Source organism: Streptomyces sp. NPDC088733 (genome assembly GCF_044751185.1).
Taxonomy (GTDB): domain Bacteria; phylum Actinomycetota; class Actinomycetes; order Streptomycetales; family Streptomycetaceae; genus Actinacidiphila.
Genome location: NZ_JBIVLH010000002.1, coordinates 225,192 through 339,978 on the forward strand (window position 1 = coordinate 225,192; position 114,787 = coordinate 339,978).

Genomic DNA, 114,787 nt, shown 5'->3' on the forward strand with positions numbered 1-114,787 from the left:
TCGGTGCGGGCCGGGTGTTCGAGCACATGACGCCGGCCCTCCGACTCGAACGAATCCTGGAGGCGTCCGAGGCCGAGCGCCGGCTCGGCCGTCTGTCCCCTGCAGTTGAGGACGATTTCATGGCCCGCGGATAAGGCCCCCTCGCGCAAGCCGGCCCCAACGCGATCGACGGGTGAGGTGGATAGCCTGGCTCTTATGGTTGCAGCTGAGGAGACCGGTAGCGAGCGCCGGGGCTGGGGTGCGACGCGCTCCTGGGTGGAGAAGGGGCTCGCCGAGGCAGAGCACATCGAGGACGTCGCGCGGTTGCGCGGTGGCTGGACGTCGGAGATGCGAGGTTTGACCATCTGCGGGCCCGACGGCCGACGCTCGTTGGTCCTGCGGTCCTTCGTCAAGCCCTTCTTCGTTCGTCACGCGGAGGGCCTGCTCACCCGCGAAGCAGCCGTTCTGCGCCTGCTCGGCGGCACTGATGTGCCCGCGGCCACGCTGGTGGCCGTGGACGCGACAGCGGAGTACTGCGACCACCCGTCCCTGCTGATGTCCCTGTTGCCCGGGACCGTGCGTCTGGGCGACCAAGGGGCCGACCGCCGCGCCGAATTGCTGGCCCGGCAGTTGCTGCGCATCCACCGGCTGCCAGCGAGCCCGGAGGCACGGCCGCGCGTGTATCAGGCATGGACCTCCCCCACGCGTGTGAGCCCGCCCGAAGACACCGCTCGGCCTGAGCTGTGGCAGCGGGCCGTCGACGTGATCCGCCAAGAGCCCCCGCCGCACCAGGCCTGCTTCCTGCACCGCGACTTCCATCCCGGCAATGTCCTCTTCACGGGCGACGGCGACAGTCTGCGGATCAGCGGCGTCGTCGACTGGGTGGAGACCTCCTGGGGGCCGGCGGACCTGGACGTGGCCCACTGCTCGACGGCCCTGGCCCTGCTGCACGGGGTAACCGCGGGTATGCGTTTCGCCGACAGCTACGTTGCGGCCGGAGGGACACTGGCCGAAGACCGCGCCGCCCACCTCTACTGGCGTGTGCTCGACGCGTTGGCTTTCGCTCCGGACGCCGAGAAGGTCGCCGTCCCCTGGCGCGAGGTGGGCCGCGCCGATCTGACCCCCCTCCTGCTGACCAGGCGGCTGGAGGAGTACCTCCAGGCCCTTTTCGCGCGCTACAGCTGAAGCCCGATCGCGACCCTGCCAGAGGCGGCAGGGCATTGCCCGCGAGGTTCTCGTCCCGCTCGGCTAATCGACCCTTCCCGAAGCCGGAACCGACGCGGTCCGACCCCCTCTCCGTGTGCGGTCGAAGCGCCTTGCGGGGAGAGGAATTCGGTGGGCTGGTGAAGGAAGGTCTGCCACGATCAGCGGATGGGTGCATTGGACGCATGGGCAAACAGGGTTGCCGGTGGGGCCACCGTGGCGTTCCGGCCGAGCGGCTCGTCAATGGTCCCGCTGATACGCAGTCGGCAGCAGGTGGTCGTCGCTCCGGTCGATCCGTCGAAGGTGGAAGTCGGGGACATCGTCCTCGCCCGTGTCGCCGGGACGGTCTACTTGCACTTGGTGTCGTCTGTGGACCCCGCCGGAAAGCGGGTCCAGATCAGCAACAACCGCGGCCGAGTGAACGGCTGGACCAGCCACGAGCGGGTCTTCGGGATCTGTGTGGCGGTCGACGGAGTCTCCCGGTCGGGCGTTGCGGGCAAGACGCGGGCGGGCAACCCCGAAGAGTCCTCCTGAACCCGGCACTTCATGGGCGCGCTTCGCGAGAAGGCCGCTTCGGAACGCGCGATCCGGCGCAGCCCGGAGGCTCGGGCCGCCGCCCCTTTCCGCCCATCAGGGCCTGGCTCTACGGGGAGTTGGGGCTGAGGCAGTCGGCTGGGGCGGGAGGCGGTGCCCCGCCGGTGAGTTGGATCTGGTAGATCTACCGCGGGCGTTTGTCGGTCCTGCGCGAAGGGTTCAGTGTGGACGTTGTCATCGATGCGGCGGAGGCGAATGCCTGCTCGGCCTGGGTGGTCATCGACTGGTTCTCGGATGCCCTCGACAAGACGTACTTCCAGGACGTGTTCGTCGGGAACCTGTCGGCTCTGGCCCTCGACCCCGATGGCAACATCGCCGCCCTCTCCGACCGTTCCACGCTCTTCACCCTGGACGCGGCGACTCGTGCGCCCGTGCGTGCCATGAGGCTGCTGGACGAGAACGGCAGGGAAGCCGACTTCGAGGCCCTGGTCTTCGACCACGACGGCTCGCTGCTCGTCGCCTCCGAGGGGTCGGACGTCCGGCGCTACACGCGGGACGGCACGTTCGTCCGCATACTGCCGGCCAACGACGGCCTCCGGGTCGCCCCGGCGGGGCGGGCCAGGGTCAACGAGACGTTCGAGGGACTCGCGCTCCAGCCCGGCGGCCTCACGCTGGTGGCCTCCATGGAGGGCCCACTGCTGGGGGACGATCCCCGGCTCCTGCGCTTCCAGACCTGGGAACGCGACCGACTCGACGCCGAGTTCCGCATCGCGGGGCAGTACGGATACGAACGCCACACGGGTCTGGCGATATCGGACATCAACGCGACCGGCGACGGCAGGCTGCTGGTCGTGGAGCGCGGATTCGACCGGAGTGTCGGCAACATCATCCGCCTCTACCTCGCCGACCCGCGCGGTGTGAGCGACGTGAGCGGTGTCGAGAACCTGACCCGCCAGGACGACGTGCGGCTCATGGAGAAGGTTCTTCTGGTCGACATGGCCGACTGTCCGCCGCTCGGTGCGACGAACCCGCAGCCGCAGGCCAACCCGCTGCTGGGCAACATCGAGGGCATGACCGTCACGGGGCACACCCGGGACGGCCGCCTCAAGCTGCTGATGGTGACGGACGACAACCAGAGCGCGCACCAGACCACCCGGCTGTACGGGCTGACCGTCCGCCTGCCCAGCCTCTGAGACACACTCCCCCGTCCCACCCCGACCGGAGGTCCTCCGCATGTCCCCCGCACGATTACTCGCCGGTGCTCCGTCGGCCCTGGCGGTCCTCGCCCTGTCCGGCTGCTCCTCCGTCCTGGGCTGCTCCGACACGACGACGGAGCGCGGGGAGGCCGGTGTCAGTGTGCAGGTCGTGAACCTCTACGGGCAGTCCCTGCACGTCACGGCCGAGGTCGTGGACTGGCGCCTCGAGCCCCATCCGCAGGAGCCCTCCAAGGGTGATCAGGTCCACTTCCACTTCCGCTTCGACGGCGCCGACGACGGGACCGACCCCGTGGTGGACGCCTGCGCGGTCGACAAGAAGCGCCTGGTCCTGGGATGTCGGACGGTGTCCTCGTCCGAGGCGTTCGGGCCCGGCGGTGTCCCGACGGGTGATGCCTGGATCGCCGTCGAGCACCCTGAGCAGGTTGCCGGAGTGCTCGTGATCCCCAACGACCAGTCCTACGGGGGACGAACCTGCGACCAGGACCCCAAGGACGGTGGCGGTCCGCACCCTCCGAAGCCGCCCGGCGTGGGGGACCGGCTCCAGTGAGCCGGCGGGCCGGGCGCCTTGCCGTCCGGCCCCGGAGTACGGCGCGCCGGGGTCGGCCCGTGGTGGACGCCGGCTGCCGCCTGCCTTGCCGGCACGGCACCGTGACGCGGGCGGCGGCGCGGCAGCGTGGAGTGTCCGTGGCGTGTGGTGTGATGTGGCCCTGGTCGGGCTGAGGGGGAGGACATGACGCGCACAACACCGCCGCGCCCGTTGGACATCACCGCGGAGTTCCCGGAACTGGCGGCGCTCGCCAGAACGGCCTTCCGGCTGCACCCCGTCCCGGGGAAGCCGACCGTCCATGACAGCTCCGTGGGCGGGCCGCTGCTGTGGCCGGCGGACGAGCCCTGGCCGGAGTACGAGTTGCCGCGGCTACCTGACGAACCCGTCACCGCGCTTGCGGACGTCCACCTGCTGCGCGCCCTCGTGGCCCAGGCGGACGCACGGCCCCCCAGCCCCTGATCCCGCTCGCCCAGCTCTACGCCCGCGATGTGCCCGGGCTCGCCTTCCCACCGGGCACGGACCTGCTGCAGGTGCTCTGGGTGCCGTCCAACCAGGTGGTAAGCGGTTCCGACGCCGTTCAGCTCAGGTGGCGACGGTCCTCCGAGGTACGGGACCTCCTGCTCGCTCCCCCTGAGCCCGCCTATGTCCCGGCCGCCTACTGCGTGCCCGTGCCGTGCGTACTGCACCCCGAACCGGTCCGCGAGTTCCCCTCCCGCCACCATCTCGACGAGGACCTCGCCGCGCGCCTCACGGCCTGGGACAAGCAGCGGGCCAAAGCCCCCTACTGGCACGACCTGTCCGTCGCCCCCGGCTGGAAAGCGGGGGGATGGCCCGCGCACTTCACCTTCCGCGGGCCGCCGGAGCCGGATTCGGACGAACTGCGCTGCGGCGAGTGCGGCAGTCCGGTCGACGCACTGCTCACCATGACCGGCAGCGAATGGGACGCAAGCACCACCAGCTGGATTCCGGTCGAATGCGGCGACGAGGCGGAGAAGCCGGTCGGCCTTCCGTACCGGAACCCCAGGGACCCCACCCAGGTGGAGATCGGCCGCGGCTGCACCCTGCAGATGTACCACTGCGTGGGTACGCCGTCCCATCCCCCGCGGTTCGTCATGCAGTGACGCTCGAGCCGGGGGCCGGGGGCCGGGGCCGGGCCCACGCAGGGTGCGCTCGTCGCAGCTCAGGCGCCGTCGCGCGTGCGGGTGATGGCCAGCAGCGCCATGTCGTCGGCCCTCCGGCCACCGGTGTGCCGGTGGCAGTCGGCGAGCAGGGCGTCGAGGAGGGCGTCCGGGCCGGCGGACCGGTGTTTCGCGCACCCGTCGGCCGGGTCGTAGAAGGTGCCCTCCTCGTCACGGGCCTCGCTGAGTCCGTCGGTGTAGAGCAGCAGGGTGGCCCCATCGGGGAAGACCACCGTGTCCACGCATTCCGGTTCGTCCCGCAGGGCCGCCATGCCGAGTGGCACCATGGGCCGGCTGGGTTCGAGGTAGCGGACCGTGTCCCCCGACATCAGAAGAGGCGCCGGGTGACCGCGGTTGACGATCCGTATCTCGTTCCCCGGCCCGGGGAACTCCACCAGGACACCGGTGACGAACCCTTCCAGCTCGATCAGGCTGCCCGACTGCCGGGCCTCAAGGACAAGGGCCCGCTCCAGGCGTTCCACCAGGGCGGTCAGACTGGGCTCCTGCAACGCCGCTTCGCGGAAGGTGCCGACGCCGACCGCGACCGCCCTGACCGCCCCCGTCCCCTTGCCGCGCACGTCGCCGATGACACAACGCACGCCGAACGGCGTGTCGACCACGGAGTAGAGGTCCCCGCCGATCTGCGCGTCCGTCTCGGCCGCCTCGTAGCGTCCCGCGAAGCACAGCGGACCGATCCGCTCCGGCGGCGACGGCATGACCGCGCGCTGAACGGCGCCGGCGATGTCCCGTACGGACTGCAGTTGTGTCTTTCGGTGCTGCAGCAGCCGGTTGAGGAAGACCGCGACACCGGTCACCGTGGCGACCATGACCAGTTCGCTGTACGCGATCGCACTCCGGCGGTAGCCGAAGTACCGGAACATGAACCAGTCGACCAGGAGGGCGATCACCCCGGTGAGGATCGTGCCGCGCAGGGACAGCAAGGCCGCGGCCGTCAGGACCGCGGCGGCGTAGAGGGCGGAGGCGCTGACGGTGCGCGGCGTACTGAAGTCGATCACCGCGGCAAGGAGGATCAGCGCGGCCGGCAGCAGACGGCTCCGCTTCGCCACCCACTCCCATGCACCCGGCCTCGTCACGCGTTGCTCACCGGCTGCTTTCCGCCTTCCTCTCCGCACTTCCTCGAACGGGCGGTCACCACCGGATGACCATGTACCCGGGCCCGCCGGGCCCGCCGGGCTTGCCGGCGGGCCCGCCGGGCTTGCCGGCGGGCCCGGCCGTGGTCCCGCCGTCGCCCGGTACGGCCGGTCCGGCAGGCTGCGCGCCCTCCGTCACGGCGGCGGACGTCAGGGCGACGCTCGCGGCCGTGGACCGGACCGCTCGGCCGACTCGGGGCATCACCGCGTCACCTCCTGGACGGGCCCGCGGCAGCGGACAGCTGCGAACCCAAGAATCACCCGGGGTGACACCTGACGCACCCTCAGCGGCCGACCGGGTGAGGGCAGGCCCCCCGAGGGGCGTGGCACGCCATGTAGCCTGGGCCGACCTGGCCCTGCTGGAAGAACGGGACTGACGCCGTGGAGCTCGTTTTCGCCGGCCGTGTCATCGAGTGGCGTGGGCCGGCACCGTATTACTTCGCCGTCGTGCCGGACGACGAGTGCGGGCACATCCGTGAGGTGGCGGCGATGGCCAGCTACGGCTGGGGCGTGATCCCGGTCGAGGCGCGCATCGGCGAGGTCACCTTCACTACCTCTCTGTTTCCCAGGGACGGCGGCTACCTGCTGCCCCTCAAGCTCGCCGTGCGCAAGCCTGAGGGCATTGTGGCCGGCGACGACGTGGCCGTGGAGATGACCGTCCGGCTCTAGCCCCGGCAGGTCCGAGCACAGGAGAGGTGCGCGACGCATGGGACGGTCGTTCAGCCGCGGCGCGGTTTGGCGCTGGATCGCCGTGGTGGCCGCGGTGGCGGTGGCCGGTGGGTTCGTGGTCCACGAGACACGCACGCACCGCGAGTCCGCCGCCGTCGACGCGCGGCTCACCCAGTTGCAGGCGGACCGGATCACCTCCGCGCTGGACGCGGAGGTGGGCCGGCACACGTCGCTCCACCGCTATCGCACCTGTACGGACGAGGAAACGCCCTCCGTGGAGCTGCATTACAAGGTGCCCGCCACCGCCTCGGTCCGCACCGAGGTGGCGCGGACCGCACGGCTCGCGGGGTGGAATGCCGCATCGTGGGACGGTCTGGGCTCCGGCTACTTCGCCCTGAACATCGACAAGCGGTTCAAGGGCTGGCACAGCACCCAGTCGTTCATGAACCTCCACAGTGGCGACCTCATGGTGAGCCTGGAGACCGCCGACCACGACGGGTGCCTGTAGCCGCGCCGTACCCCCGTCACCAGGGGCCGTGCTGGAGCAGGCCGAGGGTCAGGGCGGCCGCGGCGGTGGCGAGGAACACGATGCCGCCCACGATGTTGCGGGAGCCCACCCGCAGGTGGGCGATGATCGCGCCGACGAAGTAGAGCACGAGGCCCGAGGCGGCGAGGGTTCCCAGGAGAGGCACGGCGAGCCCGGCGAGCAGCCCGGCGGTGCCGGCCGCCAGCAGCATGCCCAGTACCGGGACCCACTTGCGGTCCAGGCCCTTCATGTCCGCCTGTGTTTTGGGGTATTCGTGGCCGATCAGGTAGGTGACGGCGGCGGCGCCGTTGAAGACCGCGCCGAGGACGGTGACCGTGACGTAGGCGGCGAGCACGATTCTCCGCTTCTGTGGGGGCACGGCCGCCGCGCGCCTCTCCTCAAGGGTGTCTGGCACGACAACGCAACGGCGGTCGATGCCCGGCATCGATGGCCCACCGAGTGTGCCACCGATCGCCAACGCCCGGTAGGCACCGCGGAACACCGCGCGACAGCGCCCGCCGGGCCGGAGCCCGGCGGGCGCGTGGCCCGGCGTCAGGGCTGGAGCCACCAGGGGCTCGAGTAGGCGACGCCCAGGTCGTTGCAGGCGTGGCCGGACGGGCCGGGCTGGGCGTTGGGCTGGGAGGGGTCGGAGATGCGCAGCACGACCCAGTTGCCGTCGGCGGCGTTGAGCGGGACGGTGAACTCGGCCAGGCTGCCGAAGGTGGTCGGGACGACGTCCACCACGGTCGGCGCGTTGGAACCGGGCCGCAGGACTTGGACGTTGAGGGGCTTGCCGGCCCAGTCGGGGCCGCGGTCGAGGTCGACGGCGAAGCGGACGTCGCCCGAGGCGAGCGACAGGACGCCGCCCATCCGGACGCCGTTCGCGGTCGCGTCGAGGCGCAGTCCGGAGTAGCGGGTGGCGAAGAAGCGGCGGGCGCGCATGGCTTCGAGCACACCGGCGCGGGTGTTCTCCGTGACCCAGAGCCCGGCGCGGCCGACGCCCTCGACCTTGCCCCACTCGGTGCCGTGGTGGTCGCTGACGCCGGTGATGCCGGTGCGCCAGCCCGCGTTGAGAACGGCGTTGAGGTGGGAGGACTTGCGGTCGGACCAGCCGTCGAAGAGGTAGTCGTCGCCGCGGTTGAACATCTCGACGCTGACCATCTTGTCGCGGACGGCGGCGGAGTAGGAGAAGTCGTTGAAACGGCCGATCTCGCGGCCCGGGTGGTTGAAGCCCGCGACGGCGTCGCGGCCGCCGATCCAGTTGTAGAGGGAGCCCATGGAGCTCGCGCCGCCGAGGTCGACGAACTGGTCGGTGAACCAGACGTTGGCGTGACCCAGCAGCGGGTGCGACCACTCGAAGCCGCGGATCGCGGTGTAGTTGCCGGGATCGTTGGCCGCGTCGGCGAGCTGCCGGGTGCGGTCCCACTCACCCTTGGACAGGCCGTTGATCGCGAGGAGGGTGGTGTGGTCGGTGAGGGCGGCCACGTCGAGGCCCGCGTCGCGCATGGAGGCGAAGGCGAGGGCGGGGTCTCCGTCGCCGTCGGACATGAGCGTGTGGTTGTGCAGGTCGGCGTGGACGAGTCGGGTCCCCTGGGTGACCAGTGAGGCGCGGGAGGCCCCGGCCCGGTTCGTGGCGGGGGTGTCCGCGGCGGTACGGGTGCCCGCCGCCTGGGCCGTGCCGGGCAGGGACGCGGCGATCAGCAGGCCGCCCGCACCGGCGAGGAGGGAGCGTCGGCTGGGTCCGTGAGAGTGCGTGTGCGCCGTGTCGGCGTGGGGTTCACTCATGGCGGCCATGACAACACCTTGGCAGGAGCATGGCGAAAATTTGGCGTTCCCGAGGGGTGAACGCCACCCGCCCGCCCGATGTTCGCCTCAGGTACCCGTGCCGATGGCGTCCTGGCGGGCGACGAACCGGGCCCGGCCGCCCTCGACGTGGTAGAGGAACCAGCCGCCGTCCGGCGCGGTCTCCAGGTACTGCGACTGGCTCTCGTAGCTGAAGCGGCGGGTGATGCCCTGCCAGGGGACCCGCAGGAGTTCCGCGCGCAGCGACTCGCGCCGCCCGTCGCCGCCCGGCGCGGCCAGGCCGTGGGCGGCGAAGCGGACGGCGTCGTATGCCTCCGCGGCCCAGGGGCCCGGCGCACCGCCGTGCCGGGCCCGGTAGGCGGCGGCGAACGCCCGCAGCCGGGGGTCGGCCGCGTCGGCGTACCCCGTGCTGATCCACCAGCCCTCGCCCGCGCTCAGGAAGGCCGCCGACAGCACGTGCTCGTCCGCGACGCGCACCCCCCGGTGACCTGCCGCCTTGAGCGCCGCGGCGCAGGCCGCGGCGCGGGACGGGGTGGCGCCCGCGAAGAGGACGTCGTCGGGGTGGGCCGCGATGTCGCGGGCGGCGGCACCGAATCCGTCCCCGGCGGCGACCTCCAACACGTCGACGCGCCCGTCCAGGTGGCCGTGGACGGTGACGATCTGGACGGTGGGCAGGCTCTCCTCCTCGTCGGCGAGGTCGTAGACGACTGCTGTCCGCTGCGGGTGGACCACGCGGTTGAGGTAGCGCAGCACGGCACCGGGTCCGGCGGTGCGGGTGGCGCGCAGCACCAGCGTGCTGGTCGTGTGGACGACGTTGAGCTGCGTGCTGTCGGCGCGGGTCACCAGCAGGCAGAGGCCCGCCTTGGTGCACACCGGTACGGCAGCGGGCACGGCTTCATTGGCGCCCGCGCCGATCACGGCGTGCACGTCGGGATCGGCGGCGAGCCCGGCGGCGCCCGCGGCGGAGCCGGCGGCGGTGCCCCGGTCGTCGACGGCCCGCAGGGCCAGGTCGAACGGCCGGTCCGCGCGGCCGTTGTGCTCGGCGACCGCGATCCCCGCTCCTCGTTCCTGGGACCGGACGGCCTCCGTGGAGCGGTCGCCGAGGAGTCCGATGACACGCGTGGGCAGCGTGCGCCTCCCGGCCCCGCTCCCCGTGCGCGGGCGTCCCCACTGCCACCAGGCGGTGCCGCCGCCGAGCGCGCCGACGCCGAGCGCGGCCGACGCGACGATCAGGCGCCGCCGGGACGTCGCGGGCGGAGGGTCGGCGACGGCGGCGGACAACTCGGTCGGTTCCGGCACCGGCAGGTCCAGGACGCGCCCGGCGCGCTCGGCGACCACGGCCGGCAGTCCCCCGGGCAGCCAGGAACGGGAGTCGAACGAGCCGAAGAGGTCGCGCAGCCGGGCCACGGTGGGGCGCTCGTCGGCGCTCTTGGCGAGGCAGGCCCGCAAGGCGGCATCGAGTTCGCGGGGCAGGCCGGCGAGGTCCGGTTCCTCGTGCACGGTCCGGTAGAGCACGGCGGCGGCGCCGCCCGTGCCGAACGGCGGCCGCCCGGTGAGGGAGTGGACCAGCACGCAGCCCAGGGAGAAGACGTCGCCGGCCGGTCCCACCGTCGTGCCCCTGGCCTGCTCCGGGGAGAGATAGCCGGGAGAGCCGATGACGGAGCCGTCCGCCGTGAGCGCCGTCGCACCCACGGCCCGCGCGATGCCGAAGTCGATGAGGCGCGGTCCGTCGGCGGCGAGCAGCACGTTGGCGGGTTTCACGTCCCGGTGGACCAGGCCGGCGCGGTGGACGTCGTCCAGGGCCGCGGCCAGCGCGGCCGCCAGCGTGCGGACCTGGGGCACCGGCCAGGGACCGTGCAGGGCGAGGGCCTCGGACAGCGGGAGGCCGGGGACGTAGGCGGTCGCGAGCCACGGTGAGCGGGCGTCGGCGTCGGCCGTGAGGACCGGGACCGTCCACCGGCTCGACAGCCGCGTCGCCAGTTCCGTCTCGCGGCGGAACCGCGCCAGGAAGTCCGGGTCCTCCGCGTACTCGGAGCGGATCACCTTCAGCGCCACCCAGGCGCCGTGCGGCGACCGCGCGAGGTAGACGACGCCCATGCCGCCGGCGCCGAGCCGGGCCACGAGGCGGTGCCCGCCGACCCACGACGGGTCGGTGGCCAGCAGCTGGTCCATGGCCCCTACTGGTTCCCGGTGTTCGGCAGGATCGTCCCCACCTGGCGGAAGCGTCCGCCGCGGACCTGGTGGACAAACGTCTCGGTGCCCATGTTCTGCGTCGTGACCGCGTACTGGTGGTAGTCGCTGAACGCGTAGGTCCGCGCGACACCGTGGTACGTCGTCTTCTGGAGCCGTGCGGCGAGCGCGGGCCGGGCCGGACGCCCGCCCCCGGCCGGCACGGTGCGGGCGAACTCCTGCAGCAGCATGCGGACGCTGTCGTAGGCCTCGGTGGCGTACGGCTCCGGGGTGCCGCCGTAGCGCGCCTTCCAGGCGGCGGTGAAGCGCACGGCCTCCTTCGTCTTGAGGACGGCCGGGTCGACGGCCGACGTGACGACGTACCAGCCCTCGCCCGCGGCGCCCGCCAGGCGCGGGAAGTCCGATCCGTAGAGCAGGTGGGACATCCACCGGGGGCCGGTGAAGCCCGCCCGGGCCAGTTGCCCGGCGGCGCGGACGGTCGCGTCCAGGGGCGCCAGGTAGACGAAGTCCTGGACGCCGCGGGACAGCAGTTGGCGCACGGCCGCGGGGCCGTCGTCGGTGTCCTCGGCAACGACCCGCGGCAGCACCTCGGCCCCGAGGATCTGGCGCCACGAGGTCACCACGACATTGCCCTGGTCGTGCATGACGGACCCGCCGGCCCGGTCGATGACGACCCCGGCCCGGCCCACCTGGCCGGAGGCCAGCGCGCTCAGCGCGATCGCCGTTCCCCCGGCCTGGTGGGGCATACCGGTCTGGAAGCTGACCGCCGGGGACGACACGAAGAAGTCGCTCTGCCCGGTGGTACTGGAGACATGGGTCAGGTTGGCGGCCCCGTACACGCGTGAGGCGGCCCGCATCGCGATCTCGCCGGTCGGCCCGAACACGGCGAACACGGCGCGGTCGGCGGCCAGTTCATGGGCGACCGAGGTGGCACGGTCGACGGTCCCGTCGTCGTCCAGGACCTTCGTCCGCACGGTGAAGGCGCCGCCCGCGGCGGCGTTGTGCTCGGCGACGGCCAGTTGCGCCGCCCGCTCGCAGGTGCGGCCCAGGCCGGCGTCGGGCCCGGTGCGGGTGACCTGGACACCGAGCACGTACGTGGGCTTCGTGGCCGCCTTCGCCTCCGCGCCGGTCCCGTCGCGTCCCGCCGCCCACAGCGCCGCCCCCGAGCCGCCGCCCGCCAGCAGCAGCGCCCCTCCGGCGACCAGCAGCCGGCGGCGGGAGGCGAGCCGCTTGCTCCGGGTGCGCGAGGCGTCGTCGGGGCCGTCCAGCACCGTGGGTTCGATGTCCGGCAGCGCGAGGCTCTCGGCGGAGCGTTCCGCGACCGTGCGGGCGACCGGGTCCGGCAGCCACGCCGAGGGCGACGCGGGGGCGTCCTCGGCGAGCCGTGTCCGCAGTTCCGCGGGCGTGGGGCGGGTCTGGGGGTCCTTGGCGAGGCAGGCGTCGAGCACCTCGCGCAGTTCGCCCGCGACACCTTGCAGATCGGGCTCGTCGTGGACGGTGCGGTACAGCAGGGCGTCGGGGGTGCCGACGCCGAACGGGGGCCGGCCGGTCGCGGCGTACGCGAGGACACAGCCGAGCGCGAAGACGTCGCCCGCGGGGCCGCTCCCCTCGCCCCGGGCCTGCTCCGGGGCGAGGAAGCCCGCGGTGCCGATCACCAGGCCCGAGGCGGTGAGCGCTGTGTCGTCGGTGGCCCGGGCGATGCCGAAGTCGATCAGACGGGGGCCGTTGACGGCCAGCAGGACGTTGCCCGGCTTCACGTCGCGGTGCACCAGTCCGGCCCCGTGCACGGCGCCCAGCGCCTCGGCCAGCAGCGCCCCCAGGACCCGCACGGCGGACGGCGGCAGCGGGCCGTGCTCCCCCACCGCCTCGCCGAGCGAGGGGCCGGGTACGAAGGCGGTCGCCAGCCACGGCTCGGGCGCCGTGCCGTCCGCCCCGAGGACCGGGACCACCCAGGGGCTCCCGACGCGCCGTGCGAGCTCGGCCTCCCGGGCGAACCGGACGCGGAACTCCTCGTCGGCCGCGCTCTCCGCCCGGATGACCTTCACGGCGGCCAGCCCACCGGCCTCGGACCGCCCCAGGTAGACCACGCCCATGCCGCCGGCGCCGAGCCGCCGCAGCAGCCGGAAGCCCCCGACCGCCAGGGGGTCGGAGGGACGCATCGCCTCACTCATCGCCCGCGCCTTCCGCCTCGTCGCCGGAGACCGGCGCGTCCTTCCCCTCGGCGCCGGGCGTCTGTGCCGCTGTCGCCCTCCTGCCCAGGCGGTCGATGTCGGCGGTGACGTATCCGACGCCCGCGAGGGCCTGCTCGGTGACCGCCGTCGTCTCCGCCTCGCTGCCGCCGGGGGCGTGCCGTACGGTCGCGGCCACCGTCACCGGGCCGAGCCGGTGCTTGAACCAGTCGAAGCGGCGGGGCCTGCTGTCGCCGTCGGCGACGTACTCGCCGAACTCGGTGAGGTTGTCGTCGGACGTGGCCGTCCGCTGCTCGGTGAACGGGTCGCCCTGCGACGCCATGCCCTGCACCCGCTCGGTGGCGGTGAGTTGCTGGGTCGGGCAGCGCAGGGGCTCCTCGAGCGAGACCGCCATGTCCCTGCGGGCCTCGACCACCGAGGCGTGCACGGTGACCGTCAGGGACACGAAGACGGGGCCCTTCCCGCCGGCCGCGGGCCGGACGAAGGAGCGCGTCAGGCCGGCGAGAACGGTGGGCGCGAGCGGCTCGCGGCGCCAGATGCAGTCGTCGCCGAGGACGGTCCACGTGGCGGGCCCGGTCTCGTAGGGGTCCCGCCTGCGGTATCCGGACCCGAAGTAGTCCGGTCGCACCGTGAGTCCGCGTACGAACGCCGTCGCCTCGGACCGGGTCCTCGGTGCCGCGCTCTCGGCCAGGGTGAAGGGTTCGTTCGCCGCCGTCGCGGACGGGGCCGGGCTCGCGCTGCTGCGTCCGCTCGGGGACGCTCCGGAGGGCGAGGCGGTGGCCTCGTCCGTCCCGCCCCCGCTGGTGCAGCCCGCGAGCAGCAGTGCCCCTGCCGCCGCGAGCAGCACCGGCTCACGTCTGTTCACGCACACCCGTCCCATCGCGTTCGCCGTACGCCTCGTCGGTTGGCCGTCGCATGTCGTTCGCATGTGCCATCATGCGCCAACTAGGCTTGTCCAGCTACGCGTTGGGGTGAACAGTGGTGTCCGCACCCGCTCACGGGCCGGGGATCAGACCCGCGTCGCCGACCGGTTCTGCCACGCCTGCTCCAGCGCCCGGGCGTAGAGTTCCACGGGTTGCAGGCCCGCGACGCCGTACGTCCGGTCCAGGACGAAGAACGGCACTCCCCCCGCGCCGAGTTCGGCCGCGAGCCGCTCGTCGGAGCGGACGGCCGCGGCGTACGCGTCGGGGTCGGCGAGCACCTCGCGCGCCTCGGCCGCGTCGAGTCCCGCATCGGAGGCGAGGGCGATCAGGGTCTCCCTGTCGTACACCGAGCGCTCGTCCGCGAAGTTGACCTTGAAGGCGAGGTCCCGCAGCTCCGCCTGGCGGCCCCGGTCCTTGGCGAAGTGCAGCAGGCGGTGCAGGTCGAAGGTGTTGCCGTCGACACGGCCGCCGATCCGGAAGCCGAGCCCTTCGGCGCGCGCCTCGGACGCGGCGTGCTCCTCCCGGGCGATCTGCTGCTCGCGGGTGCGTCCGTACCGGGCCGCCACCGCGTCGATGACGGGCGTTCCGCGATTCTCGGCGTCCGGATTGAGCTCGAACGACCGGTGCACCACCTCGACCTCGTCGCGGTGCTGGAAGGCGGCGAGCGCCCGCGCGAAGCGCGCGTCGCCGATGTAGCACCAGGGGCAGGCGATGTCGGTCCAGATCTCGACGCGCATGTGTCCGTGACTCCATGAGTAGACGTTCGGTCCACTACAAAATAGACGACCGATCGGCTATACCCAAACGGAAAAACAACGAGCAATTCGGCGTATCCGGGATGACGGTCCCGACGGCACGCGTTCCCAAGAAAAGCGTCACACGTGGATTTCAAATGATTTGCCCCTATATGCACGGGCCGGTCCCCAGGAAGACACACGGCGCAGACAGGGCACCGGACCTCCACCCCGACCCCCGCAGAGGTGTCGCTCGTGCACTCGACCCGTCTTGGCAGGCGCTTCCCCGTCCTCGTCCTCTCCGTCGTGCTGTTCTCCGGTCTGCAAGCGGCACTGGCCCTCGCGCACATCCACGTCATGGGGCTGCCCGAGTACTCCGTGCTGCTCCCTGTGGTCGCGGGCGCGCTGCTGCCCTTGCGGCAGACCCTCGGCGTGGGCCTCCTCAACCTCGCCGCGGTCTGCGCGGTCTACGGGGGGCTCCGGCCGGACATCGGGCTCGCCGGGCAGCTCACGGTCGTCGCCGCGCCGGCGGTCGCGCTGGGGCTCGGCATGGCCGTCTGCCGCGTCCGGCTCTCCCGCGAGAGGCGCCTCGAACGAGTGATGATCGCCCGCGACAGGCTCGGCCTGCTCAGCGAGGCCGGCAGGCGGGTGGGCAGCACCCTGAGCGTGACCCGCACAGCGGAGGAACTGGCGGACGTGGCGGTGCACGGCTTCGCGGACCACGCCGCCGTGGACATCTTCGACTGGGTGCTGCGCGGCGAGGACGACACCGCCGGCGCCCGGGCGGGCGACAGCGCCCTGCGCCGCACGGCCTCGCGGTCCGGGCCCGAGCCCCTTCCGGGGCTAACGGCGGAGCCGGGCGAGGCCGTCACCCACCCGCAGGGGTCGGCGCCGGCCCGCGCCCTGACGACGGGCGAACCCGTACCGGCCCGGGCTCACGGTGCCGCTGGCGCCGCGGACCCGGCCCCCTCCACGCTGTCGGTTCCCCTCCGCGCCCGCGGGATCACCGTCGGCGTCGCGCTCTTCACGCGCTCCGGGCACCGGGCCGGCTTCGACGCCGACGACGTACTGCTGGCCCGGGAGATCGGGGCACGGGCCGCGGTCTTCGTGGACAACGCCCGCCGCTACACCCGTGAGCGCGACACGTCCCTCGCGCTCCAGCAGAGCCTTCTGCCGCAGGTGGCCGCCGAGCAGTCGGCGGTCTCCGCCGCCACCCGCTACCTGGCCGCGGACTCCCGCGCCGGAGTGGGCGGCGACTGGTTCGACGTCATCCCGCTCTCGGGGGCCCGGGTCGCCATGGTGGTGGGCGACGTGGTCGGCCGCGGCCTCAACGCGTCGGCGACGATGGGCCGGCTGCGCGCCGCGGTACGCACGCTCGCCGACATCGACCTGCCGCCCGACGAACTCCTCACCCACCTGGACGACCTGATCATCCGCCTCGGAACGGACATGGAACGCGCCGCGGCCGCCGGCCACGGCGGAGCGCGGGCCGGGGAGCTGGCGGCGACCTGCCTGTACATGATCTACGACCCGGTGTCGCGCAGCTGCACGGCCGCCCGCGCCGGCCATCCCCCGCCCGCCCTGGTGCGCCCCGGCGCGCCCGCCGAATACCTCGACATCCCCGCCGGTCCCCCGTTGGGCGTCGGCGGACTGCCCTTCGAGACCGTCCAGCTGGACGTGCCCGAGGGAAGCCTGCTCGCCCTCTACACCGACGGTCTCGTCGAATCGGCGGAAGACGGCCTGGAGGTGGGGCTCGAACGCCTGCGGAAGGCCCTGTCCGAACCGGTCGACTCCGCGGAGGACGCCTGCGACCACGTCCTGGACCTGCTGGTCGGCGACGCCCCGAGGGACGACGTCGCCCTCGTCGTCGCCCGCACCCGGGAACTCGGCGCCGACCACGTCGCCGCCTGGGACGTGTCACCGGATCTCGCCGAGGTCGCGCGCGTCCGCGACCTCGCCGCGCGCCGGCTGGCGGGCTGGGGCCTGGAGGAGCAGGCGTTCACCGCGGAAGTCGTCATCAGCGAGCTGGTCACCAATGCCGTCCGCTACGGAACGGGCCCCGTGCACCTGCGGCTGATCCGGCAGGACGCGCTGATCATGGAGGTGTCGGACGGCAGCAACACCGCTCCCCATCTGCGCCGGGCCCGGGTGTTCGACGAAGGCGGACGCGGGCTGTTCATCGTGGCGCACCTCGCCGAACGCTGGGGTACACGGCAACGGCCCGACGGAAAGACCATCTGGGCCGAACTGGCGCTGTAGAAGGGCCGCCGCCGTGCACGGCGACCCCCTCCTCGGCTCCCGGCCGCACGGCAAGGAGTCGGGCGCCTCAGCGCTGTGCGACGCGGACCTCCACCTGGCCGTCGGACGAGATCCGGCAGTCGAACCGGGGCTGCGGCGCGGTCGCCGGGCCCTGTACGTTCTCTCCGTCCGTGAGCCGGAACCGGCTGCCGTGCCAGGGGCATTCGAGGCACCCTTCGAGGATCTTGCCCTCGTGCAGGGGCCCGTCCATGTGGCTGCACCGGTCGGCCAGGGCGTAGAACCGCCCGTCGTCCCCGTGGACCACGACGACGGCGACCTCGTCGGCCATGCGGCGCACCGGCTCGCCTACGGGGAACTCGTACGGCATCCCGATACGGTGCCAGCCCGGCTCGACCAGTACGGGCACCGCCTCCGCGTGGTTGACGCCGGCGCCCTGGCGGTAGGCGAGATGGCCGCCGAGCACACCTCCCACCGTGGCGACGGCCATGCCGCCGAAGCCCAGGGCCTTGCCGAGGAAGGGACGACCCGTGAGCCGGGCCGTCAGGGAACCGGCGTACGCCGTGACGGCGGCGAGGTTGGCGACCGCGTGGACCAGGCCCACGCGGGCCTGCCGGGGACGCTGCTCCGCCCAGTCCACCCATCCGGCGAGAGCCGCCGGCCCGGCGGCGACCAGGCCCACCGCCACCAGACGGCGCGCGGCACGGCTCTCGCCGGGGAGCAGGTCGAGGATCCCGGCGGAGCTCCAGGCACCGATCGGCACCTGCACCAGCACCGGGTGCAGGGGGTGGCCGAGCCACAGGCCGCGCAGCACGTCCCGTCCACGGCTCAGGGGAAGGGCCCGCACCGCCTTGCGGACGACCCCGGCCGGGCCGTCCAGCCACGTCGCCCCTTCGAGGGTGTCCATCGCGTGCGGGAGCACACCGCCCGCGGTGCCTTGCGTTGTCGTCGTCAGCATCGTCGGCCTCATGGGGAGCGGCCTTCCTCTGCGGTCCGGGACGAACCCGGTGTCGGGTCGCGCGGGGACGAGTGTCCGCCGCGCCGTGCGCTCAGCGGGCGGTCCGCCACGCCCCGCTGAACGGCGGGGCCCGGCTCGGCCCTGCACACCGCCAGGCCGGGCCACGGGGGCGCCTGCCCAGCGCCCGGCGGTCCATTCGGCCGGCGCCGTCCGGACCCCGGCCCGGTGGCCCGGGTCCTTGAGCGGATCGGGGCGTCTTCGCGGGCGACACGGTCGGTGCCGAGTGCACGACGTACTGCGACGCGCGGCTGTACAGGCTGCGCGTCCGGGGGCCGCCGGGCGATCTCAGCGGGCCCGTCGCCGACGTCCCTGACGGGTCATCAGCCGACGCGGCCCGGCACATCCCGGACCGGAGGCGAGGGCGATGTGAGCACTTTCACACTCAGTGTCCGCTTGGCTCACAAGGCGCCCATAGAAGCGCAATTGACATTCCAAGATGGGAATTAATGCTGGATGCCCCTTTCATGCCTCTTGGGGGCGCGTTACCTTCGGCGCAGTACGTGTGTCCACCACCGGTCCGGTCCGCCGGCTGGGAGTGCTCGCAGGGAGGTCTTCGCACTTCATGCACAATCTCGCGGGTTCCTGGGGTCACGCCTCGTGGTCCCTGGGTCATTTGCACTGGTACGGAGTGGCCGTCGGCTCCCTCCTCGCCATCAAGCTGCTGCTGTCCGTACGCCGGCGGCGCCGTCCGGACCTGACGTTCGAGGAGCCGGTCAGCCGCCTGCGCATCCACGGTGTGGTCACCGCCTACAACGAGGCCCCCGAGATGCTCCGCCGCTGCCTGGAGTCGATCCTGGCGCAGACCTTGCCGCCGCACTCCCTGACCGTCGTGGACGACTGCTCCGCGACCCACACCGCCGGCGCCCTCATCGAGGAGATGCGGCCCCTGTTCCAGCGCGCCGGGGTGCGGCTGGACTTCATCCGCTTCCCCGCCAACCGCGGCAAGCGCCACGGCCTGGCCGCGGGCTTCCGGCAGGAACCGCGCGCCGACGCGTACCTGTGCGTCGACTCCGACACGGTGCTGGACCAGCACGCCGTCGCCGAGCTCGCCGAGCCCTTCTCCAAGCGCCGTGTGCACTGCGTCACGGGGCTGGTACTCGCGCACAACCGCGGCATCAACCTCCTCACCCGCCTCATCGACATGCGGTACGTCAACGCCTTCCTCGGCGAGCGGGTCGCGTACTCCCGGCTCGGCTCGGTGTTGTGCGCCTGCGGGTCGCTGGCGCTGTACCGCGGGTGGGTGGTGCGCAAGTACCTCGACGACTTCCTCGACCAGCGGTTCCTGGGCCGCCCCGCGACCTTCGGCGACGACCGGCGGCTGACGTACTACTGCCTCACCGAAGGGCTCTCCCTCATCCAGCCCTCCGCGGTCGGCTACACCGATGTCCCCGAACGCCTGGGCCACTACGTCCGCCAGCAGATCCGCTGGGGCAAGTCCTTCATCCGCGAGGGGTTCCTGCTGTTCGGCAAGTTCCGTGTGCGGCGCATGTACTGGTGGCTCAACCTCGTCGAACTGGTCTCCTGGGTGGCCTTCACCACCGCGCTGTTCGCCGCGCTTGTCGCCATCTTCATGCACCCGCAGGGCTGGACCCTGCTGGTCGGCTACGTCACCTACATGTGCGTCATGGCGTGGATCCGCTCCGTCCACTACCTGCGCGGCGCGGCTCAGGTGGGCATCGTCGACCGCGTGCTGACGTTCCTCGCCGCCCCGCTGTACGCGCTGCTCAACCTCGGACTGCTGCTGCCGCTCCGGCTCTGGTCCCTGGCGACGCTGCGCAGCACGAACTGGGGCACCCGCGCCAAGATCGAGGTCGGCGGTGTCGGAGCCGACGCACCCGACATGACCGCCCCCGGCCCGGCACCGCAGATCGCCTTCCCGGAACAGCGGACGAAGGACGGCCGGGACGCGTGGGCCGGCACCTCCCCCCAGGACCACTTGGCCCCGGGCGGCGCCTCGTAGCCGCCACGGCCCCCGTTGCCCCGCCGCCCCGCGAAGAAGACCGAAGAACGCCGAGCATGCCCCCTGCATCGCCCCTCCACTGCGCTAGGAGCCTTCGTGGGTTCTGCCCGCCCCTCCACAGGTTCAGGCCGCCCCGGCCGTCCCGCTCGCCCGGCCCGGCCCGCGGACTCCGGCCCGCGGCAACCGCGACGGCGTGCGTGGGGAGCGCTGAAGCTCCTCCTGCTGGTGGTCGTCGTGGTCGCGGGCGGCACGGCGATCTACCCCGCGTGGCGTGACGCGCACCAGCCGCCGCCCGAGCTGACCGTGCGGTACAAGGCGGGCACGGCGACCGCCACGACGGCTCGGCCGTGGCTGGAGATCGTCAACACCTCCGACCGGCGTGTGCGCCTGGGCGACGTGGCGTTGCGCTACTACTACACGGCGGACGGCCCCTCCCCGTACGCGTTCAACTGCGTCCAGGCCTCCATGGGCTGCTCCGACGTCGTCGGGAGGTCCGTCGCGGCGGACGCCCCCGCCGCCGGCGCCGACCACTACCTGGAGATCACCTTCTCGAAGGCCGCCGGCACACTGGCCCCGGGCGCAAAGAGCGGGGCCATCGGGCTTCAGCTGTACCGTCCCGGCGGCGGGGAGCTGGACCAGCGCAACGACCGCTCCTACAGTCCCGCCCACGACACCTTCCAGGCCTCGGAACTGGTGACCGGTTACCTCAAGGGCAAACGTGTCTGGGGCCACGAACCCAGTGGTGGCGCCGCGGCCGGCCCGTCCCGGTCCGCGACGGCCCCCGCGTCCGCGCCCGCCGCGCGGCCCGCGCCGCCCTCCGGGATCGTGTTCGACGACTTCCACTACAGCGGCCCCCACGACCCGGCGCTGCACGCGCACGGCTGGCTGGTCCGCACCAGCGAGGGCGGTCCCGGCATCCGGAACACCTGGTCGGCCGACGGGGTCAGCTTCCCCGCGGACAAGGACTCGCTGGGCGGCCAGGTCCTGCAACTGCGGGCCTCGACCGACGGCACACGCCAGGGCACCACCCAGGCCGAGGTGCACACCACCGGCATGAAGATGGTGACGGGGACCTTCGCCGCCCGCATCCACTTCACGGACCGCCCCACGAGCGGCGGCAACGGCGATCACATCAACGAGAGCTTCTACATGATCTCGCCCCACCACCGCGCCCGGTACAGCGAACTCGACAACGAGTACCAGCCGAACGGCGGCTGGGGCGCCCCGGGCCCGAGGCTCGACACGACGACCTGGCGCAGCGCGGCCGACGGCGACCGGGTCACCCGCGCCACGACGGCCGGCCTCGGCGGATGGCACACGATGATCACCACGGCGGCGAACGGCGTGGTCACCTACAGCATCGACGGCAAGGTGCTGTTCCGCACCAGTGGCGCGTACTACCCGACCGAGGCCATGTCCGTGAACTTCAACACCTGGTTCGTGGACCTGCCGTTCACCGGGAAGCGGACCTGGGACATGCAGGTCGCCTGGTTCTACCACAAGGCCGGGCAGGCCCAGTCCCTGTCCCAGGTGCAGAAGGCCGTGAGCGGCCTCGCGGGCAGCGGCACCAGCTGGGTGAACACCCTCGCGGCGTCCTGAGCCGGTCGCCCACCACCCGCGCTCCGGCCCAAACAACTTTGAGCGGGCGGGCAGTTGCCGCAGACTTCGGTGAGTGCCCGCACCCCTTCTCCCGCACAAGGACTTCCGCTGGTTCCTGACCGCGCGGTCGGTCTCCCTGCTCGGCAGCGCCATGGCGCCGGTCGCGCTGGCGTTCGCGGTGCTCGACGCCTCGGGGAGTCCCGGGGACCTCGGCATCGTCCTCACCGCGCACATGGTGCCCCTGCTCGTGTTCCTGCTGGTGGGCGGCGCGACGGCCGACCGCCTCCCGCGCCGGACGGTACTGATCGCCGCGAACCTGGGCTCGGCCCTCACCCAGGGCGCCGTCGCCGCGCTCCTGCTGACGGGCCGCTACGCCCTGCTGCCGGTGGCCGCCCTGGGGTTCCTCAACGGTGTCCTCGCCGCCTTCACCACCCCGGCGCTGCGCGGCATCGTGCCCCAGCTCGTCCCCAAGGACGCGACCCGGCAGGCCAACGCGCTGCTGGGCTCCGTGGGCAACGCCACGAAGATCCTCGGACCGGGCCTGTCGGGCACGCTCGTCGCTGCCGTGGGCGGCGGCCCGGCCATCGCCTTCGACGCGCTCACCTACTTCCTCGCCGCGGTGTGCCTCACCCGGCTGTCCCCCCTGTCCGGTCCGCCCGGAGCCCGGCGCTCCGCGGGCCTGCTCGCCGACATCCGCAGCGGCTGGGCCGAGTACCGGAGGATCCGCTGGGTCTGGACGGTGTCGCTCGCCTTCTGCGTGATCAACCTCGTACAGGTCGGCACCTGGCAGATCCTGGGCCCCGTGCTCACCCGGCAGGTCGACGGCGAGGCGGCCTGGGGCTTCGTGCTCAGCGCCCGCGGCGCCGGACTGCTCGTGATGAGCGCCGTGATGTACCGGCTGGCGATCCGGCACCTGCTCCGCGTGGGCCAACTGGCGGCCGTGCTGGGCGCACTCCCCCTCCTCGTGCTGGGCGCCCGCCTGCACGCCCCCTGGCTGGTCGCCGCCGCCTTCACCGCGGGCCTCGGGTCCTCCGTCGCCTCCGTCGGCTGGGACACCTCGCTGCAGGAACACGTGCCGCAGCACGCCCTGTCGCGTGTGTCGTCCTTCGACGACCTGCTGTCCTATCTGGCCATCCCCGTCGGCCAGCTGAGCGTGGCCCCGCTCGCCGACCGCTTCGGGGGGTTCCGGGTGACCGTGGCGGCCGGTGTCGTCTACGCCGCGGCGGCGCTCGCTCCTCTCGCGTCCACCGCGGTGCGCCGCCTGCCCCACGGACGACCCGCACTCGCCGCCGCCGAAGCGGTCGGCAAGTAGCCCGGGAGATGTGACGCGGACCACAGGCCGGTCATCGAACTTCCGCCTTCCTCCCGCGTCCTGTCGCCGACACCGCACCACCGGGCGCCCGGCGCGCCGCGCCCGGGCGACACGAGGAGACGACATGTCCGAGACCCACGAGACCTCCGGGACCCCCGGCACCGCTTCCGGCTCGCCGGCCGGCGACCCGCTCGGTCTTCCCGCCCTGCTCCGGCCGGCCATCGAGGCCGCGATCGAGGAGTCCGACCGCCGGGCGGACATCCCCGCGGAGCTGTACGGGACACTTCGCGACGCGGGAGCGTTCCGCCTGCTCACACCCCGGGCACTCGGTGGGTCGCAGACGCCGCTGACCACCGCGCTGAAGGTGTACGAGGAGTTCGGCCGTATCGACGCCTCCGTGGCGTGGCTGGTCTGGAACGCCAACTTCGGCTTCGTGGGGGCGCTGCTGGACGAGTCCGCGACGGGGCGGATCTGGGGCCAGGAGCGGGAGCCCGCCTTCGCGAACTCCGGGATGCCCGGGACGGCCGTACCCGCCGAGGGCGGCTACCGCGTCTCCGGCCACTGGAGGATCGTCAGCGGCATCAACGCCGCGGAGTGGCTGGTGGCGGTCGTCGTCGTGATGGAGGACGGCGCGCCCCGCATGACCGCCGCGGGCGCGCCTGATGTGCAGATGTGCGTCCTGGGCCGGGACCAGTGGTCGGTGAAGGAGACCTGGGACGTCAGCGGTATGCGCGGCACCGGCAGCAACGACGTGGTGGTCGAGGACGCCTTCGTGCCCGCCGACTTCCTGTCGCCCCTGGACGCGCCCCTCAGGATCGACGAACCGCTGTACCGGGGCTTCCTCCCCGCGCTGGTCCTGCCCGGCTGCAGCGCGGTCGTCCTCGGCGTCGCGCAGGCGGCCCTCGACGAGACGATCGCGCTCGTCTCGACCAAGAGGAACTCCACCGGCGCGACGCTGGCGGAGTCCCCGCGCACCCAGTACGCCGTGGCCGACTGCCAGGCGGCGCTCCAGGCCGCACGGCTGCTGCTGGGCTCCGTCGCGCAGGCACTCGAGGACGCGGCCGGGCGCGGGGACGTCCCCACGCTCGGACAGCGGGCGGACCTGCGTGCGGCCATGACGCACGCGGCGCAGGTCAGCCGCCAGGTCCTGGTGACGGTGTACGAACTGGCGAGTTCCACCCCGCTCTACCGCGGCAACCGGCTGGAGCGCCTGTTCCGCGACGGCATGGCCGCGCTCCAGCACGCCAACCACTCGGCGCTCGCCATGGAGGCCGCAGGCCGCGTCCGCCTGGGCATGGACCCGGGCGTCGGCCTGTTCTGACCCCGCGCCCCACGCGGGGGGCCGTGGCCGGTCCCCACGACCGGCCACGGGCTCCTGCTCCGGCGTTGGTCCACCTGACCTGCACGCATGGTTCGCCAGCATCTGCGTCCATGTCCGGATCCGAGAACGTCCTCGACTGGTTGCAGAGTTGGTACGCCGCACAGTGCGACGGCGACTGGGAGCACACGTGGGGTGTGACGATCGGGACGCTGGACAACCGGGGCCGGACCGTCAGGATCGACCTCGAGGAGACGGCCCTCGAGGATCGCGCACATCCCCGGCAGCGGATCACTCGGGGGGAACACGACCGGGTGATCGCCTGGACGTCCGAGAAGGTGTTTCACCTCGTCTGCGGGCCGGGGAACCTGACCGAGGCACTCGCGCTCTTCCGTACCTGGGCAACCGATGACGCCGTGCGAAGGCCCTGATCCGATGGCCTCCACCCCCGGGCGGGCAGGACATGCCGCACCAGGGTCACTCGTAGCCCCCTGCCCTCAGCCATCGGCTCAGCGCGAGGGCGTCACGGGTCAAGGACAGCGTCTCGGCGCGCGTTCGCTCGGCGTCCTCGGGCGGTCCGGGCCGGACCGACACGCCGTCGCCGGGCGCCCCACCGAGGAGGTGGAGACGGGTCCGCTCCCGGAACCAGGCCGCGAAGCGGCGTACGTCGCGGGGCTCGGGCCGCCCTCCCGACTCGCGCCAGCGCCGGGCGGGTTCCGCCACCGCGCGCGGCTCCAGCCCGGCGAGCCAGCCCTCGACGAGCCGGGCCGCCGTGGCGGCGTCCTCGTCCAGTGCCTGCCGCCGTTTCGTACGGCTCGCCCACAGCTTCATCAGCCCCCCACACCCGGGCACCAACTGTAGGGACCGCACCCGTTCAGGAACAGATCTCCGGGTACGACGGGCGGACGGGGTCTCCGGCTCCCCGCGCGGGAGCCGGAGACCCACCGGGGTCAGTCGGTCCTGCCCTGCGCGGTCAGGCCGGCCGGTGCGCCGGTGACGGTGAACTGGGAGCCGGGCTCGATCAGTACGCTGCCCTGCGCCGAGTTGGTGATCGTGACATTCGTCAGGGCGGCACTGCCGCGGGCGCCGCTCATCGCGAGGATGCCGGAGCCGTTCACGGAGTTGTCGATGCGGACGTCGGTGACCTTGACGCCGGGCATCGTGCCGCCGCCGGTCTTGAACTGGATGCCGTCGTACGTGGAGTCGTGGATCTCGGTGTCCCGGATGGTCACGCCCGGGATGTCCGTGCCCTGCGCGAAGAGCGTGATGGCGCCGAACTCCTGCGCCTCGCCCCAGAACGCGCCGCCCGTGCGGTACAGGGCGTTGCCCGAGATCGTGGTCTGGCCGGAGAAGGGGATCGGGTCGTGGTCGGTGGCGAGCATGATGCCCGGGTAGTTCATCGTGTCGGAGACGATGTTGTTCTCGATGGTGTTGCCGTACCCGCCGTACACCGCGATGCCGTTGGCCCGCCAGGGCAGCTGGACGGTGTTGTTGCGGAAGTGGTTGTCGTGGCCGACGTCGACGGACGTGTCCTTGACGTACTTGCTGGCCCAGACCGCCAGCGCGTCGTCGCCGGTGTTCCGGAACGAGGAGTTGTAGACGGTGGAGTTACGGGTGCCGTTGGCGAAGTTGATGCCGTCGGCATAGGTGTCGCGGACCCGCACGCCAGTGAACTCCAGGCCGTCGCCGGGGCCCCACAGCTCGGGGATGTTCGAGTAGTCGCGGCCGACCCAGACGCCGACGTTGGCGTGTTCGATCCAGACGTTGGTGATCTTCGTGTTCTTGCCGAAGCGCCCGTTGAGGCCGACGCCGCCCTCGGCGTTGCCGTCGCCGCCCCGGATGGTGCCCGAGCCGAAGATGGCGATGTCGGAGATCTGGGTGTTGTCGTCGATGTCGAAGCCGAAGTTGCCCTCGTGCGGGTGGTTGATGCCGCCCGCGTTCTGCGGCGGGGTCAGGGTGTAGAGCTGGGAGTGCCACATGCCCGCGCCGCGGATGGTGACGTCCCTGATGCCGACCTGGTTGTACTGGCCGCGGTTCAGCGGGTCGTCGGTGAGGATCTTCTGCTCCTGGCGCCACTGCCCGGCCGGGATCCACACACAGGAGATCTGGCCGTTCTGGTCGGCGGTGACCGCCCGCTGGATGGCGTCGGTGTCGTCGAGCCCGTCGCCGGGGACGGCCCCGTACTCGGTGATCGAGGTGCAGTTCGCCGGCTTCGCCGCCGCCGGGGCGACCTGCTCCAGGTCGACCAGGTCGATGACGTAGTAGGCCGCCGAGTCCCCCGCGTCGCGCTGGAGGCGGAACGTCGTGCCCTGCGGGTAAGTCCGCGGCAGGAGCGCGTGGGACTCGTCGAAGAGCCGCCGCGCGTCGCCGCCGGGCCGGTTGGTGAGCCCTTCCGGGTCGTCGGTGCTTCCGTACAGCCAGCTGTGCTTGGACGACAGCGACAGCTTCTGCACGAAGGTGCCGTCGGCGTAGAGGCTGATCGTGGCGTCGGCTCCCCCGCCGCCCGGGGCGTCGGGGACGGAGTTGCGCACGACGACGGAGTTGGTGGACGTGGTGGAGGTGAACTCCACGTACTGGCCCCCGGAGTCGAGCCGGACGGACTTGCGGCCGGAGGACTCGGTGGCGAAGTTGGTGTGCCCGAAGGTCCGCTTGGCGTCCGCCGTGAGCAGGGTGCCCTGATAGCGGCCGTCCTCCGCCTCGTACTCGGTGTACGGCACGGCGGCGCCGCGTCCGACCACGAGCGACTTGGCGAGCACGTTGTTGTCCTCGTTGGTCTCGGCGACCACGCCCGTGGCGTCCGCGGTGGCGGTGAGGGTGGCCCCGCCGGCGGTCGCCGTCCATGTGCCGCTGATGGACACGTTCACGGTGGCGCCTGCCGCGACCTGGCCGGTCGTGCCGTTCAGCGTGGTGGTCCCGGCCTGGAGGCGGGTCACCGAACCCGCCGCGGCGGCGGTCGTGCCGCGGTTGTGCACGGCGACGGTGAAGGAGACGGGCGTGCCCACGGCCGGATTCGCGGGGCTCGTGGTGATCCCGGCGACCTCCAGGTCGGGCCCGGGTGCCTGGCTGACGACCAGTCTGCTCGCCGCGTTGCGGCTGTTGTTGGTGTCGTCCAGTTCGGCGACCGTGTTGCGGGGGTCGACAACCGCGGCGACCGCGTAGCTGCCCGCCGCGCGGGTGCCGGTGGAGACGGCGACCGTGGCGGAGGCACCGGGGTCGAGCGCGGGCACGGTGGCACTGCCCGCGGCCGTCCCCTCGACGCTGACGTCGACGGTCGTCGCCGCCGAACGCGCTGTGCCGGCGTTGCGGACACCGGCGTTGACGGTGACCGCGTCCCGCTCGGACGGGGCGGCCGGCGACCAGTCCAGGCTCGTGACGGTCAGATCGGGCGCGGGCGCCGCCGTGCCGACGACCTGGAATTCGGCGACCTGTCCGCCGGGCGCGCCGGTGTTGGAGAAGAACCGGAGCCGCACGTCGGCCCAGCGGCCGCTGACCGGGATGGTCACCGAGTTGCCGCTTCCGGGGCTGAAGGCGTAGTCGGCGCGGTCGCGCAGCGAGGTGAAGCCGCTGTCGGACGCCGCACGGCCCAGCACCTGGATGCCCTGGGTCCGCGCGCCCCACACCGGGTCCGGGTTGAGCTTGACCACGACGGCGGTGACATCGGCCGGGGTGCCGAGCTTGACGGTGAGGTCCGCGGGGTGGCCTGCCGCCTCCCAGTACGTGGAGGTCGAGTCGTCGGTTGCGTTGGCGGCGACGTAGGTCTGCGTCGACGAGGTGGCCTCGACCGGCTTGTTGCGGGCCAGGTTGGTGCCGGTGGGCGGCGGTTCGGTGCCGCCGTCCTCCTCGCCGTACACCTCGAGCTCCGACAGTTGCGCGGCGTTCCACCCGGTGTTGCCGGAGATGCTGACGCGGACGTACCGGGCGTCGGCGGTGGACGTCAGGTCGACGGCGACGGTGTTGGCCTGGGCGGGGTTGAACACGCGTCCGGCCGATGCGGAGAGCGTCCCGAAGGCGGAGCCGTCGGTGCTGCCCTGGAGGGCGAGCGTCTGGGTGCGGGTCTCCCACCCCGTGGGCAGCTTGAGCACGACCCGGTCGACGGTCCTGGTGGCACCGAGGTCGACCTGCACCCACTGGGGGAACGACCCTGTCGGGCCCTCCCAGTAGGAGGCCTGGGTCCCGTCGGTGGTGTTCCCCGCCGGATACGCACCGAGGGAGCCGCCCGCCGTGGCGGGACGGCCCAGTGCGAGGTTGACGTCGGCGGCCGCCGCCTGCGCGGCCGGTGCGGCGGCCTGGGCGGTGGAGGCGAAGGGCAGCGGTGACAGCCCGACGGTCATGAGTCCGGCCAGGACGGCGCCGGACAGCGACCGTCGGCCGAGGGGTCTCCATCTCATGGGGGTCCTCTATTCCGTGGAGGGGGGAACGCGGCAGGAGGGCGAGATGTGGCCATGCACGGCACTTGAGTCAGACAGTCGACTTCTTGCGGAAACTGCGTCATCAGGTTTCTCGGACGTCTCGGATTTGTCAACAGCGCGTAATATCACGGCCGTTGCCGCGATCACGGCCTTGCGTGCCGCATCTTCCGCTTGCGTGCGCCGACTGACACACCACCACCGCACGGAACGGGGACGATCCCCCTGGACGGCCGCACTGACGGGACGCACCCCCTTCGCACGGCCGCGGAATCAACGCAAAATATTGAGTGCCTTACGTAAGATCAATGCCGCCCGAGCGACATGGACTTCGGGCACATGCTTGTGCCAGCATCAGCGGCCGACAGTCCCGGCCTTCCCGTTTGGGCGAGGCCGCGGATCTCCCTGCCGGCAGGTAAGGGGGTCCCTTGCGAAGGAGACCCTTGTGCCTGACGTTCCTCCTGCCCCTCAGCCCGCGCAGTGGTCCTGCTACCTGCGCGCTGTCGTGGACATCGCCTTCCCCACCCGCACCCTGCGCGTCGCGCCCGGCACAGCCCCGCGCGGCGTGCCGGGTCTGCCCTACCCGCTCGCCGGCGGGCAGACGATCCACATCGTGACCGCCTTCGACCCGGCCGGACGCGCGACGCCCCCGGAGGCCAACCTCCGTGCGCAGCACGCCCTGCACGACCACATCCGCGCAACCGGCCGGCAGTGGTGGCCGGCCGTCGGTGGGGACCGGGCCGGCACCCACAGCGAGGTCAGCGCGGCCGTCGCCGGCTGGGACGACCTGCAGGCCAGGGCGCTCGGCCGACAATTCGGCCAGGACGCCGTCTTCGCCTGGTCACCGACCGCGTGGCGGCTGCTGGCCTGCACACCCGCCGTACTCGACGCGCCCCCGGCCGACTGGCACGCGACACTCCTGCGGCCATGAGGAAAATGCGGTGGCGGCGTCGAATCGCGGCGGCCCATCATGCGGGACATGAACGATCAGCCCGAGCGATGGACCCAGGCGACGGTGTACCCCGACATGTGGGCCGATCCGGACGCCGATCCCCGCAACAACGAGGACAGTCCTGAAGGGGAGTCGGCGACGCTCCAGGACTTCCTGGCCAACTACCGCCTGACCCTGCGGATGAAATGCGAGGGCCTGAACGCGGAGCAACTGGCCCGCCGGTCGGTCCCGCCCTCGACGATGTCGCTGCTCGGCCTGGTCCGGCACCTCGCGGAGGTGGAACGGGACTGGCGGAACTGGGTCAGCGACGGCGAACCGCTGCCGAAGCTGTACGGCGCGCGGGACGGCGACTTCGACGGCGCGGTCGCCGATCAGGCCGTGGTCGACGCCGCGTTCGCCGATCTGGGGCGGGAGCAGGCGGCGACGGACGCCGCACTGGCCGCGTACCCGTACCTGGGCAGCCGGGTCGGGAAGGAGAGGATCGCGGTCCGCGAGTTGATGGTGCACCGGATCGACGAGTACGCCCGCCATTGCGGACACGCCGACCTGCTGCGCGAGTGCGTCGACGGCAGGGTGGGCCAGTGACGGGCGCGCCGGGCACCGCTCTCGGCGTACCGGCCCGGCAGCGCCGACGTCACTGATCCGCCCCGTCACGTCCGCCCGGGGTGCGGGCGGGACAACCCGACGAGTGAGGGACCGACTTGATTTACACCATCCGCGAGTACATCCCGGCCGACGAGACGTCCTGGCTGCGCTGCCGGGTGGTGTCCTTCCTGGGCACGGCCTACTTCGACGACGTCCAGCCCTCGAAGCGGACGTCCCCGGTCGCCGCCCTGGACCTGGTGGCGGTGGACGCCGCGGGCGCGGTCGCCGGGATCATGGACACCACCCTCGACGGCGAGTCGGCGACCATCGGCACCGTGGCGATCCACCCCGACCACCAGCGCCGTGGGCTCGGGCGGCGACTGCTCGCGCTGACCCGCGACCGGGCCCGCCAGGCGGGCGCCTCGACCCTGGACGCGTGGACACGGGACGACGAGGCCACACTGCACTGGTACCGCGCCATGGGCTTCGCCGAGAGCGACCACTACCTGCATGTCTACGCCAGCTACCGCAGCGGCAACGGAGAACCGGACCGCGCCATCGCCGCGCGTCGCCCCGGTCTGCTGCCGATGACCTCCTTCTCGCACGCGCGGCTCGCCGATGCGGCCCGGCTGCGTGGCGAGTTCGCCCGCGTCCACGTGTGCCGCCGGTTCTCCCAGTCACTGTGACCGCGGTCGCAGGCCCCGCTCAGCCGGTGGTCGCGTCCGGCGCGTCGAGCAGGACGCACTGGTCGAAGTTCATGCAGCCGCACTCCAGGCAGTCCGCGACGGCCCGGCGCAGGGCCTGGGTCTCTGCGATGTGCTGATCGAGTTCGGGCAGTTTGCGTTCGGCCAGGTCCCGCCACTGGCGGGTGGCGGAGGGCGTGGTGTCGTCGCCCAGCAGCCGGGTGATCTCGGCCAGGGTGAACCCGGCGCGCTGCGCCATCTTGATCAGGGCGACCCGGCGCACCGTGCTCGCGGGCCACACACGGCGGCCCCCTTCGCGGCGCGCGCCGGGCAGCAGGCCGCGCTCCTCCCAGTAACGCAGCGCCGAAGTGCGCACGCGGGCCTTGGCCGCGAGCTCGCCGATGGGCAGATGGCGCATGCCCGCCCCTTCCTGGTCCCGCCTTGACTTCAAGCGTGCTTGAAGCACGAGTGTGACCCGCATGGTCTCAGCACAGCAGGATCGGCCGCTGCCCGGCCCGTACCGCGCACTGTTCGCCGACCGGACCTTCCGGCGGCTGATGCCGGTCTTCGCGCTGTCGGACCTGGGCGACGGCATGAGCGTCGTCGCCGTCGCGTGGCTGGCGCTCGGCCTGGCCCCGGACGGCGGCCGGGGCTCGCTGGTCGGCACCGCTGTCGCCGCGTACGTCCTGCCCGGCGCCCTGGGCGCACTGGTCCTGGGCCGGTGGGTGCGGCGCCTGCCCGCCCAGCGGCTGCTGGTCACCGACGCGGCGCTACGGGCGTTGCTGCTGGGGGCCGTTCCTCTCGCTCACGCGGCGGGTGTACTCACCCCGGCCGTGTACGTCGGGCTCCTGGCCGCCTCGTCGCTGCTCCACGCCTGGGGCAGCGCGGGCAAGTACGCGCTGTTCGTACCTCTGCTCCCCGCCGGCCGGCGTGCGGTGGCCAACAGTGTGCTCAGCACGAGCCTGTGGAGCGCGACGACCGCGGGCCCGGCCCTCGCGGGTCTGCTGGTGGGCGTGATGTCCCCGGCGTGGATCATCGGCATGAACGCGACAACGTTCGCCCTGCTCGCCGTCCAGGCCGGCCGCACCACCACCGCTCCCCCGCCCCAACCGGAGCCGGAGGGCACCGCACGCGGGCTGAGCATGCTGTGGCGGCAACCGGAACTCCTCGGCCTGCTCCTCGTGACCTGGGTGTTCAACCTCGCTTTCGGCCCCGTCGAAGTCGCCCTTCCCCTGTTCGTCTCCGGCGACCTCGACGCCGGTGCGGGGCTGCTCGGCGCCTACTGGGCCGCTTTCGGGATCGGAGCCGTCGTCGGCGCTCTCGCGCTGGGCGCGGCCGGACGTCCACGCCTCCCTCTCCGGCCCGCGATCCTGGGCATCATCGCGGGCCACGGTGTCGGCATGCTCCCCTTCGCCGTCACGCGCAGCGCCGTTCCCTCCCTCATCGGCTTCGCCTTCGCCGGACTCGTCTACGGCCCCTACTCCGCCTTGTCGTTCACCCTGATCCAGGACCGCGCGCCCGCCGGCTCGCTCACCGCGGTGCTGGCCGCACGCAGCGCCGTGCTCCTGACGGCCTCACCCGTGGGCGCGGCGCTCGGCGGCCTGCTCCTCGACCGGACCAGTGCCCCCGCCGTCCTCGTCGGCTGCGGTGCGCTGATGATCGCCGTCGTGCCCGTCAGCGCCGTGGCGCTGCGGCTCTTCGGAACGACCGCGCAACGCATGTGAGTGATCGTTCGCGCACACGTGCTCGTGGAGGCCCGGTCATGCCGCGGCCTACAGTTTTTGATGTACCCGCCGTCCCGCCGGGCTGTCGCCCGCGCGTCGTGGTCCGGTTCTGCGCCGAAGGAGGCCGCTCGTGGCCAGTGCGTTTCAGGAGCGCAAGCTCAGGGGGATGTTCGCCGCGTTCGACGCGGACAGCGACGGCTATCTGTGCGAGGAGGACTTCAGGGCGCTCGTGGCCCGCTGGAGCCGGCTGCCGGGAGTGGGCCCCGGGACGGAGCTCCGGACGCGCGTGGAGACGCTGCTGATGAAATGGTGGGCAGCGCTGCTGGACGCCGGTGACGCCAACGGCGACGGCACGGTCGACATGCAGGAACTGCTGTCGCTCGTCGACAGGCTGCCCGCCATGGTCGGGGACGTCACCGCGACCGCGGAGACCGTCTTCGACGCCGTGGACGCCAACGGCGACGGCCGCATCTCGTCGGAGGAGCACCAGCGGCTCGTGGAGACGTGGAACGGGCAGCCCGTGGAGATGACGGGCATCTTCGAACTGCTCGACCTGAACGGCGACGGCCACCTCAGCCGCGAGGAGTTCGCCATGCTGTGGCGCCAGTTCTGGATCAGCGACAACCCGGTGGAGCCGGGCAACTGGCTCTGCGGCCGGATCCCCGTCGGCTGACCGTCCATCGGCTGCTCCGCGCCGTCGGCCGTACCGCCGAGCGGTACGGCCCCGGTGCCGTGAAGCGTCAGTTCGCGGTCTTGAGGAAGGCCGTCAGGCTGTCCAGCAGCATGGTGGTGCCCTGCTCGGCGAAGTCCCGCTTGTCGGCGGTGTCGCAGGTCTGGGAGACCACGATGCGCGTCAACCAGGCGTCCTGGTCGGTGAGTTCGACGGTCATGAGCGCCTGCTCGTCCTCCCCGGGCACGTCCATGCCCATCACCAGGCGCCGGTTCTCCTCGACCTCGACGAACGAACCGGTCAACGGGAACTGCCCGCCGTCCGGCGTGACCATCGTCGCCTTCCACGTCCCACCCGGCCGCGCGTCCATCTCGACGGATCCGGGGGCGGCGTAGGACCACTGGACGTAGTCCTCCGCCCTGGTCCAGGCGTTCCACACCGCCGCCACAGGAGCCTCCAGGGTCCGCTCCAAGGTGTAGGAGAAACCCTCGGCCGTCGTCTGTTCCGTGGTCATCTCATGCTCCCTGTCTCACTCTTGCCGGGTTGCCGCACTGTAGACACGGGCTCGCGCCGAAAGTCATCGGCCCTGACGGCAACGCGTCACGCGTCATCGCGCCCGAGTTCGGACTTTGCCTTTTGTTGACCATACCGCCATGCGGCCTCCCTGACGTGCCGTCACGAGAAAACTCCTGATCATGCTCAGTGCCGCCGCGCTGACCGTGGCGCCCGCCTCGCCCGCCGAGGCCGACCGCGCCCACGCGGAGTTCGGGCAGGCCCGCCTGACGGGCTTGGCGCCCCTGCCCGCGGAGACGTTCGTGCCGACCGCACGCTGACCGGCGCCGACTTCGACGTCGCATCGCGCGGGCCCACGACGGCACGTACTGGATGGGCGACGAGTTCGGCCCGTTCCTGCTGCACTTCTCCTCGAACGGCCGGCTCCTGCAGGCCCCGGTCCCGCTGGCCGGTGTGAAGGCGCCGGAGAACCCCTACCTGAACGGCGAGCAGCTCACCATCCTCAGCAGCAAGGGCCTCGAGGGCATGGTCCGCTCGGTCGACGGGCGCCGGCTGTACCCGCTCCTGGAGGGCACGGTCAACGGCGACACTCCCGGTGACCTGCGCTTCAACGAGTTCGACCTGCGTGCGGGCCGGTACACCGGCAAGCGCTGGACCTACCGCCTGGAGTCGCCGGCGAACGCCATCGGCGACGCCATCGCGGTCGACAGCCACCGCTTCCCCGTCATCGAGCGCGACGGCGGGCAGGGCGACGACGCCCGGTTCAAGCGGATCCACCTCGCGGACACGCGGGACCGCGACCACGACGGCGCCATGGACAAGACCCTGGTGGCCGACCTGCTGAACATAGCCGACCCCAAGGGCATCGACGGCTTCGGGACGACCTTCCGCTTCCCGTTCACCACGATCGAGGACGTGGTCCTGCTCGACGACCGGACGCCGGCCGTCATGAACGACAACAACTTCCCGTTCTCGTCCGGCCGTACCCCGGGCAAGGCGGACAACAACGAGTTCATCACCATCCGGCTCTCGCACGGACCGGACGCCGACTGGCGCGCGTTCGTCCGATCACGCGCGGGTCCCGTCCCGGGCCCTCGGGCGACCGGAGGGCCCGGGACGGATCGTGCGACACCTGCTCGCGACGTGTCAGGCGGCGGACTCGGGCGAGCCGACCGGTCCCGACAGCAGACGGGCGTTGACGCGGTCCGGCCTCGGCCAGCGCACGTCGTGGACCCAGCCCAGCTTCTCGAACATCCAGATCAGGCGCGCCGACGGGTCGAGCTGGCCCGGCAGGACGCCGTGCCGCGCGCCCGTGGGGTCGGCGTGGTGCGAGTTGTGCCAGCTCTCACCGAAGGACAGCAGGGCGAGCGGCCAGAAGTTGGTGGCCTTGTCGCGGCTGATGAACGGGCGGTTGCCCGCGACGTGGCAGACCGAGTTCACCGACCACGTGACGTGGTGCAGTAGCGCCATCCGGATCACGCCGGCCCAGAAGAACCCGGTCAGCGCGCCGGTCCACGTGCCGGTGACGAGCCCGCCGACGAGCGCCGGCACCAGCAGCGAGACGGCGGTCAGCAGCCCGAAGAGCCTGCCGATCACCTGCATGTCGCGATCGGCGGCGATGTCCGGCGCGAACCTGGTCCGGTTGCTCAGCTCGCGCTTGAGCATCCAGCCGATGTGGGCGTGCAGCAGCCCCTTGACCAGTGCGCGGGTGTCGGAGCCGTAGCGCCAGGGCGAGTGCGGGTCGCCCTCGCGGTCGGCGAAGGCGTGGTGGCGGCGGTGGTTCGCCACCCACTGGACCGGCGAGCCCTCGACGCCGAGCGAACCCGCGACGGCCAGGGCGATCCGCAGACCGCGCCGGGCCTTGAACGAGCGGTGCGTGAAGAGGCGGTGGTAGCCGACCGTCAGGCCGAAGCCGGAGACCAGGTAGGCGACGACGGCCATGGCGATGTCCAGGGCGGACAGGCCCCAGCCCCACACGAACGGCACCACGGCGATGAGGGCGACCGGCGGGCCGACGACGAAGAGCCACATCGCCACCCCCGCCGCGGCCGTCTGCGGGGCGTCGAGCAGCGGCCTGGCCTCCGCCGCGGTCTCGGCGTCGCGTTCGGCGACGGCCTGTTCAGCACGGTCAGCGTCGCTCGGGTTCATGGGTTCCTCGCCGTTGCTCGAGCCATTTCGGAGGTGATGCCGGACCGACGGGATCATGCGCATCCGTGCGCACGGCCAAACGTGCCCGCCAGTCCACGCAAAGGATTCCACCGGACGGCATCGGCGCAGGTCGTCGCCGATGTCCAGGGTGTGAACGGCGCTGGACCGAAAATCGCTTGACACGCCTCGTGACGTTCCAATCGCCTCATCCTGCCCACCTTTCTACGCGTTCACCTCCTGTGTGTGAACCGCATGCCGGACCTGGACACCGAGGGGCGCGCCGACCATCGCCACCGCACCGCCTGCCGGGCTGCCTACCAACCGCCGAGGGCGTGCGAGCGTGACACGCCGAAAGGACGTCAGCCGACATGTCGCCACACGCTGCGGCGTTCGCCCGGTGATGTCGCGACCCACCCCCATGTACCGCCGGATTGACCCGGCTCACACGTGGTGTCACTCCCTGGCCGACCGCCCCCTTCCGTCACCTCTTTAACCGGTGATACGGTCGTGATCAACCTCGGGCCCGGAGCCTCCTCCATGGAGGCAGGTTCGGCACGTCCCGGCGCACGTCTTCTTCTTTGGATGGGAAACCTGTGAAACGAGCTCTGACCGTTCTTGCCGCCTGCGTGCCGCTGGCCGCGGCGGGGTATCTGCCGACCGCGTCGGCGGAGTCCGGGAACGCCATAGGTGCCTCGGCGCCCACCTGTACGACGGCATCCGTGAAGGCCCCGGCCGGTACCAGGGTGGAGTCCGCGACTGCGGTACGCCAGGAGGGAGGCACCGTTCACGGAACCGGCGTCCTGGGCGGCACGGTCACCGACGTCCCCGCCTACTGCGAGGTGACGGTCACCGTCACCCACCCCGGGGACAACGACCACGCCAGGATCCGGACCTGGCTGCCCGTGAAGGGCTGGAACGGCCGCTTCCAGGCGCTCGGCGGCAGTGCCTACGCGGCCGGTGACAACGGCGTCGGGATGGGCACCGCGGTCAAGAACGGCTACGCCGTCACCACGACCGACGCGGGCGTCGGCGACGTGCTCGACGTCGGCTGGGCGCTCAACGGCAACGGGAAGGTCGACACCGCGCTGCTGAAGAACTTCGCGGACCGTTCCCAGCACGAGGCGGCGGTCGTCGGCAAGCAGGTCGTCGACGGCGTCTACGGCAGGCGTGCCGCCTACTCGTACTTCAACGGCTGTTCCACCGGCGGGCGCCAGAGCTACATGGAGGCCCAGCGCCACCCAGGCGACTACGACGGCATCCTCGCCAAGGCGCCGGCCGTCAACTGGGACGAGTTCGAGGTCGCCACCCTGTGGCCGCAGGTCGTGATGAACAACGAGAAGACCTACCCGACGGCCTGCGAGTTCAAGGCCTTCACCGACGCGGCCGTCAAGGCCTGCGACACAGCCGACGGCCTCGCGGACGGTCTGGTCAACGACCCGTCGCGGTGCGACTTCGACCCGCGCCGGCTGATCGGCACCAAGGTGGTCTGCGACGGCAAGGAGCTGGAGATCACAGCCGCCGAGGCAGCCGTGGTCCGCAGGATCTGGGACGGCCCGCGCACCCAGTCGGGCGAGAAGCTGTGGCCCGGCGTCCCGGTCGGAGCGGACCTGTCGGCGCTGGCCGGAGTCACCGCGCCCGACGCGAACGGCGACGTCAAGGGCGAACCCTTCCCCGTGCCCCGCTCCTGGGTCACCCTGTGGGTGGAGAAGCAGCCGTCGTTCGACGTCTCGACGATCACCTACAGCCGGTTCGCGCAGCTGTTCCGGCAGTCCGAGGCCGAGTACGACAAGGTCATCGGCACCGACGACCCCGACCTCTCCGCCTTCCGCGACTCCGGCGGCAAGCTGCTGAGCTGGCACGGCCTGGCGGACCAGTTCATCCCGGCCCAGGGCACGGTCGCGTACCGCGAGCGGGTCGAGGCCATGATGGGCGGCACCAAGAAGGTCGACGACTTCTACCGTCTCTTCCTCGCGCCGGGCACGAACCATTGCGGCCTCAACGCGGGCGACGGCACGACCGACGACCTCGGTGCGCTGAGGACCTGGGTCGAGCACGGCAAGGCCCCCAGGACGCTTCCCGCCACCCTGCTCGACTCGGCCGGGCAGAGTGTCAGCCGGGACCTCTGCGGCTACCCGAAGGTCTCCCGCTACGTCGGCACCGGTGAGCCGGGCACGGCCTCCGGCTTCCGCTGCGTGGTTCCGTCCCGGCACTGACCGCGCCGCGCACCCGGAGGGTCCGACGGCCGGGCCTCGTGCGACGCCGTCCCGGCCCGCGCCCTGCGGCGCGGGCCGGGACGGTGGCACGGCCCGGGCGACTCTCCCGATGGCTGCGGGAGGAACCGGTCGGTAACCTTGGGGTGAGCCGACACGATCCACGGCTCCCCCGCACGGGGAGCACTACCGGCGGAAGAGTTCATGAGCGACCGCGGCGTTCCGGACGCTGCCGGCGGCATGGGCGAGGAACTGGCGGCGGCTCTGCACGCTGCAGTGCAGTGGGCCGTCCCCGGTCTCGACGCCGTGGCGGCGGCCGTGTACCTGTTGACCCCCTCCGGCGAACTGCGCGCAGCCATGATCGGCGGCAGTCCGCCGTCAGTCTTCACACTTCCCGGCCGGATGTCCCCGGACGCCATCTATGCCTCCGCCCGGGCGCTGGCCCGGCACGGAGTGGCGGTCCTGGCCGAGCCGGACCCGCTCGCCGAACCGGGGCACGGAGCGAAGCCCTACCCCTACATCGTGGCCTCGGTCCCCCTCGAAGGGGCGGGACGCCGCTTCGGCTCCCTGACCGTGCTGCGCACCGAGGACCGGGGCGCCTACGAGGACACGGACTGCCTGCGGCTCTCACGGATCGGCGAGCGACTCGTCCTGCTCCTGTCCGACCTGCTCGCCCGTGGTGCCACGATCGCCCCCGGAAGCCTTCCGGTGCTGGTCCCGCTCTTCGGCACCGAGCCCCGGGCCGAGCCCGGCACCAGGGCACGGTGGGGCGTCCCGGGCATGTTCGGCTCCGCGGGCCTGACCCTCCTGTACGCCGCGCACCGCCTGGCCGACATGCTCAACCGGGCGACCACCATGGACGATGTCACCGCGGCGGCGGACTTCTGCCTGATGGCACCGCTGCACGCGAACGCGTTGGCCTTGGTCTCCGCCGTCGAAGGACGTCTTTGGGTCCGGGGCCACAGCGGGGACTCCTCGCACCTGGTGCGCGCAATGCACGGCAGCGGAATCCACTCGGGCACGCCCGCGGCCCGGGCGCTGCAGGGACGGGCGCTGTTCCTCCCGGATACGTCCGATGCCCATCCGCACGACGGCGGCCAAGCGCGGGCCGCCGCATACCTGCCGCTCGTCGGCAGCCGGCACGTCGTGGACCTGCCCATGTCCGACGCCGCCCCCGTCGTCGGGGTCTGCTGCTTGGCGTTCGACGGCCCGAGAACGTTCCCGCCCGAGGAGAGGGCCGTATTGACCATGATGGCCGGGCTGCTGGGCTCGGCGGTCAAACGCATCGAACTCGGCGCCAGGCACGAGGCACTCGCCAAGAGCATGCAGAAACTCCTCCTCCCCGCCACGCTCCCCGAGGTGCGCGGCCTGACCGTCACAGCCCGTTACCGAACCGCTGACGGCGCGGGCGAAGTGGGTGGCGACTGGTACGACGTGATCACGATGCCGGACGGCCGCGCGGCGCTCGTCATCGGTGACGTCGAGGGGCACAGGATGGAGAGCGCCGCCGTCATGGGCCAGTTGCGCGCCGCGGTTTCCGCGTACGCCACCGAGGGCCACGGGCCGACCGCACTGCTGGAACGCACGGACCGGCTGCTGTCCCGGCTCGGGACCGAACTCCTCGCCACCTGCTGCGTGGTGGTCCTGGACACGGTGACAGGGGAGACCAAGGTGGCACTCGCCGGACACCCGGCGCCGCTCGCCCGGCTGCCCGACGGCAGCCTCCTTCACATGAGGGCCCCGGCCAATGTGCCGCTCGGTGTCCACGGGCGGAATCCCTACCGTTCGGCGGAGTACGTGCTCCCGCCCGGCACGGCGCTCGTGCTCGCCTCGGACGGACTGCTCGACCCGGAACACGACGACGTCCTCGCACGCCTCGACACCACCGGCCGGCAGCCGGGCACCGCCTTGGAGGAACTCGCCGACCGGCTGCTGGACAGCGCACCCCGACTCCGCGACGACGCGGCGCTGCTGCTGGCCGGCTACGAGGGAGAGGGCGACCGCACGACGCATCGCGCCGCGCACCTGCACGTCCAGCGCCGCGACCTGCACGGGGTGGCGGCGGCTCGCGGCTTCGTGCACCAGCGGCTGTGCGACTGGGGACTGGTGGGACTGTCGGACGACCTCGTGCTCATCACGTCGGAACTCGTGACGAACGCGCTCATCCACGCCGGCAGCGACGTCGACCTGCGACTGCGGTCCTTCGGTGACCACATCCGTCTTGAGGTGCTCGACTCCGACAGCGATCCACCGGTTCCCACCGCCTACTCACTCACCGACGAGGGCCGCGCGAAGGCCGAGCACGGCCGCGGTCTGTATCTGGTCGACGCACTGTGCCGTACGTGGAACACCTCCACGTGCGGCCTCGGAAAAACCGTGTGGCTGGAGATGGACATCCCGGGTGCGGAGCAGCGGCGCGGCGGCTGAGCCGGCGTCGCCCGAAGGTTCCTCGGCCCGCGCCGCGGACCGGCTTGCGGGCTTCGTTCCGCGTTTCGGCGTTCAGCTCTTCACAGCCCTCCATCGTGTCGCGATTGCTTTATGTAATCCATCTCTCATGCTCAGGAACACGCGATAACTGCTACAGTCATGTTGCAGATCATCGCCGGCGGCGTTCACGACGCCCTGCGGCGCCCGCCCGTCACCCCGTGGCCGCGTACACCCCCCGAAAGGTCCCTCCCCCATGCCCGAACCACAGCACGCGAAGGCACCCCGCTCGCCCGGTGTCGCCGCGGCCATGAGCGCCCTGATCCTCGCCGTCCTCCTGGCGGCACTGGACCAGACGATCGTCTCGACCGCGCTGCCCCGGATAGCCGAGGACCTCGGCGGCTTCGACGACATCGCCTGGGTCAGCGCGGCCTACCTGCTGGCCTCGACGGCGGTCACCCCGCTGTGGGGCAAACTCGGCGACATGTTCGGTCGCAAGCGCCTCTACCTGGCCTCGACCGTCGTCTTCCTCGTCGCATCCGTCGCCTGCGGCCTCGCGCGGAATCTGCCCGAGCTCATCGGCGCCCGCGTTCTGCAGGGCGTCGGCGGCGGCGGCATGATCGTCCTGACCTTCGCCCTCGTCGGTGACATCGTCGCTCCCGGCGAACGCGGCCGCTACCAGGGCATGTTCGGCTCCGTGTACGGCGTCGCCAGCATCATCGGCCCCCTCCTCGGCGGCATCTTCACCGACCAGCTCTCCTGGCGCTGGGCGTTCCTGATCAACCTCCCCGTCGGCGCGCTGGCCGTCGTCATTGCCGCCCGGTCCCTTCCCACCGGGCGACGGAACGCGGCGACCGCCCGCATCGACCATCTCGGCGCCCTGACGCTCGCCGCCGTGGCCACGGGCCTGGTGCTGATCACGTCCTTCGGCGGGCGCTGGGGCTGGGGCTCTCCCGGCATCATCGGCCTGATGATCGGCACGCTCGCGCTGGCCGCGCTGCTGGTCCCGGTCGAGCGCCGCGCCACCGCCCCCGTGCTCCCGCTGCCGATGCTCACCTCGCGCACGGTGGTTCTCTCCTCGCTGACCGGTTTCGTGGCGAACGCCGCCATGTTCAGCGTGCTGGTGTACCTGCCCACCTACCTGCAGATCGTCGACGGGGTCTCGGCCACCCTCTCCGGAATCCACATGCTGCCGCTCGTCGTCGGCCTGGTCATCAGCCAGTCCCTCGCCGGACGCTGGTCCGCCCACGTGGGGCGGCTGCGTCCCATCCTCGTCGCGGGCATGCTCCTCAACATCGCGGGTCTGCTCCTGCTGTCCACCATCGGCGCGGGCACCGGCACCGCCGTCCTCAGCCTCTACTTCCTCGTCACCGGCGTCGGCATCGGCATGGTCCCCATGGTCGTCCTGACCACCGTGCAGAACAGCGTCCCGGCCGCCGACCTCGGCGCCGCCAGTGCGGTCGTCACCTTCGCCCGCTCCATCGGTGCCGCCTTCGGCGTCGCCGTCTTCGGCGCCCTGCTGACCGGCAACTTCACGGGCCGGCTGGAGGGCACCGCCGCCGACGGCGCCCTGGACCCGTCCCGCCCCGACACCATCGCCCAACTGCCGTCCGCCGTACGCGACATCGCTCTCGACGCCTTCGCCCGCGCCACCGGGACCGGTTTCCTGTGGATCACGCCGCTGGTCGCCGTGGGAGCCGTGTTCACCCTCTTCCTCAAGCCGGCTTCAGGGCGAAGCGAGACCGCGCCGAAGGCGACGCAGCGCAAGGGCGAGGAGCGGATGACAGCCGCCTGATCGCGAGCCGTCCCAGCGGGAGTCCGCGAACTCCCCGACGGCGGCCATCTCTTGACCGACCTGAGGCGCGCGTCACATGCGTCCGTGTCACAGTCCGGCGGCCTCATCCGTCCATGAGGTGCAACCGCCAGCAACGACACAGGAGTGCACCATGGAAGCCAGGCTGAACATCATGGCAAGCCCGGTCGCGGCCAAGGCCATCAAGCACATCATCGCCGCGGGTCAGGCGCTCGCCGAGTCGACCCTGCCGGCCGCGACGCGCGAACTGGTCAACATCCGCGCCAGTCAGATCAACGGCTGCGCCGGATGCATCGACATGCACACCAAGGACGCCGCGGCCGCGGGCGAGACCGCGGTACGCCTCAACATGGTCGCGGTCTGGCGCGAGGCCACGGTCTTCACCGACGCCGAGCGCGCCGCGCTGGAACTGACGGAGCAGGGCACCCGCATCGCGGACGCCGCCGGCGGCGTCCCCGACGAGGTGTGGGCGAACGCCGCCAAGCACTACGACGAGGACCAGCTCGCCGCCCTGGTGACGCAGATCGCCGTCATCAACGCCTTCAACCGCGGAAACGTCATCACCCAGCAGCCCGCGGGCGACTACCAGGTCGGCCAGTACCACTGACGGCACCACCACCCGGCGCGCACCCCGGGTCCGGTCCCGCGGAGGGCCGTACCCGGGGTGCGCGAATGGACAACGCGTCCTGGCATCGCCACACTTCGGGGGCGAACGCGCGCGTCGGGGGGGATGAAGCCGTGAAGCAGCTGTGGGACAGGACGGTCCCACCGGTACGCATCCGCTACCGGTTGACGCCTTTCCAGCGTGTGCTGCCCGTGCTGCCCGTCACCGTGGCCGCCGGTCTCCTGGGGCTCTGGTCCTGGTCGCACGGAGTGCCGGTCGGCCAGTCCTTCGGGCCACCCGTCGTGCTCCCGATCGCGATGCTGGTCTTCTCACGTCCCTACGGGATCACGCTCACGCCCTCCGCGGCCGTCGTGCACAACCTCTCCCGCCGGACCATCCCGTGGGCCGACGTGCAGGCCATCGGGACCGAGTGGGTCTTCGGCGCCCGCTCCGTCGTGATCCATGAGGCAGGGGGCCGGAGTACCCGCCTGCGGGCGCCGCTCACCGGGTTCCTCATCCGGGACCGGGCCTTCGAGGAGAAGTTCCACACCATCGGCAGATGGTGGCTGGACCACCGCGGACCGGACTGGGCTCCCGCCCCGCCACGAGCGGCATGGAGCGGTGACGCGCCGGCCCCCGGCGACAACCCCTTCGCCCCTCCCCGCAACCGCTGACAGGCGACACGCCGGACGCCCCGGGGGCCGCGGCTGACGGCGGCCCCGGAGGACGCCCGTCCTCCGCCCGTCCGCGGCGCCCTTCCGCACGCGGCTACCACCTCACGTGAGCAGCCGGTACACGGGGCGGAGCGGCGCGCCGACAAGTCTCCCCGATCGGCCGGTTCTCCACGTACGATCACCCGATGGCCGACAAGACCGAAACCACGCCCGGCTGGCTGTCTCCCGAGGATCTGGAGCTGACCCGCGCACGTATGCCGATCCTGTACGTCGACGCCGTGCCCGTGCGGGTCGACGACAGCGGAGAAGTCACACATGTCGGTCTCCTGCTCCGTATCGGGCCGGACGGGACCGTCAGCCGTGCCCTCGTCTCCGGCAGGGTCCTCCACCACGAGCGCGTCCGCGAGGCGCTCGTCCGCCACCTGGAGAAGGACCTCGGCCCGATGGCGCTGCCGCGCATCCCGGCGTCCCCCCAGCCGTTCACCATCGCGGAGTACTTCCCGACGCACGGGGTGACGCACTTTCACGACCCCCGCCAGCACGCGGTGTCCCTGGCCTACGTCGTCCCGGTGGTGGGCGACTGCCACCCGCGCCAGGACGCTCTCGACCTGGTCTGGTTCACCCCCCAGGAGGCGTCGTCCCCGCACCTGCAGCAGGAAATGCCGGGCGGCCAGGGAATCCTGCTCAAGCAGGCCCTCGCGCACGTCGGCTGCCTGTCCTGACACCCCGGGGGCGGCGGCTCCGTCGCCCCCTCTTCGTGGCTCCCGCCGACGAACGCACATCCGATGTTCCATGTAACGACCATTTACATCAAGGGCGGTGTTGCCGGGGCGGACCACCGTGTGCCCGATCCTGCACCCTGGCGCACTCGCGCCTCGCACCATCGGGACTTACATGTCTGATCTGCCTGAGTCGTCCGGCACCACGCACGACGCCTGCCGTCACGCCGGCATCGGCCGCCGCGGGTTCCTCGGTCTCGCCGGAGGCACGCTCGCCTCGGCCGGACTCGCCTCCCTGCTGGGTGCCGCGCCCGCGAACGCCGCACCGGCCGTCCAGCCGGACGCGCCCCTGCGCTTCGCGCTCGTGACCGACACTCACGTGAACACCGACTCGCCGCAGACCACCGTGTGGCTGACCCAGGTATGGGCCTCGATCGCCGCCCGCACCCCGGACCTCGTCCTGCACTGCGGGGACATCACCGACACCGGCCGTCCCGACGAGTTCGAGCGCTACGCCGAGGTGCTGCCCGCGGCCCTCCACGGCAAGATGCACTACTCCCCCGGCAACCACGACGTGCGGTGGGACCCGTCCGCCAAGGAGCAGTACCACAGCCACTTCGGCCCGTCGCCGTACTCGTTCGACGCGGGCGGTGTGCACTTCATCGGCTTCGACCCCACCCAGGTCCTCCAGGAGCCCGGGCACTTCGGCCCCGGCGGCCTGGAGTGGCTGGAGGCCGACCTGAAGCGCCTGCGCCCCGGCACGCCCGCGGTGCTCTTCCAGCACTTCCCGATGGGCAACACCTTCTACTACGTCGACGACCAGCCGGCCGTCCTCGACCTGCTCGCCGACCACGACGTCCGCGGCATCTTCGCCGGCCACATCCACAAGGAGGTCGTGAGCCGGTTCAACGGGCTCACCCAGATCGGCCTCAACGCGGTCCGCAACGGAGCCCTGTACTACTGGGTGGAGCGCACCGCGGCCGCCGACGGCACGCCCGTGCTGCGGGTGAGCCGGGTCAACGTGGCCGCCGACGGGACCGAGACCGAGGTGCCCGTCGCGGACATGCCGCTGGCCGGCGACGGCCTCGGCCGCCCGCAGCGCCCGCGCGGCGTCCGCCTGGGCAGCGTCGCCGGCGGCCTGCTGCCGGTCTCCGTGCGCCTGGACGGGGACGCCGCCCCGGCCCAGGTCGCCGTCGACCTCTACCCGCAGACCGTCTTCGGCGGCGCCGCCACCCCCGTCTGGAAGCCCCTCACCCCCGAACCCGGCTCGGACCGGCGCTGGGAGGGCACCGTGGACGTCTCCTCGGTGGTCCCCGGCACCCAGCGGCTGCGCCTCCAGGTCACCGCGGCGGACGGCACCTGGTGGGAGGACACCGCCCTGTTCGAGGTGGAGCGCGGCGCCGCCGACCCGAAGGCCCGCTGGGAGTACCAGCTGCCCGGCTCGGTCCAGGGCGGCATCGCGGCGTTCGGCTCCGGTGACGAGCAGACCGCCGTCGTCGCGTCCAGCAGCGGCGACGTGGTGGCCCTGCGTCCTCGTCACCGTTCCTCCGCGACCCGTCTGTGGCACACGCAGGTCGGACCGGTCTACCGCCGGCCGGCGGTGGACGCCGCCTCGCGCACGGTCTTCGTCCCGTCGGCCGACCACCGGCTCTACGCCCTCGACACCGCCGACGGCGGCCAGAAGTGGGCCTTCGACGCGGGGGCGCCCGTGCTGAGTGCTCCGCTGGTCACCGAGGTCGGCGGCCAGGAGCGGCTGTTCGTCTCGGCCGGCCGCACGCTCTTCGCACTGGACGCCGCGAGCGGGGACACCCTCTGGTCGGTGCCCGACCGCGGATTCTCCTCCGGCCGCGCCGCGAGCGACGGCACCCGCGTCTACACGGCGGCCGACGACGGCTGGGCCCGCGCCCACGACGCGGTGACCGGTGCGGCCCTGTGGTCGTTCTCCATGGCCACCGGCACCGAGAACCACATCGCGCTCTACAGCGGCTGGGACAACGTCGTCGCGGTCGCGGACGGCGTCGTGATCGTCGGCTCGGTCTCCAGCTCCTGGGCGCTGGACGCCGCCACCGGCGCGCTGCGCTGGAAGCTGGCGGGCAGCGCCATGTACGCGCCGACACTCGTCCTCGGCGACGGCACCGCCCTGTTCACGACGGAAACCGGGGTCATGTCCCGCGTCGAGCTGGCGACCGGCAAGGTGCGCTGGAAGACGGACCTGGCGGTGCGCGTCTTCAACGCCGGTGCGGTGGTCGCCGACGGCGTGGCCTGGGCCCAGTCCGCGGACGGCAAGCTGCTCGGCGTCGCGCTGGAGGACGGCTCCCGGCGGGGCCGGCTGCAGCACAGCCTGGTCTACTGCTTCAGCACCCCGGCGACCGTCGGTGACGTCCTGGTGGTCGGCAACCAGAACGGCCTGGTCACGGGCATCGAACTGCCGTAGTTCCGGAGGATGTCCGGGCCCGTTCCCTCGCGGGGGGCGGGCCCGGCATGTCAGGCGCGGCGGCGGGACCCGATCGTCGGTTGTGACGTCACGTCACCAGCTTGCGGCGCTTCGCGCACAGGCCCGACTCGGCGGCCCTGAGGCCGCCGTAGTCGCGCCTGGCAGTTGAACCACGGGTCGTTGTTCACTGTACGCGCCATTCATCACAGGGGAACCATGTCCACGACTCCGCTGCGAAAATCTTTGGCCCAGGCTGCCGCGGGCGCTGCACGGCTGCACCGCCGCGTGCCCGTTGCCTCCTGTCACGCCGAAGCTCCAGGCACCATTGGGCGGCGAGACCAAGGCCCGCAGCGGTGAAAGCCGACGGGAGCAACAGCACCGCGCTCGCCACATCACGCTCCGCGACATCCCTTTCGCGTCCGCTCTGCCCGGTGTTCGGGAAGGCGTTCGGGTCCCACCCCTCAATCGCCTTACCGCGTCGCAGCGATCATCATGACGCGGCATCGTCCAGCAGGTGCGGACCGTTGTTGCGGACGTTGTTGACGGCGGTGGACACCGGGCGGGTGACCAAGTGGCCCTCGGCGGGGGCGGTGAGCAGGGCACGGAGTTCGTCGGGGTCCTGGTGCTCCGGGTCGAGCCAGGCGTCGTAGTCGGCGGCGCCGATGGTGAGCGGCATCCGCGGGTGGACACGGCCGGCGGCGTCGGTGGCCTCGGTGGTGATGATCGTGCAGGTCGTCCACCACGCGCCGGGCTCGTCGTCACCGGCGACCTCGCGGTCGCGCCAGAACTCGTACAGCCCGGCGAAGGCCATGCCCTGCCCGTGGCCGCCCTCCGGGCTGATGAAGTACGGCTGCTTGTGGGCCTTGGTGGTGTCGGTCGCCGGGACGGCCTGCCACTCGTAGAAGCCGTCGGCGGGCAGCAGGCAGCGGCGCTTGGCGAAGGCCCGGCGGTAGGCGGGCTTCTCGTGCACCGTCTCCATCCGCGCGTTGATCATCTTGGACCCGACGCTGAGGCTCTTCGCCCACGACGGCACCAGCCCCCACCGCAGTGGCCGCAACTGCCGCTCCAGCGCCCCGGTCCCCCGGTCCACGCCCTCCAGGACGGCCCACACGTCATCGGTCGGCGCCACGTTCCAGTTCGGCGCCACCAGGGCTTCCGGATTCCACTCGGTGACCCGGAACTGCTGGACCAGGTCTTCGGGACGTCGTGTCGAGACATATCGGCCGCACATGCCCCCACCCTGCCACGCCGCTCGGACAGCGGACCACGCAGGCACGACGCCTTCCCCTGGGTGGGCGCGGGCCGGCTGCCTCCGGCAAGCCGGTCAGACGTCGGCACGCTAGTACCCGGTCGTGTTCAACCACCGCAGCGCCCGGACCAGTTCGGCGCCGACGTCGTCACAGTGCGTGATCAGGTCCCGGCCGGCGGATGTGTCGAGCAGGCCTTCACCGGGCGGCAGGGCCGGCAGAGCCTCGTGGCAGGCGAACTCGACGGCGAGGTTGCGGGAGGCGAGGTAGCCGAGGCCGTGGCGTCGAACAGGTTCGGTCAGTCCCGCAAAATACCGGCGGTGGGCGTCCTCCGCCGGGTCGGACCAGAAGGAGTCCTCGACGAGCCGGTCAAGGTGGCCGGCAAGTCCTCGCGGGCAGTCGACCATCGCCTCGATCTTGTCCGGGTCATGCGTTTCGAGCACCTCGCCGAAGGTCAGCAGGCCCACGACGGTCTCCAGTTGGACGAGCTCGCGCACCTCCGGGTCCACCTCGGACGTGAAGAGCGGTGCACGGCGCAGCTCGGTCGTCGCCTGGTCGTACCGGCGGGCCGACTGCTCGTCAGGGGCTGACGCCGCGGCCAGGAACATCGATTCCAGGACGGAGACGTCGATGCCCCACTCCGCGTCGAGCGTGAAGTCCAGCAGCGGCGCGCGCAGCCGCCACAGTGCCAGCGCGGCGGCTTGGCGTTGCCGGTCGGGAGTGAGAGCAGCCGATGTCACTGCGTCCGGCAGGTCCTTGCGGTCCATCGGCTCCCTGACCTCTGCCTTGGTGCCGGGCAGCCCACTGTCGCGGCGAGGGGCCCCATGATCGCATGGGCGGGCCACGCGACCGACGGCTCGGCGCACTGAGAAGATCCCGGCATGGAGTTCGACGACCCGGCCGACGTGAGCCGCGAGTGCTCGGATCGGCTCGGTGAGAGGGCCGGACGTCAGTTCGCCGCCATGGCCCGCCGCGGATTCCGGCTGATCCGGCCCACGGACACCGCCGAGCCCACCGGCCGGTGCCGGCTCGGCGGGCCCGCGCTGCTCGACCCCGGGACCCCCTGGCCCGAGCACGACGGCATGCCGCTGTCCCTGCACGCCGTGCTGGACACGGATGCCCTCGCCCCGTGGCTGGGGGACGAACTGCCCGTACGGCCGGGCCTGCTGAACTTCTTCCACCTCGATCCGGACGTGCCGTACGACGTCCTCCGCACGCTGGACGTCTCCGGACCCGGCGCTGCCCGCGTGCTCCCCGCCGACCCCGCACGGGCTGTCGGGACGGTCACGCCCGAACCGGCGAGACGCTACCCCGCCGTACCTCTGCACGCCGCGGAGGTGACCATGCTCCCCGACTGCTGGGACGTCGAGGACGAGGACATCGAGTTCGACAGGGACCGGCACTGGGGTGCGCCATCGTTCGTCCTCAGCGAGATGGGCGATCTCGACGGGAACACCGCCGGCGCCCACTTCGCCTTCGGATGGCCGGACACCTCGTACACCATGAAGGTGACGTCTCGGGACGCCGACGGCCCGGCGGTCCACCTGCTCCAGCTTGCGGAGGAGGCGGACCTCGGATGGGGCTGGGGCGACGCGGGCACCTTGTACTACACGATCCCGGTGGGAGCGTTGAGGGCCGGGGACTTCGGCAAGGCCGTGGCGCGGGTCCAGAGCTGCTGACGGCCTCAGGCCGGGCCACGCGGCCGGGGGTCGAACGCGACCCGGCACACCGCACCGAGTGAGGCGTCGAACCGCATGACGCCTCACTCATGCCCGCGTCATTTCTGGAACTTGTAGCCGACCCCTCGGACGGTGAGGAGATGGCACGGCCTTCCCGGGTCCGACTCGATCTTGATGCGCAAGCGCCTCATGTGGACATCGACGGTCTTGCCGTCACCGAAGTGGTCCGCACCCCACACGTAGTCCAGGATCTGCTGCTTGGTGAGCACCCGGCCCGGGTTCTGGAGCAGAAAGCGCAGGAGGCCGAACTCCTTCAGCGGGAGGTAGACCTCTTTTCCGTTCACCGTGGTGAGGTGCTGTTCGACGTCCATCCGGACGGGCCCCACCTCAAGAACGTTCAAGGGGACGTGGTCCAACTTGCCCCGGCCACGCAGCACGGCGCGGATCCGGGCGATGAGTTCACGGCTGGAGAACGGCTTGGTCACGTAGTCGTCCGCCCCCATTTCCAGTGCCACGACCTTGTCGATCTCGCTGTCCTTGGCGGTCACCATGATCACGGGCACATTGGAGGTCTGACGGAGCCTGCGGCACACCTCAAGTCCAGGGAATTCAGGAAGAATCCAGTCCAGCAGGACCATATCGGCACCGTCGCTGCCGAACTGACTCAGCGCGCCCGGCCCGGTGTCCGCGACCGCGACTTCGAATCCCTCCATCCGCAGGACGAGGGACAGGGCGGTGCTGATCGCCTCGTCGTCCTCCACGACAAGAATCCGGGTCACGAGAACCTCCGGGGCGGGCGCGGGTCGGCATGTGGGCCGGAAACGGATCGTCTCGCCGCCGATGGCGCCACGTCGCCCGGCATCCCTCCCCCGGCACCCCAGTGGCCCGCGACATTCCCGGCCGCTCGGCGCCGGGGCCACTCGACAGGACCGCTCCGGACGGGAAGCACTCCTCCGATCACCGCCACACCACCGGCGCGGTCCGCGCCCCGATCTCCCACCCCGGCTGCCCCCTCGCCACCCTCGCACCGTCGACCCCGGCCACACGACGCAATCCGGCCCCCACGTGCTCCCAACTCAACGCCCCCAGTCCATCAAAGTGCAGCAATAATTCATTCATCATTAAGCTCAGGTTCACTCGATAGAGGTTACCGAAGACCCACGGCGAGCTTCCGGTTCGCGGGGCATCTCGGGGGCGCCGATGCACACATGGACACGGTCGCGCGAGCATTGACAGGTATGCGTCAGTAAGGTTTCCTTTCAATCCGGTGGCCACCCCTGTCCCACCCGTTCGGACGTTCTTCAACGATCGGAAGAGGTGCCCCATGACGCGTACTCGCTTTCGCCTGGGCCTCGCCGCCCTCGGCGTCGCCGCGGCCACGCTGACCGCGACGGTCGGCGTCGGCGCGACCGCATCGAACGCCGCCGGAGCCGCGCAGGCCGTGGCGGCCGCGGGACCGACCGCGGCCCAACTGCTCGCCAAGGCGCAGAACTGCACTCCCGCCTCGAACGGCAAATACGCGACGGACGACGGCGGAGCCGCGACCGTGCAGATCTGCAAGAACGGGTCCGCGTACACCTGGACGTCGGACATGGACATCGACTGCGACGGCGTCGGCACGACGCACTGCAACGCCGCGACCGACCCCTGGTACCAGCCGCAGACGTCCTTCGAGACCTCCACCGGCCAGCCCTTCACCTCGGAGACCACGCACTACTACGTCGTGCCCCTGCCGAGCAGCCGCTTCAACTACCAGTCCGCGGGCATCTCGCCGGGCAGCGTCGCCGCGGTGGTCTACAACGGCAGGGTCGTCTACGCCACGTTCGCCGACGAGGGCCCGGACAACATCATCGGCGAGGGCTCCTACGCGCTGGCCACGGCGCTCGGCATCGATCCCAACCCCGCCACGGGCGGAACCGAGGGCCCGGTGACGTTCATCGTCTTCCCCGGCAAGGTCGCGAGCCCGATCGAGAGCAACACCGCCATCGACAACGTGGGAGCCTCCGCGGCCACCACCTGGGTCGGCGGCACCACCCCGCCCCCCGGCGGCACCGGCCCGATCCGCTCCGGGTACGCCGGCAAGTGCGTGGACATCGCCGGCGCGGCCACCACCAACGGCACCGCGGTCCAGCTCTACGACTGCAACGGCACGGACGCGCAGAAGTGGACCGTCGGCAGTGACGGCACCTTGCGGGCGCTCGGCAAGTGCATGGACGTCGTCGCCGCCGGCACCGCCAACGGCACGAAGGTGGACCTGTACGACTGCAACGGCACCGGGTCGCAGGTCTGGCAGAAGTCCGGCAGCACGCTGGTCAACCCGCAGTCCGGCAAGTGCCTGGACGCCACCGGGCCGAGCTCGGCCAACGGCACCCGCCTGCAGATCTGGAGCTGCGCCGACTCGACCAACCAGCAATGGACGCTGCCCTCCTGACGGAACGGCAGATCTCTCGCACCGCCCGGCGGGCGGCACAGCGGGGCCTCCCGTGCGGCTCGGGGTCGTCGGGACCGGCGAGCACCGGGAGGCCCCGCGTCCGCACGGAACCGTGGTCCGCGTCACACCGCCGTCGCCGTCCCGCCCGGAAAGCCCGGAAAGACGGCCCGGACGGGTAAACTTCCGGCGAGCAGCGCCGTCGCCCGGGCGTCGGCGCCCGGCGCCGGCACGCACGACGCACCCGGGACCCCCGCGCCGAAGGGACGGGGCCGTCGCTGCCGATCACCGTCTTGTCTTCGGCTCGTTCTGGCGACTCCCCGGCCGCACCGCCCCACCGGGAATGCCTCGATGCGCTGCCCCGTCGAGGAAGGTCTCCCATGAACCGTTCGCCCCGCAACGACCACCGCTCCGGCCAGGCGGGGCGTTCCCGTCAGCAGGTTCCCGGGCGCCTGGCCGGCACGGGCCGCCCCGCGGCGGCCCCGCGGGGCGAGTTCGCGGCACCCGGGACGGTCACTCCCGGTCTGCCGCCGGTCACCGGGTTCGCGGAGCTGGGACTCCCGTCGCCCCTGCTCACGGCCCTGACCGCACTCGGAGTGGAGCAGCCGTTCCCCATCCAGGCGGCCACACTGCCGAACGCGCTGGCCGGGCGCGACGTCCTGGGCCGGGGGCGCACCGGCTCCGGCAAGACCCTGGCCTTCGGCCTGGCGCTGCTGGCCCGCACCGCGGGGCAGCGTGCCGAGCCCAAGCGGCCCCGTGCCCTGGTCCTGGTGCCGACGCGGGAGCTGGCCCAGCAGGTCACGGAGGCACTGACCCCCTACGCCGAGGCGCTGGGCCTGCGGCTCGCGACCGTGGTCGGCGGCCTGTCGATCGGCCGGCAGGTCGGCGCGATCCGGGCCGGGGCAGAGGTCGTCGTCGCCACGCCCGGACGGCTGAGCGACCTCGTCGGACGCCGTGACGCGCATCTGGACCACGTGCGGATCACGGTCCTGGACGAGGCGGACCAGATGGCCGACCTGGGCTTCCTGCCGCAGGTGACCGAGCTGCTGGACCTGGTGCGCCCCGATGGCCAGCGGATGCTGTTCTCCGCGACCCTCGACCGGAACATCGATGAGCTGGTCCGCCGCTACCTCAGCGATCCGGTGGTCCACTCGGTCGACCCCGCGGCCGCGGCCGTCGTCGCCATGGAGCATCACCTGCTCTACGTGCACGCCGCCGACAAGTTCGCCGCCGCCACGGAGATCGCCGCCCGTGACGGCCGGGTGATCATGTTCCTGGACACCAAGCACGCCGTCGACCAGTTCACCCGGCACCTGGAGGGTTCGGGCGTGCCCGCGGAGGGCCTGCACAGCGGGAAGTCCCAGCCGCAGCGCACGCGGGCCCTCGCCCGCTTCAGGGCCGGCGAGGTGACGACCCTGGTGGCGACCGACGTCGCCGCCCGCGGCATCCACATCGACGATCTGGATCTCGTGGTGAACGTCGATCCCCCCGCCGAGGCCAAGGACTACCTCCACCGCGGCGGCCGGACCGCCCGCGCCGGGCGCTCCGGCACTGTGGTGACTCTCGTCACCTCCCACCAGCGCGGCGCCGTGACCAGGCTCATGTCCGAGGCCGGTATCCGCCCCACGATCACTCAGGTGCGTTCCGGCGAGACGGCGCTGAGCCGGATCACCGGGGCCCAGGCCCCCTCCGGAGTCCCCGTCGCCGGTGCGGCGCCCGTGAAAGCGCCGGCGCGCGGCGGTGCCCCCTTCCGCGGCCTGGGCACGCGGCCCGGGAAGGAGTCGCGCAAGGCGGCCGAGGCCCGGCAGATGGCCGCCGCCCGCGAGGCCGCACGGGTCCGCCGGGGCAACTGACACAAGGCACCGGGGGCACGGCGTCTGTCGGTCGGCGACGGTGCGTCAGATCACGCGGCAGCTCTGGGAGTTGCCCGTCCTCCCGGCGTAATGGTCCAGGCGGACGCCCCGTCGGCGGCTCCCGGGCCCGGGGCGCGGTCTTGGCCGGGGGTACCGCGGCGCGGTACGGTTTGCCGGATACGACGACGGCATGGCGGAATCCGGTGGAATCCCGGGACGGTCGCGCCACTGTGAACCAGACCGGCCTCAGGGCCGGAACGCCTGGTGAGTCAGACCCGCAGCCGACGTCCTGTGCACCACCGAGATGGGACGCGAACTCCCGAGGAGGACCTGCCATGGCGCAGCCTGTCGCCCAGCCGCCAGTCACCACCCCCGTCATACCGGCCAAGCTGCCGCTGAAGGACATCGCCCCGTGGGCGGTCTTCATCGGCGTCCTCATGCTGATCCTGCTGTACTTCGTCGGCGCCGAGCAGGGTGCCACCTCCGTCGTCAACGGCGCGGACGTCCACGAGTGGGTGCACGACGCCCGCCACCTGCTCGGCTTCCCCTGCCACTGACGGGGACCTCGCGCAGCCATGAACTCCGCAACCGTGAGGAACCTCCTCGTCCGCGGCATGCTCGCCGGCCTGATCGCCGGCGCGCTCGCCCTCCTTGTCGCCTACTTCCTCGGTGAACCCAGCGTCGACAACGCCATCGGCTTCGAGGAGGCGCACGCCTCCGGGCACGAGCACGAGGTCGAACTCGTCAGCCGCCACCTGCAGTCCACCGCGGGGCTGGCCACCGGCATCCTGCTCTACGGCGTCGCCTTCGGCGGAATCGCCGCGCTGGCCTACTGCTTCGCGCTCGGGCGCGTCGGCCGCTTCTCCGCCCGTGCGACGGCCCTGCTGCTGTCGGGCTGCGCGCTGCTGGCGGTCTACGTCGTCCCGTTCCTCAAGTACCCGGCCAACCCGCCGTCGGTGGGCGATCCGGACACCATCGGCAAGCGCACCACGCTGTACTTCCTGATGATGGTGCTCAGCGTGCTGCTGGCGATCGCCGCCGTGATCGTCGGCAAGCGCCTGGCACCCCGCGTGGGCACCTGGTACGCCACGGTCGTCGCGGTCGGGGCCTTCGTCGTCGCCATCGGGCTGGCCTACGCGTTCCTGCCGGTCATCAACGAGGTGCCCGCGGACTTCCCGGCCACGCTGCTGTGGCGGTTCCGCCTGTCGGCCCTGGCCATCCAGCTGACGCTGTGGGGCGGCTTCGGCCTCCTCTTCGGCGAGCTGGCACAACGCCTGCTGTCCCCCCGGCCCGCTCCGTCCGCCTCCGGCCGGGCGGTACCGGCGGCCAACTGAGGCATCACCCGTCGAGAGGGCCCGCGGAACCGTCCGCGGGCCCTCTCGTGTTCAGGACGCGGGGAGTTCGGAACGGACCGTGCGGGCCGCCGCGACCAGGTTCTCCAGGGAGGCGCGGGTCTCCGCCCAGCCGCGGGTCTTCAGCCCGCAGTCCGGGTTGACCCACAACCGCTCGGCGGGGATGGCCTCCAGACCCTTCCTCAGCAGGGCGGCCACCTCGTCCACTCCCGGCACGCGCGGCGAGTGGATGTCGTACACGCCGGGCCCGGCCTCGCGCGGGTACCCGTGCGCGGCGAGTTCGCGGGCGACCTGCATGTGGGAGCGGGCGGCCTCCAGGCTGATGACGTCGGCGTCGAGGTCGTCGATCGCCGCCACAATGTCACCGAATTCGGCGTAGCACATGTGGGTGTGGATCTGCGTGTCCGGACGCACGCCGCTGGTGGTCAGCCGGAACGCCTCGGTGGCCCAGGCCAGGTAGCCGGCGCGGTCGGCGGAGCGCAGCGGCAGCGTCTCGCGCAGGGCGGGCTCGTCGACCTGGACGACCGGCGTTCCCGCGCGCTCCAGGTCGCCGACCTCGTCGCGCAGGGCCAGGGCGACCTGGCGCGCGGTGTCGGCGAGGGGCTGGTCGTCGCGGACGAAGGACCAGGCGAGCATGGTGACCGGACCGGTGAGCATGCCCTTCACCGGCCGGTCGGTGAGCGAGCGGGCGTAGGCCGTCCACCGCACGGTCATGGGCTCGGGGCGGGAGATGTCCCCGGCGAGGACCGGCGGACGGACGTAGCGCGTGCCGTAGGACTGCACCCAGCCGTGCTGGGTGGCGAGGCAGCCGGTGAGCCGCTCGGCGAAGTACTGGACCACGTCGTTGCGTTCGGCCTCGCCGTGCACGAGGACGTCCAGTCCGGTCTTCTCCTGGAAGGAGATCACCTCGCCGATCTCGGCCTTGATGCGCTCCTCGTACTCCGTCTCGCCGATCCGGCCGGCCCGCAGATCGGCCCGTGCCGTGCGGAGTTCCGCGGTCTGCGGGAACGAGCCGATGGTGGTGGTCGGGAGCAGAGGCAGGCCGAGGTGGGCGCGCTGGGCCGCCGCCCGCTCGCCGTACGGCTGCGAGCGGCGGGCGTCGGCGCTCGTGACCGCCGCGGCCCGTGCCCGTACGGCGGGGTCGTGGGTGATGGGCGACGAGGCGCGGGACGCCAGGGCGGCGCGGTTGGCGGCGAGTTCCCCGGCGATGGCGCCGGTCCCCCGGCTCAGCCCCTTGGCGAGGGTGACGACCTCCGCCGTCTTCTGCCGGGCGAAGGCCAGCCAGCGCAGGATCTGCGGGTCGATGTCGCGCTCGGCCGCCGTGTCGAGCGGCACGTGCAGCAGGGAGCACGAGGCGGCCACGTCGACCCGGCCGGCCAGTCCCAGCAGCGTGCCGAGGGTGGCGAGGGACTTCTCCAGGTCGTTGACCCAGATGTTGCGTCCGTCCACGACACCGGCCACCAGGCGCTTGCCGGGCAGGCCGCCCACCGCGGCGAGCGCGTCGAGGTTGGCGGCGGCCGCCCCGGTGAAGTCGAGCGCGAGCCCGTCCACCGGTGCCTTGGCGAGTACCGGCAGGGCCTCGCCGAGCCGGTCGAAGTAGGAGGCCACCAGGAGCCTCGGCCGGTCCTCGACAGCGCCGAGGCGCCCGTACGCCCGCTCCGAGGCGCCGAGTTCGGCGGCGGTCCGGTCCTGCACGAGCGCCGGCTCGTCGAGCTGCGCCCAGCCGGCCCCCGCGGCACGCAGATCGGCCAGGACCTCCGCGTACACCGGCAGCAGCCGGTCGAGGAGGGAGAGCGGCTCGAAGTCCGCGGGGACGCCGGGGGCGGGCTTGGCGAGCAGGAGGTAGGTCACGGGGCCGACGAGGACCGGCCGGGGCGCGAGGCCGAGGGCGAGGGCCTCCTTGACCGCCCCGACCTGCCGGGACGAGTCGGCCGCGAACACGGTGTCCGGACCGAGCTCGGGGACCAGGTAGTGGTAGTTGGTGTCGAACCACTTCGTCATTTCGAGCGGTGCCGTGTCCTGGGTGCCGCGCGCCATCGCGAAGTAGCCGTCGAGCGGGTCGGCGGCCACGGCCCCCCGGTGCCGCGCGGGGACGGCGCCCACCATCACGGTCGTGTCGAGGACGTGGTCGTAGTACGAGAAGTCGCCGGTCGGTACTTCGTGCACGCCGGCCTCGGCGAGCCGCCGCCAGTTCGCGCGGCGCAGTTCGGCGGCGGTGGCCCGGAGGGCGTCGGCGGTGACCCGGCCCTTCCAGTACCCCTCGACGGCCTTCTTCAGCTCCCGGTTGCCGCCCTGGCGGGGGTAGCCGTACACGGTGGGCCGTGCTGCCGCGGCTGCGGACTTGGTGGTCACGGAGATCTCCTTCGCGAGATGAATCCCTGAGATCCCGGGGACGGGTCGAGAGCGCGAAGGCGACGCAGACCGGCGGCCGGAACACGCGCGGCGGGGCGCGGTCATCCGCCAGGTATGTACGCCGACCCGCCCTCGAGGTCACCGGGATGTCCGCGCGCGTTCGGTCGCGCACGGGCAGCGGGCAGGTCTTCGGACTCGCGGGCACGCCTGCCGGGGGCAGACACCTACTGGCCGTCGCTTCCCAGACCCGGCCGGGCCCAGTGCGTATGACGGCGCTCGTTCCCACTCACCGCTGCGGGGCAGTCCCGGATTCCCACCGGGTTCCCTCTTACGACGCGTCCCGCCTGGCGGACGGGGGCGAACCAGCTGCGTCCGCCAGCCTACGGCTCCGGGGGCCGCCATGGGCGGCGGTGCCCGTATTCCGGGACGGCGGGTCGCGGCAGCGGATCAGCGGTGGGACAGCCTCCGCCGTCGGCGCAACGCCCGTTCCAGCAGCACGACGTTGACGATCGCGGCGCACGTCAGCAGCACCACGTTCAGCGTCGTGCTGCCGAGGCTCAGCCAATCGGCCTCCTCACCGCCCGGCCCGGCCACGGGGGACCAGATCCCGCCGACCGCGGAGAGCGCCGCATAGCCCCCGTACATCGCCGGCAGCGCCACGGCCCCCGCGGGCAGGGTCAGCGCGACCGCGAGCAGGTAGTAGACGGCCTGCTCGTGGACGGCCCCCGCCACGGCGAGGCCCCCGATCAGCACGACGTACGCCGCCGCGGCAGCTCTCCCCACCCTGCGCTTCATGTCCGCCCCCAGCGTGCGCGCTTCGGCCTCCGGCCATGCTAGGGCGTGCATCGGAGATGCATCACTGACGGGCTCTCCGATGTCCAGGATCATCTTCTTCGGCACGTCGATCCGGGGGGTGGTCAAGTGACCAGCGCAGTTGTGGTTCACGGCTTGTACCACCAGCCGGAGCACTTCCTCCGGGTTGCCGAGGGTCTGCGGGCTGTCGGCGTGAACGTGGTCGCTCCCGAACTGCATCGAGGCTCGTTGGCCGCGGACACGGCGGCGGTGCAGGCCGCCGTTGACGCGCTGGAGGCGCCTCCCTTGGTGCTGGGCCACTCCTACGGAGGGTCCGTGATCACTGGTCTGCATGGAGTCGAGCGTTTGGTGTATCTGGCGGCCTTCGTGCCGGATGCGGGTGAGAGCGCGGCGGGCTTGGGCGGCGCCTCCAGCCAGTTGAAGGCCGCAATCGAGCCCCAGAACGACGGTTCTACCCGCCTTGAACCAAGCGGGGCCGTGGACGCGCTGTACGCGGATTGCCCCGAGCACCTGGCCGCTTGGGCAGTGGGACTGCTTCGACCCCAGGCGGCGGGCTGCGGTCGAGGAGTCCCGGAACGCCAAAGCTGGAAACATGCCCCTTCCACCTATGTCGTGTGCGCGAAGGACCGAGCCATCGATCCCGGACTCCAGCACGTCATGGCCGCGCGCTGCGACTCCGTCCGCGAGTGGCAGACCGGGCACTCGCCGTTCGTGGGGCGGCCGGAGCTGGTCGTCGACCTGCTTCTGGAGTTGCTAGACGCCCCAGACGCACCGGCCCGGGCAGACCCGGGGATCACAGCCAGTCGTTGATGGCGGCGATGAGGACGGTCGCCGCGCGGCGGCTGTCAACGAGCGGCAGTCACCAGCACATTGGAGTCGCCTCTAGGGCCGCATCCCGAACAGGAAGCGGGTCGCCCGCGTGCGGCGGACCAGGAGCTCGTACGCGGTGAGGGTGAGGACGAGGGCGATCACCACGAGCACGGCGTACTCGACCAGGATCGGCGCGGACCAGCCGGTCACGAAGTAGGCGACGGCGACCACGATCGGCTGGTGCAGGACGTACAGCGGCAGCACGGCCGCGGCGAGATAGCCGTAGAGGCGCCGGCGCGTCGTCGGGGCCGGGTGCGGGGTCGCACGCGGTCGCTTGAGCCGCCGACGGTCGAGGAGGCCCGGGATGGCGACCACCAGGCACCATCCGGCCGCGCCGAACAGCGCCCGGGAGGCGGTGGCCAGGGCGGTCATCTCGGTGAAGGGCTCGTCCGCCAGCGCGAAGCCAGGACCGGCGGCCGCGAACAGCAGGGCGCCGAGCCAGGCCGCGGTCCCGGCGTCGCGCCGCATCGCGGTGCGGAAGCGGTCGTCGCCCGCGAGTACGAAGCCGGCGACGAAGAACAGCAGGTAAGACCAGCGGTGCCAGCCCGCGTAGTCCTCCTCCAGCCGTGCGAGGGCACAGATCGCCGCGAGGACGAGGGCCGGCAGAAGCACGACGCCCCGCCGGCGCAGGGTCGTCTCCGCCACCCGGTCGCCGATGCGGCGGACACGCTCGCGCGGCAGCCACCGGTGGAACGGCACCAGCATGAGGGAGAACGCCAGGAGGAGCACGACGAACCACAGGTGGCCGGTCTCGAAGTGCTCGCCCTGGACGAGGAAGGGGAACTCCGCGGGCTCCAGGTGCACGTCGAAGAAGCGGGGCAGGAAGCCCAGGTACGACTCGTGGTAGCCGGCGTCGGCCGCGCGCAGCCGCAGCCACTGCGGCAGCGGGTTCAGCGCGAGGGTCGCGAACACCAGCGGAACGCCGAGCCGCAGCAGCCGCTCCCTGGCGAAGCCGCCCGCACCGCGGCGCTGAAGCGAGTGCCAGGCGCCGAGGCCGGAGATGAGGAACAGCAGCGGCATGGCCCAGACGACCCCGAACCCGGCGATGATCATGACGGCTTCGGTGGTCTCGGCGTTCTTGACATAGAAGTCGTCGTCGGCGGCGAAGACGAGCGCCGAGTGGAAGAACACCAGGCCGATCACGACCAGCATCCGGATGGTGTCCAGCTCCGGCCGCCGCCGCTCCGGCAGCGGTGCCTGCGCCGGTTCCGCGCGCGTCGCCATGTCGGTGCCCCCCCCTGTCGCCGGTACGTCACCAGTGTTGGAAAGGCGGCCGCCGGGCGCTACCCCCGCGACGCGGGACGTACGGCAGTGCGGGGGGGGGCATCACGCTCCGCTACGGCCGGACGCCGTGGCCGCAGGAGCCGCTGGTAGCGGGAGGGCGGCCGGCGAGCGACCGTGGAAGGGAGGAGGGCACGACGCGGCAAGAGGACGGTGCCATGCCTGGTGTCTTCGGCAAGAGGGGCGGCGGCCAACCGTGGCTGCCGCGATGGGCGCGCAAGCTGAAGATCACCGGCTATGCGCTGGTCCTGATGAGCGTGGCCGCCGACTTCGCGGTGGGGACGAATGTCACCTTCTCCCCGGTCCTCGCCGCTCTCCCCGTGCTGGCGAGTGCGGGTGCCCGCCGGGCGACGGTCCCAGCGGCGGCGGGAGCGGTCGCGTGCGGCCTTTTCGCCGCCCTGGCGATCTACGACGTCGGCGTGCCCGCCGTCGTCCTGGCGACCGCGGCGGCCACGATCGTGGCGACCACCTTCTTCAGTTGTGCGGGCGTCGTGGTGGTGGCCAGCCAGGAACGGGAGCTGGCCAAGGTGCACACGGTCGCCGAGGCGGCACAGCGTGCGCTGCTGAGGCTGGTGCCGCGACGGCTGGGGCCGCTGGTGATGGCGGTGCGCTATGTGGCGGCAGAGGCAGAGGCACGCATCGGAGGTGACCTGTACGAGGCGATACCCACCAGCTACGGAGTGCGCCTGATCATCGGGGACGTACGCGGAAAGGGCCTGGCCGCCGTGGAGACCGCGGCCGACGTGCTCGGGGTGTTCCGCGAGGCCGCGCGGGCGGAACCGGAGCTGGCGGAGGTCGCCAAGCGGCTGGACGCGGCGCTGGTCCGCCGCCCGGCGAGGGAGGAGTTCGTCACGGCGGTACTGGTCAGCGTCCCGGACGCACCCGGACCGGCGGCCGTGGTCAACTGCGGGCACCCGCCGCCGCTGCTCCGGCACGCGGGCAGCTGCCGCGAGGTGATCCCGTCGGTCGCCGCACCGCCGCTGGGGCTGCAGGGGCTGGTGGGCAGGGACTACCGCGCCTGCCCCGTCCCGTTCGTCAGCGGTGACCTGATGCTGCTCTACACGGACGGCGTGGCGGAGGCACGGGACGCCGCGGACCGCTTCTACCCACTGACCGAGCGGCTGAGCGCCCTGCCCGCCACCGATCCGGAGGACCTGCTGGACGACCTGCTCGCGGACGTCCGCGCCTACGTCGGCTCCGAACTCGCGGACGACGCGGCTCTGCTGGCCGTCCGCCGGGTGTGAACCGTAAGAAGGGCGTCAAACTTGTCGCGGCCGGCGGGTCCCCGGAGCAGTACGGAACGTAGCGTCGGACGTATGACGCGATCGTCACCCTTTGTCATGGTTCCTGGAGCGTGGCACGGCGGCTGGTCCTGGCAGCCCGTGGCCCGGCTCCTGAGGGCCGCGGGGAACGAGGCGGTTGCGCTGACGCTTCCGGGTCTCGCCGACGGCGACGACACCGTGGCCCCTCGCCCGGAGGATGCCGTACGCCATATCGTCCGCCGCGTGGAGCGCCTCGATGCGGAGAACGTCGTCCTGGTCGCCCACAGCTGGGGCGGCTACCCGGTGACGAACGCGGCGTTCGCGCTGGGGAGGCGGGTGGCGGCGGTGATCTACTGCAACGCCCTCCTGCCGGCACCAGGCAGGAGCACGTTCGACGAACTCCTGCCGGAGATGCAGCCGGGGGTGCGCACACTGCTGGACTCACCCGCCCATGCGTGGCCGATCGACTTCGACTTCGTCCGGACGTACCTCCTCCAGGGCCGGTCCGAGGACCTGCAACGCCTCGTCGCGGCCCTGGTCACTCCCATGCCGGGCCACTACGAGACCGAGCCCTTCGACGCCCCGGATCTGGCGTCGCTCGGCATCCCCCTGCTCTACCTCCTCAGCACGGACGACCGGGCGCTGCCCCGGCCGGGTGCGGAGTTCGCCGCACGGCTCGGCATGCGCCCGGTCATGATCCCCGGCCCTCACGACGCCCTGATCACCCACCCCGAGGAAGTGGCACGGGGCATAGGGGACTTCGTCGCACGTCACGTGTGACCGCCGTCACGGCCCGGACCGGTGCGGCAGGGCGGCGTCAGAATCCGTGCGCCGGGCAACAGAGTCGCGTACCGGAGGGCGTGCCGGACCAGGGAGCGGGAACCGGCGGTGACATGATGGCTACGCGGTGCCCCGATGTGCTGGTCACCGTCCATGGCGACCGCCCCGGGCAGGGAGCCGGGGAGAACGGAACGGCTCAGGGAGGGAAGGCTCGTGGTGCGGGAAGGTCGTGCGATGCGGCAGGCGGCGGTCCTCGACGTGGGCTGCCACAGCGCCCTGTTGACGGTGGTGCGGCGGTCGGAGGACGGCGAGCTGGAGCCCGTGCTCTCCCACAAGGTGCGGTTGGGACTGCACCACAGCCTGGGCCCGGAGGGCCAGTTGCGCCAGTCCGGGGTCAGGACGGTGCAGGAGGCGGTGGCCGAGGTGGTCGCCGCGCACCCGAGGCTCCGGCTGCCGGAGGTCTTCGCGTTCGCCACCTCCGTGATCCGGGACGCCCCCAATTGCGACGACGTCATCGAACGGGTCGCGGACACCACCGGCGTCCAGCTGCGTGTGCTGCCCGGTGAGGAGGAGGCGCGGCTCGCCTACGCGGCAGCGCGCCGCTGGGCGGGTCCTGTCGACGGCCCGCTGCTCGTCCTGGACATCGGCGGCGGCACCGTGGAGATCGCCTCTGGCACCGACGCCCGGCCCCGGACGGTGCTCTCGCTGCCGCTGGGCGCCCGCACGGTCACGCGCAAGCACCTGTCCGGCGACACCACCCCGTCCGCGGAGCAACTGGCGGAGTTGCGGCGGGAACTGCGCCGGTATCTGGGGACGGTGACCGAACTGCCCCGCGCCGAGCCGGGCGGAGCGGTCCTGGCGTGCTCCAAGACCTTCACCCAGCTCGCCCGGCTCGCGGCGGGCCGGGACAGGCGCGCCCGCACGCCGGAGCGGCTGACCCTGCCCGCCCTGCGGGAGGCGATCCCGCTGCTGGCGGCCACGACGCCGGGGAGCCGGGACAAGCTGCCCGGGATCTCCGCGCACCGCGCCGGGCAGTCCCTGGCCGGAGCCCTCGTGGCGGAGGCCTTGATGGAGGCCTGCGATGCCCGCAGCGTGACCATCTGCCCGTGGTCCACCCGCGAAGGGCTCCTCCTGGAACGCCTCGGCGGCCCGTCCGTCAACTGACACACCGTCATGCCCCGCGAACGGGGCGTGACGGGACTTTCCGCTGGCCGCGCAAACTCCCGTACGCTACAAGGCTTTTCAGGCCTCGTCGGCCGGAAGCGCGTACAGCCCCGGGAGGTTGACCACGATCGCCTCCTGGGTGCTGCGGGCGATGACGACCACGGCCTCCTCGGCGGGATCGGGGTTCTCCTCCCGGTGCGGCACGAACGGCGGGACGAAGATGTAGTCGCCCGGTGCGGTGCGCAGCCGCACCTCACGGGGCGGCTCGCCGGAGCCGTCGAGGAAGACGAACTCGGGGTGCCCGCTCACCACGTAGATGGCGGTCTCGGACTCGCCGTGGTGGTGGTCGGAGGACGATGCCGCGGGGGCCACATGGGTCTGGCCCATCCACAGTTTCTCGGATCCCACGGTCTTCCCGCTGACGGCGGCGAACCGGCGCATCCCGCCGGTCTGCGCCGTCCCGCCGTCCAGGGAGTCCGCGCGGATGTGGTGCAGCCGGGAGCGCAGGGGCGTCGTCCCGTGCCCGGGGGTGTCGGGGAGATGGGGGTGGAAGCCCTCACCGGGGTTCGTCAACGGCTCGCTCATGCCGGGACGGTAGAGCCGCCCGGAAAAGGATGTCAAGAAGTGTCCATTGCCCTTCACCTGCGGCAATACTGCCGCAATAGGGCGGGCGAACCGCACGGGCCCCGGTCGGCCGCCGCAGGTCCGGCATGATGTGCCCATGCATATCTCCGCGAAGGCGGACTACGCCGCGCGCGCTCTCCTGGAGCTCGCCTGTGAGCCCGCCCGTCCCCTGACGTGCGAGGCGATCGCCTCCTCGCAGCAGATCCCGTTCCGCTTCCTGAAGTCCGTGGTGGGCGAGCTGCGCAAGGCCGGGCTGGTGCGCAGTCAGCGCGGTTGCGAGGGGGGCTACTGGCTCGGCCGGCCCGCCGGGGAAATCACCCTCCTGGACGTCTCACTCGCCGTGGACGGCGAGTTGATCACCTTGCGGGGCGAGTCGCCGGCCGGGCTCGACTATCCCGGTGCCGCCTCGGGACTGCCCGGCGTGTGGCGCCAGGTCGAGGCGAGTGCGGCGGCGATCCTCGGCGGGGTGACCCTGCTGTCGCTGCTGCCGGCGGACGCCGCGGGACAACCGGCCCGGAAGGGAGCCGCGTGACGGCCGGACTTCCCCCGCCCGCGGTGGAGGTGGTCGAGTACACCGATCCGCTGTGTCCGTGGGCCTGGGGATCGGAGCCCGTCTTCCGCAGGCTGAGGGCGGCGCTGGCCGGGCGGGTCGAATGGCGCCGGGTGTACTGCCTGCTGTTCGACCTCGACGACGATCCGGCCCCCGACCCCGCCGCGGAGACGGCCTGGTACACGGCCTACATCAAGGGGATCACCGCCCACACCCGGGCACCGCGGGCGCCGCGGCTGGACCGTGTGGCGGCGAGTTCCTGGCCGTCTTCGCTGGCGGCCAAGGCCGCGGAGTTCCAGGGCGGCGAGGTGGCGGAGCGGGTGCTGCGCCGTCTGCGGGAGACCGTGTTCGTCCTGGGGGAACCGGCGGACACACCCGCGCTGGCGCTGGCCGCCGTACGGGGCGTGCCCGGTCTCGACCTGGAACGGCTGTCGGCCGACGCGGCGTCCGCCGAGGTACGGGAGCGGGTGCGCGCCGACCGGGCGGAGGCGCGGCGCCCGGTGCGGGACGTGCTGTCGGTGTCCGGCCGCTCGCCGCATCCCGGCGGCGCGAAGGAGACCGGCGACGGCGGGTACCGGTACGCGCTGCCGACGCTGCTCGTCCGCGCCCCGGCGGAGCACCGCGTGGTGCCGGGCTGGCGGACCTACGAGGAGTACACCGCGGCGGTGGAGCAGCTGCGCCCCGGACTGACGGCCGCCGTGCCCCCGCTCCCGCCGGCGCAGGCCCTTCGCTCCTACCGCAGCCTCACCGGCCCGGAGCGCGAGCTGCTGACGGAAGGCCCGTGGCCACCGCCGGGGGCGGTCCGGGTGGACACCGGGAACGGCCCCCTGTGGCTGGACCCCGAGGAGGCCGCCGTGCACCCGGCGACCCGCGGCGGCGCGCACACCTGCTGAACCGGACGGCCTCTGACGGCCGATCAGGACCGCGTCCCGCCCAATGAGACACCAATTGGTGTCTATTGACAGCCGTTCGCGGCGGTCGCCAGGATGTGCACCATGCTCACGACGCACCCCGGTGTGGTGTGCCGCTACGTGGACCTGCGGCGCACCTCCAGCGCCCTCTGTCGCTGACCGGCCGCCGCCCCGGCCCACAGGCGCCTGACCCCTCCCGTCGGCGCCGGCCGTCCCGCCGCTCAGCCGCCGCGGGCGCCCGTCGCCCGCGCCGCCCCCGCGCTTCGCCGCCTCCCCTCGCCCTTCTCCCGGTGAGCCCCCGCGTACCTGCCGACGCCCTGCCCTGAGCGCGGCGTGCCCGATGTGTGCGTCCGCGCGCACACCGGCACGTCCGGAGGGGCACGAGCCGGCTCCGGCGCGGGTGCGAACCGCGCCCGCCGCCGCGCCCCCGCCCGCCCCGAGACGGGCCGGGGCCCTCGCAGAAAGCCTTGAGATGCCCGGACGACTCAGCACCCGCCCTTCCGGAACCGACCCGCGATCCGCCCGGCGAACGGCCCGGCCGCGCGCCGCGGCCCTCGGCACGGCACTTGTCTGCGTACTCGCCCCCGGCCTCAGCGGGTGCGCCGACGGCACGGGCGCCGCGACCGCCGGCGCCACGCTGAAGTGGGCCTCGTCCTACTTCCCCGCGCACTGGGACCCGGTGGTGTCGGGCAGTGGCGCCCAGTTCCGCGAACTCGCCCTGGTGTACGCATCGTTGACACGCACCGACGAAAACGGCAAGGCCGTCCCCGACCTCGCCGAGAGCTGGGACTACAACGCCGAGGGCAACGAGATCACCTTCCATCTGCGCCCCGGCCTGAAGTTCAGCGACGGCGAGCCGGTCGACGCGGCCGCCGTCAAGGCGGCCGTCGAACGGGCCAAGAAGCAGCAGAACTCGGCGCTCTTCGGCGACCTGACCTCGATCGGGTCCGTGGACGCCGAGGGACTGGACGCCGTCGTCCACCTCACGCAGGTCGACTACCAGATCCCGCAACTGCTCGGTCAGCGCGTGCTGCAGATCGCCAGCCCCAAGGCGGCCGCGCACCCGGAGAAACTGGACCAGGATCCCGTCGGCGCCGGGCCCTTCGTCGTCGAGCAGCTGATTCCCGGCACCAAAGTGCTGCTGAAGAAGAACCCGGACTACTGGGACGCGAAGAACATCCACATCGACGACGTCGAACTGGTCTCGGCCCCCGACGCGTCGACCGTGGTCTCCGGACTGCAGACCGGCGTCTACAACTTCGCCGACATCAAACCGAGTCAGGCGGACGCCGCCAAGAAGGCCGGCCTCGACGTCTTCGTCCAGCCCGGCTACAACGCGTCGAACATCAGCCTCAACATCAACAAGGCACCGTTCGACGACGACAGGGTCGTCGACGCCGTCCGCCACGCGATCGACCGCAAGGAGTTCGTGGACAAGCTGACCTTCGGCTACGGCGAGGCGACCGACCAGCCGTTCCCCAAGGGCTACGTGGCCTACGACCCGCGGTCGGAGAACGCCTACCCGTACGACCCGGCGACATCCAGGAAGCTGCTCGCCGAGGCGGGCCACAAGCCGGGGGACATCAAGCTCGACCTGGTCATCCCGGCGGAGGACCCGCAGGCCGAGATCGTCCAGTCGCAGCTGGGCGCCGTCGGCATCACCGTCGACATCAAGATCGACAAGAACTGGGCCACCCCCTTCTTCGCCAAGGACCTGACGTTCTCGCTCTACGGCACCACGGGACGTGACTCCGCCGCGCAGACCCTCACCGCCCACTTCGGCCCCGACGGCCCGCTCAACCTCAGCTCGCCGTACGAGCCGGCCGGCTTCGAGGCGGCCGTCGCCAAGGTCCGCCGGACCCCGCTGGACGCTCCGGACTACGCGCAAACCCTGCAGGCGGCGACCCGGGCGGGCCTGCAGACCAAGGCACTGGTCTTCACGTACTCCTCGCCGAACCTCTTCGCCAAGAGCCGGTCGATATCGGCCCTGCCGAAGAACCCGGCCCACCTCGACTGGACCGGCGTGACGATCTCCGGTCGCGGCTGACCGCCCGTCCGCCGCAGAAAGGGGCACCCTCATGACGACGACCGCCCTGCCGGTCACCTCCGCCCGACATCGCGGTGTCGCCGCGATCAGGGTCCGGCGGACCGCGAGCCGCATCCTGACCGCTCTCGCCCGCTCGGTCGCGATCTTCGTACCCGTGTTCCTGGTCGCGACCTTCGTGACCTTCGCGCTGCGGTCGCTGAGCGGCCTCAGCCCGGCGCGGATCCAGCTGGGCGAGGACGCGACCCCCGAGGCGATCGCCAGGGTCGAGGCCCACTGGGGGCTGAACCGGCCCTTCCTCGTGCAGTACTGGGACTGGTTCACCGGCATCCTGCACGGACAGCTCGGCACCAGCTGGACCAACGGTGCCGACATCTCCACCCTCATCGGCCTCGGCCTCGATGTCAGCCTCTCGGTCGCCACCTTCGCACTGGTCCTCGGAGTGACCGTGGGCTTCGCCCTCGGCACGGTGGCGGCGCTCCGCAGCACCACCTGGCTCGACCGCGCGATCACGGGCTTCGTCACGGTGATCTCGGTGATGCCCCCCTTCGTGGTGGGCATCGTGCTGGTCGCCGTCCTCGCCGTGGAACTGCACCTGTTCCCCTCCGCCGGCTACGTCCCGGCGGAGCAGGGCATCGGCCCGTGGCTCGCGCACATCACCCTGCCCGCCGTCGCCCTGAGCCTCGACGTCGTCGCGGACGTCGCACGCCAACTGCGCACCAGCCTCGTCGCCGCCTACCGCGAGAACTACGTGACCGGCGCGGTGGTACGGGGCCTCAGCCCACGGCGTGTGTTCTTCGGCCATGTCCTGCGCAACGGCATCGGGCCGGCGCTCGCGACCGTCGGGCTGAAGTTCCCCGCGCTGGTCGGTGCCTCCGTCGTCACGGAGTGGATCTTCGGTCTCCAGGGCTTCGGCAGGTTCGCCAACGACTCCGCGCAGGCGGGCGACGTACCCGCCGTGCAGGGCGTCCTCGTGGTGTCGATCGTCCTGGTCGTCACCTTCAACCTGATCGTCAACCTGGTGCTGTCGCGCGTGACGCCGGCCGCCCAGCGGGGGGTATGACCATGGTGCGCCGCGTCCTCGCTCTCCCCTCCGGCCGGATCGCCGCGGCCGTCCTCGCCGTGATCGCGCTGCTGGCGGCCCTCGGCCCGGTACTCGCCCCCGCCGATCCCCTGGCCACCGGCGCCGACACGCTCGCCGGCGCGTCCTCGGCCCACTGGCTGGGCACCGACTACCTCGGCCGTGACGTGCTGAGCCGGCTGCTCGACGGCTCCCGCGTCAGCGTGCTCGGCTCCCTGGAGGTCGCGCTCACCGCCCTGGTGGTCGGTGCGGTCCCCGGCATCCTGTCGGTCCATCTCGGCCGGGTCTTCGAGTGGATCACCCTCCGTCTGGCCGACACGCTCGTCGCCCTGCCGTTCCTGCTGTTCGCCGTCGCGGTCATCGCCCTCCTCGGCAACGGCATCACCCAGGCCATGCTGGTCACCGGCGCCCTGGTGTCGCCGCTGTTCTACCGGGTGGCCCGCGCCGCGACCCTCGCCGTGGCCCGGGCGCCGTACGTGGAGGCCGCGCTGATCTCCGGGGCCTCCATCGGCTGGATCGTCCGCCGCCACGTCTGGGTCAAGGTGCTCCCGCCGATCGCCGTCGCGTTCGCCCAGACGATCGGACTCGGCTTCGTCATCGTGTCGAGCCTGACGTTCCTCGGCATCGGCGTCCAGCCTCCCGCGCCCACGTGGGGCGGCCTGCTCGCCTACGACCTGGGCTACCTCAGCCAGCAGCCGTGGGCGCCACTGGCACCCGCCCTGCTGATCATGGTCGCCGTCTGGGCCGGCAACCAGCTCGCCGACGCGATCCGCGACGTCTCCGGCGAGGCGGGCCGCGCGCTGGTCAACGCCCGCAAGGCCCGTGCCAACCGCCGAGACCGGATCGACGCCGCCGGAGGTGCGCGATGACCACCGTGTCCGAGAACCTCGACCCCGGACAGACCGCAAGCGCCGTGCCCGGCGATGCCGGCGGAGACGAAGCCGGCCCGCCGGCGCCGGTGCTGTCCCTGCGCGACGTGCACATCGGCGACCGGGCAGGTGACCGCGAGATCGTCCACGGCGCGACCTTCGAACTCACCCCCGGCAAGGCGGTCGGCATCGTCGGAGAGTCCGGCAGCGGGAAGACCCTCACCTGCCGCGCAGCGCTCGGCATCCTGCCCCCGCACTTCGAGGTGACCGGCGGCTCGGTCGAGATCCTCGGCACGGACATCGCGACGCTGACGCCTCCGCAGTGGACCGCGCTGCGGGGCGCGGTGATCAGCGCCGTCTTCCAGGACCCCGCGTCCTATCTGAACCCCTCGATCCGGGTGGGTCCGCAGATCGCCGAGGTCGTCCGGGCCAAGAAGAAGCTGAGGCGGCGCGAGGCACGCGACCGTGCCGTCGAACTGCTGCGGGCGGTCCGGCTGCGCGATCCGGAACTCGTCTTCACCCAGTACGCCCACGAGCTCTCCGGGGGCATGCTCCAACGGGTCCTGATCGCGGCGGCCATCGCCGCGGACCCGCGGGTGCTCATCGCCGACGAGGCCACGACGGCCCTCGACGTCACCGTCCAGGCCGAGATCCTCGACCTCCTGGCCGAACTGCGCGACCGCACAGGGCTGGCCCTCGTCCTCGTCTCCCACGACCTGGCCGTCGTCGCCCAGTTGTGCGACGAGGTCCTCGTCATGCGCCAGGGCGAGGTGGTCGAGCAGGGACCGACGCACGCCGTACTCCACGCCCCGCGGCACGAGTACACCCGCCTGCTCGTCGCCGAGCACCAGCAGTACGGCCTGGAGAAGTTCCGCACCCCCGAGGAGGACCGTTGACCACCGAACCGCCCGCAGCGCGCTCCGCCGGCGGCGAACCGGGCGCCCCCGTCCTGGAGGTCGCCGGACTCCAGGTCCACTACGGCCTCGGCCGCCGTCGCCGCCGGGCCCTGCACGACGTCTCGCTGACCGTCGCGCCGGGCGAGATCGTCGGCGTCATCGGTGAGACCGGATCGGGCAAGACCACCCTCGCGCGCGCCGTACTGGGCCTGGTGCGCCCCTCCGCGGGCTCGGTCGCCGTCGGCGGCGAGGACGTCAGCGCCCACGGCCGCCGGCAATGGCGTGCCCTGCGCCGCCGCGGCGTCGTCCAGTACGTCTTCCAGGACCCGCTGCGCAGTCTCGACCCGGACCTCACCGTCGAGGAGTCCCTGGCCGAGCCGCTGCTCCTTCGCGGGGACACCCGCGCCGCGGCGGCCGAGCGGGTGCGCGCGTTCCTGCCCCGCGTGCGCCTGGACGAGGAGTTGCTGCACCGGTTGCCCGGGGAGCTCTCCGGCGGTCAGCGCCAACGGGTCGCCGTCGCGCGGGCGCTGATCACCGATCCGCGGCTGGTCGTCCTGGACGAGCCGGTCAGCGCCCTGGACTCGGCCAACCGCGTGCAGATCCTGGAGATCCTCAAGGAACTGCGTGCCTCCGGCGTCGCCCTGGTCCTCATCTCCCACGACCTCGGCTCCGTGGCCGGTGTCTCCGACCGCATCGCCGTGCTCTACCGGGGCGAACTGGTCGAGGCCGGCGCCGCCCGCGACATCGTCGGCCGGCCGCGGCACCCGTACACACGCCTGCTCGTCGGCTCCGCGCCCACGCTGCACTCCTCCCCCGCGGACCGTGCCGAACGCGAAGCCCTGCGCACCCTGCTCGACGCCTGAGCCCACCACACACAGGAGGAAGCCACCATGTCCCGCAGGATCCACCTCGCGCTCCACCCCTACGGTGTCGGCGGCCCCGGCCAGCACGGCCTGTGGCGGGACGCGCGCGTCGCCAAGAACGCCAGCATCGACATCAACTACTACATCGAACAGGCCAAGGCGGCCGAGCACGCCCTCTTCGACGCCCTCTTCATCGTCGACAGCCAGTTCATCAACGCCACCTACCCGGCCCACTACCTCAACCGGCTGGAACCCCTGACCCTGCTGTCGGCGGTGGCCACGCACACCCGGCACATCGGCCTGGTCGGCACCGCCAGCTCGACCTACAACTCGCCCTTCAACCTGGCCCGGCGCTTCGCCTCCCTGGACCACATCAGCGGGGGCCGCGCCGGCTGGAACGTCGTCACCAGCTTCGACACCGGCACGTCCCGGAACTTCGGGTTCGACGAGCACCTCGACTACGCCACCCGGTACGGCCGGGCCCTGGAGTTCGTCCAGGTGGCCCGCGGTCTGTGGGACTCCTACGAGGACGACGCGTTCCCGGCCGACGTGGACCGCAACCTCTTCCTCGACCCGGCCAAGCTGCACGCGCTCGACCACGTCGGCGAGCACTTCAAGGTCGCCGGCCCCCTCAACCTCTCGCGGTCGCCGCAGGGCCAGCCCGTGATCTTCCAGGCCGGGGTCTCCGAGGAGGGGCGCGACCTGGCGGCGCGGGTGGCCGAGGGCATCTACGCGCCCGGCGGGTCCCTGGAACAGGCCCACGACTACTACACCGACATCAAGCGGCGCACCGCCGCCCACGGCCGCGACCCCGGCCACATCAAGATCTTCATCCACGGCAGTCCCGTCGTCGCCGCCACCGACGGGGAGGCCCGGCGCCGCGAGCGGGAGATCTTCGAGGAGGACAACGACTTCGACCGCAACCTCGCGCTGCTGGGCCGCGCCTTCGGCGCGTACGACTTCAGCGCGCACGACCTCGACGCGCCGTTCCCGGACGTCGCCCACCTCGCCGAGAAGGGCGGCAGGACCGGCGCCGCACGGATCATCGAGCGGGCGAGGGCCGAGAACCTCACATTGCGTCAGATCGCGGACTCGGTGAACGAGTTCCGCGTCTCGCCCTTCGTCGGGGCGCCGGACACCGTGGCCGACACCATCGAGCGGTGGTTCCTGGCCGACACCTTCGACGGCATCAACCTGGCCTTCCGCACCAGCGACGAACTCGCCCTCTTCGTCGACGGTGTCGTCCCGATCCTGCAGCAACGCGGCCTGTTCCGCACCGAGTACGAGGCCGACACCCTGCGCGGCAATCTCGGCCTGCCGGTCCCGGCCAACCGCCATACCGAGGGACGCCGGCTCGTGGACGGCCTCGTCGAGGGCCTCACCGACGATCTCGTCAACGACTGAGGCCGGCCCATGACCTCCGCGACACCGCGCTTCCGGCTCGGCTTCCTCACCCATGTCCAAAGCCGCGACGACAACCCGGCCCGCACCTACCGCAACGCCCAGGAACTCTTCGTCGCCGCCGACGAACTCGGCTTCGACGTCGGCTGGGTCGCCCAGCACCACGTGCCCGCCGGCGGTGGCGGGCTGTCCTCGCCGTGGACCTTCCTCGCCCACGCCGCGGCACGGACCACCCGTATCCGGCTCGGCACGGCCGTCACCGTCCTTCCTCTGGAGGACCCGGTGCGTCTGGCCGAGGACGTCGCCACCGTCGACACGCTCAGCGGCGGCCGCGTCGAGATCGGCGTGGGCAGCGGCTACAACGGCCTGGAGTACGCCGCGTTCGGCAAGGACATCGAGCGCAGGCGTGAACTGACCAGCGCGCACCTCGACATCCTGCGCCGGGCCCTGGCCGGCCAGGAGGTGCGGGCGCCCGGCTTCCGTGTGCAGCCCGCCACGGGTGACGTCACCGACCGCGTCTGGCAGGGCGTGTTCAGCGCGCAGGGCGCCGCGTACGCCGCGGCGGCCGGCTCGAATCTGCTCCTCAACCGGGCCGCGTACGGGTTCGACGCGCCGACCGACACCGTGCAGCGCCCGTGGGCGGACGCCTTCCTCGCCGCCTGGGAGCAGCCGCGCCGCCCACGGATCGGGTTGTCCCGGTTCGTGTTCCCCGCAAAGGACAAGCGCACCGCGCTCCGGCAGATCGGCGACGACGTCCTCCGGGCGGCATCGCGCATGGCGGACAGCGGCGCCTTTCCGAGGGGCCTGGACGTGGCCGAGGCCCTGCGCCGCTTCCATGCCTTCCACGGAGCTCCCGAGGAGATCGTCGCCGCGCTGCGGCAGGAGAGGGTGCTGCCGGTCGCGACCGATCTGATCACCCAGTTCAACCCCGCGGTCCCCGACCACGACGCGGCGCTCCGCGCCCTGGAACTCATCGCCACGCGGATCGCCCCCGCCTTGGGCTGGCAGCCCGCCGGCGCACCCCGGCCCGAACCCGCGGGAGTCTGACATGACCGAATACACCGACCACCACGCCCCCGAAGGCCTGCGCACGCGCGGCACGGTCGTCGTGGTGCCCGGTCGCGGGGAGACACGCGCGACCTACGCCCGGTTCGGCAGGCGGCTGGCCGCCGACGCCTACCGCGTCCGCGTGATCGACGCCCCGGCGGTCGGCACCGCCGATGCGCCGGAGTCGTCGGCCGCGCTCGGCAGGCGCCTCGCCGAGGCCGTCGAGGGCGCCGCCGGCGAGGACGGCCCGGTACGGCCCCTGGTCCTCGTGGGAGCCGACGCCGGCGCCGTGGCGATCGCCGCGTTCCTCGCCCTCGTCGCGAGCACCGAAGGGACGGATGCCGGACGGCCGGACGCCGTCGTCCTCGCGGGTCTTCCGGGCCGGGCCGCCACCGCGCCCGGCACCTGGGAGGCCGAGTTGGACGTCCGCACCTCCTGCCCCGCGCACCGGAGCACGCTCACGCAGGACCCGCGGGTGAGCCGGGGCTCGCTCGGCGACGCCCTGCCGGATGCCCTGCTCGCGGCGGCCCACGACACCGAGGCCGACGTCCCCGCCCTGCTCCTCGTCGGTGACGCCGATCCGCTGGCGGACCGCGACGCGCTCGCCCGTACCGCCAAGTCCCTGCCCCGGGCACGCCTGTCGGTGGTCCGGGGCGCCCACCACGACGTCCTCAACGACCTTCAGCACCGCTCGGTCGCGGCCGAGGTCGTGCTGTTCCTGGAGGCGCTCCGCGACGGCCTCATGCCCGTCGTCACGGTGGAGTCGAGCGCCTGGTGACCACCGCCGCCGACACCTCCCCCGCGCCCCTGACCCAGTGGCGAACCGCCCCACCCGGTACGTCCATACCCCGAACCCGGAAGGTCCGCATGGCCGCCATCCTGTCCGTCTCCGGAAGCCCCTCCGCCACCTCCCGCACCGCACGTCTGCTGCGTCACCTCGACGAACGCCTGCGGCTCCAGGGCCACGACGTCGTCTCGCTGGAGGTGCGCACCCTGCCCGCCGAAGCGCTGCTCGGCGCCGACTTCCGGCACCCGGCCGTCACCGAGGCGGCGGCCCTGTTCCAGCGCTCCGACGGCGTGGTGATCGGCACACCCGTCTACAAGGCCGCCTACTCGGGGCTGCTCAAGTCGCTGCTCGACCTGCTCCCGCAGTACGCGCTCGCCGACAAGACGGTGCTGCCGCTGGCCACCGGCGGCAGCACGGCCCACGTGCTGGCCATCGACTACGCGCTGCGTCCGGTGCTGAGCGCCATGGGCGCCGCGCACATCGTGCCGGGCTGGTTCACGCTCGACAAGGACATCACCGTGGCCGACGACGGCGCACTGACCGTCGCGCCTGCCGCGGCCGAGGCCCTGGTCCAGGTCACCGACCGCTTCTCCGCCGCCCTCGGAGGCCGTACGACAGCCCTCGCGCCCACGGGATGAGCGCCGCGCCGCCATCGCCGTGACGGCTCAGCGACGGGTGCGCAGCAGCAGCCGCAGGAAGTACGGCGTGCCGATGACGGCTGTCATGAGCCCGGCGCCGAGCTGCGCCGGGGCGATGACCGTACGGCCGATGAGATCGGCGGTGCAGACGAGCACCGCGCCGAGGAGGACCGCGACCGGGACGACCCGCACGTGCCGACGGCCCACCAGGGCCCGCGCCGCGTGCGGGGCGACCAGTCCGACGAAGCCGATCGTGCCCGCGGCGGCCACGGCGGTGGCGGTCAGCAGCACGCTCGTCACGAGGATCCCGAGCCGGGCCCGGCCCGGTCGCAGACCGAGGAGGCGGGGGGTGTCCTCGTCGAGGGAGAGGAGGTCCAGTTCGCCGCGCCGGGCCACCGCGACCGCGATGCCCAGGGCGAGGGCGGCGGCGACGGGCAGCGTGTCGGGCGCGGTGCGTCCGTAGGTGGAACCGGACAGCCAGGTCAGGGCCTTCGTCGCGTTGAACGGGTCGGTGAGGACGATGAGCAGGCTGATGAGGGCCGTGGTCGCCGCGGACACGCCGACGCCGACGAGGACCAGCCGGGTCTGCTGGAAGCCGCCCCGCGCCGCGAGTCCGAAGACGACGAGGGCGGTCACGCCGGCACCGGCGAACGCCGCTCCCGCCACGCTCCACGACCCCGCGGCGGGCACTGTCGTCACGTACAGGACGGCACCGAGCGCGGCTCCGCCCGAGACCCCGAGGATGCCCGGTTCCGCGAGCGGATTGCGGGTGACGGCCTGGACGAGCGTCCCCGACAGGGCCAGCGCCGCCCCCGCCAGGAGCGCCGCCAGGACGCGCGGCACGCGGGTGTCGAGAACGAACGACACGGCCTGACCGGCCCTGCCCTGCGCCCAGTTCACCACGTCGCCCAGCAGCAGCTTGGTGTCGCCCAGCAGCACGCCGGCGACGGCCACGCCCACGAGCGCGGCGACGAGGACGCCCACGGTCACCAGGAACGCGGTTCGGCCCGGGATGCGCAGCCGGTCCGGCGCGCTCACCGCGGCCGTCTCCCGGACGCGCAGCGCCATGACGACCAGGAACACCGCGCCGACGAGGCTCGTGACGACGCCGGTGGGCACGGCGACGGCGGCCTGCGCGTTCACGACCGTGCGCAGGGCCACGTCGGCGCCGAGCACCAGGCCGGCGCCGACCAGGCCCGTGACCGGCATGGACACCCGGCTCCTGACCAGCCGCCGGAAGCGCCGGGTCAGCGGCCGGACGAGGGCGGGCGCGCACAGGCCGACGAAGCCGATGGGCCCGGCGAGCGTGACCGCCGCGGCCGAGAGCAGCGCGGCGAGTACGACCACCGTGATCCGGGTGCCCCGGACGGGCACTCCCAGACCGCGTGCCGCGTCGTCGCCGAGCGCGAGGGCATCGATCCGACGGGCCGTCAGCAGCAGTCCGGCGAGGGCGGCCACGGCGACGGGTGCCATCCGCACGACGCCGTCGAAGCCGTTCTGGCCGATGCTGCCCTGGCTCCACTGGTAAAGGCCGTTGGTCTGCTGGGGGAAGAGCAGGATCAGCCCCTCGGTGACGGAGGACAGCCCGAGGGTGAGGGCGCTCCCGGCCAGCACCAGGCGCACGGTGCCCGCGCCCAGTCCGGACAACGAAAGGACGACGGCCGCGGCCGCGAGGCCGCCCAGGAAGGCCACCCCTGAGGAGGAGAGCAGCGGGAGCGACACTCCGCCGACGGTCAGCAGGCCGAGGGCGAGGTAGGACCCGGCGTTCACGGCGAGCGTGTCGGGAGCGGCGAGCACATTGCGGCTGACAGCCTGAAGTGCCGCTCCGGCGACGCCCAGTGCTGCCCCGACCAGGAGGCCGGCGGCCGTCCGGGGCAGGCGTGAGGCGATCACGACGGACGCGTCGGCGGGGTCGGCCCGGCCGGCGAGTGCCTTCCACACCTCGGCGGGTCCGACGGACGCCGTGCCCTGGGTGATGTCGACGACCGCGAGGACCGCGACCAGGAGCGCGAGCACGGCCGTCACCGCGGCCGCGCCCGTCCTGGAGGCGGCGGCGCGCGGCCGGGTGGCGGGGGTCGTTGCGGTGACGGCCATGGTGCTACTTCGTCAGTGCGGCGACGAGGGCGTCGACGTACGACTCCATCGACCGCGGGCCGCCGAACATCCAGATGCCGTCGGGCAGTCGGTGCACGTTGCCCTTCTTCACGAAGGGCAGGGACTTCCACACGGCGTTCTTGCCGAGGTCGTCGGCGAAGACGTCGCTGGGCTCGCTGTCGCTGCCGATGTACGCGAACCGGATGTCGCCGAGGCCGGTGAGGCCCTCGACATCGGTGGCGGCGAGGCCGTAGTCCTTGTCGCCCTTCATGGTCCAGGCGTTCTTCAGGCCGAGCGCCTCGTTGACGCCGCCGATGAGCGAGCCGCTGGTGTAGGGGCGGACGGACACCTGGTTGGAGGCGACCCAGCCGTCGGCGAACGCGATCCTCGCGCCGTCCAGGCCGGCGTCCGCGAGGGCCTTGCCGCCCTCGGCGACCTTGGTGTCGAACGCCTTCCTCGCCTCGTCCGCGCGGGCCGCGGTGCCGGTGGCCTCGGCGATGAGGTCGAGGTTCTCCTTCATCTGCCCGACCGGGTCGGCCGCGTCGGCGGAGCGGACCTCGAGGACGGGGGCGATCTTCCTCAACTGCGCGACGGCGGAGGCCTGGAGGTCGGTGGTGGCGACGATCAGGTCGGGCGAGAGCGACGCGATGGTGTCCATGCTGGGCTCGCCGCGGGTGCCGATGTCCTTGGGCGTGTTCGTGAGCGGGGCCGAGGTGTCCCACGTCGTGTAGCCCTTGACGTCGGCGACGCCGACCGGGTCCACCCCGAGCGTCACGAGGCTCTCGACGACGTTCCATTCGGTGCCGACGACCTTCTTGGCGGGCCCGTCGAGGGTGACCTCGGCGCCGGTCGCGTCGGTGAGGGTGATGCCCTGGGCGGCCTTGCCGGCGCCGGCGGCCGCGCGCTCGGTGGTCCCGCAGCCGGCGAGGGCGACGACCGCGGCGGCGGCGGCCATGACGATGAACGGGCTTCTCATGAGGTGGTACTGAGCCTTTCGGGTCGTGCGTGGTGGCGGCCCACGGCGCGGGTGCGCAGCAGGCCGGTCAGGGGGTCGATGTCGACTTCGACCCGGATGCCGTAGGTGTCGGTCAGTCGTTCCGGTGTCAGCACGTCCTCGGGACGGCCGTCGGCGACGATCCGGCCCGCGCACAGCAGCGCGATCCGGTCGGCGACGGCGGCCGCCTGGTCCAGGTCGTGCAGGACGACCCCGACGGCGATGCCGTGGTGGTCGGCCAGGTCCCGGACCAGATCGAGGAGTTCGACCTGGTAGCGCAGATCGAGGTACGTCGTGGGCTCGTCCAGGAGCAGCACGCCGGTCTGCTGGGCGAGGCAGCTCGCCAGCCAGACCCGCTGGAGCTGGCCGCCGGAGAGGTGTTCGGCGCCCCGTCCGGCCAGGTCCTCGACGCCGGTCAGGGCGAGCGCACGCCGTACCGCGGCGGGCCCGTCGGGGTCGGGACGGCCCCAGCGCCCCCGGTGGGGGTAGCGGCCGAACTCCACGAGGTCGCGCACGGTCAGGCCGCCCGGTGTGGGGCGCCCCTGGGTCAGCAGCGCGACCCTGCGGGAGAACTCACGGGCGGTCAGGGCGAGCGCGTCGGTGGTGTCCCCGTCCGCCGTGCCGATCGTCAGCGTGGCGCCGCGGGCCCGCTGGAGGCGTGCCACGGTCCGCAGAAGCGTCGACTTGCCGCTGCCGTTGGGGCCCACAAGGGCGGTCACCTCACCGGGCCGGAGCGTGATCGCCGCGTTGTGCACGACGTCCGCCCCGCCGTACGACACGGTCACATCCCGCGCCGACAACCGGTGACCGCGCACGCCGGGGGCCGCGGTCGTCTCTTCACCAGAACTCACATACGAAGGTTAGCCTAACCTAACTAGTGCCTCCGACCACCCCTGGCGGCTCGGTAAACTTAGGCTAACCTTCCCTCATGGCGAAGATCCCTCGGCTCATGCCGCAGAACCCCCGACTCTTCCGCGCCGAGGTCGTCCGCACGGAGCGGGTCTCCCCCTCCATGCAGCGCGTGACCGTCACGGGCGCGGATCTCGGCGAGTTCCCGTGGCTGGGCTACGACCACTGGTTCCGCCTCTTCATGCAGCTGCCCCACCAATCCGTCCTGCGGCTGCCGGAGTTCACCGGGGACCGGTGGTGGCACGCCTACCTGGCCATCCCCGAGGACGAGCGGCCGCACTACTCCAACTACACCGTGGCCGGCCACCGCCCCGAAGCCGCCGAGATGGACATCGACTTCGTCGTCCACCGGGGGCCCACGGGCGAACTGGAGGGCCGGGCCGCGCTGTGGGCCTGCGCGGCCCGCCCCGGCGACGGGCTCGCGGTGCTCGACCAAGGCGTCATGTTCGACCCTCCGCAGGACGCGTCCGAGGTCATCGTGGTGGCCGACGAGAGCGGCCTGCCCGCCGTCACCGGGATCCTGCGCTCACTGCCCCGCGACACCGTCGGCCGGCTCATCCAGGAAATCCCCACCGAAGCCGACCGCCGCGAACTCGACGCCCCCGCCGCCATGACCGTCACCTGGGTCGTACGGGACGGCGCCGACGCCGTCCCCGGCCGCGCCGCCCTCGACGAACTCCACCGGCACACCACCGTCGACACCCACGCCTACGCCTTCGTCGTCGGCGAATCCGGCCTCTCCACCAAGGGCCGCAGACACCTCCACCGCGCCGGCCTCCCCAAGGACCGCATCATGTTCTCGGGTTTCTGGAAGCACGAGGCCCGCAGGCCCGCCTGACGTGCTGCCGCTGAGGTGGGTGTTTCAGGCGGAGGGCTGGGGGCAGGGGTCGAACGAGGGGGGTTCCCGAAGGTGCGAGGGAGTCCGGCCCCATGTCGACAGGGACACTTCTGGCGATCATCATCCCCATCGTGGTGGTGCTCATCATCATCGCGGTGGCGGCCACGCTGTTCACACGGCACCGGCGCCTGCGCCGGCAATTCGGCCCGGAGTACGAGCGGACCGTCGAAGGCACCGGCAGCCGGAGGGAAGCCGAACGGGACCTCAACGCCCGGGCCAAGCGGCACGACTCCCTGGACATCAAGCCGCTGCCGAGCGGTGTCCGCGACCGCTACGCGCGGGAATGGACCGGCGTCCAGGAAGAGTTCGTCGACCGCCCGGAGGACGCCGTCCACGACGCGGACAGCCTGGTGACCTCCCTCATGCACGAGCGCGGGTACCCGACCGAGGACTTCGACCAGCAGCTCAAGGACCTCTCGGTGGAGCACGGTCACACGCTGGAGCACTACCGGGACGCCCACGAGGTCAACGCCCTCAGCTCCCGGCACCAGGCCACGACCGAGCAACTGCGCGGTGCCATGGTGCACTACCGCGCCCTGTTCGACGAACTGCTCACCGACGGCGGCGAGTCCCGCCACGTCCGGGCCTGACGGGCCCGACCGGAGTCCGGGTCACCCCGCGCCGCCACCCCAACACGAGGCAGGCGAAAGATGGAACGCGACCGCGCACGACACTCCCGCGAGAGCGCCCTGACCACCGAGGAACTCGCGCAGCCGCGCGAACACCTCGACACGCCCCCCGACCGGCCGGACCCGTCCTCTCGCGCCCCCGCCTACCCGGGCGAAGGCGCCGTTCCGGTCCGCAAGCCGTCCGAACCCCCGCCGGAGACGGCAGCCGGAACCCCGAGGGAGAACACCGCGGCGGACCGGGCTCCGCAGCTGCTGACCTCGCAGGACGAGGAGAGCTTCCGCGCCCGCTGGCAGCAGATCCAGAGCGAGTTCGTGGACGACCCCCGGGACGCCGTCCACACCGCCGACGCCCTGGTCGCCGACGTCATGCAGAAGCTGGCGGCGACATTCGCCCACCACAAGCAGGAACTGGAGGGCCAGTGGGACCGGGGAGAGCAGGTGAACACCGAGGACCTGCGGACGGCCCTGCGGCAGTACCGCTCATTCTTCAACCGCCTGCTCACTACCTGAGGCCTCCGGGTCCCGCGCGCGGTGCGTGCGGGACCCGCTGCCGTCCGCCGGACCGTCGGGCGGACCGTCGGGCGCAGGATCCTCCAGGCGGACCGTGACCTGTCCGGAAATCCCGCCGCCCCCGGGTCCCCGATGGCGGGTTCCTTTCTGCACGCTGGTGATGAGCAGCCACTCGTAGCGGGTTCGCATTTCGGGGTTCAGCACGGAGTGCGCGGTCGCGGTGAGTCGCACCCATCTGTGGGCGGAAGGTCCCGTGAGCCCGATCGAGATCAGCCGCAGCCACTGGACCAGGGCGGCGGACTGCCCCAGCTCAGCGGGGCCGGGAAGGGCGCCGAACAGCGCGACGTCGTCGCCTTTGCCCAGGATGCGCAACGCGGTCGCGGCGGCCTCGGCGGGCGTCTGCTCCTCGCGGGCGCTGTAGGCGGCGAACAGGGCCATGGCGACGAGGACTCGCACGCGGCGCACGGAGGACGGGAACTCCCAGCCCCATGCCGTGATGCTGTTCACCAGGCGCCGGTGGAACGCCTCGTCGCCCAGGCACTCCGCGAGGATGTCGTCGGCCTCCTGCTCGCACTTGGCAAACGTCACCACGACCGGCCTCCCCTCGGGATTGCGATGATGCCAGCGGGACGCGGGCCCGCGCCATGGGGCGGTCCGTACGCGCGGGTCGCTACCCGGTGACCCGGGCGATCAGGAGCGCGATGTCGTCGTTGCCCGGAGTGGTCCGCAGGGCGTGGTCCACGAGCGTGTCGGCAAGCGCGTCCAGACTCTGGTCGCCGGCCGGGACGAGGTAGCGCAGGAGGTCGGTGGTGCTGCGCTCGATGTCGACCCCCGGGGCCTCGACCAGCCCGTCCGTGTACATGACCAGCACCGTTCCCGCCGAGAGCGGGATGCGCGTCATGGGGTACTCGCCGTCCGGGGCGACTCCGAGCAGGAGACCGGGCGGCATGGGCAAGACCTCGGCGCGCCCGTCGGGATGCCGGATCAGGGGCGGCGGGTGCCCGGCCGTGGCCAGCCGCGCGCGGTGGCGGGTCAGGTCGAGATGGGCGTACAGGCAGCTGGTGAACAGCCCCGCGTTGAGGTCGGTCAGGAGCCGGTTGGTGCGGGTGAGGGTCCTGCTCGGTGAGGTGTGGGCCGTGGCGTGGGCGTGGACGGCCGTGCGGACCTGCCCCATGAGGGCCGCGGCCTGCACATTGTGCCCCTGGACGTCACCGATGGCGAGGGCGGCGCAGGTGCTGCCGCAGTGGATGAGGTCGTAGAAGTCCCCGCCCGTGTCCTGGCCGTGGCCGGACGGACGGTAGCGTGCGGCGATCTCCAGGCCGGGGACCTCGGGGAGGTCCTGGGGGAGCAGGCCCGTCTGCAGCGTACGGGCGAGGTGGCGCGTGGCGTCGTACAGGTGGGCGCGGTCCAGCGCCTGGGCGATGAGCCCGGCCAGTGAGGTGAGGATGGCGCGTTCCCCCAGGGGGAAGGGGCGGGCGCGGTCGTAGGACAGGGTGAGGAGGCCGATGGGCCGGCCGGAGGCGATCAGCGGGAGGAAGGCCCAGGCGTCCCGGTCGCCGTAGCGCGGGGCCTCTGGGTAAGCGCGCTGGAAGTCGCCGAAGCTGGTGAAGAACCGGGGCGTCCCGGTGGCCAGGGCCTGGGTGGGCGGGGTGGCCGCACTGAGCGGGACGCCCTCGAAGCGGGCCATGAACTCGGTTGTGTAGCCCCGGTGGGCGGCGACGTGCAGGCGGCCTTCCTCGGCCGTCAGCAGGGCCAGTCCCTCGGCCTCGAAGGCGGGGACGAGCTGGTCCGCGACCTGGTCCACGACGTCCCTGACCCCGACGGCCTCGCTCAAGGTCGCTGCCAGATGCATCAGTTGGTAGAGGGTGGACGCGCCCATCGGCCCCTGGCCGCGCGGCGGTGCCGCCCTCTCCTCCATCGCCTTCGCCTCGGTGACCGGTGCGACCCGGACGCTGATGCCGTTGGACGCGGGGTAGAAGTGGAAGGACAGCCGCCGGTCCGGGGGCCGCCAGGCGATGAACGCGGTGGGCTGGCGGCTGATCACGGCGGCCCGGTAGCGGTCCTCGAACGTGGGGTCGTCCAGCCACGGCAGCCGCTCCCAGGGGCGGGCACCGAGCAGGTCGGAGGTCCGCTCGCCCAGGAGTTCGGCGGCGGCGCTGTTGAGGAAGGTGATCCTGCCCTCCAGGTCCAGCGACGCGCATCCGGTCGGCAGGCGCTCGGCGAAGTCGTAGGCCGCGAGCGCTTCGGCGGGGTCCGGTGTGCTGGTGCGGACGGCCGGCAGCACCATCGGCTCGACACCGGGCAGCAGCGGTTCCCCGCGCCGCGCGGCCTGCTCCAGCAGCCGGCCTGCCCGGCGGCAGAAGGTGGCGATCGTCTCGCGCTCGCCGGCACTCAACTGGGGCGGGTGCCAGATGGGCCACACCATGCAGATCGCGCCCCACACCCCCTCCTCGGTGGTGAGCGGTGCGGCCGCGAGGAGGATGTCGTACGGGACCATCAGCCCCACCCGGGGGAAGCGGCGGGCCAGCTCGGTCGGGCTGTTCACCCACACCAGGCGCCGCTCGCGCACCGCCTCCGCAACCGGCGCCGCGTCCGCCAGGCCCACCCGCACCCAGGGGGCGGCGATCCGCCGGGACGTTCCCGACAGGGCCAGCAGCTGCAGTACCCGCTCCCCCGGCGGCAGGACGTAGAGCATGCCCACCGAGGCGTCGAGATCCCGCCCCAGGCGGCCGAAGAGCCCGACGAGGGGCCCCATGCCCGTGGTGGTCCGTACGTCGTCGCGGTGCACCGGGCTCACCCCCGGGCCCCACGTCGCCGCGGCTGCCCGGGCTGCCACGCCGCCCGGCCACAGCGCCTGTCACCCATAAACGGACCATACGTCCGGGAGAGGGTTACGGCACCCACACGGCCGGGATAAAAAATGGATGTCCATTCATTATGATGGCCGGCATGCAGAACACACCCAGCCGCACCGCGCAGCACGTCGCGCTCTTCCGGGCCCTGGAGTCCGTACGCCGGGGGCCTCGCCTGTTCACCGATCCCTACGCCGCGTCGTCCCTCGGCCACGGCTACCGCCTGGCCGTGGCGCTCGCCCGGCGCTCGGGGCTGGCCAACGCCCTCGAACGCCGGATAGACCGGCGCTGGCCCGCCGGTCCCCGCGCGTCGGCCGTGGTCCGCACCCGGCTGATCGACGACCTGGTGCGGGACGCCCTCGCCCACGACGCCCGCCAGCTGGTGCTCCTCGGCGCGGGGTACGACAGCCGCGCCTTCCGCCTCGACGCGGCGCGATCCGCCACCGTTTTCGAGGTCGACCACCCGGCGACCCAGGCGGTCAAACGCACGCTCGTCACCACCTGGTCCGAGGCCGGCCGCCCCCACGGCGACCACCGCTTCGTGCCCGCCGACCTGATGCGGCAGGACCTGGGCGAGGCCCTGCGCCGGGCCGGCCTGCGCGACGAACCCGCGGTCGTGGTGTGGGAGGGCGTGACGAACTACCTCGACGAGCCCTCCGTGCACACCACGCTCACCGCACTCGCCGCCACGACCGCACCCGGGAGCAGGATCGTCTTCACGTACATGGACCGGCGCGCCCTCGACGGCACGGGCGGCTTCGCCGGAGTCGAGGCGTGGGCGGCCAGCGTGCGCGCGGCGGGCGAACCGTTCACCTTCGGATTCGTCCCCGGCGAACTCCCCGGCTACCTCGCGGCCCGCGGCCTCGCCCTCACCCTGGACCTCTCGGCACGGGACGCCGCGGAACGCTACCTCGAACCACTGGGGCGCCACGAGCCGGCCGCGCCCTTCTACCGGATCGCCCAGGCGGAGGTGAAGTGATGCCCAAGGTCAGCGAGGAACACCTCCGGAACCGGCGTGCCGACATCCTCGACGCCGCCGCCCGCTGCTTCTCCCGTGCGGGCTTCCACCGCACCACCATCCAGGACATCGCGAAGGAGTCCGGTTTCAGCGCGGGCCTGATCTACCGTTACTTCGCCGACAAGGACGCCATGGTCGTCGCCATCTCCGACCAGTGGCACGAACGCCAGACCCGGCAGCTCCACTTGGACGACCCCGGCGACCGCACGCCCGACACCCTCGGCCGCGTCGCCTCCGGCTACCTCGACCTCCTGCGCTCGCTCGCCGGCCCGGCCGAACGGGAGCGCGTGCAACTCGGTGTCCAGATCTGGGCGGAGGCGCTGCGCTCCCCCGAGGTCCTCTCCGTGGCACGCCAGGGCGTGGACCTCCCCCGCGAGGTCATCACCGGCCTCGTCCACGCCGCACAGGAACGCGGCGACCTGCCGGCGGCCCTGCCGGCCGACGGGCTCGCCCGCGTCTTCATCGCCGTGTACCAGGGCCTGGCGCTGCAGACCGCCTGGGACCCCGAACTCGACAACGCGGCCTGCGTGGAAGCGGTCCAGGCACTCCTGGACGTCCTGACGGGACGGTGACCGCGAGCGCGGTCCGCAGCGTGTGCCCGGGAAGCCGATCATGCATCCCGTACGATCCGCCCATGCATGCTTTGAGACGATTTCGGATGCATGGGGGTCTCCACGGGCGGCGCGACCCGGTGCTCCTGTCTCCCGTCGCCCTCACGGTGGTGATCGGCCTCCTCGCGGTGTTCACCCCGCAGGACGTCCCCTTCTCCCGGCTGCTTCCGGCGGCGCCGGCGCTCGCCGCGTCCGTCTGGTCGGTCAGGGCGACCTTCACCCTCGGGGTCATCTGCCTGCTCCCGGTCATCGGCTTCGCCCTCGCCTTCTCCGACGTCTCGGCCTTCTACACCGCGGGCGCGATCGTCGCCGTCAGTCTCGCCGCCGCCTACGCCAGCCATCTGCGCCTCCAGCGCGAGCACACCCTCGCCCAGGTCCGGGCCGTCGCCGACGCCACCCAGGAAGTCCTGCTGCGCCCCGTGCCGGCCCGCGTCCGGAACCTGGAGATCGCGACCCTCTACCTCGCGGCGGCGCCGCAGGCCCGCATCGGCGGGGACTTCTACGCCGTGGCGGACACCGAACACGGCCTGCGCATCATCCTCGGGGACGTCCGCGGCAAGGGCCTGCCCGCGGTCGGCGTCTCGGCCGCCGTCCTCGGCTCCTTCTACGAAGCCGCCCACGACGCCCCCGACCTGTGCCGCCTCGCGCACCGGCTGGACACCTCCGTCACGCGCTACAACGTCGACGTGCCCGCCCCCGACGGCGCGGAGCGCTTCGCCACGGCCGTCCTCGTCGAGATCCCGCCCACCGGTTCCCGGGCCTCCGTGCTCAGCTGCGGACACCCCCCGCCCCTGCTGCTCCACCGGGGCGACACCCGGAGCGTCGAATCCGCCGCCCCGTCACCCCCCATCAACCTCGCCGCTCTCGTCGGCTCCGACTACCACGTCGAACACGTCCCCTTCACCCCCGGCGACCTGCTGCTCCTCTACACCGACGGCGTCACGGAATCCCGCGACGACAAGGGCGCCTTCTTCCCCCTCACCACCTGGACCCGCGACACGGACACCACCTCACCCCCCGCGCTCCTCGACCTGCTCCACCGCGCCCTCCTCCGCCACAGCGGCGGCAACCTCAACGACGACATCGCCTGCGTCGCCATCCGCAACGCCCCGCTCCGGATGCCCCCGACCGGCTGAGGGAAATAAGGAATTCCGGCCCGGCGCACGGAGATTCGATCCCGGATTCTCCCCTCCCGTAATATTTGACATGCCGGTGCCCGCAACAAATGGCCAAGGCAGTAATGCCCGTAACGTCCCGTCACGGGAAATTGCCGGACAACGGCCCGACGCCCTCCGGGGCGTGAGCCGGACATCGGGGGATGCGTGGGGCAACAGGGCTGATGGGGCGACCTGTCACACCTGGGGCCCATACATGCATGGCGCCTCTCCGGATTCCGGACACATCTGCGGCGGGTGCACCGGAGAATGCAAATCGGCGGCTTCTTTGCGTCTTTTCAGCGTTGACATGGACACAAGATCTCTCCACTAATGGACTCCCGGCGATCGCGGACGTTCGCCCGCCGAGCCTTCACGCGTCGGCGTTTCATGTGATGACTGGGGAGTCGGACGTTGCGCGTACCACACATATCCGGTCCACCACTCCGGCGGCCGGTGTCGACCGTGCTGGCGGTGCTCGGCGCGGCCGCCATGGCCGTCATGGGGGTGCAGACGCCGTCGCAGGCCGCGGCGCCCACCGCCGCCGCGGCGAAGGGCGACGTGCCCTTCGAGGCCGCCTGCGGTACCCCCAAGAGGGGTGAGGCCACCTGCTACGCCCTGCGCCGCACCGATGTCACCGCGGCCAAGGGCCTGCGGACCGCGGCGGCGCCGGGCGGGTTCGGGCCGGCCGACCTGCGTTCGGCGTACAACCTCCCCGAAGGCGGCGGCGCGGGGCAGACCGTCGCCATCGTGGACGCCTTCGACGACCCGACGGCGGAGGCGGACCTGGCGGTCTACCGCGCCCAGTACGGCCTGCCGGCCTGCACCACGGACAACGGCTGCTTCCGGAAGGTCGACCAGCGCGGCGGCACCGACTACCCGCAACCCGACCCGGGTTGGGCCGGGGAGATCTCCCTCGACCTCGACATGGTCTCCGCGGTCGCACCCGACGCGCACATCCTGCTCGTCGAGGCCGACAGCCCCGCCTTCGACGACCTGGGCGCCGCTGTGGACCGGGCGGTCGCGATGGGTGCCAAGTTCGTCTCCAACTCCTACGGTACGGACTACCGCTTCGGCAGCGGCGAGGACCCCTCCGGGACTGTGGGCCTGGACGTCCACTACAACCACCCCGGCGTCGCGATGGTCGCCTCCTCCGGCGACTACGGGTACGGCGTGTCCTACCCGGCCGCCTCGCCGTACGTGACCGCGGTGGGCGGCACCTCGCTGACCGCCGACGGCGGCACGGACCGCGGCTGGTCCGAGTCCGCCTGGGACGGCGCCGGTTCGGGATGCTCGCTCTACGAGCCCAAGCCCGCCTTCCAGACGGACACCGGCTGCGCGAACCGTTCCGTCGCCGACGTCTCCGCCGTGGCCGACCCCGCCACACCGGTCGCCGTGTACCAGACCTACGGCGGCAGCGGCTGGGGGCAGTTCGGCGGCACCAGCGCCGGATCGCCCATCATCGCCGCGGTCTACGCCAGTGCCGGCGCGCCCGTCGCAGGCACGTACCCCAACTCCTACCCGTACGCCGCGGGCGGGGGCCTCCACGACGTGACCGCCGGCAGCAACGGCTCCTGCGCCCCGGCCTACCTGTGCACGGGCACGGCCGGCTACGACGGCCCGACCGGTCTGGGCACCCCCGACGGCCTGCGTGCCTTCCGCACCGGCCCGCACGGGGCGCTGTCCGGCACCGTCACCGACCGGGCGACCGGCAAGCCCCTCGCGGGCGCCACGATCAGCGCGGGGAGCGGCAATGTCACGCACAGCGGCGCCGACGGCCGCTACACGATCGGCCTCCCGGTGGACACCTACGACGTCACCGTCGACGCGTACGGCTACGCCACCGGCACCGCCGAGGACGTCGCCGTCACCGAAAACGGCTCCCTGACACGGGACTTCGCGCTGAACCCGGTCCCCAGCCAGACCGTCTCCGGCAAGGTCGCGGACGGCTCCGGCCACGGCTGGCCGCTGTACGCCAGGATCACCGTGGACGGTGTCCCCGGCGGCCCGGTGTGGACCGACCCGGCCACCGGTGCCTTCACCCTCTCCCTCCCCCAGGGACACGGCTACACGCTGCGCGCCGAGGCGGCACTGCCCGGATACACCCCCGCCACCACCTCGATCACCGTCGCCGAAGCTCCGCAGTCGCTGAGGCTCTCGCTGCCGGCCGATCCCTGGAAGGCGACCGCGCCCGGCTACGCCGTGCATCTGTCCGGCGCGACCGAGCACTTCGCCTCCACCGACGCGGCCCCGGAGGGCTGGCGCGTCGTCAACGCGGACGGCACCGCGGGCGGCTGGACCTTCGACGACCCGGGAGGGCGCGGCAACCAGACCGGCGGTGAGGGGGCGTTCGCCGTCGCCGACAACCCCACGATCGGCTCGCCGTACGACACGCAGCTGATCAGCCCGTCCTTCGACCTGTCCGGCGCCTCCGATCCGGAACTCGCCTTCGACGCGATGTACTGGGTCTCCGACAGCAAGGCGATCTCGGTCGACGCCAGTTCCGACGACGGTGCGACGTGGAAGTCCCTGTGGACCGCGCCGGCGGGCTTCACGGAGCATGCGAGGGCCGAGATCCCGCTGACCGGATTCGCCGGCGAGCGGGACGTCCGGGTGCGCTTCCACTTCGTCACGCAGTTCGCCTGGTGGTGGGGCGTCGACGACGTGTTCGTCGGCGAACGCGACTACGCGGCCACCCCCGGTGGCCTCGTGACCGGCACGGTTTCCGACGCCAACACCGGCGAGGGCCTGGTCGGTTCCGAGGTCGCCGTCAAGGACGTGCCCGGGGCTCGTACGACCACTGTCGCCACGCCCGAGGACCCCGCGCTCGGTGACGGGCTCTACCTGATGTTCTCGCCCGCTCTCGGCAAGCACGAGGTGGGCGCGGCCAGTCCCCGCTACACGGAGCTGACCAAGACCGTCGGCATCGCGGCCGACAGCGCGGTCTCCGCCTCCTACAAGCTGAAGGCCGGGCAACTGACCGTGACCCCGGCCTCCGTGACCGCCGGCGTCGGCTGGGGCGGTTCGGCCACGCGGAACCTGACGGTCAGGAACACCGGCGGGGCGCCCGTCACCGTGGCGGTGGGCGAACGGGCCGGCGGCTTCCGGCCCCAGGCCCTCGGCGGCGGCGCTCCCCTCCAGACCGTCAAGGGGCACTTCTCCCCGCACGCGAGCAAGACCGGCCGGGCCCCGTCGGGTGCGAGGCAGGCCGCCGCGCCTTCGGGCGACGCCTGGCAGTCCGCCCCCGAGCTCCCCGAGACGGTCCTCGGCAACGTGGTCGGCGCCTATCAGGGCAAGATCTACTCGGCCTTCGGCTGGACCGGTTTCGACGTCACCAACGCGATGTACGTCCTCGACCCCGTCGTCGGCAGCTGGAGCCAGGTGACCGGCGCGGCGGACGGCCGCGAGGCGCCCTCGGGCCAGTTCGTCGACGGCAAGTTCTACGCCGTCGGCGGCTGGCTCCCGGACAACACCACCGACCCCAAGCTGGAGATCTACGACCCCGTCACCGACCGCTGGAGCACCGGGGCCCCGGCACCGGCCGCCTACGCGGGCCAGGGCAACGCGGCGGTCGACGGCAAGCTCTACACGGTCGGCGGCTGCGACGAACGCTGCGGCACCGTCGAGTCGTACGCCTACGACCCTGACACCGACTCCTGGACCCGCATCGCCGACTACCCGGAGAGGGTCGCCTGGGAGTCCTGCGGCGGCGTGAACGGCAAGCTGTACTGCGCCGGCGGCAACGCCGACTCCCTCGGCGAGAGCAAGCACGCCTACGTCTACGACCCGGCGGCCGACACCTGGTCGGCGCTGCCCGACCTGCCGATCCCGCTGTGGAGTTCCTCGTCCACCGCGGCGAACGACCGGCTCCTGATCTCCAGCGGCATCAGCCACGAGGCCATCACCAACCAGGGCTTCGCCTACGATCCGCAGGCGGGGGCCTGGACCGCGCTGCCCAACGCCAATGTGGCGACCTACCGGGGCGGCGCCGCCCTCGGCCTCTACAAGGTCGGCGGCGGAAGCGAGCCGTACACCCCGAGCCGCGCCGTGGAACTGCTGCCCGGGTACGACCAGGGCGGCTCGACCGACGTCACGTGGCTGAGCACGAGCACGCAGCACTTCACGCTGCAGCCGGGGGCGAGCACGACCGTCACCGTCGCACTGGACGCCTCGGTGCCCGGGATCACGCAGCCGGGTGACTTCGCGGCACAACTGGCGCTGGACAACGACACCCCGTACGGGATGCGGAAGGTCGCGGTGTCCCTGCACGTCGACCCGCCGAAGACCTGGGGCAAGATCACCGGAACCGTCCGGGGCGTCCAGAGCGACGGCACGACCAGGCCGCTGGCCGGTGCGACGGTCGAGATCGACAGCTGGGCGGCGAGCTACTCCCTGAGGACGGCCGCCGACGGCACGTACTCCCTGTGGCTCGACTCCCGGAACAACCCGCTCGGTGTCATCGTCGCCAAGGACGGCTACCGGCCGGTCGCGACCACCGTGAAGGTCAAGAAGGGGGCGACCGTCACCGGCGACTTCACGCTCAAGAAGCAGTAACCGCCGCTCGGCGGGAGGCAACACGGGGCGGGCCGGTCCTCCGGGACCGGCCCGCCCTTCCCCGTGCCCCGCGCCCGGGGTCCCGCCGGCTCAGGCGGCCACGGCGGCCAGCTTCGACGGGTTCATCGACCACAGCAGCCGGTCGATGCCGTCCGGGGTGACGCGCAGCGACAGGACGGCGAACACGGCCCCCTCGTGGGAGAGACGGACCGCGGGCAGGCCGTTGATCTCGGCCGGTTCCACCGTGACACCGGTCCAGAAGCGCTCGGAGAAGGCGTGGTAGTACTTCGCCACACGCTGACGGCCCACGACGGGGAACTTCGACGCCCGGACGACGCCTCCGCCGTCGGAGTACGAGATGACGTCCGCCGCGAACAGCTTCTCCAGCGCGGTGATGTTCCCCGACTGCGCGGCCGCGACGAACGCCGTCAGGAACCGGCGGTGCTCGGCCGTCGCCACCCGCGCGCGCTTCTCGGTGGCGAGGTGCTTGCGCGCCCGGCTCACCAACTGCCGCGCGTTGGCCTGCGTCTGGTCGATGATCTCCGCGATCTGCTGGTACGGGTAGTCGAACGCCTCGCGCAGCACATAGGCCGCGCGCTCGGTCGGTGTGAGCCTCTCCAGCAACATGAGGACCGCGACTTCCAGCGCCTCCCCGTTGACCGCCCCCAGCGCGGGGTCGCTCTCGGTGTCGACCGGCTCCGGCAGCCACGGGCCGACGTAGGTCTCGCGGCGCACCCTGGCCGACTGCAGCACGTTGATCGCGAGCCGGGTCACGGTGGTCGCGAGGAACGCCTGCGCGTTCTTCACCTTCGAACGGTCGTAGGTCTGCCAGCGGATCCAGGCCTCCTGGATGACGTCCTCCGCCTCGCTGGCGCTGCCGAGGATCCGATAGGCGATACCGAACATGGTGCCGCGGGCGTCACGGAAGGCCTCCTCCGCCTCCTGGAGAGTGTCAGAGCCTTCCGCTGGTGTGTTCTTCGACGGCATTCCTTGCCTGTTCTCCCTGCTCGGCAAGGTGCCACCGAGGGCCGGTGGCAGCTCACCGATCCGTACGGATCCCTGCCGCGTACCGCGCCGGGCCGCCTCAGGCCCGGGACAGCCAGTCGGTGTAGTGCGTGGGGGCGACGCGGGCACCCTCCCGGGCGGTGAGGGCGTCGCCGCGGACGACGGCGAACATGCCGGCGGTGTCGTCGGGCACGACGGAACGCCCGTCGCCCTTGGCGGCGATGGCCATCCGGCCGATCTCGGCGAGGGGGTAGACGTCGGGGCCGACGACGTTGACGACACCGCCGAGCGGACTGCCGACGGCGACGTCGGCGACGGCGGTGGCGACGTCCGCGGCGGCGATCGGCTGGATCGGCGTCTCCGGCAGCCGGACGGTGTCGCCGTCGGTCGTCCACGACATGGTCGCCTCCATGAACTCCATGAACTGCGTGGCACGCACGATGGAGAACGGCACGGAGCCGGCCTTGAGGATCTCCTCCTGGAGCACCTTGGCCCGGTAGTAGTCCAGGTCGGGCACCCGGTCCACACCGACGATGGACAGGATGACGAAGTGGCCGACGCCGGCCTGCTCGCTCGCGCCGACGAGGTTGTCCATCGACGTCCGGAAGAAGGCCGCCGAGGCCTCGTCGAAGGTCGGCGAGTTCGTCAGGTTGACCACGACGTCGGCGCCGGTCACCGCCTCGTCGACGCCCTTGCCGGTCAGGAGGTCCACCCCCGTCGACAGGGAGTGCGGGACCGCTTCGTGACCTGCGCCGTTGAGCTTCTCGACGACCTGCGACCCGATCAGCCCGGTGCCACCGACGACCGCGACCTTCATGGCACGACCCATCTTTCGATAGTTATGTCCGTTATGCCCCTACGGCACCGAAGTTACCCCCGGGGAAGTCGGCCCGCCCGGGCAGCATGCGTTGAACTATTCAGGACGTTACATATCCTGGATGTTCGATGTCAAAAATACATGCGCCGCCGTCCGCGCCTCCCGCGGGGTGACCGCCGCGCCGCCGGAGCGCGGGTCAGCTCCCGGCGGGACGCGGCGCCCTCAGGTGGGTCCGCTGCGCCAGTTCCTCCGGCTCGACCAGCGTGAGCATCGGGCGGCCCGGCTCGCAGAGCATGGTCACGACGAACCGGGTCCGCGCGTCCGTGAGGGCGTTGCCGTCCTGGTAGTGGATCACGTCCCCGCCCGGCTCCCAGAAGGTCTCACCGGCCCTGACGACGCGTTCCGGCTCGCCTTCCAGTTCGAAGCGCACCGCGCCCTCGATCACGTACCCGAAGGCCGGGCCCGTGTGGCGGTGCGGCGGGGTCCCCGGGTCCCCGGGCGGCCACTCGACCAGGATGGTCATCCCCGAGGCCCCTTCCGGGATGTGGGGCGGCGTGACGTCCTGGAGCATCGTGATCGCTGTCCGCCACGTCCCGGACTGCGGCTGCTCGCCGACCGTGCCCGCTACTTCCTTGTCCGACATTGCGCTGCACCTCCGTAGACCGGCCCGGAAATCGGCCGAATGACGTCGGACCGCCCGCCCGTCGAGCGGGAGCGCCGGCGGCCGCCTTCCGCGGTGGCCGTACTCGTCCGTCCCAGGCTTGCATGACTCCTGCAGAGGTACGACCGGGGACAAACCGCTTTTGTGACAGGCCCCGGCGAGAAACCCGCTCCGCGGCGGCGCGACGTGTCACACACCGCGGTCGCACCCGGTCTGTCGTGCGTCGGGGGGCTCGGACATGCCTTTCGACGCGACGTTGTGCCACACACAGAGGGGATGGTCTGCATGTCGTACCCGAAGCAGGTGTACTTGGGTGAGGGCGGCGAGGTCAGCGCACGCTTCCGTCCGGAGAGCACGGGACCGGACCTCGGCGAGGCGGGCAAGGACGCCTTCCACTACCTGGCGACCACGGCCACGACACGGGGCGAGTTCGGGCTCTACCGGGTCGAGATGAGTCCGCGGGCCGGCGGCCCCAAGACGCATTTCCACCGGTCCATCTCGGAGTCGTTCTTCATCCTGGACGGGACCGTGCGCCTGTTCAACGGCGAGAAGTGGGTCGAGGCCCGGCAGGGCGACTTCCTGCACGTGCCGCAGGGCGGGCTGCACGCGTACCGCAACGACTCCGACGCGCCGGCCCAGATGCTGCTGCTCTTCGCACCGGGCGCACCGCGTGAGAAGTACTTCGAGGGGCTGTCCCACCTGGCCCACGCCACGGACGAGGAGCGCGCCCGGTTCCTCGACGAGCACGACTCGTACTTCGTGGAGTAACCGGGCCCGTCCCGCCGGCGGACGGGCGTTCGGCTCCCGTCCCCGGCGGGCCGGCCGACGGCGCGCGGTGCCGCCCGTACGTCATCGCGCGTCCCCCCCACCGCCGGTGGTATGACCGGGGTGGCGCGCGGCGCGCACCACGCGGCACATGAGATTCCGAGATTCCCGAGATGAGGCACATCGTGTCCCCTGACAACACTTTCGTGGTCGTCGGCGGCGGCCTCGCCGCCGGCAAGGCGGTGGAGGCCTTGCGGCAGCACGGCCACGACGGCCGGCTCGTGGTCGTCGCCGACGAGCAGGAGAAGCCCTACATCCGGCCGCCGCTCTCCAAGGGCTACCTGCTCGGCAAGGAGGCACGCGACTCCCTCTACGTGCACCCCGACGGCTGGTACGCGGAACACGACGTCGAACTGCTCCTGGGCACCACGGCGCGCGCGCTCGACCCGGCGGCCCGGGAGGTGGAGCTCGACGGCGGACGGCGCCTGCCGTACACCAAGCTGCTGCTGGCCACCGGCTCGTCCCCGCGCCGCCTGACGGTTCCCGGAGCCGAGCAGGACAACGTGCTCTACCTGCGCCGCGTGGGTGACAGCGACCGGCTCAAGGCCGCGTTCACCCCGGGGGCCAGGATCGTCGTCATCGGCGCGGGGTGGATCGGCATGGAGACCGCGGCGGCGGCCCGGCTGGCCGGCGCGGAGGTGACGGTGGTGGAGCACTCGGAGCTGCCGCTGCTCAAGGTCCTGGGCCGTGAGGCCGCGGAGGTGTTCGCCGCGCTCCACACCGAGCACGGCGTGGTGCTGCACCCCGACGCGCAGGTGGAGCGCATCACCGGCACGGACGGCCGTGCCGACGGCGTCCGGCTCGCCGACGGCACCCACCTGCCCGCCGACGCGGTGGTCGTCGGTGTCGGCGCCGCGCCCAACGTCCGGCTCGCCGAGGAGGCCGGGCTGGACGTGCGGAACGGTGTCGTCACCGACGCGCACCTGCGGACCTCGGTGCCCGACGTGTACGCCGCGGGCGACGTCGCCAACGCGCACCACCCGTTCCTCGACCGCCACATCCGCGTCGAGCACTGGGCCAACGCGCTGAACCAGCCGGACACCGCCGCGCAGGGCATGCTCGGCAAGGACGCCGTCTACGACCGGCTGCCGTACTTCTACACCGACCAGTACGACCTCGGCATGGAGTACACCGGCTGGACCGAGCCCGGCGGCTACGACCGCGTCGTCTTCCGGGGGGACCGCGCCGCGCGGGAGTTCATCGCCTTCTGGATGTCCGGGAACCGGGTGCTGGCGGGCATGAACGTCAACGTGTGGGACGTGGTCGAGCCGATCAAGGCCCTGATCACCTCTCGCGCCGACGTCGACGCCGCGCGCCTGGCCGACCCGGACGTCCCCCTGGACAGCGTCGCTCCCTGACGTCCGCCACGTGGGCGGGGGACGGCAGCGGCCGTCCCCCGCCCACCGCGCTGCCGGCGGCGACGCCGTGTCACACCTGCCCGAAGCGCCCGGTCGTAATGAGTGACAACCAAGGCGATCGGAGCGGACCGTGGCACTCACTGAACAGCGCATCTCCACCATGGTGCTGGTGATCGGCACCGGAGGAGCGGGACTGCGGGCGGCGATCGAACTGGCCGAGGCCGGTGTCGACGTCCTCGCCGTCGGCAAACGACCCAAGGAGGACGCCCACACGGCACTCGCCGCCGGAGGCATCAACGCGGCGCTCGCCACGATGGACCCCGAGGACAGCTGGCAGCAGCACGCCGCCGACACCCTCAAGGAGAGCTATCTGCTCGCCGATCCGCGCACCGTGCGCACCGTCACCCACGGTGCCGCCCTGGGCATCGACGACCTCGAGCGGTACGGCATGGCGTTCGCCCGCGAGGAGGACGGCCGGATCTCGCAGCGCTTCTTCGGCGCGCACAAGTTCCGGCGCACCGCGTTCGCCGGGGACTACACCGGTCTGGAGATCCAGCGCACGCTGATCAGGCGCGCGGACCAGCTCGGCATACCGGTGCTCGACGGTGTCTACATCACCCGGCTCCTGGTGCACGAGGGCGCCGTCTTCGGCGCCTACGGCTTCGACGTCGCCACCGGGAAGCGCTACCTCATCCACGCCGACGCCGTCATCCTCGCGGCAGGCGGCCACACGCGCATCTGGCGGCGTACGTCCTCGCGGCGCGACGAGAACACCGGCGACTCGTTCCGCCTGGCCGTGGAGGCCGGAGCCCGCCTCCGCGACGCGGAGCTGGTGCAGTTCCACCCCTCCGGCATCATCGAACCGGAGAACGCGGCCGGAACGCTCGTCAGCGAGGCGGCGCGCGGCGAGGGCGGCATCCTCCGCAACGCGCTCGGCGAGCGCTTCATGAGCCGCTACGACCCCGAGCGCATGGAGCTGTCCACGCGCGACCGGGTGGCGCTGGCCTCCTACACGGAGATCAAGGAAGGGCGCGGCACGCCCAAGGGCGGCGTGTGGCTGGACGTCTCGCACCTGCCGCGGCAGACGATCATGACGCGGCTCCCCCGGGTCTACCAGACCCTGCTGGACCTGCAGATGCTGGACATCACCCGCGAGCCCATCGAGATCGCGCCCACAGCCCACTACTCGATGGGCGGTGTCTGGGTCCGGCCCGAGGACCACAGCACGGACGTCCGCGGCCTGTACGCCATCGGCGAGGCCTCCAGCGGCCTGCACGGCGCCAACCGGCTGGGCGGCAACAGCCTCATCGAGCTGCTGGTCTTCGGCCGTCTCACCGGACAGGCGGCCGCCGCCTACTCCCAGTCGCTGACCTCGCAGCCGCGGTCGGCGTCCGCCGTGGCGCACGCCCGGGCAGAGGTCGACGACCTCCTCGCGGCCGACGGCCACGAGAACGTCCGCGCCCTCCAGCGCGCCATCCGCAACACCATGACCGAGCACGCGGGAGTCGTCCGCGACGAACAGGGGCTGCTGACCGGGCTGGAGGAACTCACCGCGATCGAGAAGCGGATGGCGGACATCGGCGTCCACCCCGACATCGCCGGCTTCCAGGACCTGGCGCACGCCTTCGACCTCAAGGCGGCGGCGCTGGCGGCGCGGGCCACACTCGAATCGGCGCTCGAACGCCGCGAGACCCGTGGCTGCCACAACCGCAGCGACTACCCGGACCTGGACCCCGCGTTCCAGGTGAACCTCGTCTGGTCCCCGACGACGGGGATCACCCGCGAGAGCATCCCGCCCGTCCCCGAGGAGATCTCCGCCCTGATGGAGGACGTCTCCACCGAGGGGAAGCTCGCCGAGTGACGCCCGGCTCGCGCGCATTGGCGCGCGAGCCCGCCGGGCGCCTGTCACAGGCGGGGTCCCCGCCCGGTCATTTTCTCCGTACGCACGAAACTCTCCGAGAGGAAGCTCCCATGAAGGTCGTCGTCATCGGCGGAACCGGGCTCATCGGCTCGAAGGTCGTCCGCAACCTCAGCGACCACGGGCACGAGGCCGTCGCCGCCTCGCCCAACACGGGCGTCAACACCCTGACGGGAGAGGGCGTCGCCGAGGTGCTCCAAGGCGCGCGGGTCGTCGTCGACGTCTCCAACTCGCCCTCGTTCGAGAACGAGGCCGTGATGCACTTCTTCCGCACCGGCACGACCAACCTGCTCAAGGCGGCCGCGGAGGCCGGTGCCACCCACTACGTCGCGCTCTCCATCGTCGGCACGGACCGGCTCCCGGAGAACGGCTACTTCAGCGCCAAGCTGGCCCAGGAGGAGCTGATCAAGGCGTCGGGCCTGCCGTACTCCATCGTCCACGCCACGCAGTTCTTCGAGTTCACGAACGGGATCGCGGACTCGGCCACCGAGGGCGACACGGTGCGCATCGCTCCCGTCAAGTTCCAGCCCATCCACTCCGACGACGTGGCCCTCGCCGTCGCCCGCACCGCGGCCGGCGCCCCCCTCGACGGAACGCTGGAGATCGCCGGCCCCGACGCCTTCCGGTTCGACGAGCTCATCCGGGACGCGCTCGCCGCCTCGAACGACCCCCGTACGGTCGTCGCGGACCCGCACGCCCCCTACTGGGGGTCCGAGCTGGAAGAGAGCTCGCTCGTGCCGCTCGGGAGCGCGCAGCTCGGCGCGACCCGCTTCGCCGACTGGCTGGCGCTGCAGAAGTGACGCCCGCGGATGGCCCCTGCCCGCCGGGGGGCAGGGGCCACCGCCATGCGGAGCGCGACCGGGCGCACACGACCCGGCGGCACCTGCTCGACATCTGCGCGGTGCGGCCCGAGCCGTCCCACGCCCTTTGAGGAAGATCCATACAGCCCGCGTTTGGCAGCATTTGACCGTGTTGCCCGCGGGCCGTGCTGATGCCGTGCCCTCCTGTCGACGCGCTGAGCAGCGGGATCGGGTTAGTCTGTCCGTCGTACCGGACACGGGGTGCCCCACCGAGGGCTGAGATCACACCCGTCGAACCTGAACCAGTTCGCACTGGCGGAGGGATGTCTTCCATGCCTTTGACGCATGTTTCCGACGGCCGGCAGACCGTCTTCGACGGCCGTATGCCGGCGGCAGCGGGCGATCTCCGCATCGAGGCGCACGGCATACAACCGGTCCCCGAGACCAACCGCTACGGCGGCCCGGGGCGGCTGTTCACCGTGTGGTTCGCTCCCAACCTCACCATGACCGGCGTGTTCACCGGCACCATCGGCATCGCCCTCGGGCTGGACTTCGCCACGGCGCTCGCGGCCGTCGTTCTCGGCACCGTGATCGGCGCGATCCCCACCGCGTACCTCGGCACCTGGGGAAGCCGGACCGGCGCGGGGCAGTTGCCGCTGGCTCGGCTCGCCTTCGGCCGGGCCGTCGCGCTCCCCGGCATCCTGCAGTGGCTGTCCTCGGTCGCCTGGGACGCGCTGATCGGGCTCTTCGGCGGCGACGCGCTGGCCCGGCTGTGCGGACTGCCGTTCTGGCTCGGCGTCCTGGTGATGATGCTCGCCCAGGGCGCTCTCGGCGTCCTCGGCTACGAGGCCATCCACCGGCTCCAGATCGTCATGACCTTCGTGCTCGCCGCCGCGTTCGCGCTGATCGCCTGGAGGCTGCTCGACGGCGTCCACCCCGCGGCCACGGGCTCCGCCCACGGCGCCGACCGGGGCGGCGCGTTCGTCCTGACCAGCACCATCGCGCTGAGTCTCGCGCTGTCCTGGGCCCCCTACGCCAGCGACTTCAGCCGCTACCTGCCGCGCACCACCTCCCGCCCGCGCATGTTCTGGTTCACCACCGCGGGCCTGGTGGTGTCCTTCGTGGCCGTCCAGGCGCTCGGGCTGTGGGGCGCGTCGGTGCTGACCGACCAGACCGCTGCCGGGGTGGCCGATCTGCTGGGAGGCGGGGCGGTGGGCGCGTTCGGGCTGCTCGCCGTGGCGTTGGCGGCCCTGTGCAGCAACGCCATGAACGACTACAGCGGATCGCTCGCCCTCCAGACCGCCGGCGTGCGCATACCGCGCCCGGCGGCGGCCGCCTTGGCCGCCGCCCTCGGCTTCCCCCTGGTGCTGTGGATGCACGCCGCCGACACCACGGCCCGCTTCCAGAACGTCCTTCTGTTCGTGGGCTACTGGATCCCGGGGTTCGTGGCGATCGTCGTCGTCGACTGGCTGGCCCGGGCACGGGCGCGGGGCGGCGAGGAGATCGACCTCGCCGCCGAGACCGGCCGTCCGCAGCCCGGGCTGCCGGCCGTGCTCGCGTTCGCCGCCGCCTTCGCCGCGGCCGTTCCGTTCATGGACACCAGCCTGTACGTCGGCCCGGTGGCGGACGCCCTGCACGGCGCCGACCTCTCGTACTACGTGGCGTTCCTGGTGGCCCTCGCCGTGTACGCGCCGCTGCGGCTGCGCCACCGCGCGCGGGCCTGAGCCGCCACACCCCCGTCCATCCCCCAAAGGAGCGACCCCATGGCCCCGTCGTCCGCCGACCACATCGCCTTCGCCGCGCAGGCGCTCACCCGCGTCCGGGAGCAGTCCCCGCTGGTCCAGTGCCTGACCAACGCGGTGGTGACGGGCTTCACCGCCAATGTCCTGCTGGCGCTGGGCGCATCGCCCGCCATGGCCGACATCCCCGGAGAGGCAGGACCGTTCGCCGGGATCGCCTCGGGGGTCCTGATCAACCTCGGCACCCCGCACGCCGAGCAGCGCGCCGCCATGACCGAGGCCGCGCGGGCGGCGGCCTCGGCCGGCACCCCGTGGGTGCTCGACCCGGTGGCCGTCGGCGCGCTGCCGGTGCGTACGGCGCTGGCGCGTGAACTCCTGGAGCTGCGGCCGACGATCGTACGGGGCAACGCCTCGGAGATCATCGCGCTGGCGGGCGCGGGCGGCGGCGGCCGCGGGGTGGACTCCTCCGACGGTGTCGAGGCCGCAGAGGAGCCGGCGCGGCGCCTGGCCGCCGCGACCGGCGGCGTGGTCGCCGTCTCGGGGCCGGTGGACCTCGTCACCGACGGCGTGCGCACGGTCCGCGTCGCCAACGGCGACGCCCTGCTGACCCGTGTGACCGGCGGCGGCTGTGCGCTGGGCGCCGTGATGGCGGCCTTCGCCGGGGTGGGTGAGGACCCGTTCGCCTCGACGGTGGCGGCGGTCACCGCGTACACGGTCGCCGCCGAGCCGGCCGCGAAGGCCGCCTCGGGGCCCGGCAGCTTCGCCGTCGAATTCCTGGACGCGCTCGCCGCGCTGCGGGAGTCCGACATCGTGGAGCGGGCGGCGCTGTCGTGACGCCGGCGCCGGTCGACCTGTCGGTCTACCTGGTCACGGACGCTGCCCAGTGCGCGGCTCGTGGCCGCGGTGTGGCCGAGACCGTCGCCGCCGCGGTGGCGGGGGGCGTCACCGCGGTGCAGATCCGCGAGAAGCACGCGGACGGCGGGGACTTCCTGCGGACGGTCACGGAGGTGGCGGCGGTCCTTCCGAAGCGCGTGGCGCTGATCGTCAACGACCGGGTGGACGTGTTCCTGGCCGCCCGCCTCGCGGGCGTGCGGGTGACGGGCGTCCACATCGGCCAGTCGGACCTGCCGCCGGACGCGGTCCGCCGGCTCATCGGGGAGCACGCGGTCCTGGGTCTCAGCGCCGCCACCCCCGGCGAGTTGCGCGCCGCGGCACAGGATCCGGCGGGTGTCGACCACGTCGGCATCGGCGCGCTCCACGCGACCCGCACCAAGGCGGACGCCCCACCCTCGCTCGGCCTCGACGGCTTCGCCCGCCTCGCCCGGCTCAGCCCGCTGCCCGCGGTGGCCATCGGCGGCGTGACCCCGGCGGACCTGCCGGGGCTGCGTGCGGCCGGGGCGGCGGGGGCGGCGGTCGTGTCCGGCATCTGCGCGGCCGAGGACCCGCTCGCCTCGGCCCGCGCCTACGCCCTCGCCTGGGGCGGAGTGCCGGTCTAGCCGCTGATCTCCTCGTGCTCGTGGGCCTCGTGTACGACGGGCTTGGGGATCTGCGTGCCCTCGCCGTACAGACCCCGGCTCAGCCTGGCCCGCAGGCGCCGGGCCGGGCCGCCCGCGCCGGCGGGAATCGGGCGGTACTGCTCGTAGTCGGTCAGGGTGTGCAGCCGTTCCGGGTCGAGCGGCTCGTGGACCTCGACGTACTCGCCGTTCGGCATGCGCTTGATGACTCCGGTCTCGCGTCCGTGCAACACCTTGTCGCGGTCGCGGAGTTGGAGACCGAGCGCCCAGCGCTTCGTGACCGCGTAGACGGCGAACGGGACGACGAAGAGCCCGATCCGCACGGCCCATGTCACCGCGTTGACCGAGACGTGGAAGCGGGTGGCCAGCACGTCGTTGGCCGCACCGAGCAGGGCCACGGCGTACACGCTGATCCAGGCCGCGCCGAGCGCCGTCCGCACCGGCCGGTTCCGCGGCCGGTCGAGGAGGTGGTGTTCCCGGTCGTCGTCGGTGACCCAGGCCTCGATGAAGGGGTAGGCCCCCATGACCAGGAAGAGACCGCCGCCCACCGCCAGCGGGATCAGGTTGTCCAGAGCGAGGGTGTGGCCCCAAACGACGACCTCCCAGCCGGGCATGACCCGCAGGAGCCCGTCGGCCACGCCCATGTACCAGTCGGGCTGGGACCCCGCCGTGACCTGGTCGGGGCGGTACGGGCCGTACAGCCAGACGGGGTTGATCTGCGCGATCGAGGCGATGATCAGGATGATCCCGGCGACCAGGAAGAAGTAGCCGCCCGCCCGCACGGCCAGCGACTTGAAGGGGATGCCGACGACATTGCGCTCCGTGCGCCCCGGTCCCGGGAACTGCGCACGGTTGTGACGGATCGTCAGGAAGATCAGGCCGGCGAACAGCGTCGTCATGATCGCGGGCAGCACCACCACGTGGATCGTGTGGAAGCGGGCGATCAGCTCGGTCCCGGGGAACTCGCCACCGAACAGGAACACCGACAGATAGGTGCCGACGATCGGGATCGACAGGATCGTGCCGTTCACGACCATGAGGCCGGTCCCGGAGAGCAGGTCGTCCGGCAGGTCGTATCCCGTCAGTCCCTCGAACATGCCGAGCACCAGCAGCAGGAAGGAGAGCACCCAGGTGAGCTCCCGCGGCTTGCGGAAGGCGCCGGTGAAGAACATCCGCATCAGGTGCGCGAAGAGACTGGCGACGAAGATCAGCGCCGCCCAGTGGTGGGCCTGGCGGATCAGCAGTCCGCCGCGGACGTCGAAGGAGATGTGCAGGGTCGAGTTGTACGCCTCCGACACCGTCTGCCCGCGCAGCGGCGCGTAGCTCCCCTGGTACGGCACCTGCTCCATCGACGGGTGGAAGTACAGCATCAGGTACACGCCCGTGAGGACGAGCACCAGGAAGCTGTACAGGGATATCTCGCCCAGCATGAAGGACCAGTGGTCCGGGAACACCTTGCGTCTGGTCTCGCGGAAGAGCCCGCTGACCCCCAGCCGCCCCCTCGCCCATGCGGCGAAGGCGTTCCCCCTGGTATCTCGTCGCGCTGCGTCCGGCCGGCTGTCGCTGTCCATTTTCGTACCGCCATTCGTGGATCACCCATGCCGTCACCACTAGGACCGAAACAACGGCGCAAATGTGACATCGGACGACGGAGCGCGGGCGGCGCGTCACAGGATCCGGGCCTGCCCGGTCTCATGTTCAGAGCCGAAGAGTGCGAGCGAGTGCGTCGTGCACTCGTGAGCGGACCTCCTGTACTTCGACGGGGTCGAGCCTGCGGCCGCGCTGTGTGGTGCCGTGCTCGAGGGAGGATGCGGGATGGACTTTGCCGGTGAGGCGGTGTCGCTCGCCGAGTTGCTCGACGAGCGCCGGCATCTGCTGGACGTCGCGTACCGGATGGTGGGCAGCGACGGCGAGGCGGAGGGCGTCGTCGTGGAGACCTACCGCCGGTGGTACGCGCTGTCCGACACCGCACGGGCGCAGATCGCGACGCCGCGGTCCTGGCTCGCGGCGACCGCGGGCGGTATCTGCCGGGCCCGGCAGGACCTGCCCGGCCGGAGCGGGAACCCCGCCCAGGACACCGAGCGGGCGGACTTCGCGGGCGGCAACGCCTTCGGGACGGCGCCCGCCGCGGTGGCGGACGTCGTGGGGAAAGGGCGTCCGGGGTCCCTCGCACCCGCCGCCCGCGCATGCCGGTGGCTCCGGTCGTGGCGTGCGCGCACAGCGTCACCCGTACGCCACGACGCGCTCGTCACCGCCGTACGGGAAGCCTGCGCGGCAGAGGACGCCGGACTGCTCGCGTCCTTGCTGGCCGCAGACGCCACGGCGGTCTTCGACGGCGGCGGCAAGGTCAGGGCGCTGGTGAGGCCCGTGCACGGGAGCGAGCAGGTCGCGCGCAGCCTGCTGGTGCTCCTGGCGAGACGGCCGCGCACCACCCTGCGCGCCCAGCCCGTGAGCGGGCGGACCGGCCTCGTGGTGCGCTGCGACCACCAGGTCGCCGCGGTCATCAGTCTCGGTCTCACCGGTGACCGGGTCGGCCGCGTCGGACAAGTGTGGGTCGTCCTCAATCCCGACAAGCTCCGCCCCTGGAACGAGTCCCCCGCCCCCTGACGGCCGTGGCACGCACGACAACACGCACCTGCCGGCCGTCGGGACGGCCGGCAGATGCGTGCGCGGGAATGCCGGGCGGCGGGGCACTCAGACGGTGGTGCGGTCGCCCGCCGGGCGCTCACCGGCGCGCCGGGGATCGCTGCCCGTGACGAACTCGTCCCGCGGATGCTGCACGGAGGCCAGCGAGACGAGATCCCGGCCGAAGACGGCCGCGGTGAGCCAGACGGCGAGCACCCGGACCTTCCGCTCCCAGGTGGGCACCGCCAGCACGTGATAGCCCCGGTGCATCAGCCAGGCGAGGAGTCCCTTGATGACGATCCCCTTGTACTGGAAGATGCCCCGGCCCAGGCCGAGCGTGGCCACCACTCCGAGGCTGCTGTGCCGGTAGTCCCGGACGGTGCCGCCGCGCAGGTCGGCGAGGATGTTCTTCGCCAGGCGCCTGCCCTGCCGCACCGCGTGCTGGGCGTTGGGCACCGTCCGGGCACCCGGCACGGGCGACGCCAGGTCGGGCACGGCCGCGTCGTCCCCGGCCGCCCACACGTCGGGCAGCGGGTCGCTGTCGGTGCCCACCCGCAGGTCGGGGCGGACGACGATCAGGCCGCGCCCGTCGATCGGCAGGTCCGTGTGGTTGTGCACCACGGGGTTGGAGGCGTTGCCGGCGGTCCAGACGATCAGTCCCGAGTCGAACTCCTCCCCGGTGGACAGCACGACATGGCCGTCCTGGGCGGAGGTGAGCTGCGTGTTCAGGTGGACGCGCGCGCCGCGGCGTTCCAGGGAGCGCACGACCCAGGCGCCCGGCTTGTCGGTCACCTCGGGCAGGATGCGGTCCCGTGCCTCGACCAGGTGGAAGGACAGCTCGTCGAAGGCGAGTTCCGGGTACACCTTGAGCATCGCGGTCGCCAGGGACAGCAGTTCACCGAAGCCCTCGACCCCGGAGAACCCGCCGCCCACGACGGTGACGGTCAGCAGCTTGCGCCGCTCGGGACCCGGCGGCAGGGTCGCGGCCTGGTCGAACGCCGTCAGCAGCCGGTCGCGGATGGCCACCGCTTCCTCGACGTGCTTCAGGCCGATGGCGTGCTCCGTCAGGCCCGGTACGGGGAAGGTGCGGGTCACGGCGCCGGCGGTGACCACGAGGACGTCGTAGCGCAGCTCGAACTCGTCCCCGTTCACCGGCCGGACGGTGGCCGTCCGGTCCGCGCTGCGGATCTCGGTCACGCTCCCGGCGATCAGCCGGCTCTTGCGCAGGTGCCGGCGCAGCGACACCGCGGCGTGCCGCGCCTCGACCGAGCCGGCGGTGACCTCCGGCAGGAAGGGCTGGTAGGTCATGTACGGGCGCGGGTCGACGACCGTGATCCTCGCTTCCCCGGCCCGCACCTTCTTCTCAAGGCCCCAGGCGGTGTAAAAGCCCGCATAGCCACCACCGACGATCAGGATCTCACGCATGGTTCCCTCTGTTTTTCGGTCCGTCACCAGGAAGACCGTGCAGAGCGGCGTGATGTGACATGCGGGCACCCGTCAGGGGTTGTCGTGGGGATCGGGGCGCACTTCGATGTGGTCGGGTTCGAGGTCGAGCAGGACGCGCCGGCGGATGTCGAGCGCGGTGGTGAAGTCGCGGGGCAGCTGGAGCCGGCCGGCCCGGTCGACGGTGGCGTACTCGCGGGCGTGGGTGGTGGTGTTGCCCTCGTCGTCGACGGTCGTGCGGCGCAGGACCTCGGAGGCGGTACGGCCGTCGCGGATGGCGACGGTGCGGTCGACGGCCTGGGCGACGGCCTGGTCGTGGGTGACGATGACGACGGTCGTGCCCAGCTCCTGGTTGACGGCGCGGAAGGCGCCGAAGACCTGGTCCGCGGTGGCGGAGTCGAGCTGTCCCGTGGGCTCGTCGGCGAGGACGAGGGCGGGGTGGTTGGCCAGGGCCACGGCAATGGCGGTGCGTTGCTGCTCGCCGCCGGACATCTGCTGGGGGCGGCGGTCGGCGCAGTGGGAGACGCCGACCAGTTCGAGGAGTTCGGCGGCGCGGGCGGCGCGGGCCGCACGGCCCTTGACGCCGCCGGCCAGGCGCATGGGCAGGACGACGTTCTGCAGAGCGGTGAGGTAGGGCAGCAGGTTGCGGGACGTCTGCTGCCAGACGAAGCCGACGACTTCGCGCTGGTAGCGCAGCCGGGCCTTGCCGTCCAGGGCGAGCAGGTCGAAACCGGCGACGGTCGCCGCTCCCGCGGTGGGGGTGTCCAGTCCGGCCAGGATGTTCAGCAGGGTGGACTTGCCGGAGCCCGACGCGCCGACCAGGGCCATCAGTTCGCCGCGTGCGACCAGCAGGTCCAGGCCCTGCAGGGCCTGCACCTCGACGCCCTGGGCGGTGAAGATGCGCACCAGGCGGTCGCAGGCGATGAGGGCGTCCTGTCCGTAGGCGGGGCGCTCCAGGTGCGCCGTGGCGCGCCGTTCGAGCTCCGCCAGGGACACTCCGCCCCCCGCCGGGGTGGCGCCGGTCCGGGTGGTGCTGTCGCTCATGATCGGTCCCCGATCCGCAGTTCCGTTCCTTCGCCGCGCCGTCCGGTGGCCCATGCCTGCACTGCCAGGACCGCGCAGGCCAGCGCGATCAGCGCGGCCGACGGCAGGAGCAGTGAGGCGGGGTCGGTGCGCAGTACCGCCGCCGAGACGTCGGCGGCGGGTGTGCTGGTGCTGAAGGCCAGTGCCGTCAGGTCGACGCCCGGCCGCAGCAGCGGCACGGTGGCGACGCTGACCAGGATGCCGCCGACGGCTCCGAGCAGGACCTGCGGCAGCATCTCCAGGACGGCCAGGGTCTGCCGCTGCCGGCTGCTCATGCCCATGGTGCGCAGCCGGGCCAGCAGTGCGCGCCGCTGCGGTGCGTTGTGCAGCAACGACAGCAGCAGTGCCAGCACGGCGTAACCGGCGCCGGCCGCGACCGCCGCCAGGTACACACCGCGGGCACCGGACTGGAGCGCCGTGGTGGTCCCGTACGCGTCCCGTTCCTCGGAGCGCAGCAGGACCTGCGCTCCGGGCGCCGCGTCGCGGACGACCGAGCGCAGGGCGGCGCCGTCAACCCCGGTACCGGTGATCAGCAGTGTCGTCGCGCCGGTGTCCGCGGGGTCCGTGGCGTGATGCACCCGGCGCACGGAGGCCTCGGAGACGATGATGAACTCGCTGCCGGACGCGGCCGGTGACACGGTCTCGGTACCCACCACACGGGCCGCGACCGTGCTCATGGCGGCATTGACGGTTGCCGTGCCGTTCCCGAGTTCGCGCGCGAGTTTCGGTGACGCGACGATCGGGACCGGGCCGCGCCCGTCGTCGTGCAGCGCGTCCGGCGCGAACGGACCGCCCAGACCGATGTACCGGGTGAGTCGTGCGTAGCGCTCGGGATCCACGATGACCGTCTCGTACGTGGTGCCGGTCCCCACCATGGTCTGCCCTGTCTCGACCCGGACAGCGGCAGTGTCGCGTACGCCGGGAAGCCGCCGGACGCGGGCGTCCAGCCCCGCCGGCAGGGGGGCGTCGAAGGACTGTACCCGCGCGTCGGCGCCGACGTCCACGATCGCCGCATGATCGCGTCCCGCCGCGACGCCCGCGAGGACGGAGCCCCCGAAGGACGCCACGGTGAGCGCGACGAGGACCGCCAGCAGGGGCAGCGCCGCGGTGGAGGGGGCACGGCCCGCGCGCGCCACACCAATGTGGAGTACAGCGCTGTTCAGGCGTGCGGCGGGCCGGGCCAGGAGGCGTACGGGCAGCGGGTACACGCGCAGGAGCACCAGCGCTCCCAGCACCGCGACCAGGACGGGAGCCGCGGCCGTCAGCGCGTCCGCGCCGCCGTCCGCACTGCCCCTCACTCGCAGCGCGGCCACCGCACCGGCCACGACGACGGCGACCGTCAGCTCGGCGACGGTGCGGCGCCGGGAGGGGCGTGCCGTGACGAGGTCCTCGCGCTGTTCCAGGCGTGGCCTGCGGGCGGCGATGACGCCCCGGAGCGGCAGGCCGGCACTGGCCGTGGCCGCCACGGCCGCCGCCGCCAGGGCCGCGGGCACCCAGCGTTCGGTGGGCAGCAGGAGCAGCGCGAGTCCCAGTCCGAAGGCTGCCGACGGCACCGCGACCACCGCGCTCTCGCCGAACAGGCGCGCTGCCAGGCCCGGAAGGGCGATGCCCCGGGCGCGCAGCAGCACCAGCTCCGCCCGGCGCCGCGCGGTCTGGAGTCCGGCGGCCATCAGGAGTACGACGGCGGCGACGGTGGCCACACCGAACCCGGCGATGACGACGAGGGGCTGTGCCGCGTCACGCTCCCCCAGGAAGGGTGTCAGCAGATCGGCGAGTCCGTCCTCGTCGACAGTCAGCCCGCTCTGACCGGTCAGCGCCTGCAGCTTCGTGGCGTCCGGCCCCGAGTTGAGCGCCAGGATCCGGTCGCGGACACCGGAGACGTCGCGCGCGGCCAGGGTGTCGACGTCGGCCACGTGGTGCCAGTACGCCGCCGCGCCGTAGCGGAGACCGAGCAGGTTCGCCGTGGCGTCCGGGTCGATGAGCGCGGTGAAGTGCCAGTAGCGCTTCGGATCGTCGCCCGACCTCGCCGGAACGGCGACGAGCTTGGGCGCCCGCAGGTCGGGTTCGGCGTTCCAGAACGTGCTGCCGGAGTCCAGGGGCCGGACGACACCGGTGATCAGCAGCGACAGATCGGAGTTGGTCGTGGTGGGCAGATGGAGCCGTGCCCCGGTGGCGAGTCCCATGGTTTTCGCGGTGCGGTCGGTGATGACCCCCTCGACGACGCCGTCCTCGCCACCGGCCTTGGGCAGCCGTCCGGTGATGACCCGGGCGTGCCGCGCGAGGTCCCGCTGGGCGGTCAGCGTGGCCTGCGGGTCCCGGCTCCCGGTAGGACGCGGCAACCAGGGTTCGCTCATCGGAATCGCCTCGGCGTTGCGCACGCCGTAGACGGTCTGCTTCCAGTCCAGCGCCAGCGGTGGCCTGACCACCCGCTGGAACGCCGACTCGGTCGAGGCCAGTGAGCGCGGGGTCAGAAGTGCCTTGACGTCGTCCGACGGCCGCGACAGGTCCTGCGACACGGTGACCGTGCGGCCGGTCAGCGGGGCCTGCCGCAATGTGTCGCGCAGTGCGTCGTTCTCGTACCCGTCGACGGCGCGGGGCAGGGCGGCGGCCAGGAACGCCGTCACCAGTACCAGCGCGGCCAGTGCCACGGTCCCGCCTGGGGCGGCCCGCAGCCGGGCGCGGATCCAGGACACGTCGCCGCGACCGCGCGGGATCGTCTGTCCGGTCACGTCACTCACCTCCTTGACGGCGCAGCGCCTGAGCGGAGTCCGCCGAACGCAGCGACGTCAGCGCGACGACGATCAGCGGCAGCACGGCCACGGCGGCGAGCACTTGGACGAGCGAAGCGGTCGGCAAGTCCACCCGCACCGCGGGTACGGGCGCCTCCGCCCCGGCGGTCAGAACGATCAGCGGGACGACCAGCCGGGTCAGCAGGTCGCCGAGCACCGCCCCGACCACCACCGCGACAAGCACCAGCAGGCCCTGCTCGACAGCCACCGTCCGGGCCAGTGAACGCCGCGGGGCACCCAGTGCGGACAGGATCGCGACCTCCTGCGACCGCTCCCGCGTCGCGCCGAGCGCCGCGACGGCGAAGCCGACCGCGGCCAGCACCGCCACGGAGACCACCGCGGCGGGCAGCGCGGACAAGGGGCCCGCGCCGAGCGGGTCGCTGCGCAGTTCGGTCCGCTGCTCCTCGCGGACGAGCAGGGAGGTGATGTCGCCCCGGGCGCGCAGCGCGGACGCCACGCGCGGACCGGCAGCCGGATCGGTGGCGATCCACCACTCGCCCGGCTGCAGCCCGCCCTCGTCCTGCCCGGCCAGGGCACGGTTCACGGTCCGCAGGTCCAGCAGCAGCGCGCCGCCCCCGCCGGCGGCCGACGCGTCGCCGGTGGTGGGCAGGGCACGGACGGCACCAGTGACGCGAACGGTCGTCTTCACACCGCGCAGTTCGACGCTCACCGCGTCACCCACGTGGGCATCGACGGCCCGCAGGAACGCGTCGGTGGCCACCGCGCGCACCTCGCCCTTGAACGGCGCGCCGGCCCGGACACCCACCGTGGCGCTGTGCGAACCGTTCTCGACGGGCTCCTCCCCGGTGTCGTAGCCCAGCGTCAAGGGGCCCGGACCGGAGTGCGGCGTCTGCGCCCGGGAGTTGAGGTAGCCGTCCGCCGGCGAATCCTTGAAGTCCGGGGCGTCGATGCGGGCGTGGGCGCTCCACGTGCCGGCGCCGGACACGGGTACCGCTTTCGCGCCCCCGTCCTCGTCCACGGCGGTCAGCGCGGTGAGGGAGAGCCGGTGGTGCTCGGCCCGGCGAGGAACCGTGTAGTCGGCCTTGAGACCGCTGAGCCGCAACGGCCCGGCGGGACCGGCACCAGGGGTCCGGCCCGCCTCGGCGGCGAAGTCCGCTTCCAAGACGTGCCGCCGCCCGTCGGCGGGAAGGTCCCCCAGGACGAAGGTGTAGGGCGCGCCGTAGCGGTCGACGAAGGTCGCCGTCATCCGGTCGGTGACGGTGCTGCCGGTCACCGCGCGGCCGTGGGAGTCCAGGGCCTCCAGACTCATGGCCAGCCGCAGTCGGGGCACGCGCTCCGGCAGCACGATCCCCTCGTCTCGGGCGGCCGCGTCCTGCTGGGGCCGCAGACCCGTGATCAGTTGCTTCAGGGGTTCGCCCGCGAGGTCCTCGCGCAACCGCATCACCTCTGCCGCGGCCGTGGTGTCCACGGCGAGCGCGGTCGCCTCCCGGTCCCCCGGAAGCGGTACCAGCGAACGGTTGGCGGGTGTGACGCGGCTGATGCCCGGTACGTCGTCGTACACGGCTCCTTGTCCGAAGGCGGGGGTGGACGTTCCGATCACACGGACGTCCGCGCCCACGGCGAAGTCCGCCTGGTCGTTCTGCGAACGCGTCCAGCTCGCGTTCTCCCCCACCGCGAAGATGCCGATCGACATGGCGAAGACCAGCAGCAGCGCCGGCGTGGTCCCACGTCCCGCGCGCCGGGAGAGCTGCCAGCCGGCGAGCGCCGCCCCCAGGCCGCGCACGCGGGCCGCACGCCGCTCGCCGAGGCGGGCGGCCAGTGGCAGGAGGCGTAGCGTGAGGACCGCGCCCGCCAGCAGGCACAGCGCCGGGGCGAGCACCAGGACCGGGTCGAGACCCAGGGCCCCGCCGCGGTCGACGGTGAGCACGCCCGATCCGCCGCCGCGGCGTGAGAGCTGCCAGTACCCCAGCACCGCCACCGCCAGCAGGCCGATGTCGGCACCGGCCTTCACGGCGCCGGGAAGGCCCCCCCGGCGGCCGTGATCGCCCGCCGCGCGCTCGCCCCCGTATGTGCCGGTGCGCCGCAGCGACGGAGCCAGCACGATGCAGGCGCAGGCCAGCGCCGTCAGGGCGGCCGCCCACCAAGCGGTGGACACGGGAGCCTCCAAGGGAACTCCGGCGCGGGCCAGTGCCCCGTGCGTGGCGAGCAGCCGCACGAGTGGACCGGTCAGCAGCGGCGCCAGCAGCGCGGCGGGCAGCGCGAGCAGCAGTGCCTCCGCCGCGGCGAGCCCGGCGAGGCGGCCCCGGGAACCACCGCGGGCGCGCAGCCACGCGGTCTCCGCGGAGCGTTCGATCGACAGCAGCCCGGCGACGAGCGACAGCGCGAGCCCGGCCAGCAGGCCCAGTTGCAGCGCGACGACGAGCAGCGTCGAACGGGTCACGAACAGGGACCGGTGCAACGCCTCCAGCAGATCCGGCAGTTCACTGGTGGCCACGACGTCGCCGTCCGGCGTCAGATGCCCGGACTGCGCCACGGCCTGCCGGACGCTCCGCCCGAGACCGTCCATGCTGCCGGCGGTGACGGTGCCGAAATCCGCACGTCCCTGCCAGACCTTCTCGCCCGCCCGGGCGCGGCCCTGCGCGAAGACGGCCGGGTCGACGAACATCGGCCCGTAGGTGGTGAACGACAACGTCTGCGTCCCCCGGCCGCCCAGCGGGTCCAGCAGCCAGTACGAGGACTCCGGGTCGCTGGGCCGGTACGTACCGGTGAGCCGTACCTTCAAGGTCCCGCCACCGAGCCGGTCGGTGAGCGTGACCTCGTCGCCCGGACGCAGCTTCAGCGCGGTCGCCGCAGTCTCGGGGAGTGCCACCGGAACGGGCCCCTGCGCCGGCGGCGGTCCGGGAAGCGTCCCGCCGACCACGGTCACCCGTGCCGGGTCGAGGGTGGCGAGGACCGTCAGGTCCGGATCGTCGGTATGCGGCGAGCCCGCTCGGCGCAGGCCCGGCGGCAGACCGTACGCGCTGGAGCGGGTGCTCGTGGCCACCGTCACCGGCAGCCCGTCGAACGCTCGGGCCACGGCCTTCCGTACCGCGCGGTCCGTGCCCGCGGGGTCGCCGCCGTCGGCGTCCGCGGTCACCTCGAGGAGTGTCCGGCCGGACGCCGGGTCCTGGAGCGCGCGCCGCAGTCCCGCGTCCCCCACCGAGGCGCCGAAGGCCGCGAGTGCAGCCACCGTGCACGTGGTGAGCACGATCGACAGCAGGGCGGCGCCCAGGAGCAGCCGGTGGGCGCGCAGCCGCAGCAGTAGAAACCTCGGCAACTGTCCCCAACCCTCGTTCTTCCGCAACCGCGGAAGCGACATCGGCTCCGTTCACTGCGCCGGCAGTGTGGTTGCTGCGGAGATCCGGACGGTGCAGCCACCCACTACCGCGCGAGGAGCACATGGCACCGCCGCAGTCCGTCCGAACGCGGGGTGATCTTCTCATCGGATCGCACTCTTGCCAATGACTGCCGCGGAATCCCACTGTGCCCATCATCACGTTGCGCTGTGCACGTACACCGTAGCTGGCGCCGCTCCCGCCTCCTTAGGGTGGCCGCCATGAGCAACGGAGTGTTGGATCGACAGGGGGAGCCGGCCGGGGGCGGCGCGGTTGCCGATGCCATGGTCGTCGTCGAGGACCTGGTGCGCACCTACGGGAGCGGGGACACCGCCGTGCACGCGGTGCGGGGTGTGTCCTTCAGCGTGGCGCGCGGCGAACTCGTCGCCCTGAAGGGGCGTTCGGGTTCGGGCAAGACGACGCTGCTCAATCTCATCGGGGGGCTGGACCGGCCCGACTCCGGCAGCGTCCGTGTCGACGGCACCGAGCTCGCCGGGCTGAGTGAACGCGAACTGCTCGCGCTGCGCCGGGACCGTATCGGTTTCGTCTTCCAGTCCTTCGGCCTGCTGCCGATCCTCACCGCCGCCGAGAACGTCGGCGTCCCGCTGCGGCTGCGCAAGGCCGAGCGCGCCGAGCGCGAGGAGCGCGTCAGCCTCCTTCTCACCCTCGTCGGCCTGGACGGGCACGCCGCCCAGCGGCCCGGCGAACTGTCCGGCGGCCAGCAGCAGCGGGTGGCCATCGCCCGCGCCCTGGCCAACCGCCCGGCCCTGATCATCGCCGACGAACCGACGGGCCAGCTCGACGCCGACACCGGCCGGGCCGTCATGGAACTCCTGCGCGCGGTCGTGCACAGCGAGGGCGTCACCGCCCTCGTCGCCACCCACGACCCCCAACTCCTCGCTCTCGCCGACCGCGTGATCGAACTGCGCGACGGCTCCCTCCTGGACGACGAGCCGGCCGGCGAGGACCCGTCCGCCTGATCGTGCGGCGGCAGC

98 protein-coding genes, 1 pseudogene and 3 riboswitches (1 of these 102 running past the window's edge) are annotated in these 114,787 nt (G+C 72.4%); of the genes and pseudogenes, 65 read left to right on the forward strand and 34 right to left on the reverse strand.

All coding sequences use genetic code 11. From position 1 onward, the window contains the following. The 7 genes from ACIP64_RS04410 to ACIP64_RS04440 all read left to right on the forward strand — a co-directional run. Positions 1-134, forward strand: partial view of a hypothetical protein gene (locus tag ACIP64_RS04410; RefSeq protein WP_401581672.1) — the 3' end only. The gene continues 958 nt to the left of window position 1, outside the view; only the last 134 of its 1,092 coding nucleotides appear in the window; its start codon lies beyond the left edge, outside the window; it ends in the stop codon at positions 132-134. A 61-nt stretch (positions 135-195) separates the two neighbouring features. Then, positions 196-1,164 carry a phosphotransferase family protein gene (locus ACIP64_RS04415; protein WP_401581674.1) on the forward strand — a complete coding sequence of 323 codons (969 nt, stop codon included), beginning with the start codon at positions 196-198 and terminating at the stop codon, positions 1,162-1,164. Positions 1,165-1,350: 186 nt separating this feature from the next. After that, on the forward strand, positions 1,351-1,716 hold the full coding sequence (locus ACIP64_RS04420) for a S24 family peptidase (protein WP_401581677.1): 366 nt from the start codon (positions 1,351-1,353) through the stop codon (positions 1,714-1,716). 224 nt (positions 1,717-1,940) lie between these two features. Beyond that, entirely contained in the window at positions 1,941-2,909 is a 969-nt protein-coding gene (locus ACIP64_RS04425) for an esterase-like activity of phytase family protein (RefSeq protein ID WP_401581679.1), read from the forward strand. A 40-nt stretch (positions 2,910-2,949) separates the two neighbouring features. Next, positions 2,950-3,480: a hypothetical protein gene (locus ACIP64_RS04430; protein WP_401581680.1), complete on the forward strand. Its 531-nt coding sequence runs from the start codon at positions 2,950-2,952 to the stop codon at positions 3,478-3,480. Between the two features lie 183 nt (positions 3,481-3,663). Continuing rightward, on the forward strand, positions 3,664-3,939 hold the full coding sequence (locus ACIP64_RS04435; protein WP_401581683.1) for a hypothetical protein: 276 nt from the start codon (positions 3,664-3,666) through the stop codon (positions 3,937-3,939). A gap of 29 nt (positions 3,940-3,968) precedes the next feature. Next, entirely contained in the window at positions 3,969-4,601 is a 633-nt protein-coding gene (locus ACIP64_RS04440) for a hypothetical protein (protein WP_401581686.1), read from the forward strand. Between the two features lie 59 nt (positions 4,602-4,660). Here ACIP64_RS04440 and ACIP64_RS04445 read toward each other — a convergent pair whose 3' ends face one another. Continuing rightward, positions 4,661-5,725 carry a PP2C family protein-serine/threonine phosphatase gene (locus tag ACIP64_RS04445; protein WP_401581688.1) on the reverse strand — a complete coding sequence of 355 codons (1,065 nt, stop codon included), beginning with the start codon at positions 5,723-5,725 and terminating at the stop codon, positions 4,661-4,663. An 82-nt stretch (positions 5,726-5,807) separates the two neighbouring features. After that, positions 5,808-6,011, reverse strand: coding sequence for a hypothetical protein (locus ACIP64_RS04450; protein ID WP_401581691.1), 204 nt, complete (start codon positions 6,009-6,011; stop codon positions 5,808-5,810). A gap of 179 nt (positions 6,012-6,190) precedes the next feature. Here ACIP64_RS04450 and ACIP64_RS04455 point away from each other — a divergent pair, with 179 nt between their 5' ends. Both ACIP64_RS04455 and ACIP64_RS04460 read left to right on the forward strand, forming a co-directional pair. Then, positions 6,191-6,478, forward strand: a complete 288-nt coding sequence (locus ACIP64_RS04455; protein WP_401581693.1) for a DUF1905 domain-containing protein — start codon at positions 6,191-6,193, stop codon at positions 6,476-6,478. 37 nt (positions 6,479-6,515) lie between these two features. Next, positions 6,516-6,986, forward strand: coding sequence for a hypothetical protein (locus ACIP64_RS04460; RefSeq protein ID WP_401581696.1), 471 nt, complete (start codon positions 6,516-6,518; stop codon positions 6,984-6,986). Between the two features lie 16 nt (positions 6,987-7,002). On the opposite strand, the gene ACIP64_RS04465 is transcribed toward ACIP64_RS04460, so the two are convergent. The 6 genes from ACIP64_RS04465 to ACIP64_RS04490 all read right to left on the reverse strand — a co-directional run bounded on the left by ACIP64_RS04465 (position 7,003) and on the right by ACIP64_RS04490 (position 14,846). Then, positions 7,003-7,359, reverse strand: a complete 357-nt coding sequence (locus tag ACIP64_RS04465; protein ID WP_401582383.1) for a DoxX family protein — start codon at positions 7,357-7,359, stop codon at positions 7,003-7,005. A gap of 197 nt (positions 7,360-7,556) precedes the next feature. Next, on the reverse strand, positions 7,557-8,789 hold the full coding sequence (locus ACIP64_RS04470) for a CehA/McbA family metallohydrolase (protein WP_401581698.1): 1,233 nt from the start codon (positions 8,787-8,789) through the stop codon (positions 7,557-7,559). Positions 8,790-8,876: 87 nt separating this feature from the next. After that, the gene (locus ACIP64_RS04475; RefSeq protein WP_401581700.1) at positions 8,877-10,979 is read right to left on the reverse strand and encodes a bifunctional serine/threonine-protein kinase/ABC transporter substrate-binding protein; all 2,103 of its coding nucleotides are present in this window, start codon (positions 10,977-10,979) and stop codon (positions 8,877-8,879) included. Positions 10,980-10,984: 5 nt separating this feature from the next. Continuing rightward, positions 10,985-13,168, reverse strand: coding sequence for a bifunctional serine/threonine-protein kinase/ABC transporter substrate-binding protein (locus ACIP64_RS04480; RefSeq protein ID WP_401581702.1), 2,184 nt, complete (start codon positions 13,166-13,168; stop codon positions 10,985-10,987). Further along, entirely contained in the window at positions 13,161-14,051 is an 891-nt protein-coding gene (locus ACIP64_RS04485) for a hypothetical protein (protein WP_401581705.1), read from the reverse strand. Before ACIP64_RS04485 ends, ACIP64_RS04480 begins: the two co-directional genes overlap by 8 nt. 144 nt (positions 14,052-14,195) lie before the next feature. Further along, positions 14,196-14,846 (reverse strand): DsbA family oxidoreductase, encoded by a 651-nt coding sequence (locus ACIP64_RS04490; protein ID WP_401581707.1) that lies wholly within the window; start codon positions 14,844-14,846, stop codon positions 14,196-14,198. Positions 14,847-15,098: 252 nt separating this feature from the next. Between ACIP64_RS04490 and ACIP64_RS04495 the strand changes: the two genes are divergently transcribed. Next, positions 15,099-17,102: a SpoIIE family protein phosphatase gene (locus ACIP64_RS04495; protein ID WP_401581710.1), complete on the forward strand. Its 2,004-nt coding sequence runs from the start codon at positions 15,099-15,101 to the stop codon at positions 17,100-17,102. Between the two features lie 67 nt (positions 17,103-17,169). Here the strand turns inward: ACIP64_RS04495 and ACIP64_RS04500 are convergent, their stop codons facing one another. After that, the gene (locus tag ACIP64_RS04500) at positions 17,170-18,057 is read right to left on the reverse strand and encodes a Rieske 2Fe-2S domain-containing protein (RefSeq protein WP_401581712.1); all 888 of its coding nucleotides are present in this window, start codon (positions 18,055-18,057) and stop codon (positions 17,170-17,172) included. 622 nt (positions 18,058-18,679) lie between these two features. Between ACIP64_RS04500 and ACIP64_RS04505 the strand changes: the two genes are divergently transcribed. From ACIP64_RS04505 to ACIP64_RS04525, 5 genes are all read left to right on the forward strand, one after another. Continuing rightward, entirely contained in the window at positions 18,680-20,077 is a 1,398-nt protein-coding gene (locus ACIP64_RS04505) for a glycosyltransferase (protein WP_401581715.1), read from the forward strand. A 96-nt stretch (positions 20,078-20,173) separates the two neighbouring features. Then, positions 20,174-21,676 (forward strand): cellulose binding domain-containing protein, encoded by a 1,503-nt coding sequence (locus ACIP64_RS04510; protein ID WP_401581716.1) that lies wholly within the window; start codon positions 20,174-20,176, stop codon positions 21,674-21,676. Positions 21,677-21,749: 73 nt separating this feature from the next. Next, positions 21,750-22,988, forward strand: coding sequence for an MFS transporter (locus ACIP64_RS04515; RefSeq protein WP_401581719.1), 1,239 nt, complete (start codon positions 21,750-21,752; stop codon positions 22,986-22,988). 124 nt (positions 22,989-23,112) lie between these two features. Then, complete coding sequence (locus ACIP64_RS04520; RefSeq protein WP_401581722.1) at positions 23,113-24,309, forward strand: acyl-CoA dehydrogenase family protein; 1,197 nt, start codon at positions 23,113-23,115, stop codon at positions 24,307-24,309. Between the two features lie 110 nt (positions 24,310-24,419). Next, entirely contained in the window at positions 24,420-24,737 is a 318-nt protein-coding gene (locus ACIP64_RS04525) for an immunity 53 family protein (protein WP_401581724.1), read from the forward strand. 46 nt (positions 24,738-24,783) lie between these two features. Here the strand turns inward: ACIP64_RS04525 and ACIP64_RS04530 are convergent, their stop codons facing one another. Beyond that, a complete protein-coding gene (locus ACIP64_RS04530) occupies positions 24,784-25,137 on the reverse strand; it encodes a hypothetical protein (RefSeq protein WP_401581727.1) in 354 nt (117 codons plus the stop codon). Positions 25,138-25,256: 119 nt separating this feature from the next. Next, entirely contained in the window at positions 25,257-28,694 is a 3,438-nt protein-coding gene (locus tag ACIP64_RS04535) for a CARDB domain-containing protein (RefSeq protein ID WP_401581730.1), read from the reverse strand. Positions 28,695-29,157: 463 nt separating this feature from the next. Between ACIP64_RS04535 and ACIP64_RS04540 the strand changes: the two genes are divergently transcribed. The 3 genes from ACIP64_RS04540 (at position 29,158) to ACIP64_RS04550 (ending at position 30,935) form a co-directional block, all read left to right on the forward strand. Further along, positions 29,158-29,643: a DUF3293 domain-containing protein gene (locus ACIP64_RS04540; protein WP_401581733.1), complete on the forward strand. Its 486-nt coding sequence runs from the start codon at positions 29,158-29,160 to the stop codon at positions 29,641-29,643. Positions 29,644-29,682: 39 nt separating this feature from the next. Beyond that, on the forward strand, positions 29,683-30,249 hold the full coding sequence (locus ACIP64_RS04545) for a DinB family protein (protein WP_401581736.1): 567 nt from the start codon (positions 29,683-29,685) through the stop codon (positions 30,247-30,249). Between the two features lie 116 nt (positions 30,250-30,365). Continuing rightward, a complete protein-coding gene (locus tag ACIP64_RS04550) occupies positions 30,366-30,935 on the forward strand; it encodes a GNAT family N-acetyltransferase (RefSeq protein WP_401581738.1) in 570 nt (189 codons plus the stop codon). A 19-nt stretch (positions 30,936-30,954) separates the two neighbouring features. On the opposite strand, the gene ACIP64_RS04555 is transcribed toward ACIP64_RS04550, so the two are convergent. Beyond that, positions 30,955-31,350, reverse strand: a complete 396-nt coding sequence (locus ACIP64_RS04555; RefSeq protein ID WP_401581741.1) for a MerR family transcriptional regulator — start codon at positions 31,348-31,350, stop codon at positions 30,955-30,957. A 61-nt stretch (positions 31,351-31,411) separates the two neighbouring features. On the opposite strand from ACIP64_RS04555, the gene ACIP64_RS04560 reads away from it, so the two are divergent. Together ACIP64_RS04560 and ACIP64_RS04565 are read left to right on the forward strand one after the other, a co-directional pair. Then, positions 31,412-32,656 carry an MFS transporter gene (locus tag ACIP64_RS04560; protein ID WP_401581744.1) on the forward strand — a complete coding sequence of 415 codons (1,245 nt, stop codon included), beginning with the start codon at positions 31,412-31,414 and terminating at the stop codon, positions 32,654-32,656. Between the two features lie 130 nt (positions 32,657-32,786). After that, on the forward strand, positions 32,787-33,329 hold the full coding sequence (locus ACIP64_RS04565; protein WP_401581747.1) for an EF-hand domain-containing protein: 543 nt from the start codon (positions 32,787-32,789) through the stop codon (positions 33,327-33,329). Positions 33,330-33,396: 67 nt separating this feature from the next. On the opposite strand, the gene ACIP64_RS04570 is transcribed toward ACIP64_RS04565, so the two are convergent. Continuing rightward, complete coding sequence (locus ACIP64_RS04570) at positions 33,397-33,840, reverse strand: SRPBCC domain-containing protein (protein WP_401581749.1); 444 nt, start codon at positions 33,838-33,840, stop codon at positions 33,397-33,399. Positions 33,841-34,021: 181 nt separating this feature from the next. Here ACIP64_RS04570 and ACIP64_RS04575 point away from each other — a divergent pair, with 181 nt between their 5' ends. Then, entirely contained in the window at positions 34,022-34,159 is a 138-nt protein-coding gene (locus tag ACIP64_RS04575) for a hypothetical protein (protein WP_401581751.1), read from the forward strand. A 52-nt stretch (positions 34,160-34,211) separates the two neighbouring features. Beyond that, positions 34,212-34,745: pseudogene (locus ACIP64_RS04580) on the forward strand (esterase-like activity of phytase family protein); the annotation flags it as partial. Positions 34,746-34,985: 240 nt separating this feature from the next. Here the strand turns inward: ACIP64_RS04580 and ACIP64_RS04585 are convergent. Then, on the reverse strand, positions 34,986-35,987 hold the full coding sequence (locus ACIP64_RS04585) for an acyl-CoA desaturase (protein ID WP_401581754.1): 1,002 nt from the start codon (positions 35,985-35,987) through the stop codon (positions 34,986-34,988). Between the two features lie 593 nt (positions 35,988-36,580). Here ACIP64_RS04585 and ACIP64_RS04590 point away from each other — a divergent pair. The 7 genes from ACIP64_RS04590 (at position 36,581) to ACIP64_RS04620 (ending at position 46,865) form a co-directional block, all read left to right on the forward strand. After that, entirely contained in the window at positions 36,581-38,200 is a 1,620-nt protein-coding gene (locus tag ACIP64_RS04590) for a tannase/feruloyl esterase family alpha/beta hydrolase (RefSeq protein ID WP_401581757.1), read from the forward strand. A gap of 201 nt (positions 38,201-38,401) precedes the next feature. Beyond that, positions 38,402-40,624 carry a SpoIIE family protein phosphatase gene (locus tag ACIP64_RS04595; protein ID WP_401581760.1) on the forward strand — a complete coding sequence of 741 codons (2,223 nt, stop codon included), beginning with the start codon at positions 38,402-38,404 and terminating at the stop codon, positions 40,622-40,624. Between the two features lie 253 nt (positions 40,625-40,877). Then, positions 40,878-42,416 (forward strand): MDR family MFS transporter, encoded by a 1,539-nt coding sequence (locus ACIP64_RS04600; protein ID WP_401581763.1) that lies wholly within the window; start codon positions 40,878-40,880, stop codon positions 42,414-42,416. 151 nt (positions 42,417-42,567) lie between these two features. Further along, on the forward strand, positions 42,568-43,041 hold the full coding sequence (locus ACIP64_RS04605) for a carboxymuconolactone decarboxylase family protein (protein WP_360907705.1): 474 nt from the start codon (positions 42,568-42,570) through the stop codon (positions 43,039-43,041). Positions 43,042-43,172: 131 nt separating this feature from the next. After that, positions 43,173-43,712, forward strand: a complete 540-nt coding sequence (locus ACIP64_RS04610; protein ID WP_401581765.1) for a hypothetical protein — start codon at positions 43,173-43,175, stop codon at positions 43,710-43,712. Positions 43,713-43,897: 185 nt separating this feature from the next. Continuing rightward, complete coding sequence (locus ACIP64_RS04615; RefSeq protein ID WP_401581768.1) at positions 43,898-44,434, forward strand: NUDIX hydrolase family protein; 537 nt, start codon at positions 43,898-43,900, stop codon at positions 44,432-44,434. Between the two features lie 172 nt (positions 44,435-44,606). Then, positions 44,607-46,865: a PQQ-binding-like beta-propeller repeat protein gene (locus ACIP64_RS04620; RefSeq protein ID WP_401581770.1), complete on the forward strand. Its 2,259-nt coding sequence runs from the start codon at positions 44,607-44,609 to the stop codon at positions 46,863-46,865. A gap of 490 nt (positions 46,866-47,355) precedes the next feature. Here the strand turns inward: ACIP64_RS04620 and ACIP64_RS04625 are convergent, their stop codons facing one another. Together ACIP64_RS04625 and ACIP64_RS04630 are read right to left on the reverse strand one after the other, a co-directional pair. Then, entirely contained in the window at positions 47,356-48,096 is a 741-nt protein-coding gene (locus ACIP64_RS04625) for an SOS response-associated peptidase (RefSeq protein WP_401581773.1), read from the reverse strand. 108 nt (positions 48,097-48,204) lie between these two features. After that, a complete protein-coding gene (locus tag ACIP64_RS04630) occupies positions 48,205-48,879 on the reverse strand; it encodes a hypothetical protein (protein WP_401581775.1) in 675 nt (224 codons plus the stop codon). 114 nt (positions 48,880-48,993) lie between these two features. Here ACIP64_RS04630 and ACIP64_RS04635 point away from each other — a divergent pair, with 114 nt between their 5' ends. Beyond that, entirely contained in the window at positions 48,994-49,791 is a 798-nt protein-coding gene (locus ACIP64_RS04635) for a DUF1963 domain-containing protein (protein ID WP_401581777.1), read from the forward strand. A gap of 98 nt (positions 49,792-49,889) precedes the next feature. Here ACIP64_RS04635 and ACIP64_RS04640 read toward each other — a convergent pair whose 3' ends face one another. Continuing rightward, a complete protein-coding gene (locus ACIP64_RS04640) occupies positions 49,890-50,570 on the reverse strand; it encodes a response regulator (RefSeq protein ID WP_401581780.1) in 681 nt (226 codons plus the stop codon). Positions 50,571-51,115: 545 nt separating this feature from the next. On the opposite strand from ACIP64_RS04640, the gene ACIP64_RS04645 reads away from it, so the two are divergent. The 4 genes from ACIP64_RS04645 (at position 51,116) to ACIP64_RS04660 (ending at position 55,406) form a co-directional block, all read left to right on the forward strand. Next, complete coding sequence (locus ACIP64_RS04645) at positions 51,116-52,222, forward strand: ricin-type beta-trefoil lectin domain protein (protein ID WP_401581783.1); 1,107 nt, start codon at positions 51,116-51,118, stop codon at positions 52,220-52,222. A gap of 377 nt (positions 52,223-52,599) precedes the next feature. After that, positions 52,600-54,072 (forward strand): DEAD/DEAH box helicase, encoded by a 1,473-nt coding sequence (locus tag ACIP64_RS04650; protein WP_401581786.1) that lies wholly within the window; start codon positions 52,600-52,602, stop codon positions 54,070-54,072. Positions 54,073-54,222: 150 nt separating this feature from the next. Beyond that, a riboswitch (cobalamin riboswitch) is annotated at positions 54,223-54,372 on the forward strand. Positions 54,373-54,407: 35 nt separating this feature from the next. Next, entirely contained in the window at positions 54,408-54,629 is a 222-nt protein-coding gene (locus ACIP64_RS04655; RefSeq protein ID WP_389255346.1) for a CbtB domain-containing protein, read from the forward strand. Positions 54,630-54,647: 18 nt separating this feature from the next. Next, entirely contained in the window at positions 54,648-55,406 is a 759-nt protein-coding gene (locus ACIP64_RS04660; RefSeq protein ID WP_401581788.1) for a CbtA family protein, read from the forward strand. A 51-nt stretch (positions 55,407-55,457) separates the two neighbouring features. On the opposite strand, the gene metE is transcribed toward ACIP64_RS04660, so the two are convergent. Both metE and ACIP64_RS04670 read right to left on the reverse strand, forming a co-directional pair. Beyond that, positions 55,458-57,776 carry a 5-methyltetrahydropteroyltriglutamate--homocysteine S-methyltransferase gene (gene metE, locus ACIP64_RS04665; protein ID WP_401581790.1) on the reverse strand — a complete coding sequence of 773 codons (2,319 nt, stop codon included), beginning with the start codon at positions 57,774-57,776 and terminating at the stop codon, positions 55,458-55,460. 183 nt (positions 57,777-57,959) lie between these two features. Then, positions 57,960-58,107: riboswitch (cobalamin riboswitch) on the reverse strand. Positions 58,108-58,223: 116 nt separating this feature from the next. Then, on the reverse strand, positions 58,224-58,697 hold the full coding sequence (locus ACIP64_RS04670; RefSeq protein ID WP_401581793.1) for a hypothetical protein: 474 nt from the start codon (positions 58,695-58,697) through the stop codon (positions 58,224-58,226). Between ACIP64_RS04670 and ACIP64_RS04675 the strand changes: the two genes are divergently transcribed. Continuing rightward, positions 58,698-59,399 carry an alpha/beta hydrolase gene (locus tag ACIP64_RS04675; protein ID WP_401581796.1) on the forward strand — a complete coding sequence of 234 codons (702 nt, stop codon included), beginning with the start codon at positions 58,698-58,700 and terminating at the stop codon, positions 59,397-59,399. It abuts the gene before it with no gap. A gap of 72 nt (positions 59,400-59,471) precedes the next feature. On the opposite strand, the gene ACIP64_RS04680 is transcribed toward ACIP64_RS04675, so the two are convergent. Further along, positions 59,472-60,683, reverse strand: coding sequence for an acyltransferase (locus tag ACIP64_RS04680; RefSeq protein WP_401581797.1), 1,212 nt, complete (start codon positions 60,681-60,683; stop codon positions 59,472-59,474). A gap of 215 nt (positions 60,684-60,898) precedes the next feature. On the opposite strand from ACIP64_RS04680, the gene ACIP64_RS04685 reads away from it, so the two are divergent. The 3 genes from ACIP64_RS04685 to ACIP64_RS04695 all read left to right on the forward strand — a co-directional run bounded on the left by ACIP64_RS04685 (position 60,899) and on the right by ACIP64_RS04695 (position 63,946). Then, positions 60,899-61,984 (forward strand): PP2C family protein-serine/threonine phosphatase, encoded by a 1,086-nt coding sequence (locus ACIP64_RS04685; RefSeq protein WP_401581799.1) that lies wholly within the window; start codon positions 60,899-60,901, stop codon positions 61,982-61,984. Between the two features lie 72 nt (positions 61,985-62,056). Beyond that, positions 62,057-62,782, forward strand: coding sequence for an alpha/beta fold hydrolase (locus tag ACIP64_RS04690; RefSeq protein ID WP_401581802.1), 726 nt, complete (start codon positions 62,057-62,059; stop codon positions 62,780-62,782). Positions 62,783-63,016: 234 nt separating this feature from the next. After that, positions 63,017-63,946, forward strand: a complete 930-nt coding sequence (locus ACIP64_RS04695; protein WP_401581805.1) for a hypothetical protein — start codon at positions 63,017-63,019, stop codon at positions 63,944-63,946. A gap of 78 nt (positions 63,947-64,024) precedes the next feature. Here ACIP64_RS04695 and ACIP64_RS04700 read toward each other — a convergent pair whose 3' ends face one another. After that, positions 64,025-64,531 carry a cupin domain-containing protein gene (locus ACIP64_RS04700; RefSeq protein WP_401581808.1) on the reverse strand — a complete coding sequence of 169 codons (507 nt, stop codon included), beginning with the start codon at positions 64,529-64,531 and terminating at the stop codon, positions 64,025-64,027. Positions 64,532-64,667: 136 nt separating this feature from the next. On the opposite strand from ACIP64_RS04700, the gene ACIP64_RS04705 reads away from it, so the two are divergent. The 11 genes from ACIP64_RS04705 (at position 64,668) to ssuE (ending at position 75,657) form a co-directional block, all read left to right on the forward strand. Beyond that, positions 64,668-65,102: an RrF2 family transcriptional regulator gene (locus tag ACIP64_RS04705; RefSeq protein WP_401581810.1), complete on the forward strand. Its 435-nt coding sequence runs from the start codon at positions 64,668-64,670 to the stop codon at positions 65,100-65,102. Next, positions 65,099-66,013, forward strand: a complete 915-nt coding sequence (locus ACIP64_RS04710; protein ID WP_401581812.1) for a DsbA family protein — start codon at positions 65,099-65,101, stop codon at positions 66,011-66,013. The genes ACIP64_RS04705 and ACIP64_RS04710 overlap by 4 nt, the downstream gene beginning before the upstream one ends. 490 nt (positions 66,014-66,503) lie before the next feature. Next, on the forward strand, positions 66,504-68,078 hold the full coding sequence (locus tag ACIP64_RS04715; protein ID WP_401581815.1) for an ABC transporter substrate-binding protein: 1,575 nt from the start codon (positions 66,504-66,506) through the stop codon (positions 68,076-68,078). Between the two features lie 31 nt (positions 68,079-68,109). After that, positions 68,110-69,138 (forward strand): ABC transporter permease, encoded by a 1,029-nt coding sequence (locus tag ACIP64_RS04720; RefSeq protein ID WP_401581817.1) that lies wholly within the window; start codon positions 68,110-68,112, stop codon positions 69,136-69,138. A 2-nt stretch (positions 69,139-69,140) separates the two neighbouring features. Beyond that, a complete protein-coding gene (locus ACIP64_RS04725) occupies positions 69,141-70,025 on the forward strand; it encodes an ABC transporter permease (protein ID WP_401582385.1) in 885 nt (294 codons plus the stop codon). Beyond that, positions 70,022-70,921 carry an ABC transporter ATP-binding protein gene (locus ACIP64_RS04730; protein WP_401581820.1) on the forward strand — a complete coding sequence of 300 codons (900 nt, stop codon included), beginning with the start codon at positions 70,022-70,024 and terminating at the stop codon, positions 70,919-70,921. Before ACIP64_RS04725 ends, ACIP64_RS04730 begins: the two co-directional genes overlap by 4 nt. Further along, complete coding sequence (locus tag ACIP64_RS04735; RefSeq protein ID WP_401581823.1) at positions 70,918-71,784, forward strand: ABC transporter ATP-binding protein; 867 nt, start codon at positions 70,918-70,920, stop codon at positions 71,782-71,784. Before ACIP64_RS04730 ends, ACIP64_RS04735 begins: the two co-directional genes overlap by 4 nt. Before the next feature lie 27 nt (positions 71,785-71,811). Further along, entirely contained in the window at positions 71,812-73,188 is a 1,377-nt protein-coding gene (locus ACIP64_RS04740; protein ID WP_401581826.1) for an NtaA/DmoA family FMN-dependent monooxygenase, read from the forward strand. A gap of 9 nt (positions 73,189-73,197) precedes the next feature. Further along, positions 73,198-74,232 (forward strand): LLM class flavin-dependent oxidoreductase, encoded by a 1,035-nt coding sequence (locus tag ACIP64_RS04745; protein WP_401581829.1) that lies wholly within the window; start codon positions 73,198-73,200, stop codon positions 74,230-74,232. Position 74,233: 1 nt separating this feature from the next. After that, entirely contained in the window at positions 74,234-75,010 is a 777-nt protein-coding gene (locus tag ACIP64_RS04750) for an alpha/beta hydrolase (protein ID WP_401581832.1), read from the forward strand. An 89-nt stretch (positions 75,011-75,099) separates the two neighbouring features. Next, complete coding sequence (ssuE, locus tag ACIP64_RS04755; protein WP_401581835.1) at positions 75,100-75,657, forward strand: NADPH-dependent FMN reductase; 558 nt, start codon at positions 75,100-75,102, stop codon at positions 75,655-75,657. A 27-nt stretch (positions 75,658-75,684) separates the two neighbouring features. On the opposite strand, the gene ACIP64_RS04760 is transcribed toward ssuE, so the two are convergent. From ACIP64_RS04760 to ACIP64_RS04770, 3 genes are read right to left on the reverse strand one after another with little or no spacing between them, the layout of a single operon-like run. Continuing rightward, positions 75,685-77,751: an iron ABC transporter permease gene (locus ACIP64_RS04760; RefSeq protein WP_401581837.1), complete on the reverse strand. Its 2,067-nt coding sequence runs from the start codon at positions 77,749-77,751 to the stop codon at positions 75,685-75,687. 4 nt (positions 77,752-77,755) lie between these two features. Further along, a complete protein-coding gene (locus ACIP64_RS04765; RefSeq protein WP_401581839.1) occupies positions 77,756-78,727 on the reverse strand; it encodes an ABC transporter substrate-binding protein in 972 nt (323 codons plus the stop codon). Continuing rightward, on the reverse strand, positions 78,724-79,596 hold the full coding sequence (locus ACIP64_RS04770) for an ABC transporter ATP-binding protein (protein ID WP_401581841.1): 873 nt from the start codon (positions 79,594-79,596) through the stop codon (positions 78,724-78,726). The genes ACIP64_RS04765 and ACIP64_RS04770 overlap by 4 nt, the downstream gene beginning before the upstream one ends. Before the next feature lie 77 nt (positions 79,597-79,673). Between ACIP64_RS04770 and ACIP64_RS04775 the strand changes: the two genes are divergently transcribed. From ACIP64_RS04775 to ACIP64_RS04785, 3 genes are all read left to right on the forward strand, one after another. Beyond that, positions 79,674-80,492, forward strand: a complete 819-nt coding sequence (locus ACIP64_RS04775) for a siderophore-interacting protein (RefSeq protein WP_401581844.1) — start codon at positions 79,674-79,676, stop codon at positions 80,490-80,492. A 92-nt stretch (positions 80,493-80,584) separates the two neighbouring features. Continuing rightward, the gene (locus ACIP64_RS04780) at positions 80,585-81,142 is read left to right on the forward strand and encodes a hypothetical protein (RefSeq protein WP_401581847.1); all 558 of its coding nucleotides are present in this window, start codon (positions 80,585-80,587) and stop codon (positions 81,140-81,142) included. A 60-nt stretch (positions 81,143-81,202) separates the two neighbouring features. Then, positions 81,203-81,691, forward strand: a complete 489-nt coding sequence (locus ACIP64_RS04785; protein ID WP_401581849.1) for a hypothetical protein — start codon at positions 81,203-81,205, stop codon at positions 81,689-81,691. Here the strand turns inward: ACIP64_RS04785 and ACIP64_RS04790 are convergent. Both ACIP64_RS04790 and ACIP64_RS04795 read right to left on the reverse strand, forming a co-directional pair. Beyond that, entirely contained in the window at positions 81,662-82,282 is a 621-nt protein-coding gene (locus tag ACIP64_RS04790) for a hypothetical protein (RefSeq protein ID WP_401581851.1), read from the reverse strand. The two genes, ACIP64_RS04785 and ACIP64_RS04790, sit on opposite strands and share 30 nt — an antisense overlap. Positions 82,283-82,361: 79 nt before the next feature. Next, entirely contained in the window at positions 82,362-84,488 is a 2,127-nt protein-coding gene (locus tag ACIP64_RS04795) for a SpoIIE family protein phosphatase (protein ID WP_401581853.1), read from the reverse strand. A gap of 152 nt (positions 84,489-84,640) precedes the next feature. Here ACIP64_RS04795 and ACIP64_RS04800 point away from each other — a divergent pair, with 152 nt between their 5' ends. The 4 genes from ACIP64_RS04800 to ACIP64_RS04815 all read left to right on the forward strand — a co-directional run bounded on the left by ACIP64_RS04800 (position 84,641) and on the right by ACIP64_RS04815 (position 91,880). Continuing rightward, positions 84,641-85,522: a class I SAM-dependent methyltransferase gene (locus tag ACIP64_RS04800; protein WP_401581856.1), complete on the forward strand. Its 882-nt coding sequence runs from the start codon at positions 84,641-84,643 to the stop codon at positions 85,520-85,522. After that, entirely contained in the window at positions 85,522-86,133 is a 612-nt protein-coding gene (locus ACIP64_RS04805; RefSeq protein ID WP_401581859.1) for a TetR/AcrR family transcriptional regulator, read from the forward strand. Before ACIP64_RS04800 ends, ACIP64_RS04805 begins: the two co-directional genes overlap by 1 nt. A 119-nt stretch (positions 86,134-86,252) precedes the next feature. After that, positions 86,253-87,308 carry a PP2C family protein-serine/threonine phosphatase gene (locus ACIP64_RS04810; RefSeq protein ID WP_401581862.1) on the forward strand — a complete coding sequence of 352 codons (1,056 nt, stop codon included), beginning with the start codon at positions 86,253-86,255 and terminating at the stop codon, positions 87,306-87,308. A 474-nt stretch (positions 87,309-87,782) separates the two neighbouring features. After that, complete coding sequence (locus tag ACIP64_RS04815; RefSeq protein WP_401581864.1) at positions 87,783-91,880, forward strand: carboxypeptidase regulatory-like domain-containing protein; 4,098 nt, start codon at positions 87,783-87,785, stop codon at positions 91,878-91,880. 90 nt (positions 91,881-91,970) lie between these two features. Here ACIP64_RS04815 and ACIP64_RS04820 read toward each other — a convergent pair whose 3' ends face one another. The 3 genes from ACIP64_RS04820 to ACIP64_RS04830 form a co-directional block, all read right to left on the reverse strand. Further along, on the reverse strand, positions 91,971-92,867 hold the full coding sequence (locus ACIP64_RS04820; RefSeq protein ID WP_401581866.1) for an RNA polymerase sigma-70 factor: 897 nt from the start codon (positions 92,865-92,867) through the stop codon (positions 91,971-91,973). 97 nt (positions 92,868-92,964) lie between these two features. After that, positions 92,965-93,702 (reverse strand): SDR family oxidoreductase, encoded by a 738-nt coding sequence (locus tag ACIP64_RS04825; protein ID WP_401582386.1) that lies wholly within the window; start codon positions 93,700-93,702, stop codon positions 92,965-92,967. Between the two features lie 196 nt (positions 93,703-93,898). Beyond that, entirely contained in the window at positions 93,899-94,345 is a 447-nt protein-coding gene (locus ACIP64_RS04830) for a cupin domain-containing protein (protein WP_401581869.1), read from the reverse strand. Between the two features lie 303 nt (positions 94,346-94,648). Between ACIP64_RS04830 and ACIP64_RS04835 the strand changes: the two genes are divergently transcribed. The 7 genes from ACIP64_RS04835 (at position 94,649) to thiE (ending at position 102,499) form a co-directional block, all read left to right on the forward strand. Beyond that, complete coding sequence (locus ACIP64_RS04835; RefSeq protein ID WP_401581872.1) at positions 94,649-95,131, forward strand: cupin domain-containing protein; 483 nt, start codon at positions 94,649-94,651, stop codon at positions 95,129-95,131. 182 nt (positions 95,132-95,313) lie between these two features. After that, a complete protein-coding gene (locus ACIP64_RS04840) occupies positions 95,314-96,546 on the forward strand; it encodes an NAD(P)/FAD-dependent oxidoreductase (RefSeq protein ID WP_401581875.1) in 1,233 nt (410 codons plus the stop codon). 160 nt (positions 96,547-96,706) lie between these two features. Continuing rightward, complete coding sequence (locus tag ACIP64_RS04845; RefSeq protein ID WP_401582388.1) at positions 96,707-98,407, forward strand: L-aspartate oxidase; 1,701 nt, start codon at positions 96,707-96,709, stop codon at positions 98,405-98,407. 110 nt (positions 98,408-98,517) lie between these two features. Further along, complete coding sequence (locus tag ACIP64_RS04850; RefSeq protein ID WP_401581877.1) at positions 98,518-99,264, forward strand: SDR family oxidoreductase; 747 nt, start codon at positions 98,518-98,520, stop codon at positions 99,262-99,264. 247 nt (positions 99,265-99,511) lie between these two features. Next, positions 99,512-99,605, forward strand: a riboswitch (TPP riboswitch). Further along, positions 99,597-100,988 (forward strand): purine-cytosine permease family protein, encoded by a 1,392-nt coding sequence (locus ACIP64_RS04855; RefSeq protein ID WP_401581880.1) that lies wholly within the window; start codon positions 99,597-99,599, stop codon positions 100,986-100,988. Its footprint overlaps the riboswitch before it by 9 nt. A gap of 39 nt (positions 100,989-101,027) precedes the next feature. Beyond that, positions 101,028-101,837, forward strand: coding sequence for a hydroxyethylthiazole kinase (gene thiM, locus ACIP64_RS04860; RefSeq protein ID WP_401581882.1), 810 nt, complete (start codon positions 101,028-101,030; stop codon positions 101,835-101,837). Then, positions 101,834-102,499: a thiamine phosphate synthase gene (gene thiE, locus ACIP64_RS04865; RefSeq protein ID WP_401581885.1), complete on the forward strand. Its 666-nt coding sequence runs from the start codon at positions 101,834-101,836 to the stop codon at positions 102,497-102,499. The genes thiM and thiE overlap by 4 nt, the downstream gene beginning before the upstream one ends. Here the strand turns inward: thiE and ACIP64_RS04870 are convergent. Then, a complete protein-coding gene (locus ACIP64_RS04870; RefSeq protein WP_401581887.1) occupies positions 102,496-104,088 on the reverse strand; it encodes a cytochrome bc complex cytochrome b subunit in 1,593 nt (530 codons plus the stop codon). The genes thiE and ACIP64_RS04870 overlap by 4 nt on opposite strands. Before the next feature lie 244 nt (positions 104,089-104,332). Between ACIP64_RS04870 and ACIP64_RS04875 the strand changes: the two genes are divergently transcribed. Next, the gene (locus ACIP64_RS04875) at positions 104,333-105,124 is read left to right on the forward strand and encodes an RNA polymerase subunit sigma (RefSeq protein ID WP_401581890.1); all 792 of its coding nucleotides are present in this window, start codon (positions 104,333-104,335) and stop codon (positions 105,122-105,124) included. An 87-nt stretch (positions 105,125-105,211) separates the two neighbouring features. Here the strand turns inward: ACIP64_RS04875 and ACIP64_RS04880 are convergent, their stop codons facing one another. From ACIP64_RS04880 to ACIP64_RS04895, 4 genes are all read right to left on the reverse strand, one after another. Continuing rightward, complete coding sequence (locus tag ACIP64_RS04880) at positions 105,212-106,567, reverse strand: NAD(P)/FAD-dependent oxidoreductase (RefSeq protein ID WP_401581893.1); 1,356 nt, start codon at positions 106,565-106,567, stop codon at positions 105,212-105,214. Positions 106,568-106,639: 72 nt separating this feature from the next. After that, positions 106,640-107,629 carry an ABC transporter ATP-binding protein gene (locus ACIP64_RS04885; protein ID WP_401581895.1) on the reverse strand — a complete coding sequence of 330 codons (990 nt, stop codon included), beginning with the start codon at positions 107,627-107,629 and terminating at the stop codon, positions 106,640-106,642. Then, complete coding sequence (locus ACIP64_RS04890; protein ID WP_401581897.1) at positions 107,626-110,397, reverse strand: FtsX-like permease family protein; 2,772 nt, start codon at positions 110,395-110,397, stop codon at positions 107,626-107,628. Before ACIP64_RS04890 ends, ACIP64_RS04885 begins: the two co-directional genes overlap by 4 nt. 1 nt (position 110,398) lies before the next feature. Then, positions 110,399-113,734 (reverse strand): FtsX-like permease family protein, encoded by a 3,336-nt coding sequence (locus tag ACIP64_RS04895; protein WP_401581899.1) that lies wholly within the window; start codon positions 113,732-113,734, stop codon positions 110,399-110,401. A gap of 342 nt (positions 113,735-114,076) precedes the next feature. Between ACIP64_RS04895 and ACIP64_RS04900 the strand changes: the two genes are divergently transcribed. Then, positions 114,077-114,772 carry an ABC transporter ATP-binding protein gene (locus tag ACIP64_RS04900; RefSeq protein WP_401582390.1) on the forward strand — a complete coding sequence of 232 codons (696 nt, stop codon included), beginning with the start codon at positions 114,077-114,079 and terminating at the stop codon, positions 114,770-114,772. Positions 114,773-114,787 lie beyond the last annotated feature (15 nt).

Excerpts from the sequence above, each read along its gene's own strand:
- ACIP64_RS04690 (WP_401581802.1), top strand. The coding sequence starts at position 62,057 with ATGACGCGATCGTCACCCTTTGTCATGGTTCCTGGAGCGTGGCACGGC.
- ACIP64_RS04750 (WP_401581832.1), top strand. The coding sequence starts at position 74,234 with ATGACCGAATACACCGACCACCACGCCCCCGAAGGCCTGCGCACGCGC.
- ACIP64_RS04730 (WP_401581820.1), top strand. The coding sequence starts at position 70,022 with ATGACCACCGTGTCCGAGAACCTCGACCCCGGACAGACCGCAAGCGCC.
- ACIP64_RS04435 (WP_401581683.1), top strand. The coding sequence starts at position 3,664 with ATGACGCGCACAACACCGCCGCGCCCGTTGGACATCACCGCGGAGTTC.
- ACIP64_RS04800 (WP_401581856.1), top strand. The coding sequence starts at position 84,641 with ATGCAGAACACACCCAGCCGCACCGCGCAGCACGTCGCGCTCTTCCGG.
- ACIP64_RS04845 (WP_401582388.1), top strand. The coding sequence starts at position 96,707 with ATGGTGCTGGTGATCGGCACCGGAGGAGCGGGACTGCGGGCGGCGATC.
- ACIP64_RS04560 (WP_401581744.1), top strand. The coding sequence starts at position 31,412 with ATGGTCTCAGCACAGCAGGATCGGCCGCTGCCCGGCCCGTACCGCGCA.
- ACIP64_RS04875 (WP_401581890.1), top strand. The coding sequence starts at position 104,333 with ATGGACTTTGCCGGTGAGGCGGTGTCGCTCGCCGAGTTGCTCGACGAG.
- ACIP64_RS04470 (WP_401581698.1), bottom strand. The coding sequence starts at position 8,789 with ATGAGTGAACCCCACGCCGACACGGCGCACACGCACTCTCACGGACCC.
- ACIP64_RS04530 (WP_401581727.1), bottom strand. The coding sequence starts at position 25,137 with ATGAAGCTGTGGGCGAGCCGTACGAAACGGCGGCAGGCACTGGACGAG.
- ACIP64_RS04680 (WP_401581797.1), bottom strand. The coding sequence starts at position 60,683 with ATGGCGACGCGCGCGGAACCGGCGCAGGCACCGCTGCCGGAGCGGCGG.
- ACIP64_RS04775 (WP_401581844.1), top strand. The coding sequence starts at position 79,674 with ATGGCGAAGATCCCTCGGCTCATGCCGCAGAACCCCCGACTCTTCCGC.
- ACIP64_RS04615 (WP_401581768.1), top strand. The coding sequence starts at position 43,898 with ATGGCCGACAAGACCGAAACCACGCCCGGCTGGCTGTCTCCCGAGGAT.
- ACIP64_RS04655 (WP_389255346.1), top strand. The coding sequence starts at position 54,408 with ATGGCGCAGCCTGTCGCCCAGCCGCCAGTCACCACCCCCGTCATACCG.
- ACIP64_RS04900 (WP_401582390.1), top strand. The coding sequence starts at position 114,077 with ATGGTCGTCGTCGAGGACCTGGTGCGCACCTACGGGAGCGGGGACACC.
- ACIP64_RS04685 (WP_401581799.1), top strand. The coding sequence starts at position 60,899 with ATGCCTGGTGTCTTCGGCAAGAGGGGCGGCGGCCAACCGTGGCTGCCG.
- ACIP64_RS04830 (WP_401581869.1), bottom strand. The coding sequence starts at position 94,345 with ATGTCGGACAAGGAAGTAGCGGGCACGGTCGGCGAGCAGCCGCAGTCC.
- ACIP64_RS04575 (WP_401581751.1), top strand. The coding sequence starts at position 34,022 with ATGCTCAGTGCCGCCGCGCTGACCGTGGCGCCCGCCTCGCCCGCCGAG.
- ACIP64_RS04825 (WP_401582386.1), bottom strand. The coding sequence starts at position 93,702 with ATGAAGGTCGCGGTCGTCGGTGGCACCGGGCTGATCGGGTCGCAGGTC.
- ACIP64_RS04600 (WP_401581763.1), top strand. The coding sequence starts at position 40,878 with ATGCCCGAACCACAGCACGCGAAGGCACCCCGCTCGCCCGGTGTCGCC.
- ACIP64_RS04835 (WP_401581872.1), top strand. The coding sequence starts at position 94,649 with ATGTCGTACCCGAAGCAGGTGTACTTGGGTGAGGGCGGCGAGGTCAGC.
- ACIP64_RS04720 (WP_401581817.1), top strand. The coding sequence starts at position 68,110 with ATGACGACGACCGCCCTGCCGGTCACCTCCGCCCGACATCGCGGTGTC.
- ACIP64_RS04605 (WP_360907705.1), top strand. The coding sequence starts at position 42,568 with ATGGAAGCCAGGCTGAACATCATGGCAAGCCCGGTCGCGGCCAAGGCC.
- ACIP64_RS04505 (WP_401581715.1), top strand. The coding sequence starts at position 18,680 with ATGCACAATCTCGCGGGTTCCTGGGGTCACGCCTCGTGGTCCCTGGGT.
- ACIP64_RS04460 (WP_401581696.1), top strand. The coding sequence starts at position 6,516 with ATGGGACGGTCGTTCAGCCGCGGCGCGGTTTGGCGCTGGATCGCCGTG.
- ACIP64_RS04855 (WP_401581880.1), top strand. The coding sequence starts at position 99,597 with ATGCCTTTGACGCATGTTTCCGACGGCCGGCAGACCGTCTTCGACGGC.
- ACIP64_RS04820 (WP_401581866.1), bottom strand. The coding sequence starts at position 92,867 with ATGCCGTCGAAGAACACACCAGCGGAAGGCTCTGACACTCTCCAGGAG.
- ACIP64_RS04620 (WP_401581770.1), top strand. The coding sequence starts at position 44,607 with ATGTCTGATCTGCCTGAGTCGTCCGGCACCACGCACGACGCCTGCCGT.
- ACIP64_RS04500 (WP_401581712.1), bottom strand. The coding sequence starts at position 18,057 with ATGCTGACGACGACAACGCAAGGCACCGCGGGCGGTGTGCTCCCGCAC.
- ACIP64_RS04525 (WP_401581724.1), top strand. The coding sequence starts at position 24,420 with ATGTCCGGATCCGAGAACGTCCTCGACTGGTTGCAGAGTTGGTACGCC.
- ACIP64_RS04805 (WP_401581859.1), top strand. The coding sequence starts at position 85,522 with ATGCCCAAGGTCAGCGAGGAACACCTCCGGAACCGGCGTGCCGACATC.
- ACIP64_RS04715 (WP_401581815.1), top strand. The coding sequence starts at position 66,504 with ATGCCCGGACGACTCAGCACCCGCCCTTCCGGAACCGACCCGCGATCC.
- ACIP64_RS04450 (WP_401581691.1), bottom strand. The coding sequence starts at position 6,011 with ATGCCCCGAGTCGGCCGAGCGGTCCGGTCCACGGCCGCGAGCGTCGCC.
- ACIP64_RS04660 (WP_401581788.1), top strand. The coding sequence starts at position 54,648 with ATGAACTCCGCAACCGTGAGGAACCTCCTCGTCCGCGGCATGCTCGCC.
- ACIP64_RS04745 (WP_401581829.1), top strand. The coding sequence starts at position 73,198 with ATGACCTCCGCGACACCGCGCTTCCGGCTCGGCTTCCTCACCCATGTC.
- ACIP64_RS04595 (WP_401581760.1), top strand. The coding sequence starts at position 38,402 with ATGAGCGACCGCGGCGTTCCGGACGCTGCCGGCGGCATGGGCGAGGAA.
- ssuE (WP_401581835.1), top strand. The coding sequence starts at position 75,100 with ATGGCCGCCATCCTGTCCGTCTCCGGAAGCCCCTCCGCCACCTCCCGC.
- ACIP64_RS04725 (WP_401582385.1), top strand. The coding sequence starts at position 69,141 with ATGGTGCGCCGCGTCCTCGCTCTCCCCTCCGGCCGGATCGCCGCGGCC.
- ACIP64_RS04570 (WP_401581749.1), bottom strand. The coding sequence starts at position 33,840 with ATGACCACGGAACAGACGACGGCCGAGGGTTTCTCCTACACCTTGGAG.
- ACIP64_RS04430 (WP_401581680.1), top strand. The coding sequence starts at position 2,950 with ATGTCCCCCGCACGATTACTCGCCGGTGCTCCGTCGGCCCTGGCGGTC.
- ACIP64_RS04695 (WP_401581805.1), top strand. The coding sequence starts at position 63,017 with ATGCGGCAGGCGGCGGTCCTCGACGTGGGCTGCCACAGCGCCCTGTTG.
- ACIP64_RS04545 (WP_401581736.1), top strand. The coding sequence starts at position 29,683 with ATGCGGGACATGAACGATCAGCCCGAGCGATGGACCCAGGCGACGGTG.
- ACIP64_RS04785 (WP_401581849.1), top strand. The coding sequence starts at position 81,203 with ATGGAACGCGACCGCGCACGACACTCCCGCGAGAGCGCCCTGACCACC.
- ACIP64_RS04760 (WP_401581837.1), bottom strand. The coding sequence starts at position 77,751 with ATGGCCGTCACCGCAACGACCCCCGCCACCCGGCCGCGCGCCGCCGCC.
- ACIP64_RS04520 (WP_401581722.1), top strand. The coding sequence starts at position 23,113 with ATGTCCGAGACCCACGAGACCTCCGGGACCCCCGGCACCGCTTCCGGC.
- ACIP64_RS04555 (WP_401581741.1), bottom strand. The coding sequence starts at position 31,350 with ATGCGCCATCTGCCCATCGGCGAGCTCGCGGCCAAGGCCCGCGTGCGC.
- ACIP64_RS04700 (WP_401581808.1), bottom strand. The coding sequence starts at position 64,531 with ATGAGCGAGCCGTTGACGAACCCCGGTGAGGGCTTCCACCCCCATCTC.
- ACIP64_RS04490 (WP_401581707.1), bottom strand. The coding sequence starts at position 14,846 with ATGCGCGTCGAGATCTGGACCGACATCGCCTGCCCCTGGTGCTACATC.
- ACIP64_RS04585 (WP_401581754.1), bottom strand. The coding sequence starts at position 35,987 with ATGAACCCGAGCGACGCTGACCGTGCTGAACAGGCCGTCGCCGAACGC.
- ACIP64_RS04535 (WP_401581730.1), bottom strand. The coding sequence starts at position 28,694 with ATGAGATGGAGACCCCTCGGCCGACGGTCGCTGTCCGGCGCCGTCCTG.
- ACIP64_RS04635 (WP_401581777.1), top strand. The coding sequence starts at position 48,994 with ATGGAGTTCGACGACCCGGCCGACGTGAGCCGCGAGTGCTCGGATCGG.
- thiM (WP_401581882.1), top strand. The coding sequence starts at position 101,028 with ATGGCCCCGTCGTCCGCCGACCACATCGCCTTCGCCGCGCAGGCGCTC.
- ACIP64_RS04645 (WP_401581783.1), top strand. The coding sequence starts at position 51,116 with ATGACGCGTACTCGCTTTCGCCTGGGCCTCGCCGCCCTCGGCGTCGCC.
- ACIP64_RS04885 (WP_401581895.1), bottom strand. The coding sequence starts at position 107,629 with ATGAGCGACAGCACCACCCGGACCGGCGCCACCCCGGCGGGGGGCGGA.
- ACIP64_RS04475 (WP_401581700.1), bottom strand. The coding sequence starts at position 10,979 with ATGGACCAGCTGCTGGCCACCGACCCGTCGTGGGTCGGCGGGCACCGC.
- ACIP64_RS04650 (WP_401581786.1), top strand. The coding sequence starts at position 52,600 with ATGAACCGTTCGCCCCGCAACGACCACCGCTCCGGCCAGGCGGGGCGT.
- ACIP64_RS04765 (WP_401581839.1), bottom strand. The coding sequence starts at position 78,727 with ATGAGAAGCCCGTTCATCGTCATGGCCGCCGCCGCCGCGGTCGTCGCC.
- ACIP64_RS04705 (WP_401581810.1), top strand. The coding sequence starts at position 64,668 with ATGCATATCTCCGCGAAGGCGGACTACGCCGCGCGCGCTCTCCTGGAG.
- ACIP64_RS04415 (WP_401581674.1), top strand. The coding sequence starts at position 196 with ATGGTTGCAGCTGAGGAGACCGGTAGCGAGCGCCGGGGCTGGGGTGCG.
- ACIP64_RS04480 (WP_401581702.1), bottom strand. The coding sequence starts at position 13,168 with ATGAGTGAGGCGATGCGTCCCTCCGACCCCCTGGCGGTCGGGGGCTTC.
- ACIP64_RS04780 (WP_401581847.1), top strand. The coding sequence starts at position 80,585 with ATGTCGACAGGGACACTTCTGGCGATCATCATCCCCATCGTGGTGGTG.
- ACIP64_RS04420 (WP_401581677.1), top strand. The coding sequence starts at position 1,351 with ATGGGTGCATTGGACGCATGGGCAAACAGGGTTGCCGGTGGGGCCACC.
- ACIP64_RS04880 (WP_401581893.1), bottom strand. The coding sequence starts at position 106,567 with ATGCGTGAGATCCTGATCGTCGGTGGTGGCTATGCGGGCTTTTACACC.
- ACIP64_RS04740 (WP_401581826.1), top strand. The coding sequence starts at position 71,812 with ATGTCCCGCAGGATCCACCTCGCGCTCCACCCCTACGGTGTCGGCGGC.
- ACIP64_RS04630 (WP_401581775.1), bottom strand. The coding sequence starts at position 48,879 with ATGGACCGCAAGGACCTGCCGGACGCAGTGACATCGGCTGCTCTCACT.
- ACIP64_RS04625 (WP_401581773.1), bottom strand. The coding sequence starts at position 48,096 with ATGTGCGGCCGATATGTCTCGACACGACGTCCCGAAGACCTGGTCCAG.
- ACIP64_RS04870 (WP_401581887.1), bottom strand. The coding sequence starts at position 104,088 with ATGGACAGCGACAGCCGGCCGGACGCAGCGCGACGAGATACCAGGGGG.
- ACIP64_RS04850 (WP_401581877.1), top strand. The coding sequence starts at position 98,518 with ATGAAGGTCGTCGTCATCGGCGGAACCGGGCTCATCGGCTCGAAGGTC.